This window comes from Amycolatopsis sp. NPDC041971 (assembly GCF_055588925.1).
In genome coordinates this window covers 641,587-735,942 of record NZ_JBVJCE010000001.1, presented here as the reverse complement: position 1 = coordinate 735,942, position 94,356 = coordinate 641,587, and the positions used below count along the sequence as shown (strand labels likewise).

Here is a 94,356-nt window from a genome sequence, read left to right as displayed (position 1 = left end):
GGGGGGGGTGGGAGGGGGCAGGGGGTACGTATCCCCCCCCCCCCCCCCCCCCCCTTCCCCCCCCCCCCCCCCCCCCCCCCCCCCCCCCCCCCCCCCCCCCCCCCCCCCCCCCAGCCCTCGCCGCCTGTCACTCGCCAGCCCGCCGCGTTGCGAAAGTGTCTTTCGCAACCCCGGCCACCCTTCTGTCCACTATGGACTCTGACACCACTGTCCGGACATGACGAAGGCCGCCGTCAGAACGAAGAGGACCTTCGCGTCACCGGTGGATCCCCTGCTCCATTCGTGTCCACCGATGCCCGGATCCCATGCCCCACCAGTCACACGACCCCCAACAACCACGCCGCGACCGCGTCTGACCTGGCCTTACCGACTTGTCCACAAAAGTTGTCCACACCCACCCACAGTTGTGGACAACCTCGCCCCTCCCCTCTCGGAACCGCCACCTCCGACACCCCCTCCCGATACGCTGGTGCGGGGCGCGCCCCCCAGGGATGGGTGGGGGTTGGGGTCGCGCGGATCAGCCGAAGTTTTGGGCTTCGCCTCGGTAGGTGGGGACGGTTCGGTCGACACGGTCGCCGACGACGACGTGGTAGTGCGTGAAGCGTTCGGCGAGTTCGCCTGCCTTCGCGTGGCGCAGCCAGACTCGGTCGCCGAGCCGCAGGTGCCGGGCGGCTTCGCCGGAGACGGGGGTTTGGACTTCGCCGGCGCCTTCGAATCCGAGCAGCGAGAGGCCTTCGGGCAGGTAAGGCGTCGGGAGCCGCGAAGACTCCGCGGGCCCTGAAGCGATGTAGCCACCGGAGAAGAGCGTCGCGACCTTGGGTGCCGGACGACGGACGACGGGAAGCGCGAACATCGCGGCCGGGCGCGGCGAGAAGTGCGCGTAGCCGTCGAAAAGCGTTGGCCCGATCAGCCCCGAGCCCGCCGCGATTTCGGTGACGGCCGCTTCGGCACCGGTCGATTCCACGCTGCCGCTGCCGCCGCCGTTGACGAACTCCAGATCCGCCAAGGCCCGGACGGCATGGACCGCGGCCGCGCGGCGTTTCGCGATTTCCACAATGGACTTCCGCTGCATCCAGCCGATGAGCGAGTTCTTGACGCCACCGCCGGCCGCGTCGCCGAGCCCGGCGATCTGGCCTTCGTACGCCATCATCCCGACGAGCCGGAAACCCTTGCGGGACAAGATGGTCCGCGCCAGATCCGCGGCCTGCCGCGGACTGAACACCGGAGAGCGCCTGGTGCCGACGTGCACTCCGGGCAGCGGCCGCCACGAAGCGTCGAGTTCCAGGCAGACACGGATTTCGGGATGTCCCTGCCCCAGCGCGGCATCGACCAGATCCAGCTGCTCGGGCGAATCGACCATGATCGAAATCGCCGCCCGGGCCCGGTCGTTCGCGGCCAATCGCCGCAGCGCGCCGTGGTCGGCGGTCGGGTACGCCACCACGATGTCCTCGGACGTCCCCTGCTCGACGTGCCAGACGGCTTCGGCGAGCGAGTAGCACATGAGGCCTTCGAACCCCGGCCGCGCGAGCACCCGTTCGAGCAGATACCGGCAACGCACGGATTTGCTGACCACGCGGATCGGTTTGCCACCTGCCCGCCGCAGCAGGTCGGCGCCGTTCGCGTCGAACGCATCCAAGTCGACAACCGCGAACGGAGGATCCAGGTCCTTCGTCGCCAAGTCGTACACCGTCGCACTGGTCACCCGAACTAAGGTACGACAGAAGGACTTGAAACGCGAATACTATTCACTTACTGTTTCGGCACTCGCACATCTCAAGGGCAGCAGCTCACGAAACGGGTGGCTCATGACACGGTGGAGCAACTGGGCCGGCACCGCGACGGCGTCGCCGCTGCGTGTGCACCGGCCGCGCGACACGGACGCGATCGCCGAGGCGATCGGCCGGTCCGCCGCGGACGGGCGACGCCTGCGACCGCTGGGTAGCGGCCACTCCTTCACAGCGATCGCCGCGGCGGATTCGGACGCCATGGATCTGACCGGCTGGACCGGCATCGCGTCGGCGGACGTCGCGAAAGGCCTGGTCACGGTCCGCTCGGGCACCACGCTCAAGCAGCTCAACGCCGAACTCGACGCGCTGGGCCTGGCGATGACCAACCTCGGCGACATCGACGCGCAGACCGTCGCGGGCGCGATCTCCACCGGCACCCACGGCACCGGCGCCCGGCTCGGCGGGATCGCCACCCAGATCGCCGCGCTCGAACTCGTGCTCGCCGACGGCACCGTGGTGACCTGTTCGGCGGACGAGCGGCCTGATCTCTTCGCCGCCGCGCGGGTCGGCCTCGGCGCACTCGGCGTCATCAGCACGGTCACTCTGCAGTGTGAACCGTCCTTCCTGCTCTTCGCCCAGGAGCGGCCGGAACCACTCGAACAGGTCCTCGAAGGCTTCGACCAGTTCGCCGCCGAGAACGACCACTTCGAGTTCTACTGGTTCCCCTATGGCAAGAACGCCCTGGTCAAGCGCAACAATCGGCTTCCGTCGGGCAGCGAACGCCGTCCGCTGACCAAGGTGAAAGAGTTCATCGACTACGAGGTCACAGAGAACATCGCGTTCGGCGGGCTCTGCCGTCTCGGCCGCGCGGTGCCGAAACTCGTCCAGCCGCTCGGCCGGTTCGCCTCGAACATCCTCTCCGCCCGCGAGTACAGCGACACGTCACATCGCGTCTTCGTGACCCATCGCGGCGTGCGGTTCGTCGAGTCGGAGTTCGCGATCCCCCGCGAAGCGCTCCACGACGTCTTCGCCGAACTCCGCGCTTTCGTGCCGAAGCTGGAGAATCCGGTCGCGTTCCCCGTAGAGGTGCGCGTTGCCGCCGCGGACGACATCTGGCTCTCGACCGCTAACGGCCGCGACTCCGCCTACCTCGCGATTCACCAGTTCGTCGGCATGCCCTACCGCGAGTACTTCACCGGATTCGCGTCGATCGTCGGCGAGGCCGGCGGCCGCCCGCACTGGGGCAAGATGCACGACCTCGACGCCGCGACCCTCCGCTCACGGTACCCGCGGTTCGACGACTTCCTGCGGATCCGCAAGGAGGTGGACCCGGCCGGCGTGTTCACGAACACCTACCTCGACCGGGTCCTCGGAACTGCTTAGGCCGTTTCAAAAAGCGCGCTGACCGACTCGCCGTTGTGGATCCTCCGCATCGCCTCCGCCAGCGCGGGCGCGATCGACAGGACCCGCAGCTTCGGGCTCTGCTCCTCCGGCGGGATCGGCACCGTGTTCGTGCAGACGACCTCCAGCACGTCGGGCTGGCTGCCGATCCGCTCGAGCGCGCCGCTGGAGAAGAGGCCGTGCGTGCAGGCGACACGGATCGAGCGCGGCTTCAGTTCCCGGAGTTTGCCGAGCAGTTCGATCACCGTGCTGCCCTTGGCGATCTCGTCGTCGAGGACGATCACGTCGCGGCCGGTGACCTCGCCGATCACCGAGCTGATCTCGACCCTGTCGTCGGCGAAGCGCTGCTTCGCGCCGGCGGCGACCTGAACGCCGAGCAGCCGGGCGAAATGCGCGGCCTCCTTGGCGTTGCCGAGATCCGGCGAGACCACGGTGGTCGCGGAGAGATCGTACTGGCGGAAGTGCTTGGCCAGTTCCTGCAACGCGTGCAGGTGATCGACCGGGACGCTGAAGAAGCCGTGCACCTGCGGCGAATGCAGGGTCATCGCGAGGACGCGATCGGCACCGGCGGTCGCCATCAGGTCGGCGACGAGACGGCCGCCGATCGAGATCCGCGGCGCGTCCTTCTTGTCCGATCGGGCGTACGAATAGTGCGGCATGACGACGGTGATCCGTTTCGCCGACGCGCCCCGCGCGGCGTCCAGCATCAGCAGTAGTTCGACGAGGTGTTCCTGCACCGGCCGCACCAGCGGCTGGATCAGGAAGACGTCGCGCTCGCGGCAGTTCGCCTGGAGCTGGACTTCGAGACAATCGTTGGCGAACCGCCGCACCTCCACGGGATGCAGCGGGATGCCGAGATGGGCGCAGATGTCTTCGGCGAGCTCGGGATGTGCGCTGCCACTGAAGACCGCGATGTCCTCGCGCAAGGACTTTCTCCGTTCAGTCAAAAGACGGATTACGTCCACACACTATGGTTTCACAGAGCGGAAAAGGCCTGAGAGATAGCTGTATCACCCGAGATCGCTTCGAGGACACGTCCCGCCGTCGCCGGATTGTCGAGCAGCGCGACGAGGATCGCGGCGACGTCCTGCCGGGGAATGGGTCCGCGTCCGGTGGATTCGGCGATCAGGATCTCGCCGGTGCCCTCGTCGTCGGTGAGCTGTCCCGGTCGCAGGATGGTCCAGTCGAGATCCCGGGCGCGCAGATCGTCTTCGGCCGCTTTCTTGGCCTTGAGGTAGCTCCGGAAATCGTCCGGTACGTCCGCGGTCTCCCATTTGTCGGCACCCATGGAGCCGACCTGGATGTGCCGCCGCACGCCCGCGCGCTCGGAGGCCGCCGCGAAGAGTTCCGCGGCGGCTCTGTCCACAGTGTCCTTGCGCGCGGTGCCGCTGCCGGGCCCCGCCCCGGCGGAGAAGATGGCGGCGTCGGCGCCGTCGAGCACCTTGGCGACGGCGTCCACATCGGACTTTTCCAGGTCGAGGACGACGGCTTCGGCGCCGACCGCCTCGAGGTCCGCGACGTGATCGGGATTGCGCACGATCCCCACCGCCTGATCACCGCGCCGGGCGAGGAGTTTCTCCAGCTTCAGCGCGATCTGTCCGTGTCCACCCGCAATGACTACTCGCATGGACCCGACGTTAGCGCGTTCAGTCCACTTCGGCAGGGAGCTCGGTGCCGCGCAGCAGCTGGTCGTAGACGATCTCGTTGACCAGGCGCGAGACCGGGTCCTCGTCCAGGATCATGCGCTCGTTGTGCCCCTCGAGGTCGAGGTCGGTCACCGCGTTGGGGTCGGCGGAGACGATGCCGAGCCCGTAGGCGCGGGCACGCGGCAGGCAGTTGCCGACGTAGTCTTCCGTCAGTACGGCTGGCGATGGGAGAACCATCGCGGCCTCGCCGTAACGTGCGAACGGAACCGCGGAGGCCATCGCGGTGCGCCAGTGCCGGGCGACCGCGAGGACGCCGATGATCTCGGCGGCCGGCGCGGGTGCGGTCGCGGCCAGCTCTGGCCAAGTCCAGGTGTCGACGGTGGCGCGATCGACGACGGGACCCATGCCCATCGCGATGCGCTCCGCGTGCACGTCGGTGCGGAGCCGGGCGACCACGCAGATCTTGCGGCCGAGCACGGTGGTCTCCGGCAGGACGATGCCGTTCCAGCCGAGCAGGGCCGCCGCCTTGCGCGAAAGCTCCTCGACGCTCGCGGGCAGTTCGATCGGCGGCACCACCCGGCTCGACAGTGACCGGCTGCGCTTCGCGCCACCGGCGACCGTCGAGCTCTCCATATTCGGTGTAGCCGCCACGTTCCGCCTCCTTCGAACCTGGTTTCCCTAGGGCTCTTCATCCCGTGCCACCTCGGTGGAAGCGGCACATGAACTGTCTAACAGGGCGGGGAGGCGGCGGCGCCGGACAACGGGAGTGGCTGCGATCGACGGCGCCTTGTCATCGGTGACCGGTCGGTAGGCGGTCATCGGACTTCAGTCCGACCGTGCCGCCAACCGAGTGAGGGCGAGGTAAGTGGTGTTACCCGGCGTCTCCGAACGGTCACCGGTATGGAATGACCGGCACCGAACATCGGGGCGGCGAGTGCGGCAAAGCCTTAGGCCGTTCAGCCCAGTGAACGCTCATTCCACTGTGGACCTTCGCAGGCCGGTCAGGTGATCGTCGCGGTACGGAGGAGCTCTTCGACGTCCGGTGTCCGCCACTCATCCATCACCACGATCTGCCTGTCCGCGAGGAACCAGATCCGCTGGGTCACTTGGACCTCACCGCTTCCGCCCGTCTGTCCACGAGGAACACACTGGATCGCCCATTCCTCGTAGGTCGCCGTCGCCCCGCCCACCGGTGCGGTGGTGGAAACCGTCCGCACGGCGTCACCCTCTTGGCGAAGGTCCTTGCGCCCGGCGGCGTTGCAGGCCCGGCCGCCCGCGCTGCGCCGGTAGAAGCCGCCCGGCCGGTATGTCGGCTGTTCGGCGGACTCCTGGCTGTTGTCCGTGAGGAGGACGTACTTGCAGTTGAAGTACTTTTTGGGATCCGGGCAGCCCGGGGCGACGATCACCTTCTCCAGCCCCTGCGAGACGGTGGTCCAGCCGTCGGGCAGGTGCAGGGTCAGCGCGCCGACCGGGACGTCGGTGAGTCCTTGCGCGGGCGGCGCGGCCGAGGTCGCCTTCAGGGGTTTTCCGCCGGTCACGCCCGCGACGAGGTCCGGATTCAGGAGATCGGCCAGCTTGTCGTAGGGCAGCGTGTAGTCCTGGACGCCGCAGGCGGTGGCGAAGCCGAGGGTGTTGAGGTCGACGGTGACCTCGACGGCCGCCGGGGTGAACGCGAGCCACACCTTCCGCTCGTCGGTGAGGTCGGCCGTCTTGAGGGGTTGGTACGGGAAGGTGCTGTTGGCCGGGCCACACTGCTCCTGGTCGGGCCAGAGCAAGGCGGCGAGGGTCCGCAGTCCGTCGTCGGTGAACTTTCCGGGGGCGAAGAGCTCCGCGGGGGTGAGCGCCTTGCCCTCCTTCAAATCGATCGTCACCGCGTTACGGCCGTTTCCCCAGGTCGAATGGGGTTTGTTCTCGAGGTCGTGTGCGTAGCGCACCGAGAGATACCGCTCGTTCCGCGAGCGCACGTCGGCCTTCGTGAGGAGCTTGTACGGGCCACGTTCCGGTTCCAGCTTGGCGGCGCCCGGGCCGGTTTTGCGGTTCCATTCGTCGATCGGCGCGGCCAGGGCGTCGTTGACGCGCTTCAGCCAGGCTTGATCGGGCGACCCGGTCACCTCGGGGTGGTCCCCGCGGTACGGGAGGTTCGTGCCGGGCACGGTTCCGGTCCGGGTCTTCATGGCGATCTCGAGCGCGACGGCCTGTTGAGTGGTCGGCGGCGACGGCGGCGGGGTGCTCGCGTCGGAGAAGACGACGACCGAGCCGACCACGGCGGCCGCCGCCGCGGCGACACCGACGGCGATCTTCAGCCCGGCCGCGATCCCGGGCGCGGCCGCGGTACCGGCGCCGAGCAGGACCAACGGCGTCGCCGCGGCGAGCACGCCGGCCGCCTTCGCCAGCCGCGACCAGCCCTTGCGTTCCCATTCGTCGCCATATCCGGCACGGGCGACGCGTTCCAGCTCGCCGACGAACATGAGCGCGTCGACCGGCCGTTTCGACGGGTCCTTCGCCATTCCCAGCGCGACGAGCTGGTGCACCGGCTCGGGTACTTCGCCGAACGGGATGGGCGCGTGTTCGTGCAGCGTGCGGAGCACTTCGGTCTGTTCGGCCTCATACGGGCGGTGCCCGGCGACACACTGGAAGAACACGCAGGTGGCGGCGTAGACGTCGGTCGCGGGCGTGGCCTGACCGCCTGCCCACTGCTCGGGCGCCATGTACGCGGGCGTGCCGACGGAAGGGCCCCGATCACCGGCCAGGACGGCCGTGCCGAAGTCGACCAGCTTGCTCTCGCCGGTGTCGGCGACGAGGACGTTGGCGGGTTTGTAGTCCCGGTGGACGACGTTCGCGGAGTGGGCCGCGGCCAGTCCGAGTAGCGAGCCTTTCAGTACCGCGAGGGCGGCTTCGGGTTCGAGAGCGCCTTCGGCCTGAAGCACCGCGCGCAGCGAGACGCCGTTGATCGCCTCCATCACGATCGCCGCGCCCTGCGGCGTCTCGAAGAACTCGTGGAGGCGGACGACGTGGGGGCTCGACACCCGGTGCAGTGCCAGCGCTTCCTGCCGGAACGCGGCCAGATGCGCCGGGTCGGCGGCGAAGCGGGAGAAGAGGTACTTGATCGCGACGACGTGGCCGGTGTTGTCCTGGCGCGCGAGCACCACGCGGCCGAAGGTGCCCGTGCCCAGCTGCTCCAGCTCGGTGAAGCCGGGCAGTCTCCACGCATCGCTCGCGTCTTGAATGTTCACTGCCATCGGGCCTCTTCCAGAATCTTGTCGAGACCTGGAGTGTTCCACTCGTCGACGATCACGAGCTGCGTTTTCGGCAGGAACCAGACCCGCTGAGTGACAGTACCGCCGCCAGTGCACGTCAGCCGCCACTCCTCGTACGCGGCTTTCTTCGTCCCGACCGGGCGAAGCTCCTTCTTCCGCAGGACGGGTGACCCCTGAGACTCATTAGGCGCGCCGAGGGAATGACACGGCCGCGGGCCATGGGACCGGTTGTACGGCTTGCCAGGTTCATACGCCGGAGTGGTCGGCTCGACCCGCGAGTTGTCGCTGAAGACGACGCCCGCGCAGTGGAACGGCTGCATGCCGCTGTTCGAGCACTGGTCGGCGGTCACCAGGTAGCGCTCGATGGGAGCGCTGGAGAGCAGCCCCCATTTCTCCGGCGTGGTGATGGTGAAGGCGCCGACGTCGTCCTCTTTGGTCCGCTCGCCCTGCGTGCCGCCGCCCTTGAGGCCGAGCAGGTTCAGCACCGTGGGGCTCATCAGGTCGAGCAGGCGTGGGTATCCGATGGTGATCGCGGTCGGGTCGCAGGCGCGCGGGTAGCCGAGCGCGGAACCGTAGACGTAGAACCGCATTCCGTCGGCGGTGGGCGCCGCCTGCACGATGGAGTCGTAGTCGAAGGTGTACCGCGCCGACATCGCCGTGGCCGGGAGGTGCTCGATCGAGCTCCGCGTGCCGGTGAGGCAGTCGCCCGGCTTCGCGGAGTCGAGGAGGCGGTCTTCGAGCGTCCGCATCCGCGCGGCGGTGCCGTCGACGTTGTCGAAGAGATGCGCGGTGGAGATCTGCTCACCCTTCGTCAGGTCGATGACGATCGGGCGGATGCTGAACCCGCCGTGGTTGCCGAACTGAACGGAGTCGATCGAGCGTTTGTAGACGACCGAGAGCAGCTTGTCGTCCTGGCGCAGTACTTCGGCTTCGGTCTTCATATGCGGGATGTCGCCGTCGGGCTCCCGCTGCGGCTGGTAGCTGTCGGGCCAGAAGTTCTCGAGCCAGCCGTCGATCGGCGCCATCAGCGCCTTGTTGACCCGATCCTCGGCGGCCTTGTCCTTCAACCCGCCGATCCGCACGTACTTGCCGTTGTAGTCGAAGCCGTCGAACTTCTCCGTACGGGTGAGGAGGTCGACCTGCATCGCGGCGACGGTCGTCGTCTGGGGCGGCGCTTCGCCGCTGTCGGCGTTGACCACCACGACCGTGCCGACGGCGGCCGCGGTGACGGCGGCGACCGCGGCGGTCACCTTGAGCCCGAGCGCGATTCCGCCGCCGGTGGTCGCCGCGACCCCGCCCGCCGCGCCGCCCGCGATGACCGGCGCGGCGGCGGTTCCGGCGCCGAGCAGGGCCAGCGGGGACAGGGCGACCAGGACACCGGCGCCCTTGGCGAGCCAGTGCCAGCCGTTGCGCTCCCAGTCTTCGCCGTACGCCTTCCTGGCGGACGACTCCAGCTCGGTGACGAACTCGGCCGCGCCCGACGGCCGCTGGGCGACGGCCTTCGCCATGCCGCGCGCGATGAGGTCGCGGACCGGTTCGGGGACCTCACCGAACGGGATCGGGGCGTACTCGTGCAGGGTGCGCAGCACTTCGGTCTGTTCGGCCTCATACGGCCGGTGCCCGGCGACACACTGGAAGAACACGCAGGTCGCGGCGTAGACGTCGGTCGCGGGGGTGGCGATCCCACCGGACCACTGCTCGGGCGCCATGTACGCGGGCGTGCCCGCCGCGACCCCGGTCTGCCCGGCGAGCACGGCGATGCCGAAGTCGACGAGTTTGCTCTGCCCCTCGGGGGTGACCAGGACGTTCGCCGGTTTGTAGTCGCGGTGGACGGTGCCCGCGGCGTGCGCGCCGGCGAGGCCGAGCAGTGAACCCTTGAGGATGGCCAGCGCGGCTTCGGGTTCGAGCTTCTCCTGGCGGTCGAGGAGCTCTTTCAGGGAAATTCCGTGAACGGCTTCCATGATGATGGCGGCCCCTTGCGGGGTCTCCACGAACTGGTGCAGACGGGCGATGTGGGGTCCCGAAACGCGGCTCAGGATCTGCGCCTCGTGGCGGAACTCGGCCAGCCGCTGAGGGTCGGCCGCGAACCGCGCGTACAGGTATTTGATGGCCACGACCTGGGCGGATTCATCATGGCGAGCCAGTACGACCCGCCCGAATCCGCCTTCGCCCAGCGACCCCAGCTCGGTGAAACCCGGCAAGGCCCAGTCGTCCACAGATCCCTCCGCGATTCCCGATCGTGTCCCCTTGGAGGTGAGCTGCGCCGCAGCGGTTCCCCACCTTCCGGGTTTAGGGTTACTCCTCGGTCACTTAGCCCGTTGCGATGGAGGAACGATGCGTTCGCCGAAGGATTTCTTCGCCCCGCTCGCCGTGGGGGCGCCGGAACCGCTCCGCCAGATCCCCGTGCCTCCTTCGCGGATGATCCACTTCTTCGACCCCGGCAACGAGAAGATGACCGCCAAGGTCCCGGATCTTGCCAAGAAGGTCGACGTCCTGCTCGGCAACCTCGAGGACGCCGTGCGCGCCGACCGCAAGGAGGCCGCGCGGAACGGGCTCGTCAACATCGCGAAGTCGACCGACTTCGGCAAGACGCAGCTGTGGACCCGCGTCAACAGCCTCGACTCGCCGTGGGTGCTCGACGACCTGATCACGCTGGTCACCGAGATCGGCGACAAACTCGACGTGATCATGGTGCCGAAGGTCGAAGGCGCGCAGGACATCCACTACGTCGACAGGCTGCTCGCGCAGCTCGAAGCGCGGGCCGGGCTCACGAAACCGCTGCTGGTGCACGCGATCCTGGAGACCGCCAGCGGCGTCGCGAACGTCGAAGAGATCGCCGGCGCGAGCCCCCGGATGCAGGGCATCTCGCTCGGCCCGGCCGACCTCGCCGCGAGCCGCCGGATGAAGACCACCCGGGTGGGTGGCGGGCACCCCGGTTACCTGGTGCGCACGGACCCGACCGGCGGAGACCTGAACGAGGGACGCACGACGTATCAACAGGATCTTTGGCACTACACCGTCGCGCGGATGGTCGACGCCTGCGCGGCGAACGGGATCCTGCCGTACTACGGGCCGTTCGGCGACATCCGCGACGTCGTGGCCTGTGAGGACCAGTTCCGCAACGCGTTCCTGCTCGGCTGCGTGGGCGCCTGGAGCCTGCACCCGGTGCAGATCGCCATCGCCAAGAAGGTGTTCTCACCTTCGCCCGAGGACGTCGCCTGGGCACGGCGCGTGATCGCCGCGATGGGTGACGGCACCGGTGCGGTGATGATCGACGGGAAGATGCAGGACGACGCCTCGGTGAAGCAGTGCCGGGTGGTCGCCGAACTCGCCGACGCCCTCGCCGCCGACGACCCCGAACTCGCCGCCGCGTACGACGCGGCCGGTAAGGAGACTTCCGAATGAACCCCCGACGTTCCGTCCTCTACATGCCCGGCGCGAACGAAAGAGCGCTGGAAAAGGCCAAGACGCTGGACGCGGACGGGCTCATCCTCGACCTCGAAGACGCCGTCGCGCCCGACGCGAAGGAAGCCGCGCGTGAACGCGTTTGCGCCGCCGCTTCGTCGAAGGAGTACGGCTCGCGCGAGGTGACCATCCGTGTCAACGGCCTCGACACCGAATGGCACGACGCCGACCTCCGCGCCGCCGCGCAGGCGGGCCCGGACGCGATCGTCGTGCCGAAGGTGAACTCCGCCGCCGAAGTGCACAACATCGAGCGCGCGCTGGAACTCGGCGGCGCCCCCGATCACACGAAGATCTGGGCGATGGTCGAAACCCCGTTCGCGATGCTGCACGCCGAGGAGATCGCCGCGGCGTCCGAACGGCTGACCGGGCTGGTCATGGGCACGAACGATCTGGCGAAGGAACTGCACGCCGAGTTCGTCCCCGGCCGCGCGCCGCTGCTCGGCGGGCTTTCGCTCGCGTTGCTGGCCGCACGGGCGACCGGCAAGGCGATCCTCGACGGCGTCTACAACGACGTGAAGGACCTCGAAGGCTTCGAGGCGGAATGCCTGCAAGGACGCCAGTTCGGCTTCGACGGCAAGACATTGATCCACCCTGCGCAGCTGGAACCGTGCAACCGGATCTTCGCGCCGTCCGAAGAGGAGATCGCGCGGTCGCGCAAGATCATCGCGGCGTTCGAGGAGGCCAAGGCGGCCGGGCAGGGCGTCGTGACCGTGGACGGGCGGATGATCGAGAACCTGCACGTGGACAACGCGCGGCGGATCCTTGCGCTGGCCGAAGCGATCAACAAGTGACGCATTTCGTCCTCTGAATGCGGTAGTTGCGTGTGCAAGGACCGCATTCAGAGGACGAAATGCGGGTCAGGGCCAGGGGCGCGGAGTGGGGCGAAGGGTTTCGTAGGCGGCAGCGGCGCGTAGGACGTCGAGGTCGGCGAAGCGGCGGCCGCTGATTTGGAGGCCGATGGGCTGGTCGTCGCTGGTGTAGCCGCAGTTGATCGAGACCGCGGGTTGGCCGGACATGTTGTACGGCACGGTGAACGCGATGTGCTCGAACGGGCGGCGCGGGTCGTTGGTCGGCGAGGGCCAGTCGGCGGGCGGGGCCGAGACCGGGCAGGTCGGTGACAGGACGACGTCGAAGCGTTCGGTCGCGCGCAGGGTCGCGACGGCGATGGCGTCGATCTGCGCGAAGCCGCGGTAGGCGTCGACGCCGCTGACGTCGGCACCGCCGGCGGCCCAGTCGGCGATGTACGGCAGGACCTTCGCACGGCGGTCCTCGGGTAGCGCGGACATGTCCGACCAGGCTCGGACGCGCCAGAAGGTGTTGAGTCCGTCGAGCATTTCGCGGCGCAGGAACGGCGCCACCGACTCCACCACGGCGCCTGCGGCCTCGAACACGCGCGCGGCTTCGGTGACGGCGGCGATCGTCTCCGGCAGCACCGGGAGCCCGACGCCCGGATCGAGGTGGAGCCCGATCCGCAGGCCCTTCACCTCGCAAGACAGCGACTCCCAGTCGAGCGACGAGGGCGGCAGCGAAAGGTGGTCGCGACCGTCCACCCCGGACAGAACGCTCATCAGCAGCGCGGTGTCGGCCACGGTCCGCGTCATCGGCCCGGCGACGCGGCCGAGGAACGGCGGATCCACCGGTACCCGGCCGAAACTCGGCTTCAGCCCGACCAGACCGCACCAGCCGGCGGGCAGCCGGATCGAGCCGCCGATGTCGGTGCCGACGTGCAGCGGGCCGTAGCCCGCGGCCGCCGCCGAACCGGCACCGGCGCTGGAGCCGCCGGGCGTGCGCGTGGTGTCCCACGGATTCCGCGACGCGGTATGGAAACTCGACAGCCCGGACGTCAGCATCCCGTAGTCCGGCATGGTGGTCTTGCCCAGCAGGACACCACCGGATTCGCGCATCCTGGCGGCCGCCGGGGCGTCATCGGACGCGGGTGTCAGCGAGGTGGCGGCCGTACCGAGCGGGACCGGTGTGCCGCGGGTCGCGATGTTCTCCTTGAGCGTCAAGGGAACGCCGTCGATCGGACCGAGCGGTTCCCCGGCTTGCCAGCGGCTTTCGGACGCCTTCGCGTCTTCTCGCGCATCGGTCGGGTCGTACGCGTAGAGCGCGTGCAGCTCGGATTCGCGCGCCTCGACGCGGGCGAGGACCGCTTCGGTGACTTCGACCGGTGACAGTGTCTTCGCGCGATACTGGGCGACCAGTTCGACGGCGGTCAGGTCAGGCAACTCCGGCACGGACAGGCTCCTCACGTCGCGGGCGGTTCGAAGCGGCCGTCGACCGCGGTCCAGCCGCCGTCCACCGCCAGCACGGAGCCGGTCACGAACGACGACGCGTCCGAGGCCAGGTAGACGACGGCGCCCGCGAGTTCGTCGGGACGCGCCCATCGGCCGAGCGCCCCCTTGGTCGCGTACGCGTCGTACCAGGCCGGATTCGCTTTGATCTGCGCTGTCAGCGGAGTCTCGACGACGCCGGGCGCGATCGCGTTGACCCGCACCCCGGCCGGGCCGAACTCCGCCGCGGCCGTGCGGAACAGCTGCACCAGCCCGGCTTTCGTCGCCGCGTACGGCCCCTGGCCCGGCTCGACGGTGGTACCGCGGATCGAGGAGAACCCGATGATGCTCCCCCGCCCGCGTTCGACCATCCCGGCGCCGAACGCGCGGACGACCTCGAAGGTCGCGCCGAGGTTCAGCGCGATCACCCGGTCGAATTCCTCGCGCGTGTACTCCAGCAGCCGTTTGCGCACGTTGGTCGCGGCGGTCAGCACGACGACGTCGATCTCGCCGAGTTCGCCGGCGGCGCGCGCGGCGGCACCCTCGGAGAGCAGGTCGATCTCGTACGCCTTCCCCACGCCGGTTTCCTCGGCGGCCGCGAGATCGCGGTCGGCGACGATCACCTCGGCACCGTGCGCGGCCAGCGCCTTCGCGGCTTCGCGGCCGATCCCGCTGCCACCACCGAGGACGACGGCTCGCTTTCCCTCCAGCCGGAACAGGTTTTCGTAGCTCACGGGCGCAGCACCGCCATCCTCGTCACGGTCAGTTCTTCGACCGCGAACCGCGGCCCTTCCCGCCCGATGCCGGAGTCCTTCACACCGCCGTACGGCATGGTGTCGGACCGGAAACCGGGCACCTCGTTGACCACCACACCACCGACTTCGAGTTCGTCGAGCGCGCGGAACGCCGTCTTCAAGGACGTGCTGAACACCGAGGCGTGCAGGCCGTAGCGCGACGCGTTGACCGCGTCGAACGCTTCGTCCACAGAGGACACGGTGCGGACGCAGACCACGGGGCCGAAGATCTCCTCGTCCCAGCATTCGAGGCCACCGGGCACGTCGAGCAGCACCGTCGGCCGGATCGCCGTGCCGTCCACTCCGCCGCCCGCGAGCCGCGCACCCGCCGAGATCGCTTTGCCGACCCATTCCTGAACGCGCTGGGTGGACCCGGGGTCGATCAGTGCCGAGACCCGCGTCTTCTCGTCACGCGGGTCGCCGGTGACGACCTCGTCGAGCCGCGCCAGCAGCCGTTCGGTGAACTCCTGGGCCACCGCCTCGACCACCAGCACCCGCTGCACCGAGATGCACGCCTGCCCGGACGCGTAGAACCCGCCGCGCAGCACCGCGTCCACGGCCGCGTCGAGATCGGCGTCCTCGGCGACCACCAGGGCGGCGTTGGACCCGAGCTCCAGCAACGTCTTCGTGGGCGCGGCGTCGCGGGCGATCCGGTGCCCGACCAGCGCGGAGCCGGTGAACGACACCGCGCCGACGCGCCGGTCGGTGACCAGCGCCGAGCCGATGGCCGCGTCCCCGGTGACGAGCTGGACCATCGCGGGCAAATCGGTCAGCGAGCGAACTAGGTGCACGAGCCACAACGTCGCCAGCGGGGTCTGCGGCGCGGGTTTCACCACCACCGGGCAACCCGCGGCGATGGCGGGCGCGATCTTGTGCGACGCCAGCAGCAGCGGATAGTTGAACCCGGCGATGCCGACCACGACGCCGATCGGCTTGCGTTTCCAGAACCCGACCAGCCCGTCGCCGGACGGCAGCAGGTCGAGCGGCACGGTCTCACCGTGCAACCGCGAAACCTCCTCGGCGGCGGCCTGCCAGGTGACGATCGTGCGGGCGACCTCGACCCGGCAGTCGACCAATGGCTTGCCTGTTTCCAGAACCAGGAGCCGTTCGAATTCGGCGCGCCGGACTTCCAGAGCGGCGGCGACGTCGTTCAGGAGCGAACGCCGGGTACGCGACGGCAGGGCCGCGACCTGCTTGAACACCGCGACGGCTTCATCGATCGCGCGTGTGGCCAGCTCCGGCGTCCCGACCGGCGCCCGGCCGATCTCACTCCCGTCGAACGGGAACACGATCGGTTCACTGTCTACAGTGGACACCCAGTCGGCACCGATCGGCAGTCCTTCAGGATGGTCAGCCATCGTCCCCTCCCCGCAGCCTTGCCAGTTCGGTCCGCAGATTCGGCGCGGCCGCCAGCAGTTCCCTGGTGTACTCGTGTTCCGGCGCGTCATAAACCTGGTCGACGTCACCGATCTCGACGATCTCGCCGCTCCGCATCACCGCGACCCGGTCGCAGACGTGCCGCACCACGCCGAGGTCGTGCGAGACGAAGATCAGCGTCAGTGAGTACAGCTCGACCAGCGACGCGAGCAGGTCGAGGATCTGCTTCCGCACGGAGACGTCGAGCGCGCTCACCGGCTCGTCCGCGATGAGGACGCTCGGGTTCGGCGCGAGCGCCCGCGCGATCGAGATGCGTTGCCGTTGCCCGCCAGAAAACTGGTGCGGATAGCGGTTGGCGGCGTCTTCGGGCAGGCCGACCGCCCTCAGTAACTCTGAGACCCGCGCGGGATCCCGGCGCCCCAACGGCTCGGAGATGATGTCGCGCACCCGCATCCGCGGATCGAGCGAACCCATCGGGTCCTGGAAGACGATCTGCAGTTCCGACCGCAGGAAGCCGAGTTTCCGTTCGGGCAGGGTGTCGATGCGTTGACCTTGGAACGAGACGCTGCCCGCCGTCGGCTTGTCGAGGGCGGCCAGCAATCTGACCAAAGTGGACTTTCCCGAACCCGACTCGCCGACGATGCCGAAGCGCTGACCGGCCTCGACGTCGAAGGAGATTCCGCGCAGCGCATGGACGTCACGCCTGGTGTAACGGCGTTCCAAATCTCTCACCGAGATCATCATCGTCTCGCCTCCAGATCCGAAGCGGCCAGCAGCTTCTTCGTGTAATCGTGCTGGGGCGCGGTCAGCACCTCGCGGGTGGTGCCGGCTTCGACGATCTCGCCGTCCAGCATCACCAGCACCCGCTCGCATACCGACGCCACGACCGCGAGGTCGTGCGTGATGAACAGCAGCGCGCTCTCCCGCTCCTGGACACCGTCGAGGATCAGTTCCAGGATTTGCGACTGCACGGTGACGTCGAGCGCCGTCGTCGGCTCGTCGCAGATCAGCAGCTTCGGATCGTTGGCCAGCGCGATCGCGAGGACGACGCGCTGCCGCTGCCCGCCGGACAGCTGGTGGGGATAGGCGCGACCGACGCCGGGCAGCCCGACGGAAGCCAGCAGAGCCTCGGCCGCCTCGCGATGTTTCCCGCCGCCGCGGTGGATCCGCATCGGTTCGGCGACCTGCGCGCCGACCCGCATCGCCGGGTTCAACGCGGTCATGGGTTCCTGGAACACCATGGACATCTCGTTGCCGCGCAGCCGCGACAGTTCCCTCTCCGGCGCGCCCAGCAGCTCGCGGCCGTCGAGTTTGACCGATCCGGACGCGGCGAGTTCTTCGGCAAGCAGTCCCATGATCGACAACGCCGTCAACGACTTCCCGGAACCCGACTCGCCGATCAGCCCGACCCGCTCACCGCGCGCGACGGTGAACGAGACGTCGCGTACCAGGTCGCTGATCCCGAGACCATGGACTTTCAGGGTCATACCCGGGCCGCCAATCGGGGATCGAGACGATCGCGGAGGCCGTCACCGAGCAGGTTGAAGCCGAGGACGGCGATGGCTATCGCGACGCCGGGCACGAGCGCCAGCCGAGGATGCAGGGTCAGGAACATCTGCGACTCCTGGAGCATCCGGCCCCACGACGGCGTCGGCGGCCGCGTGCCGAACCCGAGGAACGACAGCGCCGCTTCCGCGAGCACGGCGATCGCGAACGACACCGACGCCTGCACGATCAGCAGCCCGGAGATGTTCGGCAGTACGTGCCGCGCCGCGATGTTCGGCCGCGAGCGACCGGCCGACCGCGCGGCCAGCACGAACTCGCTGCTCATCACCTGCAGCGTTCCCGAACGCGCGATCCGCGCGAACGACGGGATGGTCGCGATGCCGATCGCCACCATCGCGGTCAGCGTGTTCGCCCCGAACACCGCGCCGAACATGATGGCCAGCAGCAATGCGGGGAAGGCGAGCACGAGATCGTTGACCCGCATGACGAACTCGCCGAGCCAGCGTGAGGACATCCCGGCGAGGATGCCCAACGGTGTCCCGATCAGCGCGGCGATCCCGACCGCGACCACACCGACGTACAGCGTCGTCCGCGCGCCGACCATGAGCTGACTGAGCACGTCACGGCCGAAACTGTCCGTGCCCAGCGGATTGGTGCCGCTGAAATCGTGCAGCCGGTGGGCCGCGTCGACCTTCACCGGGTCGAACGGCGTCCACACGAACGAAAGCAGCGCGGCGAGCACGATCAGCGCGACGAGGACGCCGCCGATCACGAGACTGCGGCTACGCATCAGGAACCCCGCAATCTCGGGTCGAGCACCGTGTAGAGGACGTCGACCACGAAGTTCACCAGCAGCACGCCGACCACCAGTACCAGCACGATCCCCTGCACGGACAGCAGATCCCGGGACGCCACCGAATCGAGCAGCATGCTGCCGAGACCCGGCAGGACGAAGACGCGTTCGACGACGACGGCGCCGATCAGCAGGGTCGCCAGTTGCAGGCCGAGCACCGTCACCACCGGCACGGCCGCGTTGCGCAGACCGTGCCGGAACAGCGCTTGGAACGGCCGGAGCCCCTTGGACCTCGCCGTGCGCAGATAGTCCTGCCCGAGTGTGTCGAGCACGGCGGACCGGACATACCGCGTGAGCACGGCGCCTTGAACGAGTCCCAGCGACAAGGCGGGAAGGACGAGACCGCGGAGGAATTCGCCTGGATCCCGCACCGGCGGCGTCCAGCCGCCGGAGGGCAGCCAGCGCAACTGCACCGCGAAGATCTGCACCAGGATGATGCCGGCGAGGAACGCGGGGATCGCGACGCCGATCTGCGACAGCCCGGAAACGGCGGTGCCGTCGGCCTTCCGATGCCGCACCGCGGCGAACGTCCCGGCCGGGACGGCGATCAGCAGCGCCACCAGCATTCCGGCGCCGACCAGCCACAACGTCACGCCGAGCCGGTCGGCCAGCGCGGGTCCGATCTCCTCGCGCGTGACGTACGAACGGCCGAAGTCGCCTTGCAGGACACCGCCGATCCAGTCGAAGTACTGCGTCATCAGCGGCCGGTCGATGCCGAATTCGGCACGCGTCTTCGCGACCAGTTCCGGCGTCGCGTTGACGCCGAGCGCGACCTGCGCCGGATCACCCGGCAGCACGGCCATGAACAGGAACACCACGATGGAGGCGACCAGCACACTGGCCACGAGGATCCCCAGGCGGCGGAGCACCTTGACCGTCATCGCGGCGCCAATCCCGTGAGGTCGAAGGACTCGCTGACCTGGTTGCGGACGAACCCGGTCACCTTGTTCTTCGCCACGATCACGTTGGGGAAGAGGAAGAGCCAGTCCGCGGCGGCGTCCTCGGACAGCCGCCGCGCGACCTGGCGCATCGCGTCGACCTGCTCCCGGGGCGTTCCGGCGTCGGCCTTCGCCAGGTTCTGCTGGACGGGCTTGCTGTCGTAACCCCAGTAGTACTTCGGCCTGCCGAACGTGACGATGTCGCGCGCCTCGACGTGCTGGATGATCGACAGGTCGTAGTCGCGGTCGGTGAAGACCTGCTTGAGCCACACCGCCGGGAAGTCCAGCGGCTCGATCGTCACCGTGACCCCGACGTCCGCCAGCTGCGACGCCACCACCTGCGCGGCCGAGACGGCGTACGGCAGGTTGGGAATCCTCAGCCGCAGCGAGGGATTCGGCTGACCCGCTTCGGCGAGCAGCGCTTTCGCCTTCGCGGGATCGAACGGGTACGCGTTCGCGAGGTCCTCGTACCAGGGGTCCGTCGGCGGGACCATGCTGCCGATGAGGGTGCCGCGGCCGGCCCAAGCCGTGTCCAGCAAGGCCCTCCGGTCGATGGCGTACGACAGCGCTCGTCGTACGCGGACGTCGTTCAGCGGCGGACGCGAGTTGTTGAACGCGAGCGTGACCTCGCTGTTCGTCGTGCCTTCGACGACGGTGAACCGGTCGTCGCTCTGGAACTGCGGGATCGAATCCGGCACGGTGATCGCGGAGATGACGTCGATCCCGTTGCTGAGCAGTGCGTTGTTGAGCGCCGTGGGATCCTTGATGTACTTGAGGACCACCGTGGAGTACGCCGGTTTCCTGCCCCAGTACGCGGGATTCTCCTTGAGCACGATGGAATCGCCGCGCCTGCGCGAGGACACCGTGTACGGCCCGGTGCCGACCGGTTCGTTCGCCAGATCCGCGACGCCGGTGGGGCTGAACATCGCGCCGAGACGGCTGGTCAGGCTGAACAGCCAGCCGTTGCTGGGCTTGGTGAGCACGACCCGCGCGTGATCCGGCGCCACGACGTCGACTCGATCGACGACGTCCATTGTGGACTTGATCGACACGGTCCAGTCGGTCTTGACCCGCATCAGCGAGAACTTGACATCCTCGGCGGTGAACGGCGCGCCGTTGCTGAACCTCGCGTCTTTCCGGAGCTTGAAGTCGTAGGTCTTGCGGTCTTCCGAGACCGTCCACGATTCGGCCAGCAGCGGCACGATCTTCGCGTCCGCGTCGAGTTTCACCAGGCCCTCGTAGACGTTGTAGAGCAAGGCCTGCGGGATGGCGGCACCGTCGGTACGGGTGAAGTCGAAGTTCGCGGGTTCGGCGGTGTACCCGATCGCGAGCGTGCCGGTGCCTTGAGCGACCGTGGCACTCGATCCAGCGGAGCAGCCGGACGTCACCAGCAGCAACACTGCCACTGCCGCGTGAATCCGGACTTTCATCCTGCCCCCTGACCGGTAGACTGGTCTGACCAGTAAACCAGACGAGACGACAGGGTCAAGATGGAATTCGAGCCGGTCGCCCCTGTCCGCGCGTACCAGCGTGTCGTCGAGCAGATCGAGGAAGCCGTGTTCAGCGGCCGGATCAAACCCGGCGACCGGCTGCCGAGCGAACGCGAACTGATGGTGCAGTTCGACGTCGGCCGCTCGACCGTGCGGGAGGCGCTGCGGGTGCTGCAGGCGGCGGAAATGATCCGCTCGCGGCCCGGCGATCCGCGCGGCCCCGAAGTCCTGGCCGCCTCGCCCGCCGCGTTGCACCGGTCGATGCACCGGCTCGCGCGCGCCGACCACATCGGCCTTCCCGAGCTGTTGCAGTTCCGCATGATCCTCGACGGTTCCGCACATCTGCTCGCCGCGCAGCTCAGGACCGAAGACCATCTCACCGAACTGGACACGGCGCTGGAGGCGATGCGCGCGGGTGTCACGGAGGGTTTCGCCGAATTCAGCCACGCGGACGTCGCGTTCCACGAGGCCATCGCCCGCGCGACGGGGAATCCGCTGCTGGTGATCAGCGGCGAGGTCGTCCGCGGCGTCGTGCTGGAGCTCATCGAGGACAAGCTGAAGCACGCCGACGACCGGACGGCGTTGATGCGCAACTGGCTGGCGCATCACGAAGAAGTGCTGGGAGCGATCCGGGACTCCGACGGCGAGTGTGCGTCGAGGCTGTCGAAGCAGGCCTTGTACGACAACTACGCCGAGTACGTCCCCGAGGAGCACCGTCGCCTCTTGCGGCCCCTGCTCGCTTGACCCGCCTCTACACTCGCTCAGGTGGGGGATACCGAGAAGCCTTCAACAGCCCGCACGGATGTCGGTCTCGCGCTGTCCGGCGGCGGCTACCGTGCGATGTTGTTCCACACCGGGGCCCTGTGGCGGCTCAACGAACTCGGCTGGCTGTCGAAGATATCGACGTTCTCGAGTGTCTCGGGCGGCTCGATCGCCGCGGGTGTGGTCGCGCACGCGTGGTCGGACCTGGAGTTCGAAAACGGTGTCGCGAACAACTTCCACGACGAGGTCGTCGCGCCGGTCCGGAACCTCGCGCGCACCCGGCTCGACATCCCGGTCACCTTGCTGGCCATGGCGATTCCCTGGCGGAGCGCCGGGGAGGAACTCGCGCGGGTGTACGCGAAACATCTGTTCGGCGACTGCTGCCTCAAGGACATCGACCCACACGGCCCGCAGTTCGTCTTCACCGCGACGAACCTCCAGGACGGCGCGCTGTGGTGGTTCTTCCGGCAGAACGGGCCGCACGGGAACATTCCGCTCGCGACCGCGGTGGCCGCGTCCTCGGCGTTCCCGCCGATGCTTTCGCCCGTCGTGCTCCAAGACCCGCATTCGGACGACCGGAAACGCAAGATCGTGCTGAGCGACGCCGGCGTCTACGACAACCTCGGCCTGGACCCGGTCGAAGGGCACGCGACGGTGCTGGTCAGCGACGCGGGAAAGCGGATGAAGGTCAAGCGGAAGGTCAACCGCGACTGGGGGCGACAGCTGCTGCGCGTTCTCGACGTGATCGACAACCAGGTGCGCGAGCTGCGGCGCGGCGCGTTGCTCAAGTCCTATGTGGAGAACGATTTCGCGGGCGCCTACTGGGGGGCCTACGTCGATCTCGAGAACTTCGAGCTCGAGGATTCGCTGACGGCGCCCGTGGCTCTCACGCACAAGCTGGCGGAGACTCCGACGCGCCTGACGAAACTGCCGGAAGTGCTGCAGGAACGGTTGATCAACTGGGGTTACGCGGCCTGCGACGCGGGGATGCGGAAGTGGGTCGACACCGGAGCGGCCGCTCCCGCCGGGTTCCCGTTCCCGGCCGCGGGCCTGGGCTGAGCGGGTCCCCGAATGCGAGGAACGGTCCGTTCCTTGCGAAATTTGCAAGGAACGGACCGTTCATGGCGCGCGCGTCAGGCGACGAGGTTCGCGTAGACGATCACGTTGTCCTTGTAGCTGTGCTCTTCCTTGTCGAAGACACCGCCACAGGTGATCAGCCGCAGCTGCGGCTTGTCCGTGTTGCCGTAGACCGCGTCCTCGGGGAACTGGTCCTTGGGGACCTGGTCCTTCTTCTCGACCACGAACTTCAGGCTCTTGCCGTCGCTGCGGTCGACGAGGATCTCGTCACCCGGGTTGACGTCCTTGAGCTTGAAGAAGATGCCCGGCTGCTTGTTGCCGTCGACGTGGCCGAGCAGGATCGCCGGGCCGACGTCACCGGGCACCGGCGAAAGCTGGTACCAGGCGGCCTGCATCGGCTTCTTCGCCGAAGGGACGGCCATCTTGCCGTCCTTGTTGACCGCGACCGCGATCAGGTTCGACTCCGCGCCGATCTTGGGGATCTTCACGTTCGTCGGCCTGGTGCCGCTGAACGGCTTCGTGACCGGGACGGTCGATTCCGCCGGGGCCTGCTGTGCCGCGGGCGCCGGGTCGTCGGAACCGCAACCGGTCAGTGCGAGGGAAAGGATCAGGGTGGCCGCGACCGCGCGGCCACCCCGCCTCGGAAACTTCGTCGACATCGATCAGGCCGCGGTTGCGCCGAAACCGGTCTCGATGCCGCCCTTGGGGGCGTACTTGACCTGCTTCTCCGGCTTGCCCGGAGTGGCCGCGCCGCCGCCGATGGGCGCCTCGAACTCGATGTCACCCTTGCCCGGCTTGCCGGCACAGGTCCAGGTGAAGGTGCTCGAGTTGCCCTTGAAGGACTTCTTGACCTTCACGATGTAGACCCAGTAACGGCCGTCGTCCTCGGCCTGGTTGCCGGCCACGGTGTCGAAGTCCGGCGCCGAAACGTTCGACGGCTCGCCCGACTGGCAGGCGATGACCAGCGCGCCGACACCGTTCTCACCGATGTAGCCCGCGCCCACATTGTCGACGTAGGGCTCCTCCGGCGGCGTGGTCGGGTTCTCCGAGGTGGAGGTCGGCGACGGCTTGCCGGAAGTCGGCTTGCCGGTGCTGGTCGGGGTCGGCTCCTGCGAGGACGACGAAGCCGGGCCGCTCGTCTCCGGCGGGGCCGTCGTCACCTTGCCGCCCGTCCACGAAGGCGCCGTGGTGGGCGTCTCGCTCGACGAAGCGGGAGGCGTGGTCGTCGTGTCGGTCTGCGCCATCGCGACCGGCGTCACGGCCAGCGAGATGACGGCGCCGGCCAGCACCGCGCCCGCGAGGCGGCCCAACGTCTTCTTCAAAGTGATCTCCCAGTGGAAAGCATCGCAACACAGAGTGACCCCCACCCTGCGACCACCCGAAAGGAATCCCACGTTCGGGTGACAGCGTGATCCTGCCGGAAAGCGCCGGTCGGCCATAGCGGATAAACCGTGACAAGAACCACTGGGAAAACCGGTAACGCGGGAATGTCCTCGCTCGATACAAGGGCCCGAAAGCCGCTCAACAAAGGGAAAGCCTCGCTGCGACGAAGGAATGTTAACACCCGGACGGCCCGAACGGTTGCCGTGCGGAAGCATTTTTTCGCCACCCGCCCCACGTCGCGAAAATGCCCGTTCTTCTGGGCAAACCCACCTCGGACAGTGACGAGGTTACCGACGGGTTCACACTTTCGGAGTACTCGCTCGTGAAGAACTGACCATTCAGAAGCAAATGTCGGTGCACGGCAACCCGAAGGTCACGATCAGAACACCAGGAACAGGGCCACGGCGAGGGAGACCGCACCGAGGAGCCCCGCGACGAACAGCCAGGGCTTCGGCGACGTCCGGTTCCGCACCGCCCGGCCGCCGCCCACCATCGCGATCAGGAGTCCGAGGCCGAACCCGATCGCGGGCAGGAAGGTGGCGAAGGTCCGGTTTTCGGCGTCACACGCCCAGATCCCGTCGCTCGGGCAGGGCGACGCCGCGAATTCGGCCAGCAGCCCCGCCGCGACGATCGCGAGGAAGCCGAGCACCAGGAGCCAGAACAGGCCCCACAGCAATTGACCGAGCCGCCTTGGCGGTTTCGTCTCTTCCACGTGCTTCAGGTTAAGACGCTAGGCCGCGTCCTGGCCCAGTGCCGAAGCCAGATCCGTCCAGAGATCTTCCGGATCTTCGAGCCCGACGCTGAACCGGACGAGCCCGGCGGGCACGTGGGCGTCACCCGCCAGCCAGGCCCGGCGCTCGACCAGGCTCTCCACCCCGCCGAGGCTGGTGGCGGCCCGGATCAGCCGCAGCGACCCGATGACCTTGTCCGCGGCCTCCGCGTCGGGGAGTTCGAACGCGATCATCGTGCCGGAACCGGGATAACGCACCCGGGTGATCGAGGGGTGGTCGACCAGCCGCGCCGCCAGGAGCGCCACTGTGCGCGTCTGCTCGGCCAGGCGGACCGGCAGGGTCCGCAGCCCGCGCAGGGCCAGCCACGCTTCCAGCGCGCCCGGCGTCGCCCCCATCCTGGTGCGCGCGTCGCGCAGGTCCTTCGCGACGCCTTCGTCGGCCGCGATGGTCAGGCCGAGCAGCAGATCGCTGTGGCCGCCGATGAGTTTCGTCGCGCTGTGCACGACGATGTCGGCGCCGAGGTCCAGCGGCCGCTGCCCGAGCGGGGTGGCGAACGTGTTGTCGACGGCGACCAGTCCGTTCGCGGCGGCGGCGATCGTCTCGATGTCGATGACGTCGAGCGTCGGGTTGGTCGGTGATTCGAGCCAGAGCAGGTCGGCGTCCGCGGCCGCGACCCAGGCGGCCGTGTCGTCCGGCGCGATCTCGGTCACCACCAGGCGGCCGGTGCGCTGCGCGTGGGCGAGCAGGCCACGCGATCCCGCGTAGGAGAACGTCGGGACGCAGACCTTCGCGCCGACCGGGAGGGTGTCGACGACGGCGCTGAGCGTCGCGATCCCCGACGCGAACGCGGTGGCGTGCCCGCCTTCGAGCGCGCCGATCGCGGCTTCGAGGGCTTCCCAGGTCGGGGTGCCGTTCTCCCGCGAGTACGCGCGGTCGGCGCCGGCGTCGAAGGTGCTCGCCGCGACGATCGGCACGTTCAGCGGTTCGCCGGGACCCTCCGGTCGTCCGGCGGCGACGGCGAGGGTGCGGGGTGACCAGTCGTTCGTGTCCACCCCGCCACCGTAAACCGTCCTGACGATCAACCGGGTCGGCGCCGTCGCGGTCCGATGTCCCCCGACCGTCGCCGCTAGTGGGCGTACACCTCGAACTCGTAGAGGGAGTAGCCGTACTTCGTGCCGCGCTGGACACCGGCCATCCGGACCTGACGGGCGTCCACGGCTTCGAAGGCGACGTTGTCCTGTCCGCCGTTTCCGTCCACTATGGATGCCACGTCGCGCCAGTTCGTCCCGTCGGCCGAGACCTGCACCTTGTAGGCCTTGCCGTACGCGGATTCCCAGTGCAGGACGACCCGGGAAACGCGCCGCACCGAACCGAGGTCGACGGTGATCGACTGGTTGTCGCTCCAGTCGCTCGCCCAGCGCGTCGACAGGTCGACGTCGATGGCTTTGGACGGCGGCGAGTTGTACCAGCCGGTTTCGTGGCTGGTCGCGCTCACCGAGCGGCCGGTGGCGAGGTTGGCGATGTTGTCGCCGCGTTTCGCCGGGAACTCCACGACCTGCTGGAAGGTCGGCCGGTTCTGGGTGCTCATCTTGTCGTGGGTGATGCCGCCGAGCGCGCGGTGGATGATCGTGTCGGCACACCACTGGTCGCCCGCGGCGCAGTCGCCGTCACCGGGATAGACGGTGCTGGCGGGTTGGGCGGCCGCCTGCGTCAGCGAGTCGAGCAGCACCTGACGGCAAGTGTCGACGTCTCCGCCACCGCAGTACTTCACGGCCAGCGGACCGGCCACGTTCTGTCCGAGGACCGAACGGATGTCCTTGTGCACATAACCCCACCAGCCCGACTGATACGACGAACCCGCGTGCCCTTGGCCGACGTGCTTGCCGGGAACCTCGTTCTGCCAGCCGGACGGCGACTCGTTGATCTTCAGCACACCGACCATGGCGGCGTAGGCGGCGTCGCCCATACCGGGTTTGAACTGGGCGTTGACCAGCAACGGCCACCAGGCGTCCATGATGCGGATCGCGTCGGCGTTCGCGTACGCCTTGCTGCCGGGCGCGGTCTCCGAACGCAGGCCGCCCGCCGTCAGCCAGGTCTTCAGCTTCGCCACCGCGTCCGCGGCCGGACCCGTCACCGGTGCCTTGTCGATCACCTTGAACAGTTCCGGCAGCACCTTCTCCGCGCGGAGGTCGGCCAGCGCCGCCTCCTCCATGGCCTGCGTGAGGTTCACGCGTGTCACCCTGGTGCCGCTGGAGATCATCTTCTTGACCCGCGCGTCGATCAGATCGCCGCGGTGGACGGAACTCTTGTCCGCCCCGCTGGCCGCGTAACCGTTGGTCTGCGCGTTGTTCCAGCTGATGTAGTAATCCTGGTTGATCGACTGCGGATGGTGCGACGACGGCGTGTAGTTCGCGAGGTTTCCGTCGGGATTCCAGCCCTGCCAGTCGAATCCGGCGTCGGCCCGCACCGGCATCGCCGGGTCGACGTTCGGATCGCGGACCGGGTTCGAGCCGGAGTTGAAGTACGCGACGTCGCGTGAGTCGGCGTAGAACCAGTTGTAGGTCTGGTTGACGTCGGCCGCCGCGGCCTGGAAGTCCTGCGCGGACTTGATCGCGTCCGGGTCGTTGAACTTCTGGAAGCCGATGATCGTGTCGATCTCGTGCTGGAAGGTCGACCGCAGCGACGCGTACGCGACCGGTTTTCCGCCGACCAGCGCCCGGCTCGTCACCGGCCCGTATTTGGTGCGGAAACTGCGCAGCGTGTACGAACCTTGCGCCGTCCCGTCGGCGACGGTGGGCTTCCAGGCGTTCTTGCGTTCGACGATCTCGAACGGCAGGCACTGGCCGCGGAACCGGTAGAAGCCGGAGTTCTTCGTCGGCGCGGAACCGTTCTGCTCGCACAGTTCGACGGCGTAGGTGTCGATGATGTCCTGCGACGCCGAGGTCGCGCTCCACGAGTAGTCCTTGCCGCGACCGAGCAGCACGTACATGCTGATGCCCGCGAACGAGGCGCCGCGGGCGCTGATGCCCGGGCCTTGGATTTCTTGCAGCATCAGCAGTTGCGGCGCGAAGTAGCCGGCCTGCGGGCCGAAGACGGCGACCGGGTGACCGCTCGCGGTCTTGGCGCCGGAGACGACCAGCGCGTTGGACATGCCGTGCTTCTCCGACAGCATGTTGCCGGGCAGGACACCGTCGTCGAAGATGCCGCGGACGGCCTTCTGGTCTCCGGGCGCGGGAACGTCCACCTTGGCGGGCGTCGCCGTCCCGGCGGAACCGGTCGGGTCGAAGACCAGCTGCTGCCCGGTGACCGAACCCTTGTCCGGCATCGCGGCGCCCCGCGGGTTCGACGGTGCCTTGCCGTAGTCGAAAGTCTGTCCATTGTGGAGGGTCTTGACGGTCTCGGGGTCGTCCTCGGACCGGAGGCTCTTCCAGACCTTGTCGCCCTGCTCGAGACCGTACTTCTCCTGCATCGCCATCTTCGCGATGGCGTTCTGCACCTCACCGCCGCCGCCCGCGCCGAACTGCGCTCCGACGACGGCGGCCAGTACGACGAGGTCGGTCAGCTTGAACGGCTCGATGGTCCCGGCGTTCGTGATCGCGTCGACGTGCCCGGTGAGCACGTACTCGCCGGGGAAGTAGCGGCCGCCGTGCGCGTCGGCGATGTACTTGTTGACCCCCTGGACGTAGGCCTCGGCGTCGGCCTTGCCCCGCGCGCCACGCGGGCCACCGGCCGCGGCGTCGTCGATCTGCTTCTGCAGTTCCTGTTCGGTGTACGGCGCCGACGAGAAGAAACTCTGCTCGAGTTCGCGGTTGCCCTGCGCGCCACCGGCGAACGAAGTCAGCTGGCCGCGGCCGACGCGGCGCATGATGTCCATCAGCCACAGCCGGTCCTGCGCGGCGGCGTACCCGGCGCCGTACATCGTGCCCGGTCGCGTCGTGCCGACGATGCGGGGAACGCCGGTCGCCTTGTCACGGGTGATCGTCACGTCCGAACGCGGTTTGATCGTGCTCTCGACCTGGCCGGATCGGACGCCGAAGGAGGCGTCGTTGAAGAACTGGTTGATCTTGTCCGTGGTCAGCGTCTTGTAGCCGTCGGCGAGGGAGGCGTACTTGCCGAGCTGATCGGCCGAATGCGCGGGACGGGTGCCGAGCGCCTTGTGCGCCAGGATCTCGGCGAGCGTCGCGTTCCCCCTGGTGCCGGGCGGCAGGATGTCGGCGCACTGACCGCCGCAGTAGTCGTCGAGCGCCGCCGCGACCACCGAGTTCCGTGGTGCCTCCGCCGCGTTCGCCTGAAGTGCCGGAACGGTGCCCGCCACCAGCGTCAGCCCCGCCAGCGTCGCCAAGACCCGTATGCCTCGTCGCATGAAAGACCTCCGTCGTCGGAGTGTGACGAGGCGCACACTACCCACGGGTATCCGAATTTGTGAAGACTATTCGCATTCTTGCCACCGTTCGGCGGAACACTCGACCTGCGGACCCAGGACCAGCAGAGGTAGCTTATGGGCATGTCTTCACAGAAGCCCCAGATCGACCGCCCCGAGGGTCCCGCGCCCTCCGAGCTGGAGACGGCCGACATCTCCGTCGGCGACGGCCAGGAGGCCAAGGTCGGCGACACCGTCTCGGTGCACTACGTCGGCGTCTCGCACTCGACCGGCGAACAGTTCGACGCGTCGTGGGATCGCGGCGAGCCGCTTCGCTTCGGCCTCGGCGCCGGTCAGGTCATCCCCGGCTGGGACCAGGGTGTCGCCGGCATGAAGGTCGGCGGCCGTCGCAAGCTGACCATCCCGCCGCACCTCGCCTACGGTGAGCGCGGCGCCGGCGGCGTCATCAAGCCGAACGAAACCCTGATCTTCGTCGTCGACCTAGTCGGCGTGAACTGACCCACACCCCGCACCACCAGACCAGACCCGGCCGCCGCCGGGTCTTTTCTTTGCCCCTTTGCCTTTCCTTTGTTCTTTCAGGCACCGACCCCAAGCCCAACCGCCGCCCTCACGCACCGTGGGGGTCCGGGGGGGCTCGGCCCCCGGGAACCGACGAGCGACGACCAACGCGAAAGAGGCCCCGTCGCGCTAGCGAAGGGGCCTCTGAACAAGAGTGGGCGAGGAGGGAGTTGAACCCTCACGTCCTTTCGGACACACGGACCTGAACCGTGCGCGTCTGCCATTCCGCCACTCGCCCGAGTGCTTCGTTCTCTGACAGCTCGCAAAGCGTAGCAGGCTGATTTCACGGGTTTCACCGGGGGCCGTGTCCGACTGGCCGTACCCGGATAGGATCGACGGGGAAGCACACGTGTGAGGAGGTTGCCCGGTGGGCCGCGTTGAGCGCTTTGATAGGCGGCTCGAGAATCTGGTGGGCAATACCTTCGCGCGCATGTTCGGTGGCAAGGTCGTCACGCAGGAAGTGGCGGTGGCGCTTGAGCGCGAGAGCGAGGAGAACGTTCGTGAGCTGGCCGGTGGTCGACAGCTCGCCCCCAATCACTACATCGTGTCGTTGGGGGAGGCTGATCACGAAAGTATGGCCGGAGACGAGCGTCGGGTCACGTCGGTGTTGGCGGAGGCGGTCAAGGAACACCTCGCCGAGCACGGTTGGGACACCTATGGTGACGTCGTAGTTTCGCTCGAGCGCAACGAGGCGCTGCATACTGGACAATTCAAGACCCGTTCGTCCGTCGATCCCGACGTCAAGCCCCACGGCGCCGAAGGTTCGTCACGGTCGGCACGACCCAGCAACGCAGGAGACCCAGCAATGAGCCAGCCCCCCGGCTACGGCCAATACGACCAGGGTGACCCGTACGGCCAGCAGGGCCAGTACGGCTACGGACAGCAGGCTGGCCAGCAGCAGCCCGGGTACGACCAGGGTTATGGCGGCCAGCAGCAGGGCGGCTACGACCAGGGTTACGGCGGTGGCGCTCAGCAGCCCGGGTACGACCAATACGGCGGCCAGCAGCAGCAGCCCGGCTACGACCAGGGCTACGGCGGCGCCCAGCAGCCCGGCTATGACCAGTACGGCGGTCAGCAGCAGCCGGGTTACGACCAGGGCTACGGCGGCGGTGCCGCGCAGCAGCCGGGTTACGACCAGTACGGCGGCCAGCAGCAGCCCGGTTACGACCAGGGCTACGGCGGCGGTGCCGCGCAGCAGCCCGGCTATGACCAGTACGGCGGCCAGCAGCAGGCCGGCTACGACCAGTACGGCGGTGGCCAGCAGCAGTACGGCCAGCCCGCGGCGGATCCGTACGCGCAGGGTGGCGGCTACGGCGGCCCGCCCGCGGCCGGGCGTCAGCTCGCGGCGAGCCTCCAGCTGGACGACGGATCGAACCGCTCGTACTCGCTGAAACAGGGCGGGAACGTCGTGGGCCGTGGCCAGGACGCCGATTTCCGGCTCCCGGACACCGGTGTCTCGCGTCGTCACCTGGAGATCACCTGGGACGGTCAGAGCGCGACGCTCGCGGACATCGGTTCGACCAACGGAACGACCGTCAACGGCACCCCGGTGCAGACCTGGCAGCTGGCCGACGGCGACGTGATCCGCGTGGGCCACTCGTCTCTCGTGTTCCGTACGCAGGGCTGACCGGCGGCGCCCGGAGGGGGTATCGCAGAATTGCGGTGCGGGGACCTGTGGTGGATCGGCACCTCGGGTCGTACGCGGAGAGCAGCGCTGTCCGGAGCCGACCATCCCGGACGGCACGGGCTCTCCGCGGCGTACAGGAGAAACGGGAGCGGACACAACAAGTGCCAGAGCTGGTCGTTCAACTCACCAGGGTGGGCTTTCTCGTGCTGCTCTGGCTCTTCGTGTTCGCCGCGTTGCGTGTCGTCCGGTCGGATCTGTACGCGGCCTCCGGGCTGCGAGTCGCCGTCCCGACGTTCGGTCGCAAGAAGAAGGAAAGCAAGAAGCCGCGCGGCGGGAAGTCGCCGCAGCAGCTGCTCGTGACCCATGGTGCGCTGGCAGGCACCAGGATCGCCTTGGACGGCAGGCCGATCCTGATCGGCCGTGCCGACGACTCGACCCTGGTGCTGGACGACGACTACGCGTCGACCCGGCACGCCCGGATCGCCCTGCGCGGGGAGGATTGGTACGTGGAAGACCTGGGCTCGACGAACGGGACGTACCTTGACCGGGCTAAGGTCACGGCACCCCTCCGGGTCCCGCTCGGAGTCCCCATCCGGATCGGCAAAACGGTGATCGAGCTTCGGCCATGACTCTCGTCCTCCGCTACGCGGCTCGCAGCGACCGGGGCCTGGTGCGTTCCAGCAACCAGGACTCCGTGTACGCCGGTCCCCGCCTGCTCGCCCTCGCCGACGGCATGGGCGGCCACGCCGCGGGTGAGGTGGCCAGCAAGGTCGTCATCGCCTCCCTCGCCCCCCTCGACGACGACGATCCCAGCGACGACCTTCTCGCCCAGCTGCGTGAGGCCGTCCAGAACGGCAACGCCGCCATCGCCGAACTCGTCCAGCAGGACCCGGACCTCGACGGGATGGGCACCACCCTGACCGCCGTGCTGTTCGCCGGTTCGCGGATGGGTGTCGTGCACGTCGGCGACTCGCGGGCGTATCTGATGCGCGGCAAGCAGTTCTCGCAGATCACGCGGGACGACAGCTTCGTCAACGAACTTCTCGAACAGGGCCGGATCACGCCGGAAGAGGCCGCGGTGCACCCGCAGCGGTCGCTGCTGCTGAAGGCGCTCACCGGCCATGAGGTCGAGCCGAGCCTGACCGTGCGCGAGGCCCGCGCCGGCGACCGTTACCTGATCTGTTCGGACGGTCTGTCCGGCATGGTCAGCGACGAGACGCTGGCCGAGGCGATCCAGATCCCGGATCCGCAGTCCTGCGCGGACCGGATGATCGAGCTGGCGCTCAAGGGCGGCGGCACGGACAACGTCACGGTGATCATCGCCGACGTCGTCGACGTCGACTTCGGTGAGGACGCGCCCATCGTGGGCGGCGCCGCCGGGGACGGCAGCGACGAGTTCCACCAGGGCGACTCCCCCGCCGCCCGCGCCCGCGCGCTGACCCTGCCCTCGCCGCAGCCGCGGCCGGAGGTCCAGCCTCAGCAGGAGGACCCGAAGGTCAAGCGCCGGAGGCGATTTCGCTGGCTGGCGGGAGCAGTGGTCGTCCTGATCGTGCTGGCCGCGGCGGCGATCGCCACGCGGTATTTCGTGCTGAGCCAGTACTACGTCGGCGAGGGCTCCGGCGAGGAGGTCGTGATCTACCGCGGCGTCCCGGGCAGCATCCTCGGCATCGACCTGCACGCCTACGAGCAGGGCTCGTGCCCGCCGGGTGGTCTGTGCACCGACAAGCTCCTGGTGCCGGCACTGCAGGAGGACGCGCGGATCGCGGTGAAGAACGGCGTCAAGAAGGACAACCTCGACGACGCCCGCAAGTACATCGACGACTTCCTTCGGCCGCACAAGCAGCTGGCCGACTGCAAGCAGGGCACCGGCTCGACTTCCACGCCGCCCACCGCGTCGTCGCCTCCGGTGTCGTCGTCGGCGGCAGTCCCTTCGACCCCCGCCTCGCCGAGTTCGGCGAACCAGCCAGCGGGGAGGGACTGCTCGACGCCGACCACGGCAGCACCAGGGGGCGGTAACTGATGAGCACGCCGCTCGCCGATCCGGCTTCGGCCCAGTTCGCCACGAACCCTCCGCGCGAGCTGCCCAAGCGACGCGGGACCGAGCTCGTCCTCCTGGCGTTCGCGACGTTCATCGTCACCGTCGCGCTCGTGCTGGTGGAGGCGAACCAGGAGCAGGAGCTCACCAGCTCGATCATCTGGCTGGGGCTGTCGTACCTCGGGGTGCTGACGGCGGCGCATCTGGCGGTCCGCCGCTGGGCGCCGTACGCGGACCCGGTGATCCTGCCGTGTGTCGCGCTGCTGAACGGGCTCGGCCTGGTGATGATCCACCGGATCGACCTCGCGCTCGCGGAACGCGCGATCCAGCAGGGCAAGGAGTACACGCCGGACGTCACGAAGCAGGTGCTGTTCACGGCGATCTCGCTGGTGTTGTTCGTGGTGGTGCTGGTCGTGATCAGCGATCACCGCACGCTGACCCGCTACGGCTACACCTGCGGTCTGGTCGGCATCGTGGCGCTCGCGCTGCCCGCCGTGCTGCCGTCGAGCCTGTCCGAGGTCAACGGCGCGAAGGTCTGGATCAAGCTGCCGTTCTTCTCGATCCAGCCAGGTGAGTTCGCGAAGATCCTGCTGATGATCTTCTTCGCCTCGTTCCTGGTGACGAAACGCGACCTGTTCATGGTGGCGGGCAAGCGGATCGTCGGCGTCGAGTTGCCGCGTGCCCGTGACCTCGGCCCGATCCTCATCGCGGCCGCCGCCTGCCTCGGTGTGCTGGTGTTCGAGAAGGACCTCGGCACGTCGCTGCTGTTCTTCGGTGTCACGCTGGTGATGTTGTACGTCGCCACCGAACGGATCATCTGGGTCGTGCTGGGGGTCGGCTTCTTCGCGGCCGGCGCGATCATCGCCTACAACCTGTTCACGCACGTCCAGCAGCGCGTCCGGAACTGGATCGACCCGCTGGCCACCTACGACGACCCCGGCGGCGGCTACCAGGTCGCGCAGGGGCTGTTCGGGCTCGGGACCGGCGGGGTCGGCGGGACCGGCCTCGGCGCCGGACGGCCGGACATGGTCCCCGAGGCCAAAACGGACTTCATCACCACCGCGATCGGCGAGGAACTCGGCCTGATCGGTCTCGCCGCGATGCTGATGCTGTACCTGATCCTGGCGATGCGCGGGATGCGCAGCGCCCTCGCCGTGCGCGACACCTTCGGCAAACTCCTCGGCGGCGGTCTGTCGTTCGCCCTGGTCATGCAGATCTTCGTCGTCGTCGGCGGTGTCACGAACCTGATCCCGAACACCGGGATCACCGCCCCGTTCCTCTCCCGCGGTGGTTCTTCACTGCTCGCGAACTACATCCTGGTGGCCCTCCTGCTCCGCATCTCCGACGCCGCCCGCAAACCCGCCGTGCGGCCGAAGCCGCAGCAGCCGCAAGCGCCGCTCGCCGAGGCGCACACGGTGATGGTCCAGCGGCCGCCCGCGACCGGTGAGGGGAGCCCTTCGTGAACACCCCGCTCCGCAAGGTGGGTGTCGCCATGCTCGTCATGGTGGTGCTCCTGATGGCGAACGCCACCTACATCCAGGTGGTCAAGGCCGACGACTACCGCACCGACTCGCGCAACGTGCGCGTGCTCTACGACGAGTACTCCCGCCAGCGAGGGCTGATCGTGACGCCCGACGGCGCCGCGCTCGCCAAGGTCGACCCGTCGAACGACAAGTACAAGTTCATCCGGACCTACGCCGACGGTCCGATGTACGCGCCGGTCACCGGCTACTACTCGATCAACTACGGCGCCGGCGGTCTGGAGCGGTCCGAGGACGACGTCCTGAACGGTTCCGACCCGCGGCTGTTCGTGCGGCGCCTTTCGGACATGGTCACCGGCCGCGACCCGCGCGGCGGGAACGTGCGGCTGACGATCAACCCGGCCGTGCAGAAGGCCGCGTACGACCTGATGACCAAAAAGGGCTACACCGGCGCGGTGGTCGCGATGGAGCCCAAGACCGGGCGCATCCTCGCCATGGTGTCGACGCCGTCGTTCGACCCGAACAAACTGGCCTCGCACACCACCAAGGAGCAGGTCGCGGCCTGGTCGCAGTGGCGCGACGATCCGAAGAAGCCGATGCTGAACCGCGCGATCTCGGAGACGTACCCGCCGGGTTCGACGGCAAAGCTGCTGGTGACCGCGGCCGCGCTCGAGGACGGCAAGACGGCGGACATGCCGGTCAGCACCGCGCCCAACGTGAAGCTGCCCGGCACGCAGACGACGCTGGAGAACTACGGCGGCGCGGCCTGCAAGGGCAGCACGCTGAAGGAAGCGCTGCGGTACTCCTGCAACGTGCCGTTCGCCGAGATCGCGGGCGAACTCGGCAAGGACAAGCTGAACGCGACGGCGAAGAACTTCGGTGTCGGCGAGGACCTGACCGTGCCGATGCGGGTCGCCGGCTCGTCCCTCGGCCCGCTCGAATCGAAGGCGGCCCTGTTCCAGAGCTCCATCGGCCAGCGCGACGTGCGGCTGACGCCCCTGCAGGACTGCCTGCTCTCGGCGACCATCGCCAACAACGGGATGGCGATGAAGCCACAGCTCGTGCAGTCGCTGCTGGCGCCGAACCTGTCGACCATCGAGGACTACACCCCGGCCGAACTGACCGGTGACGCCGCGATGTCCAGCGCGAACGCCGCGATCCTGCGCGACATGATGCTGGCGTCGGAAGAGAACACGAAGGGCGCCGGCAAACGCGGCGACATCCAGATCGCCTCCAAGACCGGCACCGCCGAGCACGGCAACGACCCGAAGAACACCCCGCCGCACGCCTGGTACACCGGGTTCGCGCCGGCGATGGACCCGAAGATCGCCGTCTCGGTGATCGTCGAGTCCGGGGGTAACCGAGGGCTCGAAGCGACCGGTGGCACCGTGGCCGCGGAGATCGGCCGCGCCGCCGTCAACGCCATGCTCGGGGGTGGATAGCGGATGCTGTCCTCGGGTCAGCTGCTGGCCGACCGGTACAAGCTGACGAACCGGATCGCCGTCGGCGGGATGGGCGAGGTCTGGCAGGCCAGTGACACGCGGCTGGACCGGACGGTCGCGGTCAAGATCCTCAAGGCGGAGCTGTCCGGCGACGCGGAGTTCCTGCACCGGTTCCGGACCGAGGCGCGGATGACGGCGTCGTTGAACCACCCCGGCATCGCCGCCGTGCACGACTACGGCGAGACGGTCGCCGACGAACTGTCGATCGCGTATCTGGTGATGGAGCTGGTCGAAGGCGATCCGCTGGCCGCCATCATCACCCGCGAAGGGCGCCTGAACGCCGAGCGTACTTTGGACATTCTCGAGCAGGCCGGTAACGCACTGCAGGCCGCGCACGAAACGGGTCTTGTGCACCGCGACGTCAAACCGGGCAACATCATGGTCACCCCGGCCGGCCAGGTGAAGATCACCGACTTCGGGGTCGCCAAGGCCGCCGACGCCGCGCCGGTGACCAGGTCCGGCATGGTCATGGGCACCGCGCACTACATCGCCCCCGAACAGGCTCTCGGGCACAACGCCGAACCGGCGAGCGACGTCTACTCGCTGGCCGTCTGCGGCTACGAATGCCTCACCGGGCACCGGCCGTTCCTTTCGGAGAACGCGGTGACCGTCGCGATGATGCACATCCGCGACCTCCCGCCGCCGCTGCCGCCGGACGTGCCGCCGGGCGCCCGCGCGGTCATCGAGGCGACCATGATCAAGGATCCGAGACAGCGGTACAACAGCGGTGGCGAGTTCGCGGCCGCGGTGGCCGCGGTCCGCGCCGGGCTTCCGCTGCCGACACCGTCGGGGCTGGTCAACGTGGCCTACTCGGCCGGCCAGCCGGTACTGCCGCAGCAGGTTCCGCCCGGCCCGCATTCACCGCCGAACCCGATGGCGGCGGTCGGACCGGCGTCGCATCCCGGGATGCACCCGGTCACCGGCCCGCCGCCGATGGCGGTCCGCCGCCTGCCCGGCAGACGGACGCAATGGGGTTGGTGGGTGCTGCTCGCGGTGATCCTGATCGCACTACTGGTGGCAGGGGCCTTCCTCATCGTGAGACTGGTCGGTTCGGGCAACGGACCGCGGTCGGGCGGCGTGGAAACGAGTGAACAAGCACCGGCTCCGGGTAAGAAGTCTGAAGGTCCTCCGCCGACATCCGCCTACCCCGCGGTGCCGACGGAGGGCGGCACCGAGGAGCCGGCCGGACAGGCGAATCCAGGAATGATGAGCAGCAAACCTTGGACGGAATGGAACGGCACGCAGAGATGAGCACACCAAGACTGCTCAGCAACCGCTACGAGCTGGGCGACACGCTCGGCTACGGAGGCATGTCCGAGGTCCATCACGGCCACGACGTGCGCCTGGGCCGGGAGGTGGCGATCAAGATCCTGCGTGCCGACCTGGCGCGGGATCCCCAGTTCCAAGAACGTTTCCGTCGCGAGGCACAGAACGCGGCGGCACTGAACCACCCGGCGATCGTCGCCGTCTACGACACCGGCGAGACGAACACCGAGTTCGGCCCGCTGCCCTACATCGTCATGGAGTTCGTCGAAGGACGGACTCTGCGGGACATCGTGAAGACCGAAGGCCCGATGTCGCAGAAGCGGGCGATGGAGGTCATGGCCGACGTCTGCGCGGCGCTGGACTTCTCGCACCGGCACGGCATCGTGCACCGCGACGTCAAACCGGCGAACGTGATGATCACGAAGAACGGCGCCGTCAAGGTGATGGACTTCGGCATCGCGCGCGCCATGCACGACGGGCAGTCCGCGATGACGCAGACCGCCGCGGTGATCGGCACGGCGCAGTACCTCTCGCCGGAGCAGGCGCGCGGTGAGTCCGTCGACGCGCGTTCCGACGTCTACGCCGCCGGCTGTGTGCTGTACGAACTCGTCACCGGCGAGCCGCCCTTCACCGGCGACTCCCCGGTCGCGGTGGCGTACCAGCACGTCCGGGAAGACCCGAACCCGCCTTCGTCGGTGAACCCGGCCGTGGCGCCCGAGCTCGACGCCGTCGTGCTCAAGGCGCTCGCGAAGGGTCCCGCGAACCGCTACCAGTCGTCGGCGGAGATGCGTTCGGACCTGGTCCGCACGCTGTCCGGCCAGCGGCCGTCCGCGCCGATGGTGATGTCGGAGGACGAGCGCACCCAGGTCATGGACTCCGACCGCCGGGTGCCGCAGCGCTACGACCAGTATGAGGACGAGGACGAAGACCCGGCCGCGAAGAAGAAACGCCGTGCCTGGCTCATCGCCGGTCTCGTGGTCTCGCTGGCGGCGGTGGTGCTGCTGATCATGTGGCTCTCCAGCGCGTTCAACGGCTCCGACGCGGAGAGCAAGGCGATTCCGAAGGTGACGGGCCAATCCGAGGCCTCGGCGAAGGACACACTCCGCGGGGTGGGATTCGGCTCGTTCGAGCCCACCAAGAGGATCCCGTGCACCGGCGAGTCCGTGAACGGGCAGCCCGCCTGCGACGAGAACCTGATCGACAAGGTCATCGCGATCAGCCCGGCCGAGGGCCAGGTGACGCCGACCTCGGACAAGATCACGCTGACCGTCGGCGCGAAGCCGGAGAAGGTCAAGACGCCGGACCTCAAGGGCAAGAGCGTGGCCGAGGCCACGGCGGCGCTGACCGAAGCCGGTCTGAAGGTCGGCGCGACCACCGAGCAACAGACCGAAGACCCGAACGAGGCCGGCAAGGTCATCTCGCAGAACCCCGCTCCGCAGGCCGACGTCGACCAGGGTTCGAAGGTCGACATCACGGTCGGCAAGTCCAAGGAACTGAAGACGGTCCCGAACTACAAGGGCAAGACCCAGGCCGAGGCCGAAGCCGGGTTGAAGGCGGCCGGGTTCACCCCGTCGGTCAACAACGTGAGCTCCGAACAGCCCAAGGGCACGGTGATCGACCAGACCCCGAACGGCGGCAAGCTGGCCGTCGGCAGTGTGGTCAAGCTGTCCGTGTCGGACGGCAGCCAAGAGACCTTCGAGATGCCGAACCTGAAGGGCATGACAGACGACCAGGCGACCCGGCAGTTGCAGCAGCTGGGCTGGTCAGGTCAGCTGGACACGCAAGCCGACAAGAACGGCGACCGTGACCAGGCGGGCAAGGTCAGCAAGACCAACCCGCAGGCCGGTGCGAAGATCGCGAAGAACGCGCCGATCACGCTGTTCATCGTCGAGAACGACGAGACGCCGACGTCGAGTTCACGGAGTGGCCTCCCAGGCCTACCAGGTAACTGAGCTGAAAAGGGCCCCGCACGGTTTCGTGCGGGGCCCTTTTCATGTCACGAAACCGGGTCGCTACTTTTCGAGCATGGTCCGGCAGATCACTCAACGCGAGCTGTGCGACGACATGCCGAACATCATGCGTGCCGTCGAAGAAGGGGACAGCTTTGTTCTCACCCGCAACGGCACGCCTGTCGCGGACATCGTTCCGCACAGCCAGAAGCCGACCTTCGTTCCGTTAGGCGAGCTGATCGAGCTTCTCGAAGTGGAGCAGTGACGCGGCATCAGGCGTTGCGGCGGAGCAGGTATCCGACGGCCGTCGCGCTCAGCAGCAAGGCGGCGACCGCCGCCACCACGGCGACCGCGAACGGACCGGCCAGTGGTTCCTGTGCGGTCAGGGCGCGCAGCAGCGGATACGCCAGCGGCAGCCATTTCACCAGGAGCACGGCCGCGAGCGCGAAGATCGCCGCCAGTACCGACCAGCCGACACGCGGGACCAGCAGCCGCGAACAAGGCAGGCCGATCGCGATCCCGAACAGCGCGCACAACGCGTGCGCCGCGGCGCCGAGGGCGAGGGTGCCGATCGGGAAGCCGCCGGACCGGATGCCCGACCACGCCAGTGTCACGACGATCAGCACGGCGGCGCAGCCGAACACGGCCAGTGTGGCGCCGGCGAGGACCGATCGCCAGCGTCGGGCGTGGCTGAAGGTCACGAGCCGCTGGACCGGGTCTTCGACGTCCAGCATCGCGATGGTCAGCCAGCACGAGACCACCAGGAGTGAACCCGCGCTGATCCCGTACTGCGGCAGCAGTGGCGACTTCGGATCCGTGTAGAGCACCGTGTTGACCGCGAGGTAGGCGAGGATCGCGGGGAGGTAGCGCTGGGAATGCCCGAGCAGCGCGAGGTAGTAGCGGGTCATCGCGAGCACGGCGCCACCTCCCGGACCGAGAACCCGCGGTTGAGCGCGCGCAGCAGGACGGCGTCCGTGTGGCCGGCTTCGACCGTCAGGACGACCTTCTCGCCCTCGGTCTGGGCCTGGCTGACGCCGGGTTCCGAAGACCAGTCGCCGCGGGGTCCGCGGAGGACGATCCTTGTCGCGTTTTCGGCTCTCGTTTCGACGTGGGTCAGCGAGCCGGCGTCCATCCAGTAGACGTCGTCGGCGTGGGCGTGCACGACGGCCGCGCGGTGGTCGGTGAAGACCACGCTCGCGCCCCGATCCTTGGTCTCGGCGACGAGTTCGCCGAGCACCGCGTGGGCTTCGACGTCGAGGCCGGACCAGGGCTCGTCGAGAATCAGCAGTTCCGGCTCGGCCAAGACGGCTTGGGCGAGGCCGACCTTCTGGGCATTGCCCTTCGACAAGGTCCGCAGAGGCGCGTCCGGCCCGCCGACCAGCGCCAGCCTGTCCAGCAAGGGATCGATCGCCGACAAGTCGACAAGGCCGTCGATACGGGCCATATGCCGCAGATACGCCCTGGCGCTCATCCGCTGGCTGGCCGGGAAGCGGTCGGGCAGGTAGCCGACGCGCGGGCTGCCCACGACGGCTCCCGAGGTCTGGCGGGAAAGGGCCGCGAGGACTCTGAGCAGCGTCGACTTCCCCGAGCCGTTCGAGCCGAGAACGCCGACGACGCGGCCCGTCGGGACGTCGAGGTCGACGTCGACGAGCACGGGTTCACCGCGGCCGTAGCTCTTCCCGACTTTTTCGAGCCGGATCAGCGAGGTCACGCAGCAGCGGCCTTCTGCAGCGCGCGGGTCGCCTGTTCGAGTTCGTTGACCGTGGCTTCGGGAACCGGATGCCCCGCGGACGCCATCCAGTTCGCCAGCATCCGGTGCCCGCCCTGGGTGAGCACGGACTCGGGGTGGAATTGGACGCCCTCGAGCGGCAGGTCGCGGTGCCGCATGCCCATCACGACCCCGGATTCGGTGCGGCCTGTGATCTCGAACACGGCGTCGTCGATGGTTTCGGGCAAAACGGTCAGCGAGTGGTACCGCGTGGCGGTGAATTCCGCGGGGAGCCCGGCAAGGACCCCTTCGCCCGAATGGTGGACTTGACTGGTCTTGCCGTGCAGCAGTTCCGGGGCTCGATCGACGGTGGCGCCGAAGACCACACCCAGCGCCTGATGGCCGAGGCAGACGCCGAGCATCGGGATCTGTTCCTCGGCGCATTCGCGGACGACGTCCATGCTCTGACCAGCACGTTCCGGGGTTCCAGGGCCGGGAGAGACGAGCACCGCGTCGAACTCGGCGAGCTTGTCGATCTCCACCACGTCGTTACGCCAGACGGTGCAGTCGGCGCCGAGCTGGGCCAGATACTGGACCAGGTTGTAGACAAAACTGTCGTAGTTGTCGACGACGAGCACGCGCATGGCTCCAGCTTAGCGGCTCCCACCAGGTGGACCGTACGCCAGATCACAATGATTGTTAGGGCTACCTAACTTACCGTGGTAGGAGTGAGCCGTTCTCTTCGTGTAGCCATCGTGGGTGCCGGTCCGGCCGGTATCTACGCGGCCGACCTGCTCGACAAGTCCTCCGACAGTGCTGGATCTGTAACGATCGACCTGTTCGAGCGCATGCCGGCGCCGTTCGGGCTGATCCGGTACGGCGTCGCGCCCGACCATCCCCGGATCAAGGGCATCGTCACCGCCCTGCACAAGGTCCTCGACAAGCCGAACGTCCGCCTGCTGGGCAACGTCGACTACGGAACCGACCTCAAACTCGACGACCTGCGCCAGTTCTACGACGCGGTGATCTTCTCGACCGGCGCCATGGCCGACCGCGCGCTGGACATCCCCGGGATCGATCTCGACGGCAGCTACGGCGCCGCGGACTTCGTTTCCTGGTACGACGGGCACCCGGACGTGCCGCGCACCTGGCCGCTGAACGCGACGTCGGTCGCCGTCCTCGGCGTCGGGAACGTGGCGCTCGACGTCGCGCGGATCCTCGCGAAGACCGCGGACGAGCTGCTCAGCACCGACATTCCGGACAACGTCTACCAGGGACTGAAGGCCAGTCCGGTCACCGACGTGCACGTGTTCGGCCGTCGCGGTCCAGCACAGGCGAAGTTCACGCCGCTGGAGTTGCGCGAGCTGGACCACTCGCCGAACGTCGAGGTCATCGTCTACCCCGAGGACATCGAGTTCGACGAGGGCAGCATCGCCGCGCTGCGGGCCTCGAAACAGGTGGACATGGTCGTGAAGACGCTGCAGGAGTGGGCGATCCGCGACCAGGGCGACCGGCCGAAGCGGCTGCACCTGCACTTCCTGCACTCGCCCTCGGAGGTCCTCGGCGAGGACGGGCGCGTGGTCGGGCTGCGGACCGAGCGCACCGAACTGACCGGTGACGGCAACGTGCGCGGCACCGGCGAGTTCCACGACTGGGACGTCCAGGCCGTTTACCGCGCGGTGGGCTACCTGTCGTCGCATCTGCCGGAAATCCCGTTCGACCACACCACCGGGACCGTGCCGAACCAGGCGGGCCGGGTGCTGGACATCGACGAGGACCAGGTGCCGGGCGTCTACGTGACCGGCTGGATCAAACGCGGCCCGGTCGGCCTCATCGGCCACACCAAGGGTGACGCGGCCGAAACGATCGCGAGCCTGCTGGCCGACGCCGACGACCTGGCGGCCCCGGCCGTGGACGACCCCGACGCGATCCTCGGTTTCCTGACCGAACGCGGCGTTCCCTTCACCACCTGGGAAGGCTGGGGCAAGCTCGACGCCCACGAGAAGTCCCTCGGTGTCCCGCACGGCCGGGAACGCGTGAAGGTCGTGGAGCGCGAAGAGATGACCCGGATCTCGCGAAACTGAAAACTGCGCGTGAAGGCCCCCTTCCCTCGGCTGAGTCGAGGGAAGGGGGCCTTCACGCGCTTTGGTCAGGAGCCGAGGTACGCCAGAACCGCCAGGACCCGGCGGTTCGTGTCGTCCGAAGCGACGATGCCGAGTTTCGCGAAGATGTTCGCGGTGTGCTTCCCCACCGCCCCTTCGCTGAAGTGCAGCCGTCCGGCGATGGCGGCGTTGGAGCAGCCTTCGGCCATCAAGCCGAGCACCTCGCGTTCGCGTGGGGTCAGCGCGGAAAGGGGGTCGGAGGCGTTGCCGGCCACCAGTTTCGCGATCACCTCGGGGTCCATCGCGGTTCCGCCGCCCGCCACGCGCCGTACCGCGTCGATGAACTGGTCGGCGTTGAAGACCCGGTCCTTCAACAGGTAGCCGATCGCGCCGGCGCCGTCGGCCAGCAGTTCCCGCGCGTAGAGTTGCTCGACGTGTTGTGACAGCACGAGAATCGGCAGTCCGGGGATGTCGCGCCGTACCGCCAGGGAGACCTGGAGGCCCTCGTCGGTGAGCGTCGGCGGCATCCGGACGTCGACGACCGAAACGTCCGGCCGGTGGGTACGCAACGCGTGCTCCAGTTCCGGCCCGGTCCCGACCGCCTCGACGACGTCGAAGCCGTGCGCGGTCAGCAAATGCGTCAAGCCGTCTCGGAGGAGGTACTGGTCCTCGGCGACAACGCATCGGGGTCGAGCTGGCACGGGAGCTCCATGGTCGCCTTCGTCGGCCCGCCGAGCGGGCTGGTCAGGGCAAACGTACCGTCGAACGCGCCCAGCCTGCGTTCGATCCCGCGAATCCCGCTCCCCCGTGCCGCGTTCGCTCCGCCCTTGCCGTCGTCGGTCACCTCGATCCGCAGCAGACCGTCGTCGTAACCGAGTTCGATCGACACTCGCCGCGCCTCGCCATGCTTCGCCGCGTTGCCCAGCAACTCGCTGACCGCGAAGTACGCGCACGCCTCCGCGGGTTGCTCCAGCCGGGGCAGGACGCCGTTCACCGAAGCCCGCAGCGGACTGTCCAGTGCCATCGCCCGCACCGCGTCACCGAGACCACGTTCGGACAACACCGGCGGGTGAACTCCGCGCACCAGCAGCCGCAACTCGGTCAGCGTCTCGGACGACGTCTGCCGGAGTTCGGCGGTCAGCCGTTTCGCCGCGACCGGATCGCTGTCGATCAGCGCTTCGACCGCGCCCAGCTTCATCCCCATCGCGACCAGCCGCGACTGGACCCCGTCGTGCAGGTCCCGTTCGATACGCCGCAGCTCGGCGGCCTGCGCGACCGACGCGTCCGTCCGCGTCTGCTTCAGCCGTTCGACGCGCTGCGCCAGCCGCGAAGCCTCCGTCGGCCCCAGCAGCAGCTTCGCGAAGCGTGCTCCTTGACGGGCGAGCCACGGCGTCGCGATCAGTCCCGCGACGAAGGCCGCCACCGCGACCGGAGTGAGCGCGAGCGCTTGCCCGTGAGTGGTCGCCTCGGGCAAGCCGACCATCGAGAACCAGTGCGTGGTCGACCACGAGGTGCCTGCCCACTGGCCGATCGGCCGCCAGACCCACAACGCCAGCACGCCCCAGAAGCCGGAGAACACCAGTGTCGCGGTCGGCACCACCATCAGCAGCAGCACCACGGAGTTGACCACCGCGGCCGCCATGTCGCGCCAGGTCGCGCGGTCGGATATCGCCCAGCGCCAGCGCGCCAGCCGCGCCGGCCACCACGGCGTGTCGTACAGCTGCCGTCCGTGCTGGTACATCCCGTCCGCGCGCGGGACGGGGAACGGCGGCTCCGGCAGGTACGGACGGTCGATCCGCACGCCGGTCCAGTTCTTGGCCTCGCGGCGCAGGGTGTCGGTCACCGTACGACCGGCGACGACCAGCGTCGGGAACAGCGGCGACGGCCAGATCAGGCCGAGCAGCGTCGGGATCACCATCCCGAGCTGTGCGGCCGAAAGAGCGAACAGGCCCAGCTGGAACCCCAGCGCCTTCAACCTCGCCTTGACCCAGCCGTCCCTGTCGCGGGCCGGACGTGGTCCGAGCCACCAGCGCGTCCATTTGCCGTACACCCGCAGCGCACGCGGCCCGGACAACAGGACCGCGGGCACCAGCAGCAAGCCCGCGAGCGGATTCCACAGCTGCCAGCCGAGATCGCGGCCGGTCGCCGGATCGTCGGAGATCCACTCGAACCGTTTGGTCCACCGGATGAACCACGACCGCTTGAACAGGCTGTTCCCTTCGCGATACCAGCCGTCGCGCTCGCGTTCCGGCTCCGGCGGCGCCGGCCGATAGGGCGGCTCGACCTCGAGCCCGCACCAGCGCCCGGACAGTCGCCGGGTGAGCGCGGCGCGCGGACGCGTCCCTTCGAGCGCCAGTGTGTAGGCGAAGACCAGCCCGAGACAGAGCAGGCAGAAACCCACCAGTTCGAGCAGCAGGTCCAGCCAGCTCACCAGCGCCAAGGCCGCGAGCACGAAGCCCCGGCGCACTGAGGTGAGGTAGGTGCGGATCATGCCACGAAGTCTTCCCCACCGGCCCGGCCTCCACAGTGAACGCAGGGCCCCGGTCAGGGTGGGTCCAGCCCCACCCCAGGTGTGGGTTCAGCGCCATTCTGGCGAAGTTCCTTGCGCCATAACGTTTTTCGCATGCCACTCATCGAAGTCACCAACCTCCGCAAGACGTACGGGGAGCACGTCGCGGTCGACGACGTTTCGTTCCACGTGGAACAGGGCGAGATCTTCGGGATCCTCGGGACCAACGGCGCGGGCAAGACCACCACCGTCGAATGCCTCCAGGGCCTGCGGAAGCCGGACTCCGGCACGATGTCGGTCCTCGGCCTCGACCCTGGCAAGGACCACAGTGCCCTCCGGCAGCGCCTCGGCTCGCAGCTCCAGGAGAGCCGCTTGCCGGACAAGATCAAGGTCCACGAAGCGCTCGACCTCTACGCCTCCTTCTACGCGAACCCCGCCGACACCGGTGGCCTGCTCGCGAAACTCGGTCTCACCGAGCAGCGGGACAAGTACTTCGGCGAGCTTTCCGGCGGGCAGAAGCAGCGCGTCTCGATCGCGCTCGCGCTGGTCGGCCGCCCCGAGGTCGCCGTCCTCGACGAGCTGACCACCGGACTGGACCCGCACGCCCGCCGCGACACCTGGAAGCTCGTCGAGACCGTGCGCGACTCCGGCGTCACCGTCCTTCTCGTCACGCACTTCATGGACGAGGCCGAACGCCTTTGCGACCGCCTCGCGATCTTCGACGCCGGACGCGTAGTCGCCACCGGTACCCCCGGCGAGCTCCGTGACCGCGCCGGTAAATCCACTTTGGACGAAGCCTTCGTGACCCTGACCGGCCGCGACTGATTCAGGAGACGAGAAATGAACACGCTCGCCAAGATCACCCTCACCGAAACGAAAATCGCCCTCCGCACGCCGGGATTCGTCATCGGCGGGCTTGTCCTGCCGACGGCCATCACGGCCGTGCTCGGGGTGATCCCCGGCATTCGCGCGGAGAGCGCAACAACGTCGGGCATGCGCTTCCTCGACGCCTGGGTGCCATCGATGATCGTGCTCACCATGGCCATGATGGGCCTGCAGGCGATCCCCGGCATCATCGCGTCCTACCGCGAACAGGGCATCCTCCGCCGCTTCGCCACCACCCCGGTACACCCGGTCCAACTGCTGGTGGCACAGCTGATCATCAACGTCACCGTGACGATCGGCGGGGTCGGCATCCTCCTCGTGACGGCGGGCATCGTCTTCGACGTCCCCAGCCCGCGTCACCCACTCGGCTTCCTGCTGACGTTCGTCCTCGGCACGATCGCGATCTTCGGCCTCGGCCTGATCGCCGCGGCGGTCGCCAAGACCAGCCGCGCCGCGGGAGGGATCGCGATGATCGCCTACATCCCGATCATGTTCCTCGGCGGCGTCTGGCTGCCGCGCCCGTTGCTTCCGGAGGTCATCCGGGACATCGGCGCGTACATCCCCCCGGGCGTGAAAGCCCTCGAAGACGCCTGGACCGGCACCGGCGCCCAGCCGCTGCAACTCGCCGTACTGGCGGCTTTCGCGGTGGGCAGTTGTGTCGTGGCGGCGAAGCTCTTTCGCTGGGAGTGACGGCGGCTTCCGCCAAAGTGGTGATGATGATCGTTTTCTCTTGTGGCTTGGCCCGCGGGTGAGTAGTCAGGAAGACGGCCCACGTTCACTGTGTCTCTCTCGGAGGTCCGATGTCTCTGGATGTATCGCCCGCGCTGCTGGAGAAGGCCGAGCGCGGGGAGGTCTCCGACGCCGAATTCGTCGCCTGTGTCCGGGAATCCCTGCCATATGCCTGGACCGTGATCACCGGTGTCATCGCGGAGGCCGAGGGCGCGGCCGACGGGTTCGCCGACAACGAGACGCCGCCGCCGAGCGAGGCCGAACGCGGTCAGCTGCTGCGGGCGCTGGCCTCGGACTCCATCCGCGGTGGCCTGGAACGGCACTTCGGCGTCAAGCTGGCGTTCCAGAACTGCCACCGGGTCGCCGCGTTCAAACCGTCCCGAGTGGACAGTGACCGCTACCGCGCGTTCGTCTCGGTGCGCGGCCAGTTGCTGAACCAGAGCCCGGAACTGCGTGACTGCTGAGACCTAGCACGGCCCGAAGCGCGCTTTCCCGCTGAGGGCCCTCAGCGCAGCGCGGGCAGCACTTCGACGCCGATCCGCGCGATGTTCTCGAGTGTTCCCTCCGGCGTACCGGACGCTTCCACCATCATGATCACGTGGGAGACGCCGGTACGCCGGATGCTCGTTCCCAGCCGGTCGACGCAGTACCCCACTCCGCCGATCGGGTGCGTCTCGCACAGCTTGTCGGTGTAGGACACCGGATCCTTGTCCAGTCCCCGCTTACCGTCGAGGTACACGTGCCCGGCGAACCCCTCCTTCAGGGAACCCGGCAACGCGGACCGCACGACGTCCAGCGCGTCGTCCCCGACCTGGCACAGCACCGTCGAGATGTGCTCGGCGGCGGAATCCCCGTAAGCGGCAAGGGTTTCGATCTTGCCGTCGTCGTCGGTGTGCAGCCCGAGCAACATCGGCAGCCCGCGGTCGGCGGCGAGCCGGACCGCGCGTGAGCCGGCGTCCCCGCAGGCCACGACCACGCGCGGAGCCCGTTCCGGCCGCGGCACCATCGGCACTTCACGGAATCTGAAGTGGTCGCCGTCGGCCGAGACCGTCTTCGACGTCATCGCCGCGAGCAACAGGTCGAGGCTCTCTTCGAAGCCCGTTTCATAGCGGGACGCGCCGGTGCCGAAGACCTCGAGGTCCTGCCATGGCCCGCCTCGGCCGACGCCGATCCGCAGCCGTCCACCGGAAACCGCGTCGAGCAGCGACCACTGTTCGGCGAGCGCCACCGGATGCGCGATGGACAGCACGCTCACCGCGGTGCCGACCGCGATCCGCTCGGTGCGGCCGAGTACGTGCGCGGCGAGGGTGATCGCGGACGGGCAGGCGCCGTACGGCGTGAAGTGGTGCTCGGCGAACCACACGTCGTCGAATCCGGCCCGCTCGGCGGCGATGGCGGCGTCGACCGACCGGCGCAGGACATCGGCGTCCTCCTGCCCGGGAAACCGCCCGGAGACGAGGAAGACACCGAACCGCACGCCTACTGGACGCTCACTTCGTTGAACCACAGGCGCGGTTCCAGCCACGGGAAGACGACGAACATCAACAGCGCCACGACCCCGAGGGCCAGTACGACCGCCGTCGCGAGCTTCACCGCGAAGGGGCCCGGCAGCTTGCGCCAGATCCAGCCGTACATCAGCGCGCCTCCGAGATCTTGGGCAGGAGTTCGGCGTAGGAGCCGACCTGGTTCTTCGGTACCTGCTGGGCCAGTACCGCGTGGATGATGAGCCGTTCCTTCGCCGAGAACTTCGGGTGACACGTGGTCAGCGTGAGCAGCGAGACCTGCTCGGCCTTCGGCAGGATCTCCGGGTCCTTGTACGGCACCGGGTTCACCGTTTCGCCCTTGGTGGGGAACACGATGCGGCGGCCGTTGGTCTCGCCGTAGGCGCCGCCGTCGACGGCTTTCGGGTCACGCAGCGTCCCGACGTTCTTGCACTTCGGGTCGGCGCCCTTGCCCGCCGCCCAGCCCTCGACCTCGTCCTTGTAGGGCAGCACCTTGTAGACGTAGAAGTCGGTCTGGGTCTCGATGATGATCTGGTCGCACGAGCCGAGGTTGTCCAGGTCGTTGAACGGCGCGCCCTTGCCGACCCGGTGACCGGCGATGGCGAAGTTGCCCGGCTCGCCCGGCAGCGCCGTGCCCTTGTAGTGGCCGGGGCCGACTTCGAGCGCGGCCTCGGTGGTGCCTTCCTGGATGGTGAAGTTGAAGTCGGCGCCGAACACCGGGATGTGGATCCTGGCGAACGCCTTACCGTCGACCAGGTCGGGGTGCAGTTGCCGGTCCTTCGACCAGTCGCCGTCCAGTTCCGAACTCGCCTCGGACTGCTTGCCCGCGGAGAAGAGGTCGGTCACGTAGACCTCGTAGACCATGAACAGCAGCACCACCAGACCGGCGGTGATGAGCAGTTCGCCCACGGTCCGGATGGCGGCGCCGCCCTTGCCCAGTTCACGCGGCGGCGGGCGTTCCTCGGTCGTGGTGCCCCCGCCGACCGGTTCGAAGATGACGGTCTCCTCGGTCGACCCCGGCGGTGGCGCGGGACGGCGACGCGGTGGGGGCCCGTCCATCGGCCGGCGCGGTGGCGGCCCCTCTGATGGCCTCCGGCGCGGCGTCGGCGCCTCTCCAGGGGCGCGCCGCGGCGGCACTGCGCCGTCCGGTCCACGCCGGGGGGCCGGACGGCCTCCGCCAGGGGGTCGTTCGGAGTACCGCCGTCGGTCCCCGCCCGGCTCTTCCCGCTCAGCCACTACGCAAGCTCCTCAGTCTCGAACCAAGCCGCAGTGCCGAACCAGCACAGTGTCGAACCGTGTGTGACACCATTGTCACAGTGCGGGAAATCGACCGGTCCCGGACGGTGCCCAGCGGCGCTCGTTTACGTTAACGTGTGCACGTGGCGCTGGTTGCGCACCCGAAAGCGGGTCATCGCCACCAGGGAAGCCGAACAGTACGCGAGGAACACGATGCCGAAGTCCAAGGTCCGCAAGAAGACGGCGTACACCCCGCCGACCGATCGCCGCACGCCGGTGAAGGTCAAGGCCGCGGGCCCGTCGAACCTGTTCTACAAGATCGTGATGTTCGGTCTCATGCTGGTCGGCCTGATGTGGCTGGTCGTGAACTACATCGCGGGCGACAAAATCCCCTTCATGGCCGAGCTGGGCAACATGAACTTCGCCATCGGTTTCGTGCTGATGATCGCCGGGCTGCTCATGACGATGCGGTGGCGGTGAACATTACCCCGGATGGCGGCTTGACGCCGAATTACACCGGTGTGACTCATCCCCACTGTGGATAACCCCTGTGGATAACTACCCCACCTCGTGGGCGCCGCAGCGGAACGTTGTGGTAGTGGCCTGGGTGATCACCCTGTCGCTGCTGGCAGGCGCACTGTGGCTGGCCGTCGGCGGCGACGTCGGCGGCACCGTGCTGACGGCGATGGCCATGCTCTCCACGGGCGCGCTCGCGCTGCACGGCACCCTGCTCCGTCCTCGATTGGCCGCCGGTTCCGAGGGAATCCTGGCCAGAACCCTCGGTGGCGCGCACCACTACTCCTGGTCCGAAGCCCGGCTCCGGCTGCGCACGACGCGACGGCTCGGCCGGGACAGTCTGACCCTCGAGGTCGAATCCGGCGAACACCTGCTGGTGTTCGGCCGGATCGACCTCGGCGAGGACCCCAGGGACGTCATGGACGCCCTCACCGCTCTCAAGGGTCAGGCGTTGTCGTAGTAGTGGACGTCGCCGTTCGGGCCGTGTGACCACCCCGGAACGGCCGGTCCGACCGCGGGCGGCGCGTACTCCCCGAAGATCTCGTACGGCGAGGCCGGCGAGCAGATCGGGTTGATCTTGACGACGCACGTCCGCAGCGAACCGCTGAACTTCGCCTTGACGTGGCGGGGCCGCTGGTCTTCCACCACGGCCGGACCGGCGGTGATCTCCCAGCCGCTGGCCGCACCCGGCCCGGTGGTGCCGACGGTCTGCGTCGCCACCGCCGACGTTACGCCGGGATCCCCGAAGCAGATTTTCAACGCCGCGTCGACATAGGCGACACGCAACGTGATCGTGCTGCCCGACCCGAGGAAATAGCGTTTGGTGTAGGTCTGACAGGTCTCGGCGGCCTGATCGGCCTGCGCGACCGCCGGTGCCATTGCCGCAGCCATCACGGCGACGGCGGCGAGAGCTGCCGCTTTCCGGATCTTCATCTCAACCCCCAAAGTCGATGTCGATGATCAACCTGAAGGTACCCGACCTCGTTGCTTCTCCACCGAGTAAACACATAACCCACTTGGGGGAACAAGGACTACTACCGGTAGCAAAGGTAGGCCGTCTGGCCCTGGAACGAGGTGAATTCGCAGTACGCGGCGGACACGGTCTGCACGTCCTTCCAGACGATGAGCCCGACCATCGCCACGACGACGATCGCCATCCCGCCGAGCTGCCAGCCGAGCCGATTCTTTTCCGGGGCGTACAACAGGGCGAACGTCGCCAGCAGACCGGCGACGAAACCACCCGCGTGCGCGAGGACCGAGATACCCGGCACCTGGAAGGTGATGAAGACGTTCAGCCCGAGGATGACCAGCAGCCAGGTCGGGTTGAGCCTGAGCTTGATGACGATGACCGTGTACGCGCCGATCAGCCCGAAGATGGCGCCGGAGGCCCCGACCACCGGGGCCGCGTCGAGATCCGTGAAGACCAGGTTCGCGGCCGAGCCGCCGAGCATCGACACGAAGTAGAGCGCCGTGAACGGCACGCGGCCGAGCGCGGTCTCCAGCGGGCGGCCCACGAACCACAGCGAGAAGGCGTTGCTCGCGATGTGCAGCAGGCCGAAGTGCAGGAAGCCCGAGGTGAAGACGCGCCACCACTCGTTGTTCGCGAGCGTCGGCGGGTTCGCCAGCTCACCGAACTGGAAGAGCTCGGAGAAGTTGTTGTCCGCGATGCTGCCGGACTGGGCGACGGTGATGAAGAAGATGATGACGTTGAGCGCCAGGAGCACCGGCGTGACGACAGCCGTGCGGACCGGCTGGGCACCGGCGAGGGTGGTCGCGCCGTAGCCGGCGTCGCGGTACTGCTTCTGCTGGACACGGTCCTGCTGGCGACCTGCCTGGACGCAGTCGGTGCAGTGGAAGCCGACGGCGGCTTCACGCAGGCAATCCGGGCAGGCCGGACGCTCGCAGCGTGAACAGCTCAGCCCGGTCGGCCGGTTCGGATGCCACCAGCAGCCGGGCATGGCGGCCTGCTGGTACTGGGGATTCGGTGGTTGGCTCACGATGCCACCAACCTACCGAAATCCCCCGTATCAGGCCGTGTGATCAGTGTTGATCAGTGTGGTCAGCCCTCGCGGCTGATGCTGACCTTCTCGATGACGATGTCCTGTAGCGGGCGGTCGGCGGGACCGGTCGCCGTGCGGCCGATCGCGTCGACGACGTCGCGGGAAGCCTGGTCCGCGACCTCGCCGAAGATGGTGTGCTTGAAGTTCAGGTGCGTCGTCGGCGCGACGGTGATGAAGAACTGCGAACCGTTGGTGCCGGGTCCGGCGTTGGCCATGGCCAGCAGGTACGGCTTGGAGAACTGGAGCTCCGGGTGGAACTCGTCGCCGAACTTGTAGCCGGGGCCGCCGCGGCCGGTGCCGGTCGGGTCGCCGCCCTGGAGCATGAAGCCGTCGATGACGCGGTGGAAGATCGACCCGTCGTAGAACGGGCCCGAGTTCGTACCCTGCGCGTTGGGCTGGGTGTACTCCTTGCCGCCCTCGGCGAGCCCGACGAAGTTCGCGACCGTTTTCGGCGCGTGGTCGGGGAACAGGTTCAGGTTGATGTCACCCTGGTTGGTGTGCAGAGTGGCCTTCAGTGCGCCACCAATGAGGGATCCCTTGCTTTCAGTCACGAGCTTCATCGTGCCATCTACGGCAAGATCTGGGGGCAAGGGGCACGATAGGTTACAAGCAACGAAGCAAAATCAAACGATTGAAGAGGTGAAGGCCATGACCCGGGCAGCAGATTCGGTGAGCGAGTCGGCGAAGGCCGGCGCGCTCGGCCTGCGCAAACGTGCCGTCGAGGTGGGCAAGGAAGCCACCGCCCACGCCGTCGAGGTAGCCGAGCAGAAGCTCTCCGAGAGCGCCGGTGAGATCGCTAAGAGCAGCCGTCGCGCGCGCAAGACGCTCGCGAAGAGGACGGCACCGGCCCGTAAGGAGCTCAAGCGCAGCTCCAAGGCGGCTCGTAAGGAGGCGCTGGCCAGGATTTCCGAGATGCGGAAGCCGGGCCGCAAGGCGCGCAAGGCCGCCATCCAGGCCGCGAAGTCCGCCGGCGAGTCCAAGCGCCGGGGCAAGAAGGACTTCAAGGCGGCGAAGAAGGACTTCAGGGCCGCGCTCGTCGAGGCGAAGGCCGCCGCCAAGGGGACGCGCAAGCGTCGCCGCTGGCCGTGGGTGATCGGTATCGCGGTCGCCGGTGCCGGTGCCGCCTACGCCCTGCGTTCCAAGCAGGAGCCGCCGGTCGCGCCCGCGCCGCCGAAGGCTCCGCCCGCTCCTCCCGCTCCGCCCGCGAAACCGGCCGCAGCCGCTCCGGCCGCGGCCGCTCCGAAGCCGGCACAGTCCGATCCCGCGAAGCCCGCCGCTTCCGGTCCGGCTCCGGTGAAGCCCGCGGCTCCGAAGCCCGGCACCCCTAAGAACGGGCACCAGGCTCCGAGCACCAGCTCCGCCGACAAAAAGAACTGACGCCTGACACTCGTCTCGTCACGAAAGGGCCGTCCAGCGACCACCCCGGTCCCTGGACGGCCCCTTCACGTCTTGGTGCCGAAGATCAACGCGCCCAGCGACAGCACCGGCGGACCTGTCTCGCCGGAAGCGCGCCAGCGCGACGGCGAGACTTCACCGGTCGCGCGCCCTCTTTCGGGCCGAAGGCCCACGTAAACGCGATGAAGGGGCGCCTCCCCGCCCACGTGAGTGGGAAGCGGGTCGACGCCCCTTCGGCGCTTTTACGTCAGCGCGCGATTAAACAGCTGCCGCGTGCTTGTCGATCAGCTGGCCGACGCGGGGAAGGGCCTCCTCGACGTTCTTCTTGCCGTTCGGGCGCAGCTTCGAGTAGACCTTCTTGATGCTGTCGCGGCTGCTCTTCTCGGCGCGCGAGTCGGTGACCGACAGGAGCGCGTCGGAGGCCTCGTCGCTGCGGCCGACCAGGTAGGCGCCGAAGTCGTTGCCGCCCTTGGCCTTGTAGTCAAGGTAGAAGGGCTCGAGGGCACCGGTGAAGTCGTCGAGCAGGGTGTCGACGGCGGCGGGGATGATGCCCGGCTTGATCTTCTTGACGGCGGCGAAGCCGGTCTTCACGACGGCACCCGAAACGCCGCCCTTGTCCGAGACCTCGGCGTCGACGAGGTTTTCGAAGTCGCTCACGACAGCCGGGCGACGGCTGGAGTCGAGCAAGATTTCCTTGAGGGTGTCAGCCACGAAACCTGTCCTTTTGTCTTATGGGGAGAAATGATCTTTTGTGCCGCCGAGCCACACCGCAAGGCGGCCTCCGCCGGATCTGGCGTTGCGCTGGTCCCGCGAACCATCGCGCGTGCGGCACAGGGTAGTACAAGATCAACTTCACTCTGCTGTGTGGATACCACTACCTAGAGCTGCAGCTCACCGATAGCCTCCTTCGCCACCGTACGTGCCTTGATGCTCTGCTTCTGGTTGGTGGTCACGACTACCGCGTTCCCGCCCTTCGAAACGGCGTAAACGGCGCCTTCTCCGGTCGGCTGGTAGCCGCCCTTCCAGCCCGCCGGTTCGTCGGCGGGGTTGGAGGTGTCGATGGGCGCCGCCTGATCCACCAATGCCTTGGCCACCGCGGGTTCTCCGACGTACACACGCACGGTGAGCTGCAGTTTCCCGCTGAGCGCGTAGAAGAAACAGGTCGGCTGTGGCTGATCGGCCGAGGTTTTGACCTTGGAGACCTTCTGCCCGTTGGCGTCCGAGACGAACTCGGTGCCCAGGTACGGGCACGGGCCTTTGCCGGTGGGTTCCGGGGCGGGCGGGATGCTGGGCGCCGCGGTGGCCGACGGGGCGGGCGAGCTCGCCGCGGACGGCGGCTGTTCCGTCGGCCCGCAGGCCGCCAGCAGCGGCACGACGAGCGGCAAGATCAGAAGACGTCGCATAGTGGCGTCCAGTGAAGCAGATCGGATCGCCGCGCCGGTGCGACCATCCGCCCTGTTCGTGCGACGATGGCGCCGCGTGAGGAATCTTCGGGAGGCATCGGTGCTCACCAAGGAGCAGTACCTGGGTGCGGTGGCAGAGCGCATCCAGCGCAGCGGGGGCAGGCTGAACACCGTCCAGATCGGTCCGAGCACGGCCGTCGTGGGCCTGTTCACCGAATCCGTGATGATGTCGACGATGAACTATTGCGTGGTCGCCGCGGCGATCCCGGAGGTGACCGCGCCCGCGTTGTACGACTTCACCGGACTGGCGACGCAGCACGCGCGCGCGAACGTGATGGGCACTGTCGGCTGGACGGCCGCTTCGGTGGTGATCGCCGGTCTGATCGGAGACCGCGTGTACCCGGACGCCGCGCAGGCCGCGTCGGCGAAGTCCGGTAACCAGTTCGGTGGTGAGACGCGCATGGTGGCCGTCGATGTCTCGGCGGCGCAGATGTACGCGTTCGTCGGCGGGAAGCTGTGGGGCGCGGCGGTCCAGGGTTCGGTGAACGCGAAGCTGACGTTCTGTTTCCCGCAGCCCGGTGAGGTCTATCAGCAGGTGCAGTGGGCGCAGTCGCAGGGCCAGCAGCCGCCGATGCCGCCGGGCCCGCCCATACCGCCGCCCGGGCAGCAGCCGCCGCCCGGCTGGCAGCCCCAGCAGCCACCGCCGCCGCAGTATCCGGTCGGGCCGCCGCCCGCGCAGGGTCCGCCGCCGGGGCAGCATCCGCCGCACTATCCGCCGCCCGCGCCCGGCTATCCGCCGCAGCGTCCGCCGGGGTACTGATGAACCGCAGGGTGCGCGGCCGGCCGTCGTTCCCCGAGGAACTGCCGGAATTCGACACCGAGGCCACACCGGCGACTCCGCGCGAGCTCTTCCTGGAATGGCTCGACGAAGCGGGAGAGCACGTCCTGGCGCCCCACGCCGTCACTCTGTCCACAGTGGACGCGGATGGGGTGCCGGACGCGCGGGTCGTGATCCTCAAGGACGTCGACGGGGACACCTGGGCGATCGCGACGAGTTCCGAAAGCCCGAAAGGTGTTCAGCTGGCGAAGAATCCGTTCGCCGCGCTGACCTTCTTCTGGCCGGGGCGAGGCCGTCAGGTCCGCCTGCGCGGTCCGGTCTCGCTCGCCGATCCCGAGGTGTCCGCGGCCGATTTCACCGCCCGGCCGCCGGCGTCCCGGGTGGAAGCGTTCATCGGCAGGCAGTCCCAGGTGCTCGAGGATCCGGCCGATCTCGTCCGCGCGGCCGCGGAAGCGAAGCGGTGGGTCGAGGAGAATCCCGGCGTGGCACCGGAAACCTGGACCCGTTATCTGGTGACGCCGTCCGAAGTGGAGTTCTGGCAGGCGAGCCACGACCGGCGGCACCGGCGGCTCCGCTACCGGCGCGAGAACGGGACCTGGTGCAAAGAGCTCCTCTGGCCGTGAACGGTACGCGGGAACGACCATCGTCGGGTTGTCGTGAATGATCCACTTCGGCGACGGGCGGAGCCTGACCCGCTCAGTTCCTGAGATCGGCCACTCGTGACGCCCGGCTCTTCGGCGAATCCAAGCTGAAGCTCCGGGCGTCGCCCAGTCGGTCACGGACGAATGCCTCGGTCTCCGCGATCGTCTCGCGCAGCGCGGCGTCCTCGTCCCCGAAGAACCGGTGGACGATCTCGTTCGTCTCGGTGTCGAACTCCCACAGGCCGGCGATCCGGCCTCGGTCGACGATGACGTGACTGGACGGATCCGCCTGCCCGCCCAGCGTCTCCCCCACGCGCCCACCGGGCACCGGACGTTCGACGTCGGCGTCGTCGAGCAGCCGCGACATCTCACGGTGCAGCAGGTGGATGCCGTCGATACCGGCGAGCAGCGCGTACGACGGCTCCGACGGCACGGTGAACTCGTCCACGAACTCCTTGGGCAGGAGCAAATCGGTGCCGTCGAGCGGCACGAGTTCCAGCCGTTCCACGATTTTCTCGGCACTGGCCGCGGTGAAACCGGAGAACCAGCGGAAATGCTTGAGTGACGCCGGGGCCGCCCACGAGAAATACCGCCTGGCCAGTTCCGTCCGCGCGGTGTCCATATCGGACAGCCCGCCCCGCGGGGACGGCGTCCAGCGGACGTAGCCGTAACGCTGCTGGTCCAGCCGTCCGTCGACCGGGACCCGGCGGATGTCGCCGCGGACCTGGAGCAGACCGAGCGCGAGCGGCAACGTCGTGGTTGTGCCGCGTTTGCGGCCCGCCTCGCCGAGACCGCGCACCGCGCCGCCGGCGGCGTCCTTGATCGCGGCCGGGCCGAGCGGTTCGGCGGACGCCTCGAGCAGGTCGGCGACGGTGACGCACAACTGCTCGATCTCGGCCTGCGTGACACCGAGGTATTTCTCCGCCGCCGCGAGTTCACCGGCAGGCGCCCCCGCGCCGACGGTCAGCCCGAGTTCGAAATCCGCCGACGGCAGGACGTAGGTGCAGCCGCGCGCCGACGGCAGTTCGTGGATGGCGAGCCGCGCGACGTCCGCGTCGACCGTTTCGCGATCGAGGCGGGCTCTGGCGAACAGCCCGAGATAGGGCGCCGAACCACCGACCGAGCGCATCCAACCGGTCCGTTCCAGCACCTCGGCCGCCGACACCCCGCGCAGCGAGCCGTCGAGACCTTGCCGATGAGCCCACCACGCGCGCAGCTTGTCGGTCGCCATGACTCCACGGTATGGGTATCAGGCGGCACCCCGCAGCCTGGCACGATCACCCCTGAAGGAGTTCGGATGCTGGTCGAACTGGCCATCGGCGACGCGTACGGAGGCTCCTTCGAGCACGCGTACCCGAGCTTCGTCGCCGAGCACAACACGCTGGCCGGTTACGTGCCGCATCCCGGCCGACTCTCGGTCCCGGCAGGTCGCTACACCGACGACACGCAGATGACGATCGCGATCGCGGAACTGCTCGTCTCGGGACGGCGATGGACGCCCCTGCTGCTCGCCGAGCACTTCGTGCGGGCGTATCACCGCGATCCGCACGACGGCTACGCGCCGCGTTTCCATCAGCTGCTCAGCGAGGTACGGGACGGCGAAGAGCTGCTGCGACGGCTTCGGCCGCAGAGCGACAAGAGCGGGGCGGCCATGCGCGCCGGGCCGATCGGGATCCTGCCGACCGTCGACGACGTCCTCTACCACGCGAAACTCCAGGCCAGGATCACGCACGACACCCCGGCCGGGATAGCCGCGGCACAGGCCGCCGCGCTGGCGGTGCACTACTGCCACCACCGGCTCGGTCCACTGGCCGAGGTCGCGCGGTGGATCGAGGGCGTCCTGCCCGCCGACGTCGGCCACGGCGGCTGGGCGCGGCCATGGTCGGGCAAGGTCGGGCCGCGGGGCTGGATGAGCGTCCGTGCCGCGCTGACCGTGCTCGCGGCAGGCCGGAGCCTGAGCGAACTGCTCCAGCGCTCGGTCGCGTTCACCGGCGACGTCGACACCGTCGCGACGATCGCGCTGGCCGCCGCGTCACGCTCGCCCGAGGTGGCGCGGGATCTGCCGCCGGTGCTGTGGCGGGAACTGGAGAACGGCGAGTACGGCCGCGACTATTTGACGAAGCTCGACGAACGGCTTCTGCACATCTGACGTAGGCGGGATCCACGGGACGCGGACGTGCTCGTAGGCCGGTTTCGGCAGACTGGGCCGGTGAAGTGGCTGTTCCGAGGCGGAGTCGTCGTCGCTTGGCTCGTGGTGAGCGCGTTACTCGTCGTCGGCACCGCGAACCTCGAGCCGGAGCACGGGGAACGCCCGGTCGACACGTTCGGGTTCGCCGTCGTCGCGCTCGCTTGTCTCGCACTCACCCTCGCCTGGCGACTCCCGGTGGCGGCGGCCGGGACGGAAGCGTTTGCGCTCCTGCTTTACCTGGGGTTCGGCTACCCCGATGGTCCGGTGTTGTTCGCCGGTCTCGTGCCGCTGTTCGCACTCGGAACCCTTCGCCCGCGACGGCTCGCGTACGTCTTCGCGGGCGGTATGGCGGTGGTTGTCGTCGGCGTGAACGTGGCCACCGGTGGGGCGGGCGTCATCGATCTGGTCTTCGTCGGCTGGGCGGGCGTAGCGGTCTTCGCGGCCGACGCGCTTCGAGGACGTCGTGAGCGGGCCGCGGCCGCCGAGCGGGCGGAACGCGATCGCGTACTCGGCGAGCGGCTCCGCGTCGCGCGGGATCTGCACGACAGCGTCGGCCACGCGATGACGGTCATCAACGTCCAGTCGGGCATGGCCGTACACGTGATCGACTGTCACCCGGAAGTGGCGAAGGAAGCGCTCGAAGTCGTCCGCACGGTCAGCGGCACCATCCTGGACGAACTGAACGCGATGGTGCGGCTCCTGCGTGACGACTCCGCCCCGCTCCGGCCGGCACCGGGAGTAGCGGACATTCCCGCACTGGTCGCTTCGTCGAATCAGGCTGGCCTGGCCGTCACGCTGGACCTCCACGCTGCCGGGATCGGGCAGCCGGTCGGCGGTGCGGTGTACCGGATCGTGCAGGAATCACTCACGAACGCCGCGAAGCACGGCGCGTCCACCGCCGAGGTGACGGTGCGGGCCGACGTGAACGGCCTGCGGCTCGACGTGATCAACGAGGTCCGCGCGCCTGGTCCGGACGTCCCCGGGGCCGGAATCAGGGGAATGGTTGAACGTGCCAGGGCGACCGGCGGCACACTGACCGCGTGCCGTGAGGACGGGAGGTTCCGGGTGAGCGCACGGTGGCCGGACGAGGTGACCGGATGATCCGGGTGGTGCTGGTCGACGACCAACTGCTGGTGCGGTCCGGGTTCGCGGCACTGCTGCGGGTCGAGGAGGACATCGCCGTCGTGGGCGAGGCGGACTGCGGCGAAGCGGCGGTGGCCGTCATCGCGGAAACCGTGCCCGACGTGGTGCTGATGGATATCCGGATGCCGGGAATGGACGGTCTGGAAGCCACCCGCCGGGTCATGGCGGACGAACGGCTTTCCGGCGTCCGGGTCCTCATGCTGACGACGTTCGACCTCGACGAATACGTCTTCGACGCACTACGCACCGGAGCGAGCGGCTTCCTGCTCAAGCACACCAGGCCCGCCGACCTGATCCAGGCGGTCCGCGTCGTGGCGGCGGGAGACGCGCTCCTTTCCCCGAGTGTGACCAAGCGGCTGATCGCGGAGTTCACCGCGCGCCCGTCGAGGCCGATGCCCCGTCTCGGCGGCTCCGCGTTCACCGAACGGGAGCACGAGGTGGTCCTTCGTGTCGCGCAAGGGATGTCGAACGAGGAGATCGCCGGCGAGTTCGTCATCAGCGCGGCGACCGTACGGACCCACGTCAGCCGGGCGATGGCCAAGGTCCACGCCCGCGACCGGGCACAGCTGGTGGTGTTCGCGTACCAGACCGGCCTGGTCCGCGCTGAACATCAGACGTAGCCCGCGATCTCCACTCTCGCCGGACGACGCGACCCGGGCGCGTCTCCGACCCTGGAGCCATGACCTTCACCGCAAGAGCGGCCATCATCGCCGCGCTGCTCACACTTTTCGGCACCACGACGGCGGTCGCCACCGAACGACCATCGACGGCCAGGTGCCAGGAACACCGCTTCCAGGTCCGGGTCGGCACCGACGACCACACGATCGCGGGCGAACTCTGCGTCCGCGGGAAACTCACTTCGCGCACTCCGGTTCAGGTCCTGCTGCACGGCGGGACCTATGACCGCTCCTACTGGGACTGGCCGTACCAGCCGCGTCGATATTCCTATGTGGACAGTGCGACACGAGCGGGCTTCGCGACGCTGAACATCGACAGGCTCGGGTACGGCCGCAGCAGCCGCCCGAATCCGGAAACCCTCGACTTCGCCGCCGGCGGAGAGACCGTCCATCAGGTGGTCCAGCGGTTACGCCGGGGCGCGGTGGGACCTCGCTTCCGGACCATCGTCCTCAACGGACACTCGATGGGCGGCCTCGTCGCCGAACGGGCGGCGGCGCGGGGCGGGGTCGACGCCGTGATCGTCAGCGGAATCCCCCGCGATCGGCCCGGCGAACGGTCCGCATCCTCGGCTTCACCGTTCTACCCGGCCGAGCAGGACGCGAAGTTCGCCGGAAAGCCTTGGGCTCCCGGCTACCTCACGACGCGGCCCGGCACACGCGCTGAAACCTTCCACTTCGAAGGGAATTACGACCCGGCGATCATCCCGGTGGAAGAAGCGCTGAAGGACACGCTCGCCTCCGCTGAACTCCGCGCTGTCGGCCCCGGCTCGATGCGCACCCGGTCCGTGAAGACGCCGACGGCCTACGTGCTGGGCGAGCACGACACCCTGATCTGCGGAACAAGTGCCTGCACGGGCCAAGACGCCGACCACGTCGTGCGCGGCAGCGGTCATTCCCTCAACACCGGCCTTGCCGCACAGAATTTCTACCGATGGACGTTCGCCTGGCTGGCACGCCGAGGAATTCACGGCCGGTAAAGCACCGGATCACCAGGAAGGCCGGTACCGCAGGCCTTGCTCGTAGTACTGGTCGTCGGATTCCGCCGGTTCGGACTGCTCGTCCTGGGCCGGCCCGGCCGGTTCTTCCGAACGGTCCTTCAGCACCACATTCTCGGTACTCGTGGGTGTCCGGCGCGAGACCGGGGATTCCGGTGTGACGGTTTCCCCGGTCTGCTGGAACGCCGGGGTGAACCCGAGCCGCCAGCGGAGCCTGTCCGTGAGGTATCCGGCGTTGCCGATCGGCGCCATCAGCTCCGCACTGCGCTTCGCGGATCCTTGTTGCGCTTCTTGATAAGTCCGCATGACGGTGTCCGCGATCTCGGCTGGCGACAGCCGCGACACGGCTTCGCTCACTCTGAGCCGTGTCATCACGCCGTCGGTGTTGACCGAAACGGAGACGGCACCGTCCGGTGAGGACGCGTCCACCGACAGGGTGGCCAAGGCCTCGAGCATCGCTTGCCGGTCGTTGGCCGGTTTCTTGGGCGCCGGTTTTTCGGCCACGCTTGCTCCTTGCGCGGTGGGGTCTCCTGAGCCGGGAGACCCCACCCGTCCGTTATTCGAGTGGTGCCAGTTCCCGCGGCGGTTCCTGGAACTTGCCGTCGTTCGAGATGTCGACGTTCTTGTCCCGGACCCGCTCTTCCGTCGCCTTGTCGGTCTTCTCCGTTTCGAAGTTGCCGGGGTCGAAGGTCTCGCCAGGGCTGACGTCCGGCGGCTCGGGAATGATCGGCAGGTTGTTGATCTCGACGTTGATCTTCGAGATCAGCGACTCCGCCGCGCGGAACATGCCTTCCCTGATGTTGACCACGCCATCGTGGAAGCTGTTGTAGATGGTTTCCGGGCTGTCCCCGATGATCGAGGCGTTCTCGGAGACGAGGGTGGAAAGCCCGGCACCGGCAGCGGCACCGGCGACCTGGACCCCGTTCGCGGTGGTGAAGAAGGTCGCCGCGGTGAAGGCGGCACCGGCGGGCGGAACGGCCGCCACGAGCAAAGCCGCGACGGCGCCGGCGAAACCCGCCGCCAGTGCCTTCGTCAAAGCGGATTCGTCTTGGCGTTCCTGATCGTCCTGGTACTTTTCCGCGGCGGTCAGGAAAGCCGCGGCCAGAGCGCTCAGGTCGGCCCGCGCGGTCGCGATCGCGTCCCGCGCGGCCACGATGTCGGCTTCCAGCACGGTGAGTTTGGTGCCCACCCGGGAATAGGTGTTCACGAGACCCTGGATGTAACTCTTGGCGCTCTCGGCGCCTTCACCACGCCACTTGAGAAGCAGGACCAGAGACCGGTCGAGCGGCGCTTTCGTGTCCTGGAAGGCGTTCCAGAAACTTTCGTAGGCCTCGATCATGGTCTGCAGGCTGTTTTGGCCGACGAGTTCCGCCTCGGAGAACTCGAGGAAGAAGTCGCGGACCTGTTCCTTGCGCCCACCACTGAGGTCCACGTCGCTGCCGATGAGCCAGTCCGTGAAAAGGAGGTCTACCGCCGCGAAGGCCTTTTCGGCGCCCGCTTTGAGGTCTTGGGTGATTCCCTCAAGCAACTCGGTGTTCTTGTTGCCACCTTCGGCGGTGGTCTGCACGTCCAGTGCGTTGAAGTACCCGTCCATGATCGCCGCTACCCCTGTTCCCCGTACGCCGCGCGGTTCACTCGCTGCTTGTTGTCCTCGTCGACGGCTTCGTACAGTTCGGCGACCCTCGCCAATGCCTGTGAGGCGTCCTGCGTGCTGCGGTGCAGCTTCGCGAGCATCTTCTCGACAGCCTGGCGGTGTTCCTCGTACGCCGTCGAAACCCCACGCATGCCCAGAGACTTCCCGAACGCGGTGTCCGGCGCGAACAAGCCGGGGAGAAGGCCACCCGTGACGGGGTCGGGAGCGGGCACGTCCTGCCCTCGCACACCGGTATGGGCGGTATTGACTATGTCGGCGGCCTTCTGCAGTTCCTTGCTCGACGACCTGAGATCGTCGAGGTCGGTTTCGAAACTGACCATGTTCACCTCGCTGTCCGGATTCCACCCCATGTAAGCAGCGTTGACTTGGCTCAGCGCGAAACTTTGTCATCCGTGTACGGTGACGAATGTCACCACTCCCTGAGGGAATCCTCTGGACAACGAAAGAGCCCCGTTCGCTTTGTCGGCGAACAGGGCTCTTCCGGGCTATGTGGAGCTGAGGGGAATCGAACCCCTGACCCCTGCCTTGCAAAGGCAGTGCTCTACCAATTGAGCTACAGCCCCGGATCGCAGGCGATCATGATAACCGCCTGCGCCGAATCAGTTGTTGCGGGACGCGTCCGCCGCCTTGGCCGGAGCGCTTCCGTTCGTGGAGGCGGTGGCCCGCGGACGCTCGGTGGGCGCGGTGGCCTCACGCCAGAGGTCGGCCTCGGCCTTGGCTGCCTTGTTGCGCTTGATCACGAACAGGACGCCGCCCGCGATGACCGCGAGTGCCAACAGCTTCTTCATCAGAAGCCCCCTCTTTCCGCCGATTTGCTCCGCTTACCCACCGATGCTACTGCACGCGATTCTCCGGACGCCTGGTGCCCACGTTCCACGTGGAACCACAGCAATGGGACTTTCCCCCCGACGGCCACGCGACCAACGCGGAGGGGTCCAGGGGGGCGGAGCCCTCCCTAGCGGGGGTTTGGGGGTTCGACCCCCAAAATAAAAAACACCCGGTCGAGGTCTGTGCTTTCCACAGACACGACCGGGCCGACCGGGTGGGCCCACCAGGACTTGAACCTGGGACCTCTTCGTTATCAGCGAAGCGCTCTAACCGCCTGAGCTATGGGCCCGAACGAGGAGAAGATTACAGGACGCCTTTCGGCGTCCTGTAACCGGGTCACTCTCGTTCGGAAAGGGTCACTTCCAGACCTCCGGCGAGGTCGGCGGAGACGTTGTAGATGAAGGCGCTGACGGTGGCCAGCGCCGAGATCAGCACGATGTTGATGGCGCCGAGGATGGCCGCGATCCCGAAGACGCGGCCGGCGCTGATCAACGGGTCGGCCGGCGCGTCGGCCCCTTCGCCGCCGACGAGCGACGAGTAGGTCCCGTTGAGTTTGTCCCAGACACCCATACCGTCGAGCACGGTGTACAGGACGCCGACGGCGACGAGCCACACGAAGAACAGCGCGACGCCGAGGACGAGGGACAGTTTCAGCACCGACCAGGGGTCGAAGCGTTTGATCTGCAGGCTGGCGCGACGCGGTCCGCGGCCGGGGCGGCGGAGCGCGGTGGGCGCGGCACGGGTGCGGGAAGCCGACGGGATGGCGGAGGGGGCGGGGTCGCCCTCTCCGCTGTCGCCGAAGAGCTTCTTCGCGGCTGTGCCGCTGACCCCGTGGTAGTCGGTCACGGTGGTCGCGTCCCGCTTCGGGTCCGAGTGGGCCACGTCCTCGGTGGCGACCGAAGACACCGAGACCGTCTGCTCACTGGCGCCTTCGGCCTCCCCTGCGCCGCTGTCGCGCTGCCAGGGCGGGCTCGACGATCCCGCCTGCGCGCCGCCTGCTTCGGGCTTCTCGGATGGTGTCACGAGGTGTCAGTCCTTACCCAGTACGTGAGGCGTCGTCTACTCCTGCTCCGACGCCGGGATTTCTTCTCCTTCAGTACTACCTGCAGTGGCGACGTCCGAGGGCTCGTCCGCGTTGCGTGCGACCGCGAGAAGAGTGGTTCCTTCGCCGAGATTCATCAGCCGCACTCCCTTCGTCTGCCTGCCTGCCTTGCGCACCTGGCCGGCCGAAGTCCGGATCACCCCGCCGCTGGAGGTGATCGCGTAGAGCTCGTCTTCGGCGTCGACGATGACCGCGCCCACCAGCCTGCCACGTTTCTGGTCGTACTGGATGGTGAGCACACCCTTGCCGCCGCGACCCTGCACCGGATAGTCCTCGGTCGGGGTGCGCTTGGCGTAACCACCCCCGGTGGCGACGAGGAGGAACCGGTCCGGCTGGACGACGTTGATGCCGAGCAGTTCGTCACCGTCGTTGAACCGCATGCCCAGCACACCGGACGTCGCACGGCCCATCGGGCGCAGGGCTTCGTCGGTGGCGTGGAAGCGGATCGACTGGCCTTCCGCGGAGACGAGGAGCAGGTCGTCCTCGGCGGCCGCGAGGACCGCGCCGACCAGTTCGTCCCCTTCGCGCAGGTTGACGGCGATGAGGCCGCCGGCGCGGTTGGAGTCGAAGTCGGTGAGCTTGGTCTTCTTCACCAGGCCGCGCCGGGTCGCGAGCACCAGGTACGGGGAGACCTCGTAGTTCGGGATCTCGATGACCTGGGCGATCTTCTCGTCCGGCTGGAACGCGAGCAGGTTCGCGACGTGCTGGCCGCGCGCGTTGCGGTTGGCCTCGGGCAGGTCGTAGGCCTTGGCGCGGTAGACGCGGCCCTTGTTCGTGAAGAACAGGATCCAGTCGTGCGTCGAGCAGACGAAGAAGTGCTGGACGATGTCGTCCTGTTTGAGGGTCGCGCCCTGGACGCCCTTGCCGCCGCGTTTCTGCGATCGGTACAGATCGGTTTTCGTTCGCTTGGCGTAACCCGTGCGGGTGATGGTGACGACGACGTCCTCGACCGCGATGAGGTCTTCGACCGAGACCTCGCCGTCGAAGGGGATGATCTTGGTGCGCCGGTCGTCGCCGTATTTGTCGACGATCTCCTGCAGTTCCTCGGCGATGATCGAGCGCTGCCGCTCGGGCTTTTCGAGGATGTCCTTGAGGTCGGCGATCTCGAGTTCGATCTCGGCGAGGGTGTCGACGATCCGCTGCCGCTCCAGTGCCGCGAGGCGGCGCAGCTGCATGTCGAGGATCGCGGTCGCCTGGATCTCGTCGACGTCGAGGAGGCTCATCAAGGCGGGCCGGGCTTCTTCGGCCGAGGGCGACCGCCGGATGAGGGCGATGACCTCGTCGAGCATGTCCAGCGCCTTGACCAGACCGCGCAGAATGTGGGCGCGCTCCTCGGCCTTGCGCAGCCGGAAGCGGGTCCGGCGGACGATGACCTCGATCTGGTGCTTCACGTAGTGCCGGATCATCTGGTCGAGGCGCAGCGTGCGGGGCACGCCGTCGACCAGGGCCAGCATGTTGACACCGAAGTTCTGCTGCAGCTGGGTGTGCTTGAACAGGTTGTTCAGCACGACCTTCGCTACCGCGTCGCGTTTGATCGTGACGACGATCCGCATCCCGCTGCGGCTGTTGGACTCGTCGGCGATGTCGGAGATGCCGGTGAGCTTGCCGTCGCGGACCAGGTTCGCGATGTTCTCGACCAGGTTGTCCGGGTTCACCTGGAAGGGAAGCTCGGACACGACCAGGATCGTGCGGCCCTTGGCGTCCTCTTCAACCTCGACGACCGCGCGCATGCGCACGGAACCGCGGCCGGTGCAGTACGCGTCCTCGATACCGGAGTTGCCGAGGATCATCGCCTTGGTCGGGAAGTCCGGGCCCTTGATCCGGACCAGCAGCGCGGCGAGCAACTCGTCGTCGGTCGCCTCGAAGTTCTCCAGCGCCCATTTGACGCCGTCGGCCACCTCGCGCAGGTTGTGCGGCGGGATGTTCGTCGCCATCCCGACCGCGATCCCGGAACCACCGTTGACCAGCAGGTTCGGGAACCTCGCCGGCAGGACGTCGGGCTCCTGGGTGCGGCCGTCGTAGTTGTCGGAGAAGTCGACGGTGTCTTCTTCGATGTCCTGCAGCATGTGCATCGCGAGATGCGCCAGCCGGGACTCCGTGTACCGCATCGCGGCAGCCGGGTCGTTGCCCGGTGAGCCGAAGTTGCCCTGCCCGTCGATCAGCGGGTACCGCAGCGACCACGGCTGGGCGAGCCGCACCAGCGCGTCGTAGATCGCGGAGTCACCGTGCGGGTGGTAGTTGCCCATCACGTCGCCGACGACGCGGGAGCACTTGTTGTACCCGCGGTCGGGGCGGAAGCCCGAGTCGAACATCGAGTACAGCACGCGGCGGTGCACCGGTTTGAGGCCGTCCCGCACGTCCGGCAGCGCCCGCGACACGATGACGCTCATCGCGTAGTCGATGTAGGAGCGCTGCATCTCCTGCTGGATGTCGACCGGTTCGATCCGATCGTGGTCCGGAGCCGGCGGCAAGGTTTCCGTCATGAGGTCCTTCTAGTGAGGGCAGTCCTGGGGACAGAGAAACGGGACGTGACTACACGTCGAGGAAGCGAACGTCCTTGGCGTTGCGCGTGATGAAGGAGCGGCGCGCTTCGACGTCCTCGCCCATCAACACCGAGAACAGGTCGTCGGCCTGTGCGGCGTCGTCGAGGGTGACCTGGCCGAGCAGCCGGTTCGCCGGGTCCATCGTGGTCTCCCACAGCTCTTCGGCGTTCATCTCGCCGAGACCCTTGTAGCGCTGGATCGCGTCGTCCTTGGGGAGGCGCTTGCCCGCCTCGACACCGGCCTGGATGACGGCGTCGCGCTCCCGGTCGGAGTAGGCGTACTCCGGTTCCGCCCGCGGCCACTTGATCTTGTACAGCGGCGGGCGCGAGAGGAAGACGTGCCCGTGCTCGATCAGCGGGGGCATGAACCGGAACAGGAAGGTGAGCAGCAGCGTGGTGATGTGCTGGCCGTCGACATCGGCGTCGGCCATCAGCACGATCTTGTGGTAGCGCAGCTTCTCGATGTCGAACTCGTCGTGGATGCCGGTGCCGAGCGCGGTGATCAGCGACTGGACCTCGTTGTTCTTGAGGACGCGGTCGATGCGGGCCTTCTCGACGTTGATGATCTTGCCGCGGATCGGCAGGATCGCCTGGTACATCGAGTCGCGGCCTTCCTTGGCCGAACCGCCGGCCGAGTCACCCTCGACGATGTAGAGCTCGCATTCCGACGGGTTGGTCGACCGGCAGTCCTTGAGCTTGCCGGGCAGCCCGCCGATCTCCAGCGCGCCCTTGCGGCGGACCAGGTCGCGCGCCTTGCGGGCGGCCATCCGCGCCTGCGACGAGGAGATCGACTTGTTGATGATCGTCTTCGCCTCGGTGGGATTGCGCTCGAACCAGTCGGCCAGCCACTCGTTCGACGTCTGCTGCACGAACGTCTTCGCCTCGCTGTTGCCCAGCTTGGTCTTGGTCTGGCCCTCGAACTGCGGCTCGGACAGCTTGATCGAGACGATCGCGGCGAGACCCTCGCGCACGTCGTCACCGGTCAGGTTGGCGTCCTTCTCCTTGAGCAGCTTCTTCTCGCGCGCGTACGCGTTGACGACGCGGGTGAGCGCGGCGCGGAAGCCCTCTTCGTGCGTCCCGCCCTCGTGCGTGTTGATCGTGTTGGCGAACGTGTACACCGACGGCGTGAAGCCGTTGTTCCACTGCATGGCGACCTCGACCTCGAGGCCGGTGCCCTTGGCCTCGAAGGAGATCACGCTGGTGTGGATCGGGTCCTTGCTGCCGTTGATGTGCTTGACGAAGTCTTCGAGCCCGCCGGGGTAGCAGTAGGTCTTTTCCTTGACCCGTGCCGCTTGGCCGGACGCGTCCTCTTCGGCCTCTTCGTCGGCGACGCGCTCGTCGCGCAGCGAAAGGGTCAGGCCCTTGTTGAGGAACGCCATCTCCTGGAGACGCCGGGAGATCGTCTCGAAGTTGTACGTCGTGGTCTCGAAGATGTCGTCGTCGGCCCAGAAGGTGATCGTCGTTCCGGTCTCGTCGGCCGGACCGAGATCCCGCAGCTCACCGGGAAGCTGGTTCGTGTACTCCTGGCGCCAGCTGCGGCCGCCGTACTTGACCTCGGCGAGCAGCGTCTTCGACAGCGCGTTCACCACGGAGACGCCGACACCGTGCAGGCCACCGGAGACCGCGTAGGAGTCGCTGTCGAACTTGCCACCCGCGTGGAGCACGGTGAGCACGACCTCGAGGGTCGGCTTCTTCTCCTTGGGGTGCATGTCGACCGGGATACCGCGGCCGTCGTCGACGACCCGCACCCCACCGTCGGCAAGCAGCGTGACCTCGACCTTGGTCGCGTGGCCGGCCATCGCCTCGTCGACGGAGTTGTCGACCACCTCTTGGACGAGGTGATGGAGGCCGCGCTCACCGGTGGAACCGATGTACATACCGGGGCGCTTGCGGACGGCTTCGAGGCCTTCGAGCACCGTGATCGACGACGCGTTGTACTCGCTCTTGTTCTCGGTCACAGGTGTTGATTCTCCTCGTCTCGCCCGAGCGGACAGTCGCTCATCGCCAGTGTACTTGGCCGCGCCCGCTGGCATGCGGCAAGGACACCCCTGATTTGCTCACAGGCGCGCTAATTCGTTCAAAGAAGAGTCTTGACTCATCCGAAGGGCTCTGAGCGCGTTCTCGGGGCGCTGGTGGCATAGTCGCCACGAAGCGCAACTCGGATCAGCCGTACGTGTCACGCGGACCACGTCCCGGCACGCGCCGCGGCCCTTTCCGCCAGCTCGGCGCGGTCGGCCCCTGGATCCGCATCCTCTTCACCACGCCGTGCCCGACGCCTTTCGCGATCTTCGCCAGCAGCTGCCCCTGCAGCAGGCGCAGCTGCGTCGCCCACGCCGTCGAACTCGCGCGGACGGTCAGCTCGCCGTCCTTCAAGGCGACCGGCTGGGCGTGCTCGGCGACCTCTTCACCCACAAGCCGTGCCCAGCTGCCGAAGACCTGACCGTTGGCCAGCCGCGTGTTCCAGCCTCGATCGACCGCGATCCGGGAGGCGAGCCTGCCGAGCGGTTGCGGGTCGCGGGCGTCGGCACCCGGCCCTGACCAGCGACGACGTCGCGAGCTCTGGCCGTTCGAACCGGCTCCCCCGCCGGTGATACGGCCGCGGCGCACCCCTGGTTCGACTCCGCGGGCCTTCGCTTTGGCCTTCGCGGCGTCCAGGGCGGCGAGAGCGAGGTCACGACCGGTAGTCGGTTCCTTGCTTTGGGTATCCGTTGCGCCGTTCGATACCGGTTGTCGTTCACTCTGCGTGTCGAATAAAGCTCCCTCACTCGGGTTACCGCCCGAGCGGGGGGTGTCAAGCCGCTTATCAGGCCCCTTGGTCACGCGGGGCGATAACGCGTTCACGGTGTTATCCACACTGTCCACAGGTTTGTCCCCAGATCGGTGGGCAACTGCTGTGGCGCCGATCACCCGGGGTGTCCGTTTCGCTCGGATCACCCTCGGTTGATCTCACCATCCGCCACGAGGAATCGTTGTCCGGCCAGTTCGGTGGGCACGTCCTCGTCCACGGCGGCGGTCACCAGCACCTGCTCGGCGCCTGCCGCCACCTCCGCCAGCCGGGCCCGGCGGCGCCGGTCCAGCTCGGCGAACACATCATCCAGGAGAAGCACCGGTTCCCCGGCTTCGCCACGCAGGAGCTCGTAGCTTCCCAGACGTAAGGCGAGGGCGAACGACCAGGACTCCCCATGGCTCGCGTAGCCCTTCGCCGGCGCTTCGCCGAGGATGAGGTCGAGCTCGTCCCGATGCGGGCCGACCATGCTCACCCCGCGCTCCAGCTCCAGGTTCCGGGACCGTTTCAACGCCTCTACCAGCACATCCTTGAGGACTGTCTCGTCGGCGCGAGGACCGTCCGGAACGCCGTAGCCCGCTGGCATCGCCTCGCCGAGGCTCGACTTGTACGCGATCTTCGCCGGTCTCGAGTCGGGCGCGACCCCCATGTACGCGGCGGCCGCGTACGGCGCGAGATCCGCGATCAGGTTGAGCCGGGCGGCCAGCAACGCGGCCCCCGCCACCGCCAGGTGGTCGTCCCAGACGTCGAGCGTCGACAACGCGTACGGGTCTTCGCGCCCCGTCCGACGCTTGCCCGCCGTCTTGAGCAGGGCGTTCCGCTGCTTCAGCACCTTCTCGTAGTCGGCGCGCACCCCGGCGTACCGAGGCGCGCGCAACACGAGGAGTTCGTCCATGAAACGGCGGCGCTCCCCGGGATCCCCGCGCACGAGTGCCAGATCCTCCGGGGAGAACAGCACCGTGCGCAGGATCCCGAGCACGTCACGGGGCTTGCCGACCGCGCCGCGGTTGACCCGCGCGCGGTTCGCCTTGCCGGGCGTGATCTCCAGCTCGACCGTCAGCTCGCGGTCCTCGTTGACCACCGCGACCCGGATCAACGCGCGTTCGCACCCGTGCCGCACCAACGGCGCGTCGGTCGCGACGCGATGCGAGCCCAGGGTCGCGATGTAGCCGATCGCCTCGAGGAGGTTCGTCTTGCCGCGGCCGTTCTGTCCGACGAGGACGGTCGGGCCGGGTTCGAGCGCGAGATCGGCTTGTGGCCAGGACCGGAAGTCGGTGACCTGGAGATGTCTCAAGTACACCCTGTTCGTTTACTGAGTGCTCGTTCAGTCGCCGGCCTTCTTGACCGAGTGCCCGCCGAACTGGTTGCGCAGCGCGGCGACGGCCCGCATGGCGGCGGAGTCCTCCTGGCGCGAGGCGAACCGCGCGAACAGCGCGGCCGAGATGACCGGCGCCGGGACCGCGTTGTTGATCGCCTCTTCGAGAGTCCACCGGCCTTCGCCGGAATCCTCGACATAGCCCTCGAGGTCGTCCAGCTCCGGGTCCTCGTCGAGCGCGCGGACGAGCAGGTCGAGCAGCCACGAGCGGACGACGGTCCCTCGCTGCCAGCCCTTGATCACCGCGGGCACGTTCTCGACGACCTTCGCGGCTTCGAGCAGCTCGAAACCTTCGGCGAAGGCCTGCATCATGCCGTACTCGATGCCGTTGTGGATCATCTTCGCATAGTGCCCGGAGCCGACGGCGCCGGCGTGCGAGAAGCCCTCGTCACGCGGGCCCTCGGGGCGAAGCGCGTCGAAGATCGGCATGGCCTTCTCGACATCCGAAGCCGCGCCGCCGACCATCAGGCCGTAGCCGTTGTCCTTGCCCCACACGCCACCGGAAACCCCGCAGTCGAGGTAGCCGATCTTCTTCGTCGCGAGCAGGTCCGCGTTGATCCTGTCGTCGGTGTACTTCGAGTTGCCGCCGTCGATCACGAGGTCGCCCTCGGACAGCAGGTTGCCGAGTTCCGCGACGGTCTGCCGGGTGGGTTCACCGGCGGGCACCATGATCCAGACGACCCGAGGACCGTCCAATTTGGACACCATGTCTTCGAGTGACGTGGAGTCGGTGACGTCGGGGTTGCGGTCGTAGCCGACCACCTCGTGACCGGCCGCGCGCAGCCGCTCGCGCATGTTGAACCCCATTTTGCCGAGGCCGATGAGTCCCAGCTGAGCCATGAAGATCCCCTTTGGTGCGAACAGAAAACGGAGGCCGGTCAGCCCGGGAGGCGAACCGGCATCAGGAGGTACAGGTAGCCGGGGACGACGTTGCCCTCCTCGTCGGCGGGTTTGATCAGCGCCGGCCGGTTCGGGGTGGTGAACGTCAGTTCCGCCCGGTTCGCGTTCAGCGCGCCGAGCCCGTCGACGAGGTACCCCGGGTTGAACGCGATGGTCACCGGCTCACCCTCGTAGTCGACCTGAAGCTCTTCCTCGGCCGAACCCTCGTCGTCGCCGCCGGCGGAGAGCCGCAGCGAACCGTCGTTGAACTCCAGCCGCACCTGGGTGCCACGTTCGGCGACCAGCGAAACACGTTTGATCGACTCGGCGAGCGCCGAAACCTCGATGACCGCGCGCGACGTGTGCTGCGCCGGCAGCAGCTGCCGGTACGGCGGGAACTCCGCGTCGAGGAGGCGGGTCGTGGTGTAGCGGCCGGAACCGGAGAGACCGAGGAGGCCCTCGCCGCTGGCGAGCGCGAGCCGGATCTTGGCGCCGCTGGCGCCGAGCGTCTTCGCGGCCTCGGCGAGCGTGCGCGCCGGGACGAGCACGGCGGCGTCGGACAGGCCCTCGGCCGGCTCCCAGGTGAACTCGCGCATCGCGAGCCGGAAGCGGTCGGTGGCGACCAGGGTCAGCGAGGAGCCCGAGATCTCCAGCCGCATGCCGGTCAGCATCGGGAGGGTGTCGTCCTTGCCCGCCGCGACGACGACCTGGGTGACGGCCTGGCCGAAGGCGTCGCCGGTGAGTTCGCCGGCGAAGGCGGGCTGGGACGGGAGCTGCGGGTAGTCCTCGACCGGCATGGTCGGCAGGGAGAAGCGCGCGGAGCCGCAGGTGATGGTCGCGCGGGCGCCGTCGACGGAGATCTCGACCGGCTGCGCGGGCAGCGACTTGGTGATGTCGGCCAGCAGACGGCCGGAGACCAGCAGACGGCCGCCGTCGGCGATGGTGGCCGGGACGCCGACCGTGGCGGAAACCTCGTAGTCGAATCCGGAGACGGTGAGTGCGTCACTCGTCCCGTCGGATCCCGCATCGAGCAGGACACCGCCCAGAACCGGGACCGGAGGCCGCGACGGGAGGCTTCTCGCCACCCACGCGACGGCGTCGGCCAGCCCGTCACGCTCGACGCGGATCTTCATGCGCGCTTCCTTTCGACAACCGAGCCCCTGACGGCTCGAAAGCTCACCGGGTCACCTCGGCCGGAGAGCGCGATGGCCAGGTGCCTCGCAGGTGTGTTCGGTCCGAGCGAGGACGCGAACGCACGTCGACACGCAGACCAGGTGCAAGGACCCACGTTAGGCCGTACCCGGGGTCCGCGTCACCTCGGCCTCCCCTTGCTTTTGTCGACAAGACGACACGGCTCACCGGCTGTCCCCAGATTCGTCCTTCGCCTGTTTTTGTTTTGTTCTCTTCTAGAGAAGAAGAAAAGACAGCAGTAGTAATAGGCGTTGTGGATTGTGTGGACAAGCCTCGTTCTCGCAGGTCCGGATACCTGCGGGGCTGTGGACTCCTGCTGTGTACGAACGGTGGACAGCTCGGGCCGTCGGTGGATGGTTTCGAGCGGTGCTCGATCTGTCCACAATCATCCACAGTTGTCCCCACGGTTATCCCCAGTTGTGAGCCGGTTTGTACCCAGGCTTGTGGACCTGGTTCGTGACCGGAATCGCCCGGGAGAGTGACTTGAGCAGCACCGTTCACCCTTGTGCACAAGATGTGGGCAACCTGGGGACAGCGTGTGGATCATGCTGTGGAAATGCTGTGGATTTCCTGTGAGTGCGATGTGGACGGAAACCCGATCGGCGCTGGTCCCCCGCCCGGCAGAGTTGTGCACAAGCTACCCACAGCCTGTGGATTTCCGTTGTACACAAGGCAAATCGCGAAGCTCCCGTACCCGCGCTTCGCCCCCTCCGCGCCCTTCGCCGCTTCTCCCCCAGTACCCACCCTTCGTGCCCTTTAGACCACTTTGGACCTATGTGGACACGACGAAGGGGCTCCCCCTGAGCAGCGGAAGCCCATGAAACCCTTATGTGCTACCGACTTACGAGCAGATAAGCCTCGGTGAGGTCTGCTTGGCGACTCCGGGGTCTCCCCAAGGGCGCCCCGCGCCCGACGGAGACTTCACCGTCGAGCGCCCTCTTTCGGGCCGAAGGCCCACGTAAACGTGCCGAAGGGGCGCCTTCCCTCCCACCTTGAGGTGGAAGCGGAAAGACGCCCCTTCGGCACGTTTACGTCAGCGCTCGATAAAAAACTACTGCCTGGCGCGTTGCTTGATCCGTGAAGTCAGTTCCTGGACCTGGTCGTAGATGCGCCGTCGTTCGGCCATTTCCTTGCGGATCTTCTTGTCCGCGTGCATGACGGTCGTGTGGTCGCGGCCGCCGAAGGTCTGCCCGATCTTCGGCAGGGACATGTCGGTCAGTTCGCGGCAGAGGTACATGGCGATCTGGCGTGCGGTCGCGAGTGCCTTCGTCTTGCCGGGGCCGCAGAGGTCGTCGAGGGTCACGTCGAAGAACTCGGACGTGACGCCCATGATGGTGGGCGCGGTGATCTCGGGCGCGTGCGAATCCGGGATGAGGTCGCGGAGCACGATCTCGGCTAGTGCCACGTCGACCGGTTGCTGGTTCAGCGACGCGAAAGCGGTGACGCGGATGAGCGCGCCTTCGAGTTCCCGGATGTTCGCCTCGACGCGCGAAGCGATGAACTCCAGGACTTCGCCGGGAACGGCGAGCCGGTCCTGAGCCGCCTTCTTGCGGAGGATCGCGATCCGCGTTTCGAGTTCCGGCGGCTGGATGTCGGTGATGAGGCCCCACTCGAACCGCGTGCGCAGCCGGTCTTCCAGCGTTTCGAGGCGCTTCGGCGGGCGGTCGGAGGAGACGACGATCTGCTTGTTCGCGTTGTGGAGGGTGTTGAAGGTGTGGAAGAACTCTTCCTGCGTACCTTCTTTGCCTTCCAGGAACTGGATGTCGTCGACGAGCAGGATGTCTATGTCGCGGTAGCGGCGCTGGAAGGCGACCTTGCGGTCGTCTCGCAGCGAGTTGATGAAGTCGTTGGTGAACTCTTCGGTCGACACGTAGCGCACGCGCATGCCGGGGAACAGCCGCTGCGCGTAGTGCCCGACGGCGTGCAGCAGGTGGGTCTTCCCGAGTCCGGATTCTCCCCAGATGAAAAGCGGGTTGTACGCGCGAGCCGGTGCTTCGGCGACGGCGACCGCGGCCGCGTGCGCGAAGCGGTTCGACGCGCCGATGACGAACGTGTCGAACGTGTACTTCTCGTTGAGCTTCGTCTTCGACGTCTGCGGCTGCGCCGGCGCGGTGTAGGGCTGGCCAGCGATCGGCTGCCCGGAGAACGTCGGCCAGATCTCGGTCACGGCGGCGAGGGCCTCGCCCTCTTCGTCGACTTCTTCATCGCTGTCGTCGCCATCGTTGAGGCTGTTGTCCACGGGCTGCTGCCTCTGCTGCCTCGGGGGCCTCGGTTTCGGAGGCTCGGGCCGTGGCCTGTTCGGGGACAGCATGCCGTCACCGTCGGGCAGCGGAGGAGTACCCGGCCCCGGACCGGAACCGTTTTCCACCCGGCCGGGTGACGTCGCTTCATAGCGAGGGCCGGGCGAGGGCGGAGGCGGCGGCATCGAAGGCTCGGTGCTGTCGACCTTCACCGCGAGGGAGACCGCGCGGCCGAGCCGTCGCGAAAGGGCTTCGGTGATCGCGCCGCGGAGGGCGCGTTCGATCGCTTCTTTGGCGAAGTCGCTGGGGGCGGCGAGCAAGGCGGTGCCGTCGAGCAGGCCGATCGGCCGGGTCACCCGCATCCAGGCGCGCTGCTGCGGGGAGAGGGTGCCATCCGACAGTTCGCGCACGACCTGTTCCCAGATGACGCCAAGATTGTGCTGGTGATCGGACACCTGCCTGACTCCCCTCCCCTCATCGGTGCGTGCGGCGAGATCACTCAGCGGCCCGAAACGCCGGGTCGAGCGTCATCATGGCCCGATCGGCACATGCGCACAGCGAATATCCACATGGTTGTCCACAGCTGTGCACTAATGTACGGCTGCCCGCGATGACGCCACCTGCGGGATCGCCGTATGCCGACGGGACGCCTCCACATCCGGTGAGGACACCCGGGCGCCTGCACCGTTCCACCTCGGTGAAAACCCGGGAGGGGCACGCTAACAAGCCCCGCTCGTCGCCACAAGGCATCCTCGAGCGCAAGCATTTCACGGTGTACGGCGTGTTGCCATTCGATGCCTTCGCGTCGTCGGCGATCACTCTTCACGCCTGTCGCGGTCCGTGGTCGAGGGGGTGCCTGCCGGACCCGGCCGGTGGGTGCGTACCCTCGTAAGGTCTCCCGTATACAGCGGGGGCGTTTCGCGTGCCCACGTTGTCGTCGCTCGACGTGACGAGGCCACACGTTGGTAGGAGACACCAGAGACTGCCGTGCGTCAGCACGACACGCCAGGAACGGGTCGAACCGTTCCCGGCGGCCGAGAAACAGGAGAAGTTAGTCGTGAGCAAGGGTAAGCGCACCTTCCAGCCGAACAACCGCCGACGCGCCCGGGTCCACGGGTTCCGGCTTCGGATGCGGACCCGCGCCGGCCGGGCCATCCTGGCGGCTCGCCGTCGCAAGGGCCGCGGCGCGCTGTCCGCCTGATCCGGCCGCCGTCGAGGGACGTCGTGCTGCCGGCCGCCGCGAGGTTGCGGCGCAGTGAGGATTTCCGTGCCGTGATGCGGCGTGGGGCCAAGGCAGGCAGGCGCCGCCTCGTCGTCCATGCGTTGACCACGGACCCGCCCGATGCCGCCGAAGCGGCGCGGGCGGGTTTTGTGGTGAGCAAGGCGGTGGGGAATTCGGTGGTCCGCCACCGGGTCACCCGCCGGTTGAGACATCTCGTTTCCGCCAGGCTCGGAACACTGCCGCCGGGCAGCTCGTTGGTGATACGGGCACTACCTCCGGCCGCGGACGCGTCCAGCGCGGAACTCGGCTCGGATCTCGACGCGTCGTTGCGGCGCCTCGGGCTCTCCGGGCCTTCGGCGCATTCTGTCGCCACCGGGAAGTCCCGCCAGGCGCGACCCCCCGACAACGGATCAGCGGTGTAACGGCATGCGAGCCACCGAGAACGAGACCACCGAAGACGCCCGGCCCGGCCCGGTGGCATGGGTGCTGCTCCTGCCCATCAAGCTGTACCGCAAGGCGATCTCCCCCTTCCTTCCTCCGGCGTGCCGGTTCTACCCGAGCTGTAGCGCGTACGCCGTCGAGGCACTGACCCGGCACGGCGCCGGCCGCGGCAGCTATCTCGCGGTCCGGCGTCTGCTGCGCTGTGGCCCGTGGACCATGCCCGGCCGCGACCCGGTACCCGAGACGTTCTCGTGGCGCCACCGCCGACCTGAAACACCGATCGAGGAGTAGCTCAGTGCTCGACTTCATCTACTACCCCGTGTCCTTCATCTTGTGGTGTTGGCACAAGGTCTTCGGGCTCGTGTTCGGTGAGGCGAACGCGATTTCCTGGGTCCTCGCGATCATCTTCTTGACGGTCACCGTCCGCGGCATCATGTTCAAGCCGTTCGTGAACCAAGTCCGGTCGATGAAGAAGATGCAGGACTTCGCGCCGGAAATGAAGAAGATCCAGAAGAAGTACTCGAACGACCGGCAGCGCCAGGCGATGGAGATGCAGAAGCTCCAGAAGGAGCACGGCGTCAACCCGCTGGGCAGCTGCCTGCCGATGCTGCTTCAGATCCCGGTCTTCATCGGTCTGAACCACGTGCTGCGGATGTTCACCATCAACCCGTACGGCGGCCCGAAGACCGAGAACTACTTCTTCGACCAGGCCGGCGTCGAGTCCTACGTCCACGCGAAGCTGTTCGGCGTCAACCTCGGTGACGCCATCTACACCGGCGTCGACATGGTCAGCGGCGGAAACACGGCCGCGGGGTTCCACTGGGGCGTGGCTCCGGTCGCGATCCCGCTGATGATCATCGCGAGTATCGCGACGCACCTCACCGCGCGGCACTCGGTCGAGCGCCAGAACCCCGAGTCGGCCACCCCGCAGACCGCGATGATGAACAAGCTGACGATGTACGTCTTCCCGATCGGTGTCCTCGTCTTCGGTGCGCTGTTCCCGATCGGCCTGCTCATCTATTGGCTCGCCAACAACGGCTGGACCCTGATGCAGCAGCGCCTCGTCTACACGAAGATCGACAAGGAAGAAGAGGCCCGCAAGGAAGCCGAGAAGGAGAAGCGCGCAAACCTCGGCCCGAAGCCCGGCCAGAAGCCGACCGCGCCGCGCCCCGGCCAGAAGCCGGTCCAGCAGAAGAAGAACAAGTCGTCCTCCGGTGGACAGGTCAAGAAGGCGGGCTCGCCCCACGGCTTCGCCCAGACCGCTCCTTCCGCTGCGGAGAAGAAGGACGCCAAGGACGCATCAGCCGAGCCGTCGACCAACGGCTCGAAGGAGAACGGCGCGGAAGCGACCGAGCTCATCTCGGACTCGACTAAGAAATCGGGCCGGAAGCGTCGCTGACGCCGATCCGGGCCGGAGAGGAGACCAGTAATGGCGGAGACGATCGACACGATCGACGCCGAGGAGAACAGCGCGGCCGAGGTTGAGGACGCCGCTGAAGAGACCCGCAAGGGAGGTGTCGACGACGACGTCCTCGTGAAGGAGGGCGACATCGCCGGCGACTACCTCGAGCGGCTGCTCGACCTTTTGGACTACGACGGTGACATCGACCTCGATGTCGAAGCGGGCCGCGCGATCGTCAGCATCGACGGCGGCGAGGATCTGGAGAAGCTTGTCGGCCCGCGCGGCACCGTGCTGGAGGCGCTGCAGGAGCTGACGCGGCTGGCGGTGCAGCAGGAGACCGGTTCGCGGAGCCGCCTGATGCTGGACATCGCGGGCTGGCGCGCGGACCGTCGCGAGGAGCTCCGTGAGCTCGGCCGTTCGACCGCCGAGACAGTGGTCTCCTCCGGCGAGCGTGTCCGGTTGCAGCCGATGAGCCCGTTCGAGCGGAAGGTCGTGCACGACGCGGTCGCCGCGGTCGACGGGGTCAAGAGCGAGAGCGAAGGAGAGGACCCGAAGCGCCGGGTCGTCATCTTCCCCGCCTGACAGCTACTGGACAGAAGCGGCCCGCCGGTCATCCGGCGGGCCGCTTCTTCGTGGCGGGGTGAATTACAGCCGTGGCGTTTCACGTGAAACGCGCGAGACGAGTGGAGTTGTCCACAACTTCGGTCTGTCTCCCCGCTTTACGGTCGGCGTCATGGACAATCGGTGGAGCGCGTTTCACGTGAAACGACGTCGAGGGTTGAGGAGCAAGAGTGGGTTTGGACGGGGTCGCCGCAGCGGTTCGGAGTGCGGCGTCGGAAGTATTCGGAGACCACCTCGAGCAAGCCATCGGCTACGTCGAACTCCTGGAGCGGCATGGCGTGGAGCGCGGACTGATCGGGCCGCGCGAGGTCGACCGACTGTGGGAGCGTCACGTTCTCAACTCCGCCGTAGTCGGCGAACGCATCCCCGACGGTGCCCGCGTGGTCGACGTCGGCTCGGGTGCGGGGCTTCCGGGTGTACCGCTCGCGATCAGCCGACCGGACCTCGATATCGTTCTGCTCGAACCGATGGCCCGCCGGGTCGACTGGCTGGCCGAGGTTGCCGAGAAGCTGGAACTCCCCATCACCGTTGTCCGCGGGCGCGCGGAGGAGCAGCAGGTACGTGAGGAGCTCGGTGGCGCTGACGTCGTCACCGCCCGGGCGGTCGCTCCCTTGGCCCGGCTCGCGAACTGGTGTCTCCCGCTCGTGCGTTCCCAAGGCGCTCTGGTCGCCCTCAAAGGAGCGAGCGCTGGAGAAGAAATCGAACGCGATCGCGTCGCCGTCCGGAAGGCGGGCGGAGACGAGCCGGAAGTTTTCGAGTGCGGTACCAAGGTGCTTGAGGTTCCGAGCACGGTCGTCGTGATCCACCGCCTGCCTCCGAAACCGTCTCGGTCGCGCGGCAGGCGCAGCTAACCCGGTTCCACGTGAAACAACGCCGAACGACCCCACGTCTAATCACAGAGGAGGCTCGAGACCGGTGACTCCCCCGCCGTCCGACCCTGCGAGCGCCGGCCAGGAACTCGGCTGGACGCCCATCGCCGAAGAAGCCGTCCGCGCCGCCAGCGTGCTGCACCCCAAGGAGGGTGCGCTCCCCCGGCCGACTCGTCGGCGAGTGCTGACGGTCGCCAACCAGAAGGGTGGCGTCGGCAAGACGACCAGCACGGTGAACCTCGCCGCCGCCCTGGCCGTCCACGGGCTCAAGACGCTCGTGATCGACCTGGACCCTCAGGGCAACGCGAGCACCGCGCTCGACATCGATCACCGATCCGGCACTCCCTCGATCTATGAGGTGCTGATCGGCGAGGTGACGCTCGCGGAAGCGGCGGCGCAGAGCGAGCAGTCACCCAATCTCTACTGCGTTCCCGCGACCATCGACCTCGCTGGTGCCGAGATCGAACTCGTGTCCATGGCGTCCCGCGAGATGCGGCTCAAAGAGGCGCTCTCTTCCGAGGTCCTCGACGAGATCGGTGTCGACTACGTCTTCATCGACTGCCCACCGTCGCTCGGTCTGCTGACCGTCAACGCGATGGTCGCCGCGCAGGAGGTGCTGATCCCAATCCAGTGCGAGTACTACGCGCTTGAAGGTCTGGGGCAGCTCCTGAGCAACATCGAACTCGTCCAGGCGCACCTCAACCGCGAACTCAGCGTCTCGACGATTCTGCTCACCATGTACGACGGCCGGACGAAGCTGGCCGATCAGGTGACGAACGAGGTCCGGAACCACTTCGGGGACACTGTCCTCAAGACGGTCATCCCTCGCAGCGTGAAGGTGTCCGAGGCGCCCGGCTACGGGCAGACCGTCCTCGCGTACGACCCGGGTTCCCGTGGCGCCATGAGCTACGTGGACGCGGCGAAGGAGATCGCACAACGGGGTGCGGAGATGAAGGAAAGGAGCGGTACGGCATGAGCGAGCGCAGAGGGGGGCTCGGCCGCGGGCTCGCCGCCCTGATCCCCACCGGTCCGCCACCGGGCTCTGCGGCCCCCGCTGAGAGCGGCTCCGCCACGGTTCCCGTTCCCGCGGTCAAGCCCGCGGGGCCGGACGACAAGGGCTGGTTCGCGGCCAACGGTGAGGCCGGTTCGCACGGCGGCGCGGTTGCCGGCGCGGTCTACCGCGAGGTCCCGCTCAGCCAGATCAAGCCGAACCCGAAGCAGCCGCGGCAGGTCTTCGACGAAGACGCGCTCAACGAGCTGGAGCACTCGATCCGCGCGTTCGGGCTCATGCAGCCCATCGTGGTCCGGGAGCTGGGCACCGACGAGTACGAACTCGTCATGGGCGAGCGGCGGCTCCGCGCGTCTCAGCTGGCGGAGCTGGAGGTGATCCCGGCGATCGTTCGCCAGACCGCCGACGAGGCGATGCTGCGCGACGCGCTGCTCGAGAACATCCACCGCGTTCAGCTCAACCCGCTCGAAGAGGCGGCCGCGTATCAGCAGCTGCTCGACGAGTTCGCGGTCACGCACGAGGAGCTGGCAAGCCGGATCGGGCGCAGCCGCCCGGTCATCACGAACACGATCCGCTTGCTCAAACTCCCCCTCGCGGTCCAGCGACGGGTCGCCGCGGGGGTGCTTTCGGCGGGCCACGCGCGGGCCCTGCTCTCACTCGAGGACGCCGACAGTCAGGAAGAGCTGGCTGCGCGGATCATCGCGGAGGGCATGTCGGTCCGCGCGACCGAGGAAGCCGTCACGCTCAAAAAGAGCGAAAAGCCGGCCAAGCCGAAGCCCGCACCCCGCAAGCCGATCCAGGCGCCCGGACTCCAGGAACTGGCGAACCGGCTTTCGGACCGGTTCGACACTCGCGTGAAGGTCGACTTGGGCCGCCGTAAGGGGCGGATAACCCTCGAATTCGGCTCCGTCGACGATCTTGAACGCATCGTGGCGCTCATGGATCAAAATCAGGCAAATCAGACACGTGAAACCGATTAGGGATCACCCCAGGTCGTTTTGTCACGGTGACGATAGCTGACTGCTGATGGTTCACTCACGTTGAGTACTTGAACTGGGGGCAAGTATGAAGGCGCTCTTTGGCGGCCGAAATCCACGCGCGCTGGATGGAATCGTGTTGGTCGGTCGCCGAGACCGAACTGTTCGGTCAAACTGACTCGTTCGCGGCGGGCTCTCGGAGATGTTTCCCGTGAAACGAGCCGCCGACGAGGTTGCAGCGCCGAAGACCGATCCGGAGATGTACTTGACCGCGTGCCGTCTGGTGAACGTCGAGCCCGTTGACGCGCTGGCTTTCGAGGATTCGCTGACCGGTCCGCCATTCGTCCGCTTCCAGAGTCCGGCCCGCAATGAACGAGGAATCTTCACCGGGGTCTTCGGTCTCGTCAACGGCCTCGCCGGGGCCGGGCGCCTCATAGTCGAGCAGGAAGCCTTTCCTCGGGCGAACAACGCTTGGTTCGACTCGAACTTCACCAACCGGCGCACACCGATCCGAGCGTCTACGGCGCGGAGCTGAACCCCGGCGCCGCGGCGTGGTTCAAGGCGACCGCCCATGTCTTCATCGTCGCCGTAGCCCGGAAATGAAAAAGAGGACTCGCCCACACCGGGCAAGTCCCCTTCGTCGAATCAGGCTCAGCTCTTGCGGGCGATCGCCCGGCCGACGAGGTCGGCGAAGACCGATCCGAGGGTGGCACCGGCCGCCTCGATCGCGACCGGAACGATCGACGTCTCGGTCAGGCCCGGCGACAGGTTCACCGCGAGGAAATAAACCGTGCCGTCTTCGGCGACCACGGCGTCGGTGCGTGAGATGTCGCGAAGCCCCAGTTGCCGGTGCACGGCGACGGCCAGCTCGCCGACCGCCTTGGCGGCGTCGTCGGGGATCCGCGCGGGAGTGAAGAAGTCCGTCAGCCCAGCGGTGTAGCGGGCGGTGTAGTCATACACGCCGCTTTCCGGGACGATCTCGACCGCGGGCAGGGCTTCGGGGCCTCTTTCGCCTTCGATGACCGTCACGGCGACCTCGACGCCTGACACGAACTTCTCGGCGAGGACGGTGTCGCCGTACGCGAAGCAGCCGACCATCGCTCCGGGCATCTCCGCGGCGTCCTTGACGACCTGGGCGCCCAGCGCCGAACCGCCCTGGTCGGGCTTGAGGATCAGGGGCAGGCCCAAGGTCTCGACCATCGCGTCCAGCACGGCCTGCGCCCCGAGTTCGCGAAAAGTACTGTGCGGCAACACGACCCAATCCGGCGTGGTGAAGCCCGCGTCGGCGACGAGCGCCTTGGCGGTCGGCTTGTCCCAAGCGCGGCGGCAGCCTTGCGAACTGGTGCCGACATAAGGCACGTCGAGCATCTCCAGCACCGTCTGCACCGCGCCGTTCTCCCCTTCACCGCCGTGAAGGGCGACAATGGCCGCGTCGGGGCGCTGGGTGCGAAGACGTTCGAGCAGACCCGCGTCGGTGTCCCATTCTTCGACGATGAGCCCTTCCGCCCGCAACGCGACCGAGAGCCGGCGCCCGGAGCGGAGAGAGACATCGCGTTCGTGGGAAAGTCCGCCTGCGAGTACGGCAACGGTGCGGTCGACCACCGAGGACTCCTTTTGTGCTTGGGGACGTCCGGCCGATCAGACCGTGTCCGGAGAGGGGTTCTGCGGCCCCGAGATCGAGCGTGGGCTCACGTTACCGAAGGTACGCGCCAAGTCCATTTCGGACTCGAGCACCGCGGCGAGCCGCCGGACGCCTTCGCGGATCCGCTCGGGTGTCGGGTAACAGTAGGAAAGACGAAGTTGTCTGCTGCCGAATCCGTCGGCGTAGAAACCGGTTCCGGAGGCGTACGCGACCCGGGCCGTGACGGCTCGCGGCAGCATCGCCTTCGTGTCCACGCCTTCGGGGACGGTCATCCAGACGTAGAAACCGCCGTCGGGTTTGGTCCAGCCGCATCCGGCGGGCATGTGCTGTTCGAGCGCGGACAGGATCGCGTCCCGGCGCTCCCGGTAGTTCTCGCGGAAGGTCTTGATCTGACCCATCCAGTCGTGAGTCGCGAGGTATCGCGACACGATCAACTGGTTAAGCGTCGGTGGGCAAAGGGTGGCGGACTCGGCCGCGAGCACGAGTTTTTCCCTGACGGCGTGCGGCGCGAGCACCCAGCCGACCCGCAGTCCGGAGGCGAAGGTCTTCGAGAACGAGCCCAGGTACACAACGTTGTCGGGGTCGATCGAGCGGAGTGCCGGGTACGTCTGCCCGCTGAAGCCGAGCAGGCCGTACGGGTTGTCTTCGACGATGAGGATATCGTTTTCGCGGCAGATCTCCACGATCTCCGCACGTCGCTCCACGGCCAGCGTGACGCCGCCGGGATTGTGGAAGTTGGGGATCGTGTAGAGCAACTTGACCCGGCGGCCCGCTTTCCGGGTCTCCGCGAGCGCGGCACGCAGGCCTTCGGGGACCAGGCCGTGGTCGTCCATCGCGACATGGACGACGTCCGCCTGGTACGCGGCGAAAGAGCCGAGTGCGCCGACGTACGAGGGGCCTTCGGCGATGATGACGTCGCCCGGATCGCAGAACAACCGGGTGACCATGTCGAGCCCCATCTGGGAGCCGACCGTCACGACGACGTCGTCCGGGTGGGCCTTGATGCCCTCGAGGGCCATGATCTCGCAGATCTGCTCGCGCAGCGCCGGGACGCCGTGCGCGGAGCCGTACTGGAGCGCGACCAGGCCCTCTTCGGCGATGAGTTCGCCGACCTGCGCGGACAACGTGTCCAATGGGAGCGCGGCGAGGTTCGGCATCCCGCCGGCGAGCGACACCACCTCGGGACGACTGGCGACCGCGAACAAGGCCCTGATCTCGGAGGCAGTCATCCCGGCCGTACGCGCGGCGTAGCGGTCGAGATGAGGGTCGAGGTTGTGTCGGCCGGGCTCCGGCCGGACAGGGCGATTCTCGGCCATCAGGCGCTTCACCGTGCTTCGCAGTGGACATAGTCGCTACCGACTGGTAGTTCCATCGAGTGTAACCACCCTCCCTTGTGGGGCCCTGGCCTTCCGGTGTTCATCACATCGGCCTATCCTCGGTCAGGTCCCCTTCAGTGAGTCCTGCTCGGGACAGGGCTGCGTCGGGTGTCGTCGTTCAGGGAGGTTTGTCGGTGTCGCGTCGCGTCGTGGGCGTAACCCTGGACAACCTCGATCATCTGCCCAAGAGCTGTCGCCGCTGTGTGTACTGGGAGCTGGCGCCGCATATGAAGGCGCAGGCCGAAGAATACGGCGCGACGGAGGTCGAAAAGGAAGCCTGGGTCTCCAGCGTGCTGCTGGAGTGGGGTTCCTGCGGCCGGATCGTCTACAGCGATACCTTGCCCGTCGGTTTCGTGCTCTACGCGCCGCCGAACGCCGTGCCGCGTTCGCTGGCCTTCCCGACTTCGCCGCCCGGTCCGGACGCGGTTCTGCTGACCGCCTTCCAGATCCTCCCCGAGTTCCAAGGTGGCGGACTCGGCCGGATGCTGGTGCAAGCCGTCGCGAAGGATCTGACGAAACGCGGGGTCCGCGCGATCGAAGCCTTCGGTGACGCCAAGCCCGAAGAGACCGATCCGGACGGCGGGCACAGCTGCGTGCTGCCCGCCGCGTTCCTGCAGAGCGTTGGCTTCAAGACCGTGCGGCCACATCCGCGGTGGCCGCGGCTGCGACTGGAACTTCGGTCGGCGATCTCGTGGAAGGAAGACGTGGAGGCGGCCCTCGAACGGCTGCTCGGCCAGGTCTCCATCACGACGGCCGAGCCGAGCATGGGCCGCGCCTGACCGCTCCGTCTTTCTGGACGATCACCTTTCATGACGCTCAGATGCGCCGTTCTAGCAGACTTTTCGGGCACGCGCAGTGGCTGTCCCCTGCCTTGGGGACAGCTGTGGGTAACCCGCCGAGTTATCCACAGATCGCTGCTAGGAGCGGTGGAAAATCTGTGGATGGGTAGGCTGGACCTGGGGACGCCCCCCGGGAAGGGCGGGGGCTGCGCGCCGGTGGGGCTAGGGGTGGCGTGCTTCGGCGAGGGGTGACACAACTGGTTGTGCCGAGGGTGTCGGCCAGGGGAGGTGCGCCCGCGTGGGGATGTGGAGGAGTGGCTACTCCGCTTTGGCGAGTTCGTGGGCCAGGACGTCGGCGAAGGTGAACGTGCCTGTCGGCTGGTCCCCTTCGCCGAGGAGGTACAGGCGCTTCACGGCGACCAGGATGCCTTCGGCGACGACGTCGCGGAAGGCCGGGTCCGCCAGTTTGCGGCTGTCTTCCGGGTTGGTCAGGTAGCCGATCTCGATCCGCACCGCCGGGCAGCGGGTGCGGGTGAAGATCTCCCAGGTCTTGTAATGCGTGCGGCAGTCGCGCATGCCGGTGCGTGCGGCCAGCTCGCGCTGGATGAAGCCCGCCAGCAGCTCACCGACGGTCGACGTGGCGCCGTTTCCGGTGCCGAAGTGGAAGCTCGCGACCCCCTGCGCCTTGGGCGAGGGGTTCTTGTCGTGGTGCAGCGAAAGGAACAGGTCGGCGCCTGCCTCGTTCGCGAACTTCGCCCGCTCACCCTCGGTCGGGCTCTGGTTCGGGCCGCGCGAGATCAACGCCTCCATGCCCGTGGCCTGCATCCGGCCTTCGAGCCGTCGGGCGAGGTCCCAGGCGATGTCCGCTTCACGCAGACCGCCGGCGACGACACCGAGGTCCTCGCCGCCGTGGCCGGGGTCGATCACGATGCGCTTGCCGCGCAGCCGGGGGCCCGCCTGCCGCACCTGTTCCTGCTCGCGCAGGAAGACGGGACGGCCACCGCGGGCACGCGGCGAGGAGAGCCGGTGCAGCTCGCGGATCGTGGCCGGGCCGCACATACCGTCCGCCACGAGGCGCATGTCACGCTGGAAGGTCTTGAGCGCGCGTTCGGTCTGGGGACCGAAGTGCCCGTCCGGGCGGCCGGCGTCGAAACCGAGTTCGGTCAGCCGCTCCTGGAGCGCGAAGACGTCGTCGCCCTGCATGGGGGCGGAGAACATGTAGGTCAGCGGGCGGCTGCCGAGGTGGAAGCCCGCGCCGCGAAGCGCCTGATAGGTGGCCGGACCCACCAGACCGTCGGTGATGAGCCCACGGCGCTGCTGGAACGCCCGCACGGCATGTTCCATCGCCGTGTCGTAGACCTCGTACTCCCCGGATTCGGTCACCGGCGGGAGCAGCTCCATCGCCGCCAGCGTGGACCTGATCTCGGCGACGTCCGGTCCGGCGTCACCGCGGCGGAGTACCCGCATGCACTCCTCGCTCTTCCCTTGGGGCACCGATCGAGCTCGATGCACGACTGTGAAAACCCTGCGGGGCGAACCCCGGTGCTCTATTGTGCCCTGCGAACTCTCGGTGAGCGCGGAGGCCCGGTCGGTGCGTCAAGTCCCCGTTCGTGGAACCGATCCAAGCGTTCCTGTGACGATGAGATTTACCCAGTCTGCCCAACGACGAAACCCGGAGCCTGGGCAGGCTCCGGGTTTCGGCAGAGGAAAAGCGAGATCAGAGGACGTCGGCGAGGTCCGACAGCAGCGCGGCCTTCGGCTTGGCGCCGACGATCTGCTTCACCGGCTTGCCGCCCTGGAACAGGATCAGCGTCGGGATCGACATCACCTGGTAGTCACGCGCAGTATTCGGATTGGCATCGATGTCGAGCTTCGCGATGGTCAGCTTCTCGCCGTTTTCCGCCGCGATCTCCTCGAGCACCGGGGCGACCATCTTGCACGGGCCGCACCAGGTGGCCCAGAAGTCGACCAGCACGGGCTTCTCGCTCGTCAGCACATCGTCGACGAACGTCTTGTCGGTCACCGTCACGGTGTTGGCCATGGTGTCTCCTTCTGGGTGGTGAAACTCCGGTGTAGGGGAAGTCAATTGGTGGAAGCGCCGTAGCCGCCGCCGACCAGCTCAGGGGTCTCCTGGGCGGTCTCGACACCGGCGTGCTCCGCCAGCCATCGTTCCGCGTCGATCGCCGCGGCGCAGCCCGAGCCCGCGGCGGTGATCGCTTGCCGGTACGTGCGGTCGACCAGGTCGCCCGCCGCGAAAACACCGGGAAGGTTCGTGTACGAGGTCCGGCCCTGGGTGAGCACGTAGCCGTCCTCGTCGAGGTCCACTTGACCGCGCACCAGTTCGCTGCGCGGATCGTGACCGATCGCGACGAAGAACCCGGTCACGTCCAGCTTGGACTCCTCGCCGGTCACCGTGTCCTTGAGCTTGAGGCCCTCGACCTTGCCATCGCCCTCGACCCCGGTGATCTGCTTGTTGAGCGCCCACTTGATCTTCTCGTTCTCGCGGGCACGCTCCAGCATGATCTTGGAGGCGCGGAACTCCTCACGACGGTGGACGATCGTGACGGACTTGGCGAACTTCGTCAGGAAGGTCGCCTCCTCCATCGCGGAGTCGCCGCCGCCGGCGACCACGATGTCGTGGTCGCGGAAGAAGAAGCCGTCGCAGGTGGCGCAGGCCGAAACACCGCGACCGAGCAGCTCCTGCTCACCGGGCACGTTCAGGTAGCGGGCCGCGGCGCCCATCGAGAGCACGACCGCGCGGGCCGCGTAACGGTTGCCGTTCGCGACGACGTACTTGACGTCACCGGTCAGCTCAACGGACTCGACGTCCTCTTGGCGCAGGTCGGCGCCGAAACGCTTCGCCTGCTCGCGCATCTCTTCCATGAGGTCGGGGCCCTGGATACCTTCGCGGAAGCCGGGGAAGTTCTCGACCTCCGTCGTGGTCATCAGCGCACCGCCGAACTGAGTGCCCTCGAACACCAATGGTTCGAGCTGCGCTCGTGCCGCGTAGACAGCGGCGGTGTAACCCGCAGGACCCGACCCCACAATGATCAGGTTCCTGATCTCCTCGGCAGCCACCCGTGACCTCCGCTCGGTAGTGACCTGTTCACCAGGCTCAACACGATCGTAGGGGCCGGTGTTCCCGTGGTGACCGGCGCTACTTTCTCCCGCCTTGCGCCAGGGCGGAGATCCGATCTCTAGCGCCGCTAGGAAAGCTAGCGCGATAGCAAAGGTCCCCCGCTCCCCCCGAAATGGGACTGGTGGGGAGCGAGGGACCAGTGAGGTTTCGGCCGGCTACTTCTGTCCGATGATTTTGTCGAAGAGAATCGCCGGGTTGCCCGGGCCGCAATCGGCACCGAAAGCGACGATGCGGAACTGGGCGAGTTTGCCTGTGGTGTAGATCACCATCACGCCGTCCTTGCCCGCGACGTTCACCGGCCGGATGCCCTCCGGTCGCACGTCGGCGTCCATTCCGGCCGCGGCGACACAGGCGTCGAGCCGCTCTTCGGTCTTCAGCGAACCGAAGTCGCGGACACCGATGGCCTTGCCGACGAGCGCTTCGGCTCCTCCGCCGTCTCCGCCGACCGAAGAGCCGGTGGGGGCGGGAGGAGGCTGTGCGACGCCGCCCGGCGTCGACTGCCGCGTCGTGGGCACGACGATCGCGACGGCGGCGATCGCCGCCGCGGCCACGGTCGCTATCCCGGCGCCCCAGCCGATCCGCTTGTTCCGCCGCCGCCGTGCGGCCGCGAGGTCCACCACCGGGGCGACCTGCTCCTGCTGCCCTTCAGGTGTGCCTTGAAACGCAGGCGACACCCGCATCTCGGCGGCCAGCGCGGCGTCGATCCGTGCCGCGAACTCCGCGGGCATCGGAGCGACCGGCTCGTTCGCGAGTTCCGCGAGGTCGGCCGTGGTCGCTTCGAGTGCTTCGATGATCGCCAGTGCTTCGGGGTCGGCGTTCACCCGCGGCCACAGTTCGGCCGCTTCCCGCCCGTCCAGCACACCTGCGTGCAGGTCGGCGAGCACATCGACAGACCACGGCGGACCGACGGTCCCACCGATCCCCCTGCTCTCGTCTGTCATCGTCCCTCCCCGTCACCCGGCGTGCCCTGAGGACGCCTGGCACCCCGTTGCGGGGTAGCGCGCTCTCGTTTGCTTTCGTGAGTTGGGACGTTCGCAATCGCATCGGGGTTCCGTAGATGACCGAGAACCTTCGCGAGCTTTCCGCGACCTCGGGCACATCTGCTCTTGACCGTGCCTTCCGCGATTCCGAGCATCTTCGCCGTCTCGGCGACGGAGTATCCCTCCACGTCGACCAACACGATCGGGGCACGTTGCTCTTCGGGAAGCTGGTCGAGGGCTTCCTTCACGACGAGGCTCGTCTCGCGTTCGGACATCGAGTCACGCGGCGAGGCGGGCTCGTTGTACTGCCCGGTCTCGGGCAGCGGAACGGTCGGTCTGGCCTTGCCCCGCCGGATGCGGTCGAGGCAGGCGTTGACGACGATGCGGTGCAACCACGTCGTCACCTGCGATTCCGCTCTGAAATTGCCCGCTGCTCGGAACGCGGAGATGAACGCGTCCTGCAGGGCGTCCGCGGCTTCTTCCGGATCCCGCAAGGTGCGCAGGGCCACCGCCCACATGCGGTCTCGATGTCGCTGGACCAGTTCACTGAACGCGCGCGGGTCACCGGCGGCATGCGCCGCTATGAGATCCGCGTCCGTTGGAGCTGCAGCTGTCACCCGGGAGAGCCTACTGACCCCGTGTTCCGAGTCACCCCGCAGGCAGGAAGGTCAGCTCTTTGAGGTCGGTGACGAACTTGCCGCCGTCGTCTTCACCCAGCTGAGTGATCCAGATGATGAAGTATTGACCCTGCTGAGGCTGCTGCAAGGCGATGGTCGACTCGCCCGCCGCGAGGTCCCCGGTGCCGACGACCTTCGTCTCGTCGAGCTTCGGGTTCTTCTTGTCCGCGGAGCGGATCTCGACCTTCGAACCGGGGCTCGCCGAGTCGATCTTGACCTGGCTGAGGGTGATCGGGTCCTTGAAGGTCACGACCAGTCCGACACCGTCCTTGAGCACCGGGAACTGCTTGTCGTACTGGTCGGTCTTCCACGAGGTGCCCGCGTCGCCGTCGGTGGCGTTCTTGGCCTTGCCCGGGCTGTCGCCCTTGCTGCCCGGGTTGAAGACGGTGACGGCCGACGGCGTCACCGCGGCTCCCACGGCCGGGGACGGCTTCTGCTGAGCGGGCGGCGGCTGCTCGCCCGAGGGGGGCGCGACCTGTGAGGACGAGGGCGCGGCGACGTTGATCTGCGGACCGCTGGACTTCGATTCGCCCTGGAACAGGTTGATCAGCATCATCCCGCCCCAGGCGAGGATGACCACGGTCGCGACGACCAGCACGGTCACGCCGAACGCCAGCTTCTTGCGCCGCGCGACGTCCTTCACCGGTTTCTTCGTCGTCCAGACCGTGCCGTCCGGTTCGACCACGGCCTCTTCCTCGCCGACGGCCTTGATCAACTGCGTACGCTCTTCGGCTTCGGCGACCTGGCCCAGCACGCGCAGGATGGCCGCGCTGGTGCGGATGCCGCCGTGGCCGCCGTCCTCGATGGTGCGGACGGCGAGCGAGGACAGCTCCACCGGCACCGCCGGGACCAGTGACCGCGGCGGGATGACGCGGCCGGTCGGCCCGTGCGGCGCAGCCGGGACCGCGGCCGGACCGCCGGGAAGGGCCCAACGGCCGGTCAGCAGCAGATACAGGACCGCGCCGAGCGCTTTGACGTCGTCGCGAAGGGTCGCTTCGGGCAAGGGGCCCGGGAAGGCGAGCTTCAGCGCGCCATCCGGGGTGAGCCGCAGGCGCTGCGGATGGTCGAGGCCGAGGACGAGCCCGTTCTGATGGGCGTGGTCGACGGCTTCCGCCAGCGCCTGCACCATCCGGGCCGCCGCGGCGGGCGCCACTGGGCGCTGCGCCACCAGGTCGACCAGGTCGCTGCCCTTGGTCCATTCCGCCACGACGACACCGAGCAGACCTTCGCTCGAGGTGACGCCACTGCCGAGACTCAGCACGTCGAGGACGCGCGCGACCCCGCCATGGCCGAACTTCGAGGCGTGCGCGGCACGCTCCAGCGTCCGGCGCGCGAGCCTCGCGGCCTCCGCGTCCGCCGGATCGCCGACCAGCAGCGTCAGCGCCACATCCCGCTTCAGCTGGCCGTCGCGCGCACGCCAAAGGTGCGCGGCGGCTCTTTCGTCCACCCCGAACTGTGCGAGCAGGCGATACCGGCCGTCACCGACGACCCGGCCAGGGGCCAGCGACCCGCCTTGGGCCCGGATGCCCACCTGGCTCGCCTCCCCTGCCTGTTCGCTCCGTCTCGTATCCACCGCACTCTCCCGCGTAGCTCCCGCCCCGAGGGTACCCAGAATACGACCCGTGGACGCGCGTCATCCGTGCGCGAATCGTTATCTCCGTTTGATCATCCGGGTGATCCTCGCCGTGGCGGGCCTCAATTCCTCGACCTTCAAGGCCATGAGCACGCCGAACGACACCACGATCCCGACCGCCGTCTGCAGGAGAAGTTTCACCCAGGCATACAAAGTAGGCCCGAACGAGTCGGGGACGATCTGCCCGGCGAGCCAGGCCGCGCCGACCCCGAGCACACTCGCGACGACCGTGAAGAGGATCACTCCGAGAACCCGCTTGCTCCGGAGATTTCCGAGGGTCACCCACAGCCAGACCTGACCGAGGATCGCACCGACGACGAATGTGAGGCCGTTGACCATCATCACGCCGAGCACGATGTTGTCCGGGGACAGCAGCGCGGGGCACAGGTACAGCAGCGGCACCTTCACCACGGTCATCACGATCATGATCAGCACCGGCGTCCGCGCGTCCTTCATCGCGTAGAACACCCGCATCTGCAGCATGACCAGCGCGTACGGCAGCAGCGCGAACGCGGAGATGGCCAGTGCCTCGCCCATCCGCGACGCGTTCTCGACCGTGCCCTTGCCCAGCGTGAACAGCGCGATGCCGACTGAACCGCCCACCACGGTCATCACCGCGGAGATCGGCAGGAGCGTCACCGTCGAGATGCGCGACGCGTAGGAGAGATCTCCGATCAGCTTCTTGTGGTCACCGTCCGCGGCCGCGCGGCTCATCCTCGGCATGATCGCGGTCAGCAGTGACACCCCGATGACGCCGTACGGCAGCTGAAAGAGCAGCCACGCGTTGCTGTACGCGGTCACGCCGCCTTCGGAACCGCTGGTCAGCACGCGGGTCGTGATCGTGTAGCCGACCTGGCTGACCGCGACGTAGCCCACGGTCCAGAGCGCGAGCCCGCCGAACTCCTTCATGCGCTTGTCGATGCCCCAGCGCCATTTGAACTTGAACCCGGACCGCAGCAGCGGCGGGATCAGCAGGACCGACTGCGC

The 94,356-nt window shown here is 67.9% G+C and carries 92 protein-coding genes and 3 tRNA genes (1 of these 95 only partly in view); 37 read left to right on the top strand and 58 right to left on the bottom strand.

Annotated features, from left to right (window positions below):
* Positions 1 to 517 precede the first annotated feature (517 nt).
* Positions 518 to 1,702, bottom strand: a complete 1,185-nt coding sequence (locus ACZ6DT_RS03680) for an amino acid deaminase/aldolase (RefSeq protein ID WP_465588062.1) — start codon at positions 1,700 to 1,702, stop codon at positions 518 to 520.
* Positions 1,703 to 1,805: 103 nt separating this feature from the next.
* Between ACZ6DT_RS03680 and ACZ6DT_RS03675 the strand changes: the two genes are divergently transcribed.
* Positions 1,806 to 3,110 (top strand): D-arabinono-1,4-lactone oxidase, encoded by a 1,305-nt coding sequence (locus ACZ6DT_RS03675; RefSeq protein WP_465588059.1) that lies wholly within the window; start codon positions 1,806 to 1,808, stop codon positions 3,108 to 3,110.
* On the opposite strand, the gene ACZ6DT_RS03670 is transcribed toward ACZ6DT_RS03675, so the two are convergent.
* The 5 genes from ACZ6DT_RS03670 to ACZ6DT_RS03650 form a co-directional block, all read right to left on the bottom strand.
* Positions 3,107 to 4,054: a ribose-phosphate diphosphokinase gene (locus ACZ6DT_RS03670; RefSeq protein ID WP_465588056.1), complete on the bottom strand. Its 948-nt coding sequence runs from the start codon at positions 4,052 to 4,054 to the stop codon at positions 3,107 to 3,109. The two genes, ACZ6DT_RS03675 and ACZ6DT_RS03670, sit on opposite strands and share 4 nt — an antisense overlap.
* Before the next feature lie 50 nt (positions 4,055 to 4,104).
* The gene (locus ACZ6DT_RS03665; protein WP_465588054.1) at positions 4,105 to 4,755 is read right to left on the bottom strand and encodes an SDR family oxidoreductase; all 651 of its coding nucleotides are present in this window, start codon (positions 4,753 to 4,755) and stop codon (positions 4,105 to 4,107) included.
* Positions 4,756 to 4,774: 19 nt separating this feature from the next.
* Positions 4,775 to 5,425: a hypothetical protein gene (locus ACZ6DT_RS03660; RefSeq protein WP_465588051.1), complete on the bottom strand. Its 651-nt coding sequence runs from the start codon at positions 5,423 to 5,425 to the stop codon at positions 4,775 to 4,777.
* Between the two features lie 350 nt (positions 5,426 to 5,775).
* Positions 5,776 to 8,013: a serine/threonine-protein kinase gene (locus ACZ6DT_RS03655; protein WP_465588048.1), complete on the bottom strand. Its 2,238-nt coding sequence runs from the start codon at positions 8,011 to 8,013 to the stop codon at positions 5,776 to 5,778.
* A complete protein-coding gene (locus ACZ6DT_RS03650; RefSeq protein WP_465588046.1) occupies positions 8,004 to 10,247 on the bottom strand; it encodes a serine/threonine-protein kinase in 2,244 nt (747 codons plus the stop codon). The genes ACZ6DT_RS03655 and ACZ6DT_RS03650 overlap by 10 nt, the downstream gene beginning before the upstream one ends.
* Positions 10,248 to 10,365: 118 nt before the next feature.
* Here ACZ6DT_RS03650 and ACZ6DT_RS03645 point away from each other — a divergent pair, with 118 nt between their 5' ends.
* Together ACZ6DT_RS03645 and ACZ6DT_RS03640 are read left to right on the top strand one after the other, a co-directional pair.
* A complete protein-coding gene (locus ACZ6DT_RS03645) occupies positions 10,366 to 11,436 on the top strand; it encodes an HpcH/HpaI aldolase/citrate lyase family protein (protein WP_465588043.1) in 1,071 nt (356 codons plus the stop codon).
* A complete protein-coding gene (locus ACZ6DT_RS03640) occupies positions 11,433 to 12,287 on the top strand; it encodes an HpcH/HpaI aldolase/citrate lyase family protein (protein WP_465588041.1) in 855 nt (284 codons plus the stop codon). Before ACZ6DT_RS03645 ends, ACZ6DT_RS03640 begins: the two co-directional genes overlap by 4 nt.
* Positions 12,288 to 12,353: 66 nt before the next feature.
* On the opposite strand, the gene ACZ6DT_RS03635 is transcribed toward ACZ6DT_RS03640, so the two are convergent.
* Genes ACZ6DT_RS03635 through ACZ6DT_RS03600 form a run of 8 tightly spaced genes read right to left on the bottom strand, consistent with a single transcriptional unit; the run spans position 12,354 to position 20,667 of the window.
* Positions 12,354 to 13,733 carry an amidase gene (locus ACZ6DT_RS03635; protein WP_465588038.1) on the bottom strand — a complete coding sequence of 460 codons (1,380 nt, stop codon included), beginning with the start codon at positions 13,731 to 13,733 and terminating at the stop codon, positions 12,354 to 12,356.
* Between the two features lie 11 nt (positions 13,734 to 13,744).
* Positions 13,745 to 14,503 (bottom strand): SDR family NAD(P)-dependent oxidoreductase, encoded by a 759-nt coding sequence (locus tag ACZ6DT_RS03630; RefSeq protein ID WP_465588035.1) that lies wholly within the window; start codon positions 14,501 to 14,503, stop codon positions 13,745 to 13,747.
* On the bottom strand, positions 14,500 to 15,921 hold the full coding sequence (locus tag ACZ6DT_RS03625; protein ID WP_465588033.1) for an aldehyde dehydrogenase family protein: 1,422 nt from the start codon (positions 15,919 to 15,921) through the stop codon (positions 14,500 to 14,502). The genes ACZ6DT_RS03630 and ACZ6DT_RS03625 overlap by 4 nt, the downstream gene beginning before the upstream one ends.
* A complete protein-coding gene (locus ACZ6DT_RS03620; RefSeq protein WP_465588030.1) occupies positions 15,914 to 16,684 on the bottom strand; it encodes an ABC transporter ATP-binding protein in 771 nt (256 codons plus the stop codon). Before ACZ6DT_RS03620 ends, ACZ6DT_RS03625 begins: the two co-directional genes overlap by 8 nt.
* Positions 16,681 to 17,427: an ATP-binding cassette domain-containing protein gene (locus tag ACZ6DT_RS03615; protein WP_465588027.1), complete on the bottom strand. Its 747-nt coding sequence runs from the start codon at positions 17,425 to 17,427 to the stop codon at positions 16,681 to 16,683. The genes ACZ6DT_RS03620 and ACZ6DT_RS03615 overlap by 4 nt, the downstream gene beginning before the upstream one ends.
* A complete protein-coding gene (locus ACZ6DT_RS03610) occupies positions 17,424 to 18,236 on the bottom strand; it encodes an ABC transporter permease (protein WP_465588025.1) in 813 nt (270 codons plus the stop codon). Before ACZ6DT_RS03610 ends, ACZ6DT_RS03615 begins: the two co-directional genes overlap by 4 nt.
* Positions 18,236 to 19,180: an ABC transporter permease gene (locus ACZ6DT_RS03605; RefSeq protein WP_465588022.1), complete on the bottom strand. Its 945-nt coding sequence runs from the start codon at positions 19,178 to 19,180 to the stop codon at positions 18,236 to 18,238. Before ACZ6DT_RS03605 ends, ACZ6DT_RS03610 begins: the two co-directional genes overlap by 1 nt.
* Positions 19,177 to 20,667 (bottom strand): ABC transporter substrate-binding protein, encoded by a 1,491-nt coding sequence (locus ACZ6DT_RS03600; protein WP_465588020.1) that lies wholly within the window; start codon positions 20,665 to 20,667, stop codon positions 19,177 to 19,179. Before ACZ6DT_RS03600 ends, ACZ6DT_RS03605 begins: the two co-directional genes overlap by 4 nt.
* A 60-nt stretch (positions 20,668 to 20,727) precedes the next feature.
* Here ACZ6DT_RS03600 and ACZ6DT_RS03595 point away from each other — a divergent pair, with 60 nt between their 5' ends.
* Both ACZ6DT_RS03595 and ACZ6DT_RS03590 read left to right on the top strand, forming a co-directional pair.
* Positions 20,728 to 21,471 carry a FadR/GntR family transcriptional regulator gene (locus ACZ6DT_RS03595; protein WP_465588017.1) on the top strand — a complete coding sequence of 248 codons (744 nt, stop codon included), beginning with the start codon at positions 20,728 to 20,730 and terminating at the stop codon, positions 21,469 to 21,471.
* Between the two features lie 21 nt (positions 21,472 to 21,492).
* Positions 21,493 to 22,548: a patatin-like phospholipase family protein gene (locus tag ACZ6DT_RS03590; protein ID WP_465588014.1), complete on the top strand. Its 1,056-nt coding sequence runs from the start codon at positions 21,493 to 21,495 to the stop codon at positions 22,546 to 22,548.
* 74 nt (positions 22,549 to 22,622) lie between these two features.
* Here the strand turns inward: ACZ6DT_RS03590 and ACZ6DT_RS03585 are convergent, their stop codons facing one another.
* The 5 genes from ACZ6DT_RS03585 to ACZ6DT_RS03565 all read right to left on the bottom strand — a co-directional run bounded on the left by ACZ6DT_RS03585 (position 22,623) and on the right by ACZ6DT_RS03565 (position 29,043).
* The gene (locus ACZ6DT_RS03585; RefSeq protein WP_465588011.1) at positions 22,623 to 23,225 is read right to left on the bottom strand and encodes a class F sortase; all 603 of its coding nucleotides are present in this window, start codon (positions 23,223 to 23,225) and stop codon (positions 22,623 to 22,625) included.
* Between the two features lie 3 nt (positions 23,226 to 23,228).
* Complete coding sequence (locus tag ACZ6DT_RS03580) at positions 23,229 to 23,888, bottom strand: hypothetical protein (RefSeq protein ID WP_465588008.1); 660 nt, start codon at positions 23,886 to 23,888, stop codon at positions 23,229 to 23,231.
* 440 nt (positions 23,889 to 24,328) lie between these two features.
* Entirely contained in the window at positions 24,329 to 24,661 is a 333-nt protein-coding gene (locus ACZ6DT_RS03575) for a hypothetical protein (protein WP_465588005.1), read from the bottom strand.
* An 18-nt stretch (positions 24,662 to 24,679) separates the two neighbouring features.
* Positions 24,680 to 25,732 carry a trans-sulfuration enzyme family protein gene (locus ACZ6DT_RS03570; RefSeq protein ID WP_465588002.1) on the bottom strand — a complete coding sequence of 351 codons (1,053 nt, stop codon included), beginning with the start codon at positions 25,730 to 25,732 and terminating at the stop codon, positions 24,680 to 24,682.
* Positions 25,733 to 25,806: 74 nt separating this feature from the next.
* Positions 25,807 to 29,043, bottom strand: a complete 3,237-nt coding sequence (locus tag ACZ6DT_RS03565; RefSeq protein ID WP_465587999.1) for a penicillin acylase family protein — start codon at positions 29,041 to 29,043, stop codon at positions 25,807 to 25,809.
* A 141-nt stretch (positions 29,044 to 29,184) separates the two neighbouring features.
* Between ACZ6DT_RS03565 and ACZ6DT_RS03560 the strand changes: the two genes are divergently transcribed.
* The gene (locus tag ACZ6DT_RS03560; protein ID WP_465587996.1) at positions 29,185 to 29,559 is read left to right on the top strand and encodes an FKBP-type peptidyl-prolyl cis-trans isomerase; all 375 of its coding nucleotides are present in this window, start codon (positions 29,185 to 29,187) and stop codon (positions 29,557 to 29,559) included.
* A gap of 215 nt (positions 29,560 to 29,774) precedes the next feature.
* Here ACZ6DT_RS03560 and ACZ6DT_RS03555 read toward each other — a convergent pair.
* Positions 29,775 to 29,857: transfer RNA gene (locus ACZ6DT_RS03555), tRNA-Leu, on the bottom strand.
* A gap of 129 nt (positions 29,858 to 29,986) precedes the next feature.
* Between ACZ6DT_RS03555 and ACZ6DT_RS03550 the strand changes: the two genes are divergently transcribed.
* The 8 genes from ACZ6DT_RS03550 (at position 29,987) to ACZ6DT_RS03515 (ending at position 39,744) form a co-directional block, all read left to right on the top strand.
* Positions 29,987 to 31,246, top strand: coding sequence for a DUF3662 and FHA domain-containing protein (locus ACZ6DT_RS03550; protein WP_465587993.1), 1,260 nt, complete (start codon positions 29,987 to 29,989; stop codon positions 31,244 to 31,246).
* A gap of 161 nt (positions 31,247 to 31,407) precedes the next feature.
* Positions 31,408 to 31,875 (top strand): FHA domain-containing protein FhaB/FipA, encoded by a 468-nt coding sequence (locus tag ACZ6DT_RS03545; protein WP_076163900.1) that lies wholly within the window; start codon positions 31,408 to 31,410, stop codon positions 31,873 to 31,875.
* Complete coding sequence (locus tag ACZ6DT_RS03540) at positions 31,872 to 33,266, top strand: PP2C family protein-serine/threonine phosphatase (RefSeq protein ID WP_465587990.1); 1,395 nt, start codon at positions 31,872 to 31,874, stop codon at positions 33,264 to 33,266. Before ACZ6DT_RS03545 ends, ACZ6DT_RS03540 begins: the two co-directional genes overlap by 4 nt.
* On the top strand, positions 33,266 to 34,744 hold the full coding sequence (locus tag ACZ6DT_RS03535; RefSeq protein ID WP_465587987.1) for an FtsW/RodA/SpoVE family cell cycle protein: 1,479 nt from the start codon (positions 33,266 to 33,268) through the stop codon (positions 34,742 to 34,744). Before ACZ6DT_RS03540 ends, ACZ6DT_RS03535 begins: the two co-directional genes overlap by 1 nt.
* The gene (locus ACZ6DT_RS03530) at positions 34,741 to 36,204 is read left to right on the top strand and encodes a peptidoglycan D,D-transpeptidase FtsI family protein (protein WP_465587984.1); all 1,464 of its coding nucleotides are present in this window, start codon (positions 34,741 to 34,743) and stop codon (positions 36,202 to 36,204) included. Before ACZ6DT_RS03535 ends, ACZ6DT_RS03530 begins: the two co-directional genes overlap by 4 nt.
* Positions 36,205 to 36,207: 3 nt before the next feature.
* On the top strand, positions 36,208 to 37,515 hold the full coding sequence (locus tag ACZ6DT_RS03525; protein ID WP_465587981.1) for a serine/threonine-protein kinase: 1,308 nt from the start codon (positions 36,208 to 36,210) through the stop codon (positions 37,513 to 37,515).
* Entirely contained in the window at positions 37,512 to 39,482 is a 1,971-nt protein-coding gene (gene pknB / locus ACZ6DT_RS03520) for a Stk1 family PASTA domain-containing Ser/Thr kinase (RefSeq protein WP_465587978.1), read from the top strand. Before ACZ6DT_RS03525 ends, pknB begins: the two co-directional genes overlap by 4 nt.
* 73 nt (positions 39,483 to 39,555) lie before the next feature.
* Complete coding sequence (locus ACZ6DT_RS03515; protein WP_465587975.1) at positions 39,556 to 39,744, top strand: type II toxin-antitoxin system Phd/YefM family antitoxin; 189 nt, start codon at positions 39,556 to 39,558, stop codon at positions 39,742 to 39,744.
* 7 nt (positions 39,745 to 39,751) lie between these two features.
* Here the strand turns inward: ACZ6DT_RS03515 and ACZ6DT_RS03510 are convergent, their stop codons facing one another.
* The 3 genes from ACZ6DT_RS03510 to ACZ6DT_RS03500 are packed head-to-tail and all read right to left on the bottom strand — an operon-like array spanning position 39,752 to position 41,831.
* Entirely contained in the window at positions 39,752 to 40,396 is a 645-nt protein-coding gene (locus ACZ6DT_RS03510; protein ID WP_465587972.1) for a hypothetical protein, read from the bottom strand.
* Positions 40,384 to 41,190, bottom strand: a complete 807-nt coding sequence (locus ACZ6DT_RS03505) for an ATP-binding cassette domain-containing protein (RefSeq protein ID WP_465587970.1) — start codon at positions 41,188 to 41,190, stop codon at positions 40,384 to 40,386. The genes ACZ6DT_RS03510 and ACZ6DT_RS03505 overlap by 13 nt, the downstream gene beginning before the upstream one ends.
* Positions 41,187 to 41,831, bottom strand: coding sequence for an aminodeoxychorismate/anthranilate synthase component II (locus ACZ6DT_RS03500; RefSeq protein WP_465587968.1), 645 nt, complete (start codon positions 41,829 to 41,831; stop codon positions 41,187 to 41,189). Before ACZ6DT_RS03500 ends, ACZ6DT_RS03505 begins: the two co-directional genes overlap by 4 nt.
* A 111-nt stretch (positions 41,832 to 41,942) precedes the next feature.
* Between ACZ6DT_RS03500 and ACZ6DT_RS03495 the strand changes: the two genes are divergently transcribed.
* Complete coding sequence (locus ACZ6DT_RS03495; protein ID WP_465588824.1) at positions 41,943 to 43,271, top strand: ferredoxin--NADP reductase domain-containing protein; 1,329 nt, start codon at positions 41,943 to 41,945, stop codon at positions 43,269 to 43,271.
* A gap of 65 nt (positions 43,272 to 43,336) precedes the next feature.
* Here the strand turns inward: ACZ6DT_RS03495 and ACZ6DT_RS03490 are convergent, their stop codons facing one another.
* The gene (locus ACZ6DT_RS03490; protein WP_465587965.1) at positions 43,337 to 43,990 is read right to left on the bottom strand and encodes a response regulator; all 654 of its coding nucleotides are present in this window, start codon (positions 43,988 to 43,990) and stop codon (positions 43,337 to 43,339) included.
* The gene (locus ACZ6DT_RS03485) at positions 43,930 to 45,780 is read right to left on the bottom strand and encodes a sensor histidine kinase (RefSeq protein ID WP_465587962.1); all 1,851 of its coding nucleotides are present in this window, start codon (positions 45,778 to 45,780) and stop codon (positions 43,930 to 43,932) included. Before ACZ6DT_RS03485 ends, ACZ6DT_RS03490 begins: the two co-directional genes overlap by 61 nt.
* Before the next feature lie 132 nt (positions 45,781 to 45,912).
* Between ACZ6DT_RS03485 and ACZ6DT_RS03480 the strand changes: the two genes are divergently transcribed.
* The 3 genes from ACZ6DT_RS03480 to ACZ6DT_RS03470 all read left to right on the top strand — a co-directional run bounded on the left by ACZ6DT_RS03480 (position 45,913) and on the right by ACZ6DT_RS03470 (position 47,876).
* Complete coding sequence (locus ACZ6DT_RS03480; RefSeq protein ID WP_465587960.1) at positions 45,913 to 46,623, top strand: ABC transporter ATP-binding protein; 711 nt, start codon at positions 45,913 to 45,915, stop codon at positions 46,621 to 46,623.
* 15 nt (positions 46,624 to 46,638) lie between these two features.
* A complete protein-coding gene (locus ACZ6DT_RS03475; RefSeq protein ID WP_465587957.1) occupies positions 46,639 to 47,373 on the top strand; it encodes an ABC transporter permease in 735 nt (244 codons plus the stop codon).
* Between the two features lie 110 nt (positions 47,374 to 47,483).
* Positions 47,484 to 47,876 carry an SCO5389 family protein gene (locus ACZ6DT_RS03470; protein ID WP_465587954.1) on the top strand — a complete coding sequence of 131 codons (393 nt, stop codon included), beginning with the start codon at positions 47,484 to 47,486 and terminating at the stop codon, positions 47,874 to 47,876.
* Positions 47,877 to 47,917: 41 nt separating this feature from the next.
* On the opposite strand, the gene ACZ6DT_RS03465 is transcribed toward ACZ6DT_RS03470, so the two are convergent.
* From ACZ6DT_RS03465 to ACZ6DT_RS03455, 3 genes are read right to left on the bottom strand one after another with little or no spacing between them, the layout of a single operon-like run.
* Positions 47,918 to 48,919, bottom strand: coding sequence for an LLM class flavin-dependent oxidoreductase (locus ACZ6DT_RS03465; RefSeq protein ID WP_465587951.1), 1,002 nt, complete (start codon positions 48,917 to 48,919; stop codon positions 47,918 to 47,920).
* Positions 48,892 to 49,047, bottom strand: coding sequence for a hypothetical protein (locus ACZ6DT_RS03460; RefSeq protein ID WP_125781595.1), 156 nt, complete (start codon positions 49,045 to 49,047; stop codon positions 48,892 to 48,894). The genes ACZ6DT_RS03465 and ACZ6DT_RS03460 overlap by 28 nt, the downstream gene beginning before the upstream one ends.
* Positions 49,047 to 49,973 (bottom strand): class E sortase, encoded by a 927-nt coding sequence (locus tag ACZ6DT_RS03455; RefSeq protein ID WP_465587949.1) that lies wholly within the window; start codon positions 49,971 to 49,973, stop codon positions 49,047 to 49,049. Before ACZ6DT_RS03455 ends, ACZ6DT_RS03460 begins: the two co-directional genes overlap by 1 nt.
* Before the next feature lie 390 nt (positions 49,974 to 50,363).
* On the opposite strand from ACZ6DT_RS03455, the gene crgA reads away from it, so the two are divergent.
* Both crgA and ACZ6DT_RS03445 read left to right on the top strand, forming a co-directional pair.
* On the top strand, positions 50,364 to 50,630 hold the full coding sequence (crgA, locus tag ACZ6DT_RS03450; protein WP_465588821.1) for a cell division protein CrgA: 267 nt from the start codon (positions 50,364 to 50,366) through the stop codon (positions 50,628 to 50,630).
* A 118-nt stretch (positions 50,631 to 50,748) separates the two neighbouring features.
* Positions 50,749 to 51,126 (top strand): PH domain-containing protein, encoded by a 378-nt coding sequence (locus ACZ6DT_RS03445; protein WP_465587946.1) that lies wholly within the window; start codon positions 50,749 to 50,751, stop codon positions 51,124 to 51,126.
* Here the strand turns inward: ACZ6DT_RS03445 and ACZ6DT_RS03440 are convergent.
* The 3 genes from ACZ6DT_RS03440 to ACZ6DT_RS03430 form a co-directional block, all read right to left on the bottom strand.
* Positions 51,111 to 51,599 (bottom strand): hypothetical protein, encoded by a 489-nt coding sequence (locus ACZ6DT_RS03440; RefSeq protein WP_465587944.1) that lies wholly within the window; start codon positions 51,597 to 51,599, stop codon positions 51,111 to 51,113. The genes ACZ6DT_RS03445 and ACZ6DT_RS03440 overlap by 16 nt on opposite strands.
* A 101-nt stretch (positions 51,600 to 51,700) precedes the next feature.
* Positions 51,701 to 52,663 carry a rhomboid family intramembrane serine protease gene (locus ACZ6DT_RS03435; protein WP_465587942.1) on the bottom strand — a complete coding sequence of 321 codons (963 nt, stop codon included), beginning with the start codon at positions 52,661 to 52,663 and terminating at the stop codon, positions 51,701 to 51,703.
* Between the two features lie 62 nt (positions 52,664 to 52,725).
* The gene (locus ACZ6DT_RS03430) at positions 52,726 to 53,286 is read right to left on the bottom strand and encodes a peptidylprolyl isomerase (protein WP_465587939.1); all 561 of its coding nucleotides are present in this window, start codon (positions 53,284 to 53,286) and stop codon (positions 52,726 to 52,728) included.
* Between the two features lie 88 nt (positions 53,287 to 53,374).
* On the opposite strand from ACZ6DT_RS03430, the gene ACZ6DT_RS03425 reads away from it, so the two are divergent.
* Entirely contained in the window at positions 53,375 to 54,103 is a 729-nt protein-coding gene (locus ACZ6DT_RS03425) for a hypothetical protein (protein ID WP_465587936.1), read from the top strand.
* A gap of 65 nt (positions 54,104 to 54,168) precedes the next feature.
* On the opposite strand, the gene ACZ6DT_RS03420 is transcribed toward ACZ6DT_RS03425, so the two are convergent.
* The 3 genes from ACZ6DT_RS03420 to ACZ6DT_RS03410 all read right to left on the bottom strand — a co-directional run bounded on the left by ACZ6DT_RS03420 (position 54,169) and on the right by ACZ6DT_RS03410 (position 55,524).
* Positions 54,169 to 54,294 carry a hypothetical protein gene (locus ACZ6DT_RS03420; RefSeq protein WP_465587933.1) on the bottom strand — a complete coding sequence of 42 codons (126 nt, stop codon included), beginning with the start codon at positions 54,292 to 54,294 and terminating at the stop codon, positions 54,169 to 54,171.
* 85 nt (positions 54,295 to 54,379) lie between these two features.
* Positions 54,380 to 54,832, bottom strand: coding sequence for a DUF6918 family protein (locus tag ACZ6DT_RS03415; protein ID WP_465587931.1), 453 nt, complete (start codon positions 54,830 to 54,832; stop codon positions 54,380 to 54,382).
* A 167-nt stretch (positions 54,833 to 54,999) separates the two neighbouring features.
* A complete protein-coding gene (locus ACZ6DT_RS03410) occupies positions 55,000 to 55,524 on the bottom strand; it encodes a DUF2020 domain-containing protein (RefSeq protein WP_465587928.1) in 525 nt (174 codons plus the stop codon).
* A 100-nt stretch (positions 55,525 to 55,624) separates the two neighbouring features.
* Between ACZ6DT_RS03410 and ACZ6DT_RS03405 the strand changes: the two genes are divergently transcribed.
* Complete coding sequence (locus ACZ6DT_RS03405; RefSeq protein ID WP_465588818.1) at positions 55,625 to 56,344, top strand: hypothetical protein; 720 nt, start codon at positions 55,625 to 55,627, stop codon at positions 56,342 to 56,344.
* Entirely contained in the window at positions 56,344 to 56,985 is a 642-nt protein-coding gene (locus ACZ6DT_RS03400; protein ID WP_465587925.1) for a pyridoxine/pyridoxamine 5'-phosphate oxidase, read from the top strand. Before ACZ6DT_RS03405 ends, ACZ6DT_RS03400 begins: the two co-directional genes overlap by 1 nt.
* 73 nt (positions 56,986 to 57,058) lie before the next feature.
* On the opposite strand, the gene ACZ6DT_RS03395 is transcribed toward ACZ6DT_RS03400, so the two are convergent.
* Complete coding sequence (locus ACZ6DT_RS03395; RefSeq protein WP_465587922.1) at positions 57,059 to 58,234, bottom strand: DNA glycosylase AlkZ-like family protein; 1,176 nt, start codon at positions 58,232 to 58,234, stop codon at positions 57,059 to 57,061.
* A 66-nt stretch (positions 58,235 to 58,300) separates the two neighbouring features.
* Between ACZ6DT_RS03395 and ACZ6DT_RS03390 the strand changes: the two genes are divergently transcribed.
* From ACZ6DT_RS03390 to ACZ6DT_RS03375, 4 genes are read left to right on the top strand one after another with little or no spacing between them, the layout of a single operon-like run.
* Positions 58,301 to 59,152 (top strand): ADP-ribosylglycohydrolase family protein, encoded by an 852-nt coding sequence (locus tag ACZ6DT_RS03390; RefSeq protein WP_465587919.1) that lies wholly within the window; start codon positions 58,301 to 58,303, stop codon positions 59,150 to 59,152.
* 60 nt (positions 59,153 to 59,212) lie between these two features.
* Positions 59,213 to 60,292: a sensor histidine kinase gene (locus ACZ6DT_RS03385; RefSeq protein ID WP_465587916.1), complete on the top strand. Its 1,080-nt coding sequence runs from the start codon at positions 59,213 to 59,215 to the stop codon at positions 60,290 to 60,292.
* The gene (locus ACZ6DT_RS03380) at positions 60,289 to 60,954 is read left to right on the top strand and encodes a response regulator (RefSeq protein ID WP_465587913.1); all 666 of its coding nucleotides are present in this window, start codon (positions 60,289 to 60,291) and stop codon (positions 60,952 to 60,954) included. Before ACZ6DT_RS03385 ends, ACZ6DT_RS03380 begins: the two co-directional genes overlap by 4 nt.
* 59 nt (positions 60,955 to 61,013) lie before the next feature.
* Positions 61,014 to 61,988 (top strand): alpha/beta fold hydrolase, encoded by a 975-nt coding sequence (locus tag ACZ6DT_RS03375; protein ID WP_465587911.1) that lies wholly within the window; start codon positions 61,014 to 61,016, stop codon positions 61,986 to 61,988.
* 9 nt (positions 61,989 to 61,997) lie between these two features.
* Here ACZ6DT_RS03375 and ACZ6DT_RS03370 read toward each other — a convergent pair whose 3' ends face one another.
* From ACZ6DT_RS03370 to dnaA, 14 genes are all read right to left on the bottom strand, one after another.
* On the bottom strand, positions 61,998 to 62,510 hold the full coding sequence (locus ACZ6DT_RS03370; RefSeq protein ID WP_465587908.1) for a YbaB/EbfC family nucleoid-associated protein: 513 nt from the start codon (positions 62,508 to 62,510) through the stop codon (positions 61,998 to 62,000).
* A 52-nt stretch (positions 62,511 to 62,562) separates the two neighbouring features.
* Positions 62,563 to 63,600, bottom strand: coding sequence for a hypothetical protein (locus tag ACZ6DT_RS03365; protein ID WP_465587905.1), 1,038 nt, complete (start codon positions 63,598 to 63,600; stop codon positions 62,563 to 62,565).
* Between the two features lie 8 nt (positions 63,601 to 63,608).
* A complete protein-coding gene (locus tag ACZ6DT_RS03360) occupies positions 63,609 to 64,010 on the bottom strand; it encodes a hypothetical protein (RefSeq protein WP_465587902.1) in 402 nt (133 codons plus the stop codon).
* 140 nt (positions 64,011 to 64,150) lie between these two features.
* Positions 64,151 to 64,223 (bottom strand) — tRNA-Ala (locus ACZ6DT_RS03355).
* Positions 64,224 to 64,259: 36 nt separating this feature from the next.
* The gene (locus ACZ6DT_RS03350) at positions 64,260 to 64,448 is read right to left on the bottom strand and encodes a DLW-39 family protein (protein ID WP_465587899.1); all 189 of its coding nucleotides are present in this window, start codon (positions 64,446 to 64,448) and stop codon (positions 64,260 to 64,262) included.
* A 255-nt stretch (positions 64,449 to 64,703) separates the two neighbouring features.
* Positions 64,704 to 64,777, bottom strand: a tRNA-Ile gene (locus tag ACZ6DT_RS03345).
* Between the two features lie 47 nt (positions 64,778 to 64,824).
* Positions 64,825 to 65,511, bottom strand: a complete 687-nt coding sequence (locus ACZ6DT_RS03340; RefSeq protein ID WP_465587896.1) for a DUF3566 domain-containing protein — start codon at positions 65,509 to 65,511, stop codon at positions 64,825 to 64,827.
* A 36-nt stretch (positions 65,512 to 65,547) separates the two neighbouring features.
* Entirely contained in the window at positions 65,548 to 68,073 is a 2,526-nt protein-coding gene (gyrA, locus tag ACZ6DT_RS03335; RefSeq protein WP_465587893.1) for a DNA gyrase subunit A, read from the bottom strand.
* A 49-nt stretch (positions 68,074 to 68,122) separates the two neighbouring features.
* Positions 68,123 to 70,090 carry a DNA topoisomerase (ATP-hydrolyzing) subunit B gene (gyrB, locus tag ACZ6DT_RS03330; RefSeq protein ID WP_465587891.1) on the bottom strand — a complete coding sequence of 656 codons (1,968 nt, stop codon included), beginning with the start codon at positions 70,088 to 70,090 and terminating at the stop codon, positions 68,123 to 68,125.
* 205 nt (positions 70,091 to 70,295) lie between these two features.
* The gene (locus tag ACZ6DT_RS03325) at positions 70,296 to 70,787 is read right to left on the bottom strand and encodes a DciA family protein (RefSeq protein WP_465588815.1); all 492 of its coding nucleotides are present in this window, start codon (positions 70,785 to 70,787) and stop codon (positions 70,296 to 70,298) included.
* 275 nt (positions 70,788 to 71,062) lie between these two features.
* Positions 71,063 to 72,217 carry a DNA replication/repair protein RecF gene (recF, locus tag ACZ6DT_RS03320; RefSeq protein ID WP_465587889.1) on the bottom strand — a complete coding sequence of 385 codons (1,155 nt, stop codon included), beginning with the start codon at positions 72,215 to 72,217 and terminating at the stop codon, positions 71,063 to 71,065.
* A gap of 24 nt (positions 72,218 to 72,241) precedes the next feature.
* Complete coding sequence (gene gnd / locus ACZ6DT_RS03315) at positions 72,242 to 73,132, bottom strand: phosphogluconate dehydrogenase (NAD(+)-dependent, decarboxylating) (RefSeq protein WP_465587886.1); 891 nt, start codon at positions 73,130 to 73,132, stop codon at positions 72,242 to 72,244.
* A 38-nt stretch (positions 73,133 to 73,170) separates the two neighbouring features.
* Positions 73,171 to 74,304 (bottom strand): DNA polymerase III subunit beta, encoded by a 1,134-nt coding sequence (dnaN, locus tag ACZ6DT_RS03310; RefSeq protein WP_020632653.1) that lies wholly within the window; start codon positions 74,302 to 74,304, stop codon positions 73,171 to 73,173.
* A gap of 1,109 nt (positions 74,305 to 75,413) precedes the next feature.
* Entirely contained in the window at positions 75,414 to 77,057 is a 1,644-nt protein-coding gene (dnaA, locus tag ACZ6DT_RS03305) for a chromosomal replication initiator protein DnaA (protein ID WP_465587883.1), read from the bottom strand.
* 602 nt (positions 77,058 to 77,659) lie between these two features.
* Here dnaA and rpmH point away from each other — a divergent pair.
* From rpmH to ACZ6DT_RS03260, 9 genes are all read left to right on the top strand, one after another.
* Positions 77,660 to 77,803 carry a 50S ribosomal protein L34 gene (gene rpmH / locus ACZ6DT_RS03300; protein WP_005154511.1) on the top strand — a complete coding sequence of 48 codons (144 nt, stop codon included), beginning with the start codon at positions 77,660 to 77,662 and terminating at the stop codon, positions 77,801 to 77,803.
* Between the two features lie 23 nt (positions 77,804 to 77,826).
* Positions 77,827 to 78,246, top strand: coding sequence for a ribonuclease P protein component (gene rnpA, locus ACZ6DT_RS03295; RefSeq protein ID WP_465587880.1), 420 nt, complete (start codon positions 77,827 to 77,829; stop codon positions 78,244 to 78,246).
* A gap of 4 nt (positions 78,247 to 78,250) precedes the next feature.
* On the top strand, positions 78,251 to 78,556 hold the full coding sequence (gene yidD / locus ACZ6DT_RS03290) for a membrane protein insertion efficiency factor YidD (RefSeq protein WP_465587877.1): 306 nt from the start codon (positions 78,251 to 78,253) through the stop codon (positions 78,554 to 78,556).
* A gap of 4 nt (positions 78,557 to 78,560) precedes the next feature.
* Positions 78,561 to 79,664, top strand: a complete 1,104-nt coding sequence (gene yidC, locus ACZ6DT_RS03285) for a membrane protein insertase YidC (protein ID WP_465587875.1) — start codon at positions 78,561 to 78,563, stop codon at positions 79,662 to 79,664.
* A gap of 30 nt (positions 79,665 to 79,694) precedes the next feature.
* The gene (locus ACZ6DT_RS03280) at positions 79,695 to 80,249 is read left to right on the top strand and encodes a Jag family protein (RefSeq protein ID WP_465587872.1); all 555 of its coding nucleotides are present in this window, start codon (positions 79,695 to 79,697) and stop codon (positions 80,247 to 80,249) included.
* A 209-nt stretch (positions 80,250 to 80,458) separates the two neighbouring features.
* Positions 80,459 to 81,139 carry a 16S rRNA (guanine(527)-N(7))-methyltransferase RsmG gene (rsmG, locus tag ACZ6DT_RS03275; RefSeq protein ID WP_465587869.1) on the top strand — a complete coding sequence of 227 codons (681 nt, stop codon included), beginning with the start codon at positions 80,459 to 80,461 and terminating at the stop codon, positions 81,137 to 81,139.
* Positions 81,140 to 81,203: 64 nt separating this feature from the next.
* Complete coding sequence (locus tag ACZ6DT_RS03270) at positions 81,204 to 82,133, top strand: ParA family protein (RefSeq protein WP_465587866.1); 930 nt, start codon at positions 81,204 to 81,206, stop codon at positions 82,131 to 82,133.
* Positions 82,130 to 83,146 carry a ParB/RepB/Spo0J family partition protein gene (locus ACZ6DT_RS03265; protein WP_465587863.1) on the top strand — a complete coding sequence of 339 codons (1,017 nt, stop codon included), beginning with the start codon at positions 82,130 to 82,132 and terminating at the stop codon, positions 83,144 to 83,146. Before ACZ6DT_RS03270 ends, ACZ6DT_RS03265 begins: the two co-directional genes overlap by 4 nt.
* A gap of 208 nt (positions 83,147 to 83,354) precedes the next feature.
* Positions 83,355 to 83,678 carry a hypothetical protein gene (locus tag ACZ6DT_RS03260; RefSeq protein WP_465587860.1) on the top strand — a complete coding sequence of 108 codons (324 nt, stop codon included), beginning with the start codon at positions 83,355 to 83,357 and terminating at the stop codon, positions 83,676 to 83,678.
* 116 nt (positions 83,679 to 83,794) lie between these two features.
* Here the strand turns inward: ACZ6DT_RS03260 and ACZ6DT_RS03255 are convergent, their stop codons facing one another.
* Together ACZ6DT_RS03255 and ACZ6DT_RS03250 are read right to left on the bottom strand one after the other, a co-directional pair.
* The gene (locus ACZ6DT_RS03255; RefSeq protein WP_465587858.1) at positions 83,795 to 84,745 is read right to left on the bottom strand and encodes a D-alanine--D-alanine ligase family protein; all 951 of its coding nucleotides are present in this window, start codon (positions 84,743 to 84,745) and stop codon (positions 83,795 to 83,797) included.
* 36 nt (positions 84,746 to 84,781) lie between these two features.
* Complete coding sequence (locus tag ACZ6DT_RS03250; RefSeq protein WP_465587855.1) at positions 84,782 to 86,101, bottom strand: aminotransferase-like domain-containing protein; 1,320 nt, start codon at positions 86,099 to 86,101, stop codon at positions 84,782 to 84,784.
* 194 nt (positions 86,102 to 86,295) lie between these two features.
* Between ACZ6DT_RS03250 and ACZ6DT_RS03245 the strand changes: the two genes are divergently transcribed.
* Complete coding sequence (locus tag ACZ6DT_RS03245; protein WP_465587852.1) at positions 86,296 to 86,940, top strand: GNAT family N-acetyltransferase; 645 nt, start codon at positions 86,296 to 86,298, stop codon at positions 86,938 to 86,940.
* Positions 86,941 to 87,258: 318 nt separating this feature from the next.
* Here ACZ6DT_RS03245 and ACZ6DT_RS03240 read toward each other — a convergent pair whose 3' ends face one another.
* The 7 genes from ACZ6DT_RS03240 to murJ form a co-directional block, all read right to left on the bottom strand.
* A complete protein-coding gene (locus ACZ6DT_RS03240) occupies positions 87,259 to 88,407 on the bottom strand; it encodes an N-acetylmuramoyl-L-alanine amidase (RefSeq protein ID WP_465587849.1) in 1,149 nt (382 codons plus the stop codon).
* A 250-nt stretch (positions 88,408 to 88,657) separates the two neighbouring features.
* Positions 88,658 to 88,981: a thioredoxin gene (gene trxA, locus ACZ6DT_RS03235; RefSeq protein ID WP_007032253.1), complete on the bottom strand. Its 324-nt coding sequence runs from the start codon at positions 88,979 to 88,981 to the stop codon at positions 88,658 to 88,660.
* A gap of 41 nt (positions 88,982 to 89,022) precedes the next feature.
* Positions 89,023 to 90,018, bottom strand: coding sequence for a thioredoxin-disulfide reductase (trxB, locus tag ACZ6DT_RS03230; protein WP_465587846.1), 996 nt, complete (start codon positions 90,016 to 90,018; stop codon positions 89,023 to 89,025).
* Positions 90,019 to 90,234: 216 nt separating this feature from the next.
* Positions 90,235 to 91,020, bottom strand: a complete 786-nt coding sequence (locus tag ACZ6DT_RS03225; RefSeq protein ID WP_465587843.1) for a hypothetical protein — start codon at positions 91,018 to 91,020, stop codon at positions 90,235 to 90,237.
* The gene (gene sigM / locus ACZ6DT_RS03220; RefSeq protein ID WP_465587840.1) at positions 91,017 to 91,676 is read right to left on the bottom strand and encodes an RNA polymerase sigma factor SigM; all 660 of its coding nucleotides are present in this window, start codon (positions 91,674 to 91,676) and stop codon (positions 91,017 to 91,019) included. Before sigM ends, ACZ6DT_RS03225 begins: the two co-directional genes overlap by 4 nt.
* Positions 91,677 to 91,707: 31 nt before the next feature.
* Positions 91,708 to 93,267: a protein kinase family protein gene (locus ACZ6DT_RS03215; RefSeq protein ID WP_465588812.1), complete on the bottom strand. Its 1,560-nt coding sequence runs from the start codon at positions 93,265 to 93,267 to the stop codon at positions 91,708 to 91,710.
* 120 nt (positions 93,268 to 93,387) lie between these two features.
* Positions 93,388 to 94,356, bottom strand: the 3' portion of a protein-coding gene (murJ, locus tag ACZ6DT_RS03210) for a murein biosynthesis integral membrane protein MurJ (protein ID WP_465588810.1). The gene runs 768 nt beyond the window's last position; 969 of the gene's 1,737 nt are visible here — the last part of the coding sequence; the start codon falls outside the window, past its right edge; its stop codon occupies positions 93,388 to 93,390.

Coding starts and splice junctions, on each gene's coding strand:
- ACZ6DT_RS03675 (WP_465588059.1), top strand. CDS start 1,806: ATGACACGGTGGAGCAACTGGGCCGGCACCGCGACGGCGTCGCCGCTG.
- ACZ6DT_RS03665 (WP_465588054.1), bottom strand. CDS start 4,755: ATGCGAGTAGTCATTGCGGGTGGACACGGACAGATCGCGCTGAAGCTG.
- ACZ6DT_RS03655 (WP_465588048.1), bottom strand. CDS start 8,013: ATGGCAGTGAACATTCAAGACGCGAGCGATGCGTGGAGACTGCCCGGC.
- ACZ6DT_RS03645 (WP_465588043.1), top strand. CDS start 10,366: ATGCGTTCGCCGAAGGATTTCTTCGCCCCGCTCGCCGTGGGGGCGCCG.
- ACZ6DT_RS03640 (WP_465588041.1), top strand. CDS start 11,433: ATGAACCCCCGACGTTCCGTCCTCTACATGCCCGGCGCGAACGAAAGA.
- ACZ6DT_RS03625 (WP_465588033.1), bottom strand. CDS start 15,921: ATGGCTGACCATCCTGAAGGACTGCCGATCGGTGCCGACTGGGTGTCC.
- ACZ6DT_RS03620 (WP_465588030.1), bottom strand. CDS start 16,684: ATGATGATCTCGGTGAGAGATTTGGAACGCCGTTACACCAGGCGTGAC.
- ACZ6DT_RS03615 (WP_465588027.1), bottom strand. CDS start 17,427: ATGACCCTGAAAGTCCATGGTCTCGGGATCAGCGACCTGGTACGCGAC.
- ACZ6DT_RS03610 (WP_465588025.1), bottom strand. CDS start 18,236: ATGCGTAGCCGCAGTCTCGTGATCGGCGGCGTCCTCGTCGCGCTGATC.
- ACZ6DT_RS03605 (WP_465588022.1), bottom strand. CDS start 19,180: ATGACGGTCAAGGTGCTCCGCCGCCTGGGGATCCTCGTGGCCAGTGTG.
- ACZ6DT_RS03600 (WP_465588020.1), bottom strand. CDS start 20,667: ATGAAAGTCCGGATTCACGCGGCAGTGGCAGTGTTGCTGCTGGTGACG.
- ACZ6DT_RS03595 (WP_465588017.1), top strand. CDS start 20,728: ATGGAATTCGAGCCGGTCGCCCCTGTCCGCGCGTACCAGCGTGTCGTC.
- ACZ6DT_RS03585 (WP_465588011.1), bottom strand. CDS start 23,225: ATGTCGACGAAGTTTCCGAGGCGGGGTGGCCGCGCGGTCGCGGCCACC.
- ACZ6DT_RS03565 (WP_465587999.1), bottom strand. CDS start 29,043: ATGCGACGAGGCATACGGGTCTTGGCGACGCTGGCGGGGCTGACGCTG.
- ACZ6DT_RS03560 (WP_465587996.1), top strand. CDS start 29,185: ATGTCTTCACAGAAGCCCCAGATCGACCGCCCCGAGGGTCCCGCGCCC.
- ACZ6DT_RS03540 (WP_465587990.1), top strand. CDS start 31,872: ATGACTCTCGTCCTCCGCTACGCGGCTCGCAGCGACCGGGGCCTGGTG.
- ACZ6DT_RS03535 (WP_465587987.1), top strand. CDS start 33,266: ATGAGCACGCCGCTCGCCGATCCGGCTTCGGCCCAGTTCGCCACGAAC.
- ACZ6DT_RS03525 (WP_465587981.1), top strand. CDS start 36,208: ATGCTGTCCTCGGGTCAGCTGCTGGCCGACCGGTACAAGCTGACGAAC.
- pknB (WP_465587978.1), top strand. CDS start 37,512: ATGAGCACACCAAGACTGCTCAGCAACCGCTACGAGCTGGGCGACACG.
- ACZ6DT_RS03515 (WP_465587975.1), top strand. CDS start 39,556: ATGGTCCGGCAGATCACTCAACGCGAGCTGTGCGACGACATGCCGAAC.
- ACZ6DT_RS03500 (WP_465587968.1), bottom strand. CDS start 41,831: ATGCGCGTGCTCGTCGTCGACAACTACGACAGTTTTGTCTACAACCTG.
- ACZ6DT_RS03485 (WP_465587962.1), bottom strand. CDS start 45,780: ATGATCCGCACCTACCTCACCTCAGTGCGCCGGGGCTTCGTGCTCGCG.
- ACZ6DT_RS03480 (WP_465587960.1), top strand. CDS start 45,913: ATGCCACTCATCGAAGTCACCAACCTCCGCAAGACGTACGGGGAGCAC.
- ACZ6DT_RS03475 (WP_465587957.1), top strand. CDS start 46,639: ATGAACACGCTCGCCAAGATCACCCTCACCGAAACGAAAATCGCCCTC.
- ACZ6DT_RS03470 (WP_465587954.1), top strand. CDS start 47,484: ATGTCTCTGGATGTATCGCCCGCGCTGCTGGAGAAGGCCGAGCGCGGG.
- ACZ6DT_RS03460 (WP_125781595.1), bottom strand. CDS start 49,047: ATGTACGGCTGGATCTGGCGCAAGCTGCCGGGCCCCTTCGCGGTGAAG.
- ACZ6DT_RS03455 (WP_465587949.1), bottom strand. CDS start 49,973: ATGGACGGGCCCCCACCGCGTCGCCGTCCCGCGCCACCGCCGGGGTCG.
- crgA (WP_465588821.1), top strand. CDS start 50,364: ATGCCGAAGTCCAAGGTCCGCAAGAAGACGGCGTACACCCCGCCGACC.
- ACZ6DT_RS03440 (WP_465587944.1), bottom strand. CDS start 51,599: ATGAAGATCCGGAAAGCGGCAGCTCTCGCCGCCGTCGCCGTGATGGCT.
- ACZ6DT_RS03430 (WP_465587939.1), bottom strand. CDS start 53,286: ATGAAGCTCGTGACTGAAAGCAAGGGATCCCTCATTGGTGGCGCACTG.
- ACZ6DT_RS03425 (WP_465587936.1), top strand. CDS start 53,375: ATGACCCGGGCAGCAGATTCGGTGAGCGAGTCGGCGAAGGCCGGCGCG.
- ACZ6DT_RS03410 (WP_465587928.1), bottom strand. CDS start 55,524: ATGCGACGTCTTCTGATCTTGCCGCTCGTCGTGCCGCTGCTGGCGGCC.
- ACZ6DT_RS03400 (WP_465587925.1), top strand. CDS start 56,344: ATGAACCGCAGGGTGCGCGGCCGGCCGTCGTTCCCCGAGGAACTGCCG.
- ACZ6DT_RS03395 (WP_465587922.1), bottom strand. CDS start 58,234: ATGGCGACCGACAAGCTGCGCGCGTGGTGGGCTCATCGGCAAGGTCTC.
- ACZ6DT_RS03390 (WP_465587919.1), top strand. CDS start 58,301: ATGCTGGTCGAACTGGCCATCGGCGACGCGTACGGAGGCTCCTTCGAG.
- ACZ6DT_RS03380 (WP_465587913.1), top strand. CDS start 60,289: ATGATCCGGGTGGTGCTGGTCGACGACCAACTGCTGGTGCGGTCCGGG.
- ACZ6DT_RS03375 (WP_465587911.1), top strand. CDS start 61,014: ATGACCTTCACCGCAAGAGCGGCCATCATCGCCGCGCTGCTCACACTT.
- ACZ6DT_RS03365 (WP_465587905.1), bottom strand. CDS start 63,600: ATGGACGGGTACTTCAACGCACTGGACGTGCAGACCACCGCCGAAGGT.
- ACZ6DT_RS03360 (WP_465587902.1), bottom strand. CDS start 64,010: ATGGGGTGGAATCCGGACAGCGAGGTGAACATGGTCAGTTTCGAAACC.
- ACZ6DT_RS03350 (WP_465587899.1), bottom strand. CDS start 64,448: ATGAAGAAGCTGTTGGCACTCGCGGTCATCGCGGGCGGCGTCCTGTTC.
- gyrA (WP_465587893.1), bottom strand. CDS start 68,073: ATGACGGAAACCTTGCCGCCGGCTCCGGACCACGATCGGATCGAACCG.
- gnd (WP_465587886.1), bottom strand. CDS start 73,132: ATGGCTCAGCTGGGACTCATCGGCCTCGGCAAAATGGGGTTCAACATG.
- dnaN (WP_020632653.1), bottom strand. CDS start 74,304: ATGAAGATCCGCGTCGAGCGTGACGGGCTGGCCGACGCCGTCGCGTGG.
- yidD (WP_465587877.1), top strand. CDS start 78,251: ATGCGAGCCACCGAGAACGAGACCACCGAAGACGCCCGGCCCGGCCCG.
- ACZ6DT_RS03280 (WP_465587872.1), top strand. CDS start 79,695: ATGGCGGAGACGATCGACACGATCGACGCCGAGGAGAACAGCGCGGCC.
- ACZ6DT_RS03265 (WP_465587863.1), top strand. CDS start 82,130: ATGAGCGAGCGCAGAGGGGGGCTCGGCCGCGGGCTCGCCGCCCTGATC.
- ACZ6DT_RS03250 (WP_465587855.1), bottom strand. CDS start 86,101: ATGGCCGAGAATCGCCCTGTCCGGCCGGAGCCCGGCCGACACAACCTC.
- ACZ6DT_RS03240 (WP_465587849.1), bottom strand. CDS start 88,407: ATGCGGGTACTCCGCCGCGGTGACGCCGGACCGGACGTCGCCGAGATC.
- trxA (WP_007032253.1), bottom strand. CDS start 88,981: ATGGCCAACACCGTGACGGTGACCGACAAGACGTTCGTCGACGATGTG.
- ACZ6DT_RS03225 (WP_465587843.1), bottom strand. CDS start 91,020: ATGACAGACGAGAGCAGGGGGATCGGTGGGACCGTCGGTCCGCCGTGG.